The organism is Veillonella parvula, from assembly GCF_032575955.1.
Taxonomy (GTDB): Bacteria; Bacillota; Negativicutes; order Veillonellales; family Veillonellaceae; genus Veillonella; species Veillonella parvula_J.
The window spans coordinates 403,700-519,042 of the sequence record NZ_JAWFXN010000001.1 but is presented as its reverse complement, the minus strand read 5'-3'; the positions used below and the strand labels follow the sequence as shown (position 1 = coordinate 519,042).

The 115,343-nt window shown below is 36.6% G+C and carries 100 protein-coding genes, 1 other RNA gene, 2 riboswitches and 1 other annotated feature (2 of these 104 running past the window's edge); of the genes, 30 read left to right on the top strand and 71 right to left on the bottom strand.

Annotation, left to right across the window (positions count from 1 at the left end; translation table 11 throughout):
* From E7L28_RS02385 to E7L28_RS02280, 22 genes are all read left to right on the top strand, one after another.
* A protein-coding gene (locus E7L28_RS02385) for a pseudouridine synthase (RefSeq protein ID WP_287508893.1) crosses the window boundary here: on the top strand, positions 1 to 512 show its 3' portion. The gene continues 187 nt to the left of window position 1, outside the view; 512 of the gene's 699 nt are visible here — the last part of the coding sequence; the start codon falls outside the window, past its left edge; it ends in the stop codon at positions 510 to 512.
* A gap of 70 nt (positions 513 to 582) precedes the next feature.
* Positions 583 to 1,656: a M24 family metallopeptidase gene (locus tag E7L28_RS02380; RefSeq protein ID WP_287508891.1), complete on the top strand. Its 1,074-nt coding sequence runs from the start codon at positions 583 to 585 to the stop codon at positions 1,654 to 1,656.
* A 15-nt stretch (positions 1,657 to 1,671) separates the two neighbouring features.
* Positions 1,672 to 2,229 (top strand): elongation factor P, encoded by a 558-nt coding sequence (efp, locus tag E7L28_RS02375; RefSeq protein ID WP_004695799.1) that lies wholly within the window; start codon positions 1,672 to 1,674, stop codon positions 2,227 to 2,229.
* Positions 2,230 to 2,364: 135 nt separating this feature from the next.
* Positions 2,365 to 2,745: an Asp23/Gls24 family envelope stress response protein gene (locus tag E7L28_RS02370; RefSeq protein ID WP_316691784.1), complete on the top strand. Its 381-nt coding sequence runs from the start codon at positions 2,365 to 2,367 to the stop codon at positions 2,743 to 2,745.
* Between the two features lie 11 nt (positions 2,746 to 2,756).
* Positions 2,757 to 3,152, top strand: a complete 396-nt coding sequence (locus tag E7L28_RS02365; protein ID WP_012864356.1) for an Asp23/Gls24 family envelope stress response protein — start codon at positions 2,757 to 2,759, stop codon at positions 3,150 to 3,152.
* Positions 3,142 to 3,546, top strand: a complete 405-nt coding sequence (gene nusB / locus E7L28_RS02360; RefSeq protein ID WP_012864357.1) for a transcription antitermination factor NusB — start codon at positions 3,142 to 3,144, stop codon at positions 3,544 to 3,546. The genes E7L28_RS02365 and nusB overlap by 11 nt, the downstream gene beginning before the upstream one ends.
* Positions 3,546 to 4,499 (top strand): Kae1-like domain-containing protein, encoded by a 954-nt coding sequence (locus E7L28_RS02355; protein ID WP_316691783.1) that lies wholly within the window; start codon positions 3,546 to 3,548, stop codon positions 4,497 to 4,499. Before nusB ends, E7L28_RS02355 begins: the two co-directional genes overlap by 1 nt.
* 2 nt (positions 4,500 to 4,501) lie before the next feature.
* A complete protein-coding gene (xseA, locus tag E7L28_RS02350) occupies positions 4,502 to 5,725 on the top strand; it encodes an exodeoxyribonuclease VII large subunit (RefSeq protein WP_316691782.1) in 1,224 nt (407 codons plus the stop codon).
* Positions 5,700 to 5,906 (top strand): exodeoxyribonuclease VII small subunit, encoded by a 207-nt coding sequence (gene xseB / locus E7L28_RS02345; RefSeq protein WP_004697322.1) that lies wholly within the window; start codon positions 5,700 to 5,702, stop codon positions 5,904 to 5,906. Before xseA ends, xseB begins: the two co-directional genes overlap by 26 nt.
* 9 nt (positions 5,907 to 5,915) lie before the next feature.
* On the top strand, positions 5,916 to 6,794 hold the full coding sequence (locus tag E7L28_RS02340; RefSeq protein WP_077708414.1) for a polyprenyl synthetase family protein: 879 nt from the start codon (positions 5,916 to 5,918) through the stop codon (positions 6,792 to 6,794).
* Positions 6,795 to 6,822: 28 nt separating this feature from the next.
* Positions 6,823 to 7,302 carry a divergent PAP2 family protein gene (locus E7L28_RS02335; RefSeq protein ID WP_004695814.1) on the top strand — a complete coding sequence of 160 codons (480 nt, stop codon included), beginning with the start codon at positions 6,823 to 6,825 and terminating at the stop codon, positions 7,300 to 7,302.
* On the top strand, positions 7,299 to 8,102 hold the full coding sequence (locus E7L28_RS02330) for a TlyA family RNA methyltransferase (protein WP_077708415.1): 804 nt from the start codon (positions 7,299 to 7,301) through the stop codon (positions 8,100 to 8,102). Before E7L28_RS02335 ends, E7L28_RS02330 begins: the two co-directional genes overlap by 4 nt.
* Positions 8,103 to 8,111: 9 nt before the next feature.
* Positions 8,112 to 8,996, top strand: coding sequence for an NAD(+)/NADH kinase (locus tag E7L28_RS02325; RefSeq protein WP_077708416.1), 885 nt, complete (start codon positions 8,112 to 8,114; stop codon positions 8,994 to 8,996).
* Between the two features lie 24 nt (positions 8,997 to 9,020).
* Positions 9,021 to 9,596, top strand: a complete 576-nt coding sequence (mnmM, locus tag E7L28_RS02320) for a tRNA 5-(aminomethyl)-2-thiouridylate-methyltransferase MnmM (RefSeq protein WP_021148148.1) — start codon at positions 9,021 to 9,023, stop codon at positions 9,594 to 9,596.
* 320 nt (positions 9,597 to 9,916) lie between these two features.
* A complete protein-coding gene (argR, locus tag E7L28_RS02315; protein WP_004695825.1) occupies positions 9,917 to 10,372 on the top strand; it encodes an arginine repressor in 456 nt (151 codons plus the stop codon).
* 4 nt (positions 10,373 to 10,376) lie between these two features.
* Positions 10,377 to 12,041 carry a DNA repair protein RecN gene (gene recN, locus E7L28_RS02310; protein ID WP_287501874.1) on the top strand — a complete coding sequence of 555 codons (1,665 nt, stop codon included), beginning with the start codon at positions 10,377 to 10,379 and terminating at the stop codon, positions 12,039 to 12,041.
* Positions 12,042 to 12,082: 41 nt separating this feature from the next.
* A riboswitch (Lysine riboswitch) is annotated at positions 12,083 to 12,255 on the top strand.
* Positions 12,256 to 12,331: 76 nt separating this feature from the next.
* On the top strand, positions 12,332 to 13,129 hold the full coding sequence (gene dapB, locus E7L28_RS02305) for a 4-hydroxy-tetrahydrodipicolinate reductase (protein ID WP_316691781.1): 798 nt from the start codon (positions 12,332 to 12,334) through the stop codon (positions 13,127 to 13,129).
* Between the two features lie 23 nt (positions 13,130 to 13,152).
* Positions 13,153 to 14,184 (top strand): aspartate-semialdehyde dehydrogenase, encoded by a 1,032-nt coding sequence (locus E7L28_RS02300; RefSeq protein ID WP_021148151.1) that lies wholly within the window; start codon positions 13,153 to 13,155, stop codon positions 14,182 to 14,184.
* 21 nt (positions 14,185 to 14,205) lie between these two features.
* Positions 14,206 to 15,093: a 4-hydroxy-tetrahydrodipicolinate synthase gene (gene dapA, locus E7L28_RS02295; protein WP_021148152.1), complete on the top strand. Its 888-nt coding sequence runs from the start codon at positions 14,206 to 14,208 to the stop codon at positions 15,091 to 15,093.
* Between the two features lie 272 nt (positions 15,094 to 15,365).
* Positions 15,366 to 15,758 (top strand): aspartate 1-decarboxylase, encoded by a 393-nt coding sequence (gene panD, locus E7L28_RS02290; RefSeq protein WP_316603725.1) that lies wholly within the window; start codon positions 15,366 to 15,368, stop codon positions 15,756 to 15,758.
* Positions 15,759 to 15,830: 72 nt separating this feature from the next.
* A complete protein-coding gene (panC, locus tag E7L28_RS02285) occupies positions 15,831 to 16,673 on the top strand; it encodes a pantoate--beta-alanine ligase (RefSeq protein ID WP_316603724.1) in 843 nt (280 codons plus the stop codon).
* Between the two features lie 11 nt (positions 16,674 to 16,684).
* Complete coding sequence (locus E7L28_RS02280) at positions 16,685 to 17,620, top strand: bile acid:sodium symporter family protein (protein ID WP_287517694.1); 936 nt, start codon at positions 16,685 to 16,687, stop codon at positions 17,618 to 17,620.
* A 62-nt stretch (positions 17,621 to 17,682) separates the two neighbouring features.
* Here E7L28_RS02280 and lexA read toward each other — a convergent pair whose 3' ends face one another.
* On the bottom strand, positions 17,683 to 18,354 hold the full coding sequence (lexA, locus tag E7L28_RS02275; protein ID WP_024061662.1) for a transcriptional repressor LexA: 672 nt from the start codon (positions 18,352 to 18,354) through the stop codon (positions 17,683 to 17,685).
* Positions 18,355 to 18,606: 252 nt separating this feature from the next.
* On the opposite strand from lexA, the gene E7L28_RS02270 reads away from it, so the two are divergent.
* Complete coding sequence (locus E7L28_RS02270; RefSeq protein WP_287517688.1) at positions 18,607 to 18,918, top strand: LysM peptidoglycan-binding domain-containing protein; 312 nt, start codon at positions 18,607 to 18,609, stop codon at positions 18,916 to 18,918.
* Positions 18,919 to 19,041: 123 nt separating this feature from the next.
* Here the strand turns inward: E7L28_RS02270 and E7L28_RS02265 are convergent, their stop codons facing one another.
* Complete coding sequence (locus E7L28_RS02265; protein WP_316711420.1) at positions 19,042 to 20,052, bottom strand: site-specific integrase; 1,011 nt, start codon at positions 20,050 to 20,052, stop codon at positions 19,042 to 19,044.
* Between the two features lie 106 nt (positions 20,053 to 20,158).
* On the opposite strand from E7L28_RS02265, the gene E7L28_RS02260 reads away from it, so the two are divergent.
* Entirely contained in the window at positions 20,159 to 21,505 is a 1,347-nt protein-coding gene (locus tag E7L28_RS02260) for a VanW family protein (RefSeq protein WP_316603722.1), read from the top strand.
* A 194-nt stretch (positions 21,506 to 21,699) separates the two neighbouring features.
* Complete coding sequence (locus tag E7L28_RS02255) at positions 21,700 to 22,317, top strand: phosphatase PAP2 family protein (protein WP_008600961.1); 618 nt, start codon at positions 21,700 to 21,702, stop codon at positions 22,315 to 22,317.
* Positions 22,318 to 22,491: 174 nt separating this feature from the next.
* On the opposite strand, the gene E7L28_RS02250 is transcribed toward E7L28_RS02255, so the two are convergent.
* Complete coding sequence (locus tag E7L28_RS02250) at positions 22,492 to 23,793, bottom strand: WG repeat-containing protein (RefSeq protein ID WP_278456874.1); 1,302 nt, start codon at positions 23,791 to 23,793, stop codon at positions 22,492 to 22,494.
* 219 nt (positions 23,794 to 24,012) lie between these two features.
* Between E7L28_RS02250 and E7L28_RS02245 the strand changes: the two genes are divergently transcribed.
* Positions 24,013 to 24,162, top strand: coding sequence for a hypothetical protein (locus tag E7L28_RS02245; protein ID WP_278456875.1), 150 nt, complete (start codon positions 24,013 to 24,015; stop codon positions 24,160 to 24,162).
* 106 nt (positions 24,163 to 24,268) lie between these two features.
* Here E7L28_RS02245 and E7L28_RS02240 read toward each other — a convergent pair whose 3' ends face one another.
* The 3 genes from E7L28_RS02240 to E7L28_RS02230 form a co-directional block, all read right to left on the bottom strand.
* A complete protein-coding gene (locus tag E7L28_RS02240) occupies positions 24,269 to 25,012 on the bottom strand; it encodes a DUF4241 domain-containing protein (RefSeq protein WP_278456877.1) in 744 nt (247 codons plus the stop codon).
* A 1-nt stretch (position 25,013) separates the two neighbouring features.
* Positions 25,014 to 25,922, bottom strand: coding sequence for an HAD family hydrolase (locus tag E7L28_RS02235; protein ID WP_316603720.1), 909 nt, complete (start codon positions 25,920 to 25,922; stop codon positions 25,014 to 25,016).
* A gap of 139 nt (positions 25,923 to 26,061) precedes the next feature.
* On the bottom strand, positions 26,062 to 27,000 hold the full coding sequence (locus E7L28_RS02230; RefSeq protein WP_316603719.1) for a DUF1848 domain-containing protein: 939 nt from the start codon (positions 26,998 to 27,000) through the stop codon (positions 26,062 to 26,064).
* Positions 27,001 to 27,147: 147 nt separating this feature from the next.
* Here E7L28_RS02230 and E7L28_RS02225 point away from each other — a divergent pair, with 147 nt between their 5' ends.
* A complete protein-coding gene (locus E7L28_RS02225) occupies positions 27,148 to 27,897 on the top strand; it encodes a class I SAM-dependent methyltransferase (protein WP_287520444.1) in 750 nt (249 codons plus the stop codon).
* A 110-nt stretch (positions 27,898 to 28,007) separates the two neighbouring features.
* On the opposite strand, the gene E7L28_RS02220 is transcribed toward E7L28_RS02225, so the two are convergent.
* From E7L28_RS02220 to ribD, 10 genes are all read right to left on the bottom strand, one after another.
* Positions 28,008 to 28,670: a hypothetical protein gene (locus tag E7L28_RS02220; protein ID WP_316603718.1), complete on the bottom strand. Its 663-nt coding sequence runs from the start codon at positions 28,668 to 28,670 to the stop codon at positions 28,008 to 28,010.
* 107 nt (positions 28,671 to 28,777) lie between these two features.
* Complete coding sequence (locus E7L28_RS02215) at positions 28,778 to 30,067, bottom strand: amidohydrolase (RefSeq protein WP_316603717.1); 1,290 nt, start codon at positions 30,065 to 30,067, stop codon at positions 28,778 to 28,780.
* Between the two features lie 118 nt (positions 30,068 to 30,185).
* Complete coding sequence (locus tag E7L28_RS02210) at positions 30,186 to 31,430, bottom strand: adenosylhomocysteinase (protein WP_316603716.1); 1,245 nt, start codon at positions 31,428 to 31,430, stop codon at positions 30,186 to 30,188.
* A gap of 175 nt (positions 31,431 to 31,605) precedes the next feature.
* Entirely contained in the window at positions 31,606 to 32,670 is a 1,065-nt protein-coding gene (mtnA, locus tag E7L28_RS02205; protein WP_316603715.1) for an S-methyl-5-thioribose-1-phosphate isomerase, read from the bottom strand.
* A gap of 43 nt (positions 32,671 to 32,713) precedes the next feature.
* Positions 32,714 to 33,508: an S-methyl-5'-thioadenosine phosphorylase gene (mtnP, locus tag E7L28_RS02200; RefSeq protein WP_077708432.1), complete on the bottom strand. Its 795-nt coding sequence runs from the start codon at positions 33,506 to 33,508 to the stop codon at positions 32,714 to 32,716.
* A 109-nt stretch (positions 33,509 to 33,617) separates the two neighbouring features.
* The gene (hslO, locus tag E7L28_RS02195) at positions 33,618 to 34,496 is read right to left on the bottom strand and encodes an Hsp33 family molecular chaperone HslO (RefSeq protein ID WP_012864385.1); all 879 of its coding nucleotides are present in this window, start codon (positions 34,494 to 34,496) and stop codon (positions 33,618 to 33,620) included.
* A 198-nt stretch (positions 34,497 to 34,694) separates the two neighbouring features.
* Positions 34,695 to 35,156: a 6,7-dimethyl-8-ribityllumazine synthase gene (ribH, locus tag E7L28_RS02190; RefSeq protein ID WP_281782974.1), complete on the bottom strand. Its 462-nt coding sequence runs from the start codon at positions 35,154 to 35,156 to the stop codon at positions 34,695 to 34,697.
* 69 nt (positions 35,157 to 35,225) lie between these two features.
* Entirely contained in the window at positions 35,226 to 36,428 is a 1,203-nt protein-coding gene (locus E7L28_RS02185) for a bifunctional 3,4-dihydroxy-2-butanone-4-phosphate synthase/GTP cyclohydrolase II (RefSeq protein WP_287531180.1), read from the bottom strand.
* A gap of 15 nt (positions 36,429 to 36,443) precedes the next feature.
* Entirely contained in the window at positions 36,444 to 37,100 is a 657-nt protein-coding gene (locus E7L28_RS02180) for a riboflavin synthase (RefSeq protein WP_024061652.1), read from the bottom strand.
* A complete protein-coding gene (ribD, locus tag E7L28_RS02175) occupies positions 37,081 to 38,295 on the bottom strand; it encodes a bifunctional diaminohydroxyphosphoribosylaminopyrimidine deaminase/5-amino-6-(5-phosphoribosylamino)uracil reductase RibD (RefSeq protein WP_287531181.1) in 1,215 nt (404 codons plus the stop codon). Before ribD ends, E7L28_RS02180 begins: the two co-directional genes overlap by 20 nt.
* Positions 38,296 to 38,362: 67 nt before the next feature.
* Positions 38,363 to 38,478: riboswitch (FMN riboswitch) on the bottom strand.
* A gap of 293 nt (positions 38,479 to 38,771) precedes the next feature.
* Here ribD and poxB point away from each other — a divergent pair.
* Positions 38,772 to 40,514 carry a ubiquinone-dependent pyruvate dehydrogenase gene (gene poxB / locus E7L28_RS02170; protein WP_287531182.1) on the top strand — a complete coding sequence of 581 codons (1,743 nt, stop codon included), beginning with the start codon at positions 38,772 to 38,774 and terminating at the stop codon, positions 40,512 to 40,514.
* A 110-nt stretch (positions 40,515 to 40,624) separates the two neighbouring features.
* Here the strand turns inward: poxB and E7L28_RS02165 are convergent, their stop codons facing one another.
* The 6 genes from E7L28_RS02165 to E7L28_RS02140 all read right to left on the bottom strand — a co-directional run bounded on the left by E7L28_RS02165 (position 40,625) and on the right by E7L28_RS02140 (position 49,233).
* Positions 40,625 to 41,284: a hypothetical protein gene (locus E7L28_RS02165; RefSeq protein WP_156697554.1), complete on the bottom strand. Its 660-nt coding sequence runs from the start codon at positions 41,282 to 41,284 to the stop codon at positions 40,625 to 40,627.
* A gap of 57 nt (positions 41,285 to 41,341) precedes the next feature.
* Positions 41,342 to 41,551: a hypothetical protein gene (locus E7L28_RS02160; RefSeq protein ID WP_174892299.1), complete on the bottom strand. Its 210-nt coding sequence runs from the start codon at positions 41,549 to 41,551 to the stop codon at positions 41,342 to 41,344.
* 144 nt (positions 41,552 to 41,695) lie between these two features.
* Positions 41,696 to 45,487, bottom strand: coding sequence for a PolC-type DNA polymerase III (locus E7L28_RS02155; RefSeq protein WP_316603711.1), 3,792 nt, complete (start codon positions 45,485 to 45,487; stop codon positions 41,696 to 41,698).
* A gap of 2 nt (positions 45,488 to 45,489) precedes the next feature.
* Positions 45,490 to 46,467 (bottom strand): DNA polymerase III subunit delta, encoded by a 978-nt coding sequence (gene holA / locus E7L28_RS02150; protein ID WP_316692200.1) that lies wholly within the window; start codon positions 46,465 to 46,467, stop codon positions 45,490 to 45,492.
* A gap of 11 nt (positions 46,468 to 46,478) precedes the next feature.
* Positions 46,479 to 48,707, bottom strand: a complete 2,229-nt coding sequence (locus E7L28_RS02145; RefSeq protein WP_316711419.1) for a ComEC/Rec2 family competence protein — start codon at positions 48,705 to 48,707, stop codon at positions 46,479 to 46,481.
* Positions 48,664 to 49,233 (bottom strand): helix-hairpin-helix domain-containing protein, encoded by a 570-nt coding sequence (locus E7L28_RS02140; RefSeq protein ID WP_120054804.1) that lies wholly within the window; start codon positions 49,231 to 49,233, stop codon positions 48,664 to 48,666. The genes E7L28_RS02145 and E7L28_RS02140 overlap by 44 nt, the downstream gene beginning before the upstream one ends.
* A gap of 111 nt (positions 49,234 to 49,344) precedes the next feature.
* Between E7L28_RS02140 and E7L28_RS02135 the strand changes: the two genes are divergently transcribed.
* Positions 49,345 to 50,574, top strand: a complete 1,230-nt coding sequence (locus tag E7L28_RS02135; protein ID WP_120054805.1) for an aminopeptidase — start codon at positions 49,345 to 49,347, stop codon at positions 50,572 to 50,574.
* Positions 50,575 to 50,734: 160 nt separating this feature from the next.
* Here E7L28_RS02135 and E7L28_RS02130 read toward each other — a convergent pair whose 3' ends face one another.
* The 3 genes from E7L28_RS02130 to E7L28_RS02120 all read right to left on the bottom strand — a co-directional run bounded on the left by E7L28_RS02130 (position 50,735) and on the right by E7L28_RS02120 (position 55,531).
* Positions 50,735 to 51,214, bottom strand: coding sequence for a deoxycytidylate deaminase (locus E7L28_RS02130; protein WP_004695896.1), 480 nt, complete (start codon positions 51,212 to 51,214; stop codon positions 50,735 to 50,737).
* 75 nt (positions 51,215 to 51,289) lie between these two features.
* Positions 51,290 to 53,758 carry a leucine--tRNA ligase gene (gene leuS / locus E7L28_RS02125; protein ID WP_120054806.1) on the bottom strand — a complete coding sequence of 823 codons (2,469 nt, stop codon included), beginning with the start codon at positions 53,756 to 53,758 and terminating at the stop codon, positions 51,290 to 51,292.
* A gap of 90 nt (positions 53,759 to 53,848) precedes the next feature.
* A complete protein-coding gene (locus tag E7L28_RS02120; RefSeq protein ID WP_060919823.1) occupies positions 53,849 to 55,531 on the bottom strand; it encodes a glycosyl hydrolase family 18 protein in 1,683 nt (560 codons plus the stop codon).
* Between the two features lie 157 nt (positions 55,532 to 55,688).
* Here E7L28_RS02120 and lgt point away from each other — a divergent pair, with 157 nt between their 5' ends.
* Positions 55,689 to 56,513 carry a prolipoprotein diacylglyceryl transferase gene (gene lgt, locus E7L28_RS02115; protein ID WP_008713970.1) on the top strand — a complete coding sequence of 275 codons (825 nt, stop codon included), beginning with the start codon at positions 55,689 to 55,691 and terminating at the stop codon, positions 56,511 to 56,513.
* Positions 56,514 to 56,621: 108 nt separating this feature from the next.
* On the opposite strand, the gene trmFO is transcribed toward lgt, so the two are convergent.
* The 46 genes from trmFO to cysS all read right to left on the bottom strand — a co-directional run bounded on the left by trmFO (position 56,622) and on the right by cysS (position 115,119).
* Complete coding sequence (trmFO, locus tag E7L28_RS02110) at positions 56,622 to 57,938, bottom strand: methylenetetrahydrofolate--tRNA-(uracil(54)-C(5))-methyltransferase (FADH(2)-oxidizing) TrmFO (RefSeq protein WP_120054807.1); 1,317 nt, start codon at positions 57,936 to 57,938, stop codon at positions 56,622 to 56,624.
* Entirely contained in the window at positions 57,928 to 60,303 is a 2,376-nt protein-coding gene (topA, locus tag E7L28_RS02105; protein WP_316711418.1) for a type I DNA topoisomerase, read from the bottom strand. The genes trmFO and topA overlap by 11 nt, the downstream gene beginning before the upstream one ends.
* On the bottom strand, positions 60,293 to 61,519 hold the full coding sequence (gene dprA / locus E7L28_RS02100) for a DNA-processing protein DprA (protein WP_187002448.1): 1,227 nt from the start codon (positions 61,517 to 61,519) through the stop codon (positions 60,293 to 60,295). Before dprA ends, topA begins: the two co-directional genes overlap by 11 nt.
* Before the next feature lie 106 nt (positions 61,520 to 61,625).
* On the bottom strand, positions 61,626 to 63,332 hold the full coding sequence (locus E7L28_RS02095) for a YifB family Mg chelatase-like AAA ATPase (protein WP_278618103.1): 1,707 nt from the start codon (positions 63,330 to 63,332) through the stop codon (positions 61,626 to 61,628).
* A gap of 12 nt (positions 63,333 to 63,344) precedes the next feature.
* Positions 63,345 to 63,743: a YraN family protein gene (locus E7L28_RS02090; RefSeq protein WP_004696986.1), complete on the bottom strand. Its 399-nt coding sequence runs from the start codon at positions 63,741 to 63,743 to the stop codon at positions 63,345 to 63,347.
* 293 nt (positions 63,744 to 64,036) lie between these two features.
* Positions 64,037 to 64,834 carry a ribonuclease HII gene (locus tag E7L28_RS02085; protein ID WP_120054810.1) on the bottom strand — a complete coding sequence of 266 codons (798 nt, stop codon included), beginning with the start codon at positions 64,832 to 64,834 and terminating at the stop codon, positions 64,037 to 64,039.
* Complete coding sequence (ylqF, locus tag E7L28_RS02080; RefSeq protein WP_060919830.1) at positions 64,827 to 65,732, bottom strand: ribosome biogenesis GTPase YlqF; 906 nt, start codon at positions 65,730 to 65,732, stop codon at positions 64,827 to 64,829. Before ylqF ends, E7L28_RS02085 begins: the two co-directional genes overlap by 8 nt.
* Before the next feature lie 184 nt (positions 65,733 to 65,916).
* Positions 65,917 to 66,258: a 50S ribosomal protein L19 gene (gene rplS / locus E7L28_RS02075; RefSeq protein ID WP_004695921.1), complete on the bottom strand. Its 342-nt coding sequence runs from the start codon at positions 66,256 to 66,258 to the stop codon at positions 65,917 to 65,919.
* A gap of 142 nt (positions 66,259 to 66,400) precedes the next feature.
* Entirely contained in the window at positions 66,401 to 66,787 is a 387-nt protein-coding gene (locus E7L28_RS02070; protein WP_077708654.1) for a MarR family winged helix-turn-helix transcriptional regulator, read from the bottom strand.
* Between the two features lie 166 nt (positions 66,788 to 66,953).
* Positions 66,954 to 69,005, bottom strand: a complete 2,052-nt coding sequence (gene glyS, locus E7L28_RS02065; protein WP_077708450.1) for a glycine--tRNA ligase subunit beta — start codon at positions 69,003 to 69,005, stop codon at positions 66,954 to 66,956.
* A 1-nt stretch (position 69,006) separates the two neighbouring features.
* Positions 69,007 to 69,882 (bottom strand): glycine--tRNA ligase subunit alpha, encoded by an 876-nt coding sequence (gene glyQ, locus E7L28_RS02060; RefSeq protein ID WP_021148183.1) that lies wholly within the window; start codon positions 69,880 to 69,882, stop codon positions 69,007 to 69,009.
* Positions 69,883 to 70,592: 710 nt separating this feature from the next.
* A complete protein-coding gene (locus E7L28_RS02055) occupies positions 70,593 to 77,231 on the bottom strand; it encodes a two-partner secretion domain-containing protein (RefSeq protein WP_024062584.1) in 6,639 nt (2,212 codons plus the stop codon).
* 31 nt (positions 77,232 to 77,262) lie between these two features.
* Positions 77,263 to 79,128: a ShlB/FhaC/HecB family hemolysin secretion/activation protein gene (locus tag E7L28_RS02050; RefSeq protein WP_316692116.1), complete on the bottom strand. Its 1,866-nt coding sequence runs from the start codon at positions 79,126 to 79,128 to the stop codon at positions 77,263 to 77,265.
* A 133-nt stretch (positions 79,129 to 79,261) separates the two neighbouring features.
* Positions 79,262 to 80,581: an amidohydrolase gene (locus E7L28_RS02045; protein WP_316711417.1), complete on the bottom strand. Its 1,320-nt coding sequence runs from the start codon at positions 80,579 to 80,581 to the stop codon at positions 79,262 to 79,264.
* A 132-nt stretch (positions 80,582 to 80,713) separates the two neighbouring features.
* The gene (locus E7L28_RS02040) at positions 80,714 to 81,175 is read right to left on the bottom strand and encodes a hypothetical protein (protein ID WP_038125372.1); all 462 of its coding nucleotides are present in this window, start codon (positions 81,173 to 81,175) and stop codon (positions 80,714 to 80,716) included.
* Entirely contained in the window at positions 81,168 to 81,971 is an 804-nt protein-coding gene (locus tag E7L28_RS02035; RefSeq protein ID WP_039964965.1) for a DUF3100 domain-containing protein, read from the bottom strand. The genes E7L28_RS02040 and E7L28_RS02035 overlap by 8 nt, the downstream gene beginning before the upstream one ends.
* Positions 81,972 to 82,067: 96 nt before the next feature.
* Entirely contained in the window at positions 82,068 to 82,589 is a 522-nt protein-coding gene (locus tag E7L28_RS02030; protein ID WP_077708454.1) for a hypothetical protein, read from the bottom strand.
* A gap of 64 nt (positions 82,590 to 82,653) precedes the next feature.
* Positions 82,654 to 83,358: a DNA repair protein RecO gene (gene recO, locus E7L28_RS02025; RefSeq protein WP_077708455.1), complete on the bottom strand. Its 705-nt coding sequence runs from the start codon at positions 83,356 to 83,358 to the stop codon at positions 82,654 to 82,656.
* Positions 83,345 to 84,676, bottom strand: coding sequence for a hemolysin family protein (locus E7L28_RS02020; RefSeq protein ID WP_004695947.1), 1,332 nt, complete (start codon positions 84,674 to 84,676; stop codon positions 83,345 to 83,347). The genes recO and E7L28_RS02020 overlap by 14 nt, the downstream gene beginning before the upstream one ends.
* A gap of 54 nt (positions 84,677 to 84,730) precedes the next feature.
* Positions 84,731 to 85,630 (bottom strand): GTPase Era, encoded by a 900-nt coding sequence (gene era, locus E7L28_RS02015; RefSeq protein WP_077708456.1) that lies wholly within the window; start codon positions 85,628 to 85,630, stop codon positions 84,731 to 84,733.
* The gene (gene ybeY, locus E7L28_RS02010; protein WP_021148196.1) at positions 85,623 to 86,099 is read right to left on the bottom strand and encodes an rRNA maturation RNase YbeY; all 477 of its coding nucleotides are present in this window, start codon (positions 86,097 to 86,099) and stop codon (positions 85,623 to 85,625) included. The genes era and ybeY overlap by 8 nt, the downstream gene beginning before the upstream one ends.
* Before the next feature lie 2 nt (positions 86,100 to 86,101).
* Complete coding sequence (locus E7L28_RS02005) at positions 86,102 to 87,115, bottom strand: PhoH family protein (RefSeq protein WP_024061834.1); 1,014 nt, start codon at positions 87,113 to 87,115, stop codon at positions 86,102 to 86,104.
* A gap of 8 nt (positions 87,116 to 87,123) precedes the next feature.
* Positions 87,124 to 88,089 (bottom strand): tRNA modification radical SAM protein MnmL/YtqA, encoded by a 966-nt coding sequence (mnmL, locus tag E7L28_RS02000; protein ID WP_123137916.1) that lies wholly within the window; start codon positions 88,087 to 88,089, stop codon positions 87,124 to 87,126.
* 108 nt (positions 88,090 to 88,197) lie between these two features.
* The gene (locus tag E7L28_RS01995; RefSeq protein WP_123137915.1) at positions 88,198 to 90,036 is read right to left on the bottom strand and encodes a B12-binding domain-containing radical SAM protein; all 1,839 of its coding nucleotides are present in this window, start codon (positions 90,034 to 90,036) and stop codon (positions 88,198 to 88,200) included.
* Positions 90,037 to 90,099: 63 nt separating this feature from the next.
* Positions 90,100 to 90,516: a DUF308 domain-containing protein gene (locus E7L28_RS01990; protein WP_123137914.1), complete on the bottom strand. Its 417-nt coding sequence runs from the start codon at positions 90,514 to 90,516 to the stop codon at positions 90,100 to 90,102.
* A gap of 166 nt (positions 90,517 to 90,682) precedes the next feature.
* On the bottom strand, positions 90,683 to 92,131 hold the full coding sequence (gene gatB, locus E7L28_RS01985) for an Asp-tRNA(Asn)/Glu-tRNA(Gln) amidotransferase subunit GatB (RefSeq protein WP_316711416.1): 1,449 nt from the start codon (positions 92,129 to 92,131) through the stop codon (positions 90,683 to 90,685).
* Entirely contained in the window at positions 92,128 to 93,588 is a 1,461-nt protein-coding gene (gene gatA, locus E7L28_RS01980) for an Asp-tRNA(Asn)/Glu-tRNA(Gln) amidotransferase subunit GatA (protein WP_195394818.1), read from the bottom strand. The genes gatB and gatA overlap by 4 nt, the downstream gene beginning before the upstream one ends.
* An 11-nt stretch (positions 93,589 to 93,599) precedes the next feature.
* Positions 93,600 to 93,890: an Asp-tRNA(Asn)/Glu-tRNA(Gln) amidotransferase subunit GatC gene (gene gatC / locus E7L28_RS01975; protein WP_004695967.1), complete on the bottom strand. Its 291-nt coding sequence runs from the start codon at positions 93,888 to 93,890 to the stop codon at positions 93,600 to 93,602.
* A 161-nt stretch (positions 93,891 to 94,051) separates the two neighbouring features.
* Positions 94,052 to 96,055, bottom strand: a complete 2,004-nt coding sequence (ligA, locus tag E7L28_RS01970; RefSeq protein WP_195394819.1) for an NAD-dependent DNA ligase LigA — start codon at positions 96,053 to 96,055, stop codon at positions 94,052 to 94,054.
* Positions 96,056 to 96,136: 81 nt separating this feature from the next.
* Positions 96,137 to 98,326: a DNA helicase PcrA gene (gene pcrA, locus E7L28_RS01965; protein WP_278457011.1), complete on the bottom strand. Its 2,190-nt coding sequence runs from the start codon at positions 98,324 to 98,326 to the stop codon at positions 96,137 to 96,139.
* A 217-nt stretch (positions 98,327 to 98,543) separates the two neighbouring features.
* Positions 98,544 to 99,485 carry a manganese-dependent inorganic pyrophosphatase gene (locus tag E7L28_RS01960; RefSeq protein ID WP_012864426.1) on the bottom strand — a complete coding sequence of 314 codons (942 nt, stop codon included), beginning with the start codon at positions 99,483 to 99,485 and terminating at the stop codon, positions 98,544 to 98,546.
* A 155-nt stretch (positions 99,486 to 99,640) separates the two neighbouring features.
* Positions 99,641 to 102,823, bottom strand: coding sequence for an efflux RND transporter permease subunit (locus E7L28_RS01955; RefSeq protein ID WP_287531188.1), 3,183 nt, complete (start codon positions 102,821 to 102,823; stop codon positions 99,641 to 99,643).
* 14 nt (positions 102,824 to 102,837) lie between these two features.
* Positions 102,838 to 103,965, bottom strand: coding sequence for an efflux RND transporter periplasmic adaptor subunit (locus E7L28_RS01950; RefSeq protein WP_004695978.1), 1,128 nt, complete (start codon positions 103,963 to 103,965; stop codon positions 102,838 to 102,840).
* Between the two features lie 245 nt (positions 103,966 to 104,210).
* Entirely contained in the window at positions 104,211 to 104,828 is a 618-nt protein-coding gene (locus tag E7L28_RS01945) for a Type 1 glutamine amidotransferase-like domain-containing protein (RefSeq protein ID WP_287531190.1), read from the bottom strand.
* Between the two features lie 192 nt (positions 104,829 to 105,020).
* Positions 105,021 to 105,362, bottom strand: a transfer-messenger RNA (tmRNA) gene (gene ssrA, locus E7L28_RS01940).
* Positions 105,363 to 105,499: 137 nt separating this feature from the next.
* The gene (gene bioF / locus E7L28_RS01935) at positions 105,500 to 106,657 is read right to left on the bottom strand and encodes an 8-amino-7-oxononanoate synthase (RefSeq protein WP_316711415.1); all 1,158 of its coding nucleotides are present in this window, start codon (positions 106,655 to 106,657) and stop codon (positions 105,500 to 105,502) included.
* Positions 106,658 to 106,661: 4 nt separating this feature from the next.
* Positions 106,662 to 107,390: a 6-carboxyhexanoate--CoA ligase gene (locus E7L28_RS01930; RefSeq protein WP_004695984.1), complete on the bottom strand. Its 729-nt coding sequence runs from the start codon at positions 107,388 to 107,390 to the stop codon at positions 106,662 to 106,664.
* On the bottom strand, positions 107,390 to 107,890 hold the full coding sequence (locus E7L28_RS01925) for a hypothetical protein (RefSeq protein ID WP_004695986.1): 501 nt from the start codon (positions 107,888 to 107,890) through the stop codon (positions 107,390 to 107,392). The genes E7L28_RS01930 and E7L28_RS01925 overlap by 1 nt, the downstream gene beginning before the upstream one ends.
* A 154-nt stretch (positions 107,891 to 108,044) precedes the next feature.
* Positions 108,045 to 108,515 carry an SsrA-binding protein SmpB gene (gene smpB / locus E7L28_RS01920; protein WP_004695987.1) on the bottom strand — a complete coding sequence of 157 codons (471 nt, stop codon included), beginning with the start codon at positions 108,513 to 108,515 and terminating at the stop codon, positions 108,045 to 108,047.
* 8 nt (positions 108,516 to 108,523) lie between these two features.
* Entirely contained in the window at positions 108,524 to 110,887 is a 2,364-nt protein-coding gene (gene rnr / locus E7L28_RS01915) for a ribonuclease R (protein WP_008714023.1), read from the bottom strand.
* A 58-nt stretch (positions 110,888 to 110,945) separates the two neighbouring features.
* Entirely contained in the window at positions 110,946 to 111,182 is a 237-nt protein-coding gene (gene secG / locus E7L28_RS01910; RefSeq protein ID WP_004695991.1) for a preprotein translocase subunit SecG, read from the bottom strand.
* Between the two features lie 5 nt (positions 111,183 to 111,187).
* Positions 111,188 to 111,862: an RNA polymerase sporulation sigma factor SigH gene (gene sigH, locus E7L28_RS01905; RefSeq protein ID WP_004695993.1), complete on the bottom strand. Its 675-nt coding sequence runs from the start codon at positions 111,860 to 111,862 to the stop codon at positions 111,188 to 111,190.
* A gap of 73 nt (positions 111,863 to 111,935) precedes the next feature.
* Positions 111,936 to 112,469, bottom strand: coding sequence for an NYN domain-containing protein (locus E7L28_RS01900; protein WP_004695995.1), 534 nt, complete (start codon positions 112,467 to 112,469; stop codon positions 111,936 to 111,938).
* Between the two features lie 2 nt (positions 112,470 to 112,471).
* Positions 112,472 to 113,203, bottom strand: coding sequence for a 23S rRNA (guanosine(2251)-2'-O)-methyltransferase RlmB (gene rlmB / locus E7L28_RS01895; RefSeq protein ID WP_004695997.1), 732 nt, complete (start codon positions 113,201 to 113,203; stop codon positions 112,472 to 112,474).
* A gap of 1 nt (position 113,204) precedes the next feature.
* The gene (locus tag E7L28_RS01890; RefSeq protein WP_101928324.1) at positions 113,205 to 113,681 is read right to left on the bottom strand and encodes a Mini-ribonuclease 3; all 477 of its coding nucleotides are present in this window, start codon (positions 113,679 to 113,681) and stop codon (positions 113,205 to 113,207) included.
* On the bottom strand, positions 113,671 to 115,119 hold the full coding sequence (gene cysS / locus E7L28_RS01885; protein WP_004696001.1) for a cysteine--tRNA ligase: 1,449 nt from the start codon (positions 115,117 to 115,119) through the stop codon (positions 113,671 to 113,673). The genes E7L28_RS01890 and cysS overlap by 11 nt, the downstream gene beginning before the upstream one ends.
* A 49-nt stretch (positions 115,120 to 115,168) precedes the next feature.
* Positions 115,169 to 115,343: a binding site (T-box leader), on the bottom strand; it runs 32 nt beyond the window's last position.

Genomic DNA, 115,343 nt, shown 5'->3' with positions numbered 1-115,343 from the left:
TAAAATTTCATAAGCCAAAGGGCTATGTTACAGCGGTAGAAGATTCTAATCACCCTGTTGTTATGGATTTACTCCCTCCAGAATTCATAAAAATGGGAGTTGTTCCAGTAGGCAGATTAGACAAGGATACAGAAGGACTTTTATTATTAACTAATGATGGTGTGTGGGGACATTCTATCATTAATGGTAATAAACATGTGCCTAAGATTTATTACGTAGAATTTGAAGGAACGCTATCTGATGAAGGTATACAACGTATTAAAAAGGGAATTCTTCTTGGAGATGGTACGCAATGTAAACCGGCAGAAATTGAATTTGTATCGTTACATTCAGTACATGTAACGATTGAAGAAGGCAAGTATCATCAAGTTAAGCGCATGATTGGTGCTGCAGGTGGTACTGTAACATATTTGAAACGTCTTACGATTGGTCATATTGATTTAACTGGCATTGAAGAGGTTGGTTCTGCAATGGAATTGACCGTTGAACAGATAGAGGGCTTTAAAAAATAGCATAAAATTCTATTCAATATAGGCATTTTATGGTAAGATTAATTGTACTTTATAGACTAGGAGCAAGATTATGAATGGATTAAATCTGCTACAACAGTATATTAAAGAGCAAGAATTAACAGGCGTCATTTTAATAAGCCCTATAAATTTACATTATTTTGCAGGCTTTACTGGTACTACAGGCTTTGCTATCATTACTCAAGATAAAGCCTTTATGATTACTGATTTCAGATATACTGAACAAGCAACAAAACAATGTGAAGGGTACACAGTTATTCAATATGAAACAACTGTTATGGATACTCTTGTAGATATATTCAATGAATATCATATTCACGAAGGTTTATTCGGTATAGAAGGCAAACAAATGCCTGTGGATACGTATGAAACTTTATGTGATACATTAGATGAACGCTTTAATTTTACATCTATCAATTTTGCAAAACTACGTGCGGTTAAGCGTGAAGACGAATTAGACTTATTGCGTAAAGCTGCTAAAATTGGTGATGATGCTTTTGCTGTCTTGCTACCACAACTAAAGGTAGGGATGACAGAAAACGAAGCGCGCATTATATTAGAATCAGAAATGTTAAAACGTGGATCAGAGGAACCTTCCTTTGCAACCATTGTTGCTTCTGGTAATCGTTCTAGTATGCCTCATGGTGTAGCCAGTGATAAGGTCATTGAAGCAGGTGATTTTGTTACCTTTGACTTTGGTGCAGTATATAAGGGTTATCATTCTGATATGACTAGAACTATTGTAATGGGGTCTGCCTCTGAATTACAAAAGAAGCTGTATGGTATAGTTTTAGAAGCACAAAAACGTGGCGTAGCTGCAGTTCGGGCTGGTATTACTGGTAAAGAACTTGATGCAGTTTGTCGTGATTATATTAAAGAACATGGATATACCAAGGAATTTAATCATGGTACTGGACATGGCGTAGGTCTTGAGATTCACGAAGAACCAGTAGCCAATACTAAATCCGATACGGTATTTACAGAAAATATGATCATTACGGTAGAACCTGGCATTTATATAACAGGTACTATCGGATTGAGAATAGAGGATAGTGTCATCGTCAAATCTGACGGCTATGAGGTGTTGACACATAGTCCAAAAGAGTTAATTGAAATAGGTATTTAGAAGGAGAAGAGTTAGATGATTTCCAGTAATGATTTTCGTCCAGGTGTAACCGTTGAAATTGACGGTAATGTATGGCAAGTAGTTGATTTCCAACACGTTAAACCAGGTAAAGGTGCTGCATTCGTACGTACTAAAATGAAAAACTTGCAAACTGGTTCTGTAGTTGAGCGTACATTTAATGCAGGTGAAAAAGTGCCTAAAGCACATGTTGATCGTCGTCGTATGCAATACTTATATGAATCTGATGGCTCTTATACATTCATGGATAACGAAACTTATGATCAAGTTGAACTTACCCTTGAACAATTAGGTGATGCTAAAAACTTCCTTCTTGAAAATATGGAAGTATCCATCATGTTCTTCCAAGGTATCGTAATCGGTATCGATTTACCTGTAGCTGTTGAACTTCGCGTAGTTGAAACAGATCCTGGTATTCGTGGCGATACTGCAACTGGTGGTAATAAACCAGCCGTATTAGAAACAGGCTACACTGTAAAAGTACCTCTCTTCATTGAAGTAGATGATGTACTTCGTATTGATACTCGTACAGGACAATACATCGAACGTGCCTAATACTCATTGATATGTATTGGGGCAAGATCTTTTCAAGGAATCTTATTCCCCATATATCGTAACATTTGCACTGTAAGCACTTGTCGTCTATGTAATTATATATAGGGACAGGTGCTTTTTTTGAAAGAGGCCAGTATGACCAAGAAAAATACTGAACTAGAGTCGGGTAAAGTTAAGATTAACGATGATGTGTATGCTACAATTATAACAATGACAGCCCTTGACACAAAGGGAATTCATCATATGAGTTCCACCTTTAATGATGGCGTTAATACTTTTTTTAGACGTAAATCCGATCATGAAGGTGTTAAGATATCCTTTAACGATGAAGGAGCAATATCAGTTACACTATATGTGTGCATTCAGTATGGATATCGTATTCCTGATGTTGTTTTACGTCTACAAGAGCGCATTAAAACTGCTTTAGTCTCTTATACAGAAATTGAGGTTCAAACTATTGATGTAGTTGTACAAGACATTATTTTTGATGATTTAGTAACACCTCAACAGCCATAGGAGGTATCTCTATGAGTTCAGATAATCAATTAAATTATGGTTTAGACACGGATACTATTGATATTGCAGATTCTGTCATCATTGATGTAGCAACAAAAACTTTAGGAACCATTCCTGGTATTCATTCTTTAAGCCCACGCTTTTACGATGAGTTGGTAGAGGGTATTACCCATGCTTTTGGTCAGCGTAGCTTACCTGGTATCAATGTAAAGCATCGTAAAGGTTTTATTGAAATTAATATTTATATTAAAGCATTGTATGGATATAATCTCATTGAATTATCGAAACAATTGCAATTAGAAATCAAACAAACCTTAAAAAATATGCTAGATCTTAATCATATTAAGGTTGATGTGCATATTGAAGGTATTGTAAAAGAAAAGGAGCCAGTTTTACATGGTAACTAAGCGAAATCGGCGAGAGGCTCGTCAATACGCATTCCAAATGTTATATGCCAATGAATTTCATACTGATCAAAATGATGTTCAATTTCCCGAAGGAAACATTCATAAAGCAATGGATAAGGCATATGCAAATAGTATTATAGAGGGTGTACTATCAAACGCTGAAGCAATTGATGCTACATTACAGCCATTCTGTAAATCTCGTAAAGTAGCAAATTTAGATAAGGTGGATCGTTCTATTTTACGTATTGCCGTTTGGGAAATGAACAATAAAGTGGAACCTTTAGAGCCCTCTATTGCTATTAATGAAGCCATTCAATTAGCTAAAGAGTTTGGCTCTGATGCATCTTATAAATTAATTAATGCAATCTTAGACGCATATAATAAGAGTAAATAATGAAACGATATTACTTAGGCATTGATACGAGTTGTTACACCACAAGTTGTGCCATTGTAGATAGTGACTTTCACATAGTAGGGGAAGCACGTAAAATCTTAGAGGTAAAACCAGGTGAGCGAGGACTACAACAATCAAATATGGTCTTTCAGCATACAAAGGCATTGCCTAAGCTAATGTCAGAATTGCCTCAGGTACCAATTAGCGGTATAGGTGTTAGTGGCTTTCCACGCCGTGAAGAACGCTCTTATATGCCTGCCTTTATGGTCGGGTTAGGACAGGGGAAAACCTTGAGTCATCTTATGAATGTGCCTTTACATATTTTTGCACATCAAGAGAATCATATATTAGCTGCTTTGAGGGATTTAAAAAATATTCCTAATGAGCCATTTTTGGCATTACATCTATCAGGTGGCACGACAGAATTAGTATATTGCCATTATCAAGGAAACGGTATTTTTGAATCTCACATCGTTGGTGGTTCTAAAGATTTACAAGGGGGGCAATATGTTGATCGCATAGGTGTCGCGTTGGGCTTACCATTTCCTGCAGGTAAACATTTAGAGGCTTTAGCATTACAAACTACAGAATATGAACCATTGCCATCATCTGTAAAAGACGGATGGATTAGCTTTGCCGGTCCTTGTAGTGCTGCTATGCGGCGTATAAATAACGCTATGAGTGATATAGATAAATCTAAGTTAGCTAGAGCTGTTTTTACTTCCATTGGAAATGCTCTAGAAAAAATGATTACTTATCATACTAAAGAGAAATCTGTACGTGCACTCATTGCTGTAGGTGGTGTGATGAGTAATAGTTTACTTCGTAAGCGGATGGAAACCTATTGTAAACGAAATCATCTCCAATTACATGTGGCGCAGCCACAATTCTCTGTTGATAATGCCACAGGTAATGCTTTTGGTGCTGCTTATTTACAAGAATCTAGAGGATAATCGTGAATGTATTAACCATTACACAATTAAACAATCTCATAAAACGTACCTTAGATCGTGAATATCTATTAAAGAATGTATATGTAAGTGGTACCATTATTAATGCAAAACGTCATAGTAGTGGTCACATGTATTTTTCTTTAAAAGATGAGGAATCTGCTATTGATGTGACAATGTGGTCTAGTACAGTCATGCAAAAGGGACTAGCTAATGCCATTCAAAATGGTTTATTAGTAACTGTAAAAGCATCTGTTAACTTTTACAATAAAATTGGCCGTTTAAATCTCATTGCATCAGATATGCAGATAGGTGCTAAAAGTCCGTTACAGCTTGAATTTGACACTCTAAAACGAGAGTTAACTGCTTTGGGGTACTTTAATGATAGCCATAAAGTAGGTTTACCCTATATGGCGAGTTGCATTGGTATTGTTACATCCCAATCTGGTGCTGTATTACATGATATTCTACATGTTAGTAAACAACGCAATCCACTAGTTCAATTTAAATTGTTTTCCGTTCCTGTACAAGGTAGTACCGCAGGCCCAATTATAGCAAAAGGAATTGCTACGGCAGATGCTGATCCAGATATTGATGTCATCATCGTTGGTCGTGGTGGTGGATCTATGGAGGACTTGTGGTGTTTCAATGATAGAGCTGTTGTAGAGGCAATTTATAATGCTCATACACCGATTATTTCGGCGATAGGTCATGAAACAGATTACACCTTATGTGATTATGTAGCTGATGCGCGCGGGGCTACGCCTAGCCATGCTACAGAAATGGCAGTACTTCCAATTACTACATTACAAGATCAGCTGATAGAAAAAGAAGAGTATTTACATGAATATATACGCTATACACTACAACAAAAACGTACAGATTTAACATTGCTCTTTAATCGAAAATTTGGCATTCCAGCTCTGCAATTTTTACATAAGCAAAAATCACACTTACAAGAGCTTTCACAAACTCTAACTAATGCAACTAAAGAACGATGTAATACAGAGAGACATAGCTTAGCATTATTGGCACAACAGTTAGAGTCGCTAAATCCATTACAAATGATGATTAAAGGTTTTGCAAAGGTTGAGCATGATAACAAACCTATTACATCGGTTGCCCAATTACAACCAAATGACGATATACGAGTTACACTAGCTGATGGTTATATTACTGCTACGGTAAAGGAGGCGCACAAGGATGGCCGCATCACTAAAAAGTTATGAGAAAAAATATAAGGCCTTAGAAGATATTGTTAAGCAATTAGACGATGGGGATATGACCATTTCTGAGCTTTTATCACAATATAAAAAGGGCTTAACTTTGGTAAAAGAATGTGCTGAAATGCTTGACTCTGTTGAAGATGAAGTACAACAAATTATCGAAGAAGTCCGCATCAGCGAATAAGGAGATTCTATGTTCAAAGATTATTTAGCATCTAGCAAACAAAATATTGAACAATGGTTAGGCGAAGTACTTAATAGCCCAAATCAAGAATTTGAACAACTTTATGAATCTATGAATTATAGTTTAATGCAAGGTGGCAAACGAATACGACCTATTTTAACTAAGGCTGTGTTGGAAATGCTTCATAAAGAGCCAGCTGATTATAAGGAATTTCTATGTGCTATGGAGTGTATCCATACGTATTCATTAGTTCATGATGATTTACCAGCTATGGATAATGATGATTATCGCAGAGGTAATTTGACCAATCACAAAGTATACGGTGAGGGACTTGCTATTTTAGCCGGTGATGGGTTATTAACATATGCCTTTCAATTGATGACTTCAAATACAGTTGCTAGTGCACAGCAAAAACTAGATGCTATACAATGTGTTGCTACTGCGGCTGGTCCAGAAGGTATGGTTGGGGGACAAGCCTTTGATTTGCTCAGTGAAGATAAACATATTCCTTTAGAAGAATTAAAGGTTTTACATACTGGTAAAACAGGTGCACTATTTAACGCTTCTGTAGAATTAGGTCTTATTCTTGGAAGTGCTAATAAGACTACGCGAACAGCCCTTATGGAATATTCTAATTGCCTGGGATTATTATTCCAAATCACTGATGATATTTTAGATGTAACCGGTACTATTGAAGAATTAGGGAAAACACCCGGTAGTGATATTCGCCAACATAAATCTACCTATGTATCTTTACTAGGTTTAGAGCAAGCAAAACATCAAGCCTACTTAATAGGTAGCCAAGCTCATGATGCGTTAAACTTGGTTTCTTATGATACAACTATACTATCAGCATTAATTGATTATCTTTTAGAACGTACGAATTAATGGGTATTACCTGTAGAAGGTATAAACAATGATTGATATATTACCACAAATAGCACATAATTATATCGCACAAGCTGCATTTTGGGGCTGGTTTACGGCTCAAGCTATCAAATTTGTATGGCAACTCTTAAGACATGGTAAATTCCGACCAGAGCGCCTTGTTGGATCTGGTGGTTTTCCAAGTTCACATACATCATTTGTAATTGCTACAACAACAGCGATTTACCTTAAAAATGGTGTAACGGATCTATTTATATTATCCTTAGTATTTTCAATTGTTGTTATGTATGATGCGTCTGGTGTACGATTAGAGGCAGGACGACAAGCTCAAATACTTAATCAAATTGTAGATTACTTTACGAAAAAAAATATACCTGTTGTCATTACACGTAAAGAAGCATTAAAAGAGTTGTTGGGACATACACCTATCGAAGTATTTGGTGGTTTAATTCTCGGTATTCTTGTGGCCTTTATTCAGTTTTATTGTATTTATCATGGTGTAATATGAGCAATAAAGAACGATTAGATATACTCCTCGTTAATCGAGGCCTTTTTGAAAGTAGAGAAAAAGCAAAAGCAGCTATTATGGCGGGCCTTATATTTATGGATACTACGCGCATAGATAAAGCAGGCACCAAGATTCCTGTGGATGCCAATATTATTGTAAAAGGCAATACTTTACCTTATGTAAGTCGTGGAGGACTTAAATTAGAAAAGGCTATTCAAACTTACCCTATCGATTTACATGGGACTGTGATGATTGATATAGGAGCTAGTACAGGTGGTTTTACAGATTGCGCATTACAAAACGGTGCGTCTAAGGTCTTTGCCATCGATGTAGGATATAATCAATTAGCTTGGAAATTACGCCAAGATTCACGTGTAATTAATATGGAGAAACAAAATATCCGTACTGTTACTGCTGAACAAATAGGTGAACTTGTTGATTTTATTTCTATTGATGTAGCATTTATTTCTTTAGACAAAGTTTTACCAGTAGCTACTAATTTATTAAAAGATACGGGCTCACTTGTGGCCTTAATAAAACCACAATTTGAGGCGGGTAAAGAAAATGTTGGTAAGGGCGGTATAGTGCGAGATAGTGAAATCCATAAAGAAGTTTTACATCGTATTCTACACGTTGCGTATGATTGTGGATTGTATACACATGGCTTAACTTTCTCACCAATTAAAGGTATGGAAGGTAATATAGAGTTTTTAGGTTATTTTAAAAAGTATGAAGAAGGGGCCTTAACCATTGATAATACTTTGATTGATACAGTGGTTGCAGAAGCCCATTCATTATAGGAGATTACTATGCGTATCGGATTCTTCCCCAATATGGGGAAAAGCAATATTATGGCAGTTCTAAAAATGGCTGCACATATTTGTAAAGATGAAGGTATCGAAGTATTTTTGCCAGATGATCTCGAATCAGATGCACCTGCACGAGTACTTAAGATTCCTAAAACTCATATTTTAAGTCGCCCAGAAATCTTCAAACAAATCGATATTGCCTTTAGTTTTGGTGGTGATGGTACCATCATCCATCTTGCAAGACAAATTTATCCATATAATGTACCTGTTTGTGGTATTAATCTTGGCGAACTAGGTTTTTTAAATCAAATTGAAATTCATCAAATGCAAAGTCATATTAAACGTATTGCTAATGGTGATTATAATATTGAAAAGCGTGGACATTTATATGCTTATATAGAACGTCATGAGGGTAAAGAGGAAGAACTAGTTCCTATCATTAACGAAATTGTTATCACTCGTGCTGAGCCTGCTAAAATGGCTCGAATTAATATGTCCATAAATAATCAACACACGCAAATGTATCCATCGGATGGTTTAATTATTTCCTCTGCTACAGGTTCTACCGGCTATAATCTATCGGCTGGTGGTCCAATCATGAAACCAGATAATCGATCAATCATTGTCACCCCAGTAGCACCACATTTAATTCAAGGTGTAAGCCTTGTTTTGGAGGAACATGATACGATTCAAATTACAATGCCGGAAAGAGAACCACAATTACATATTTGTATTGATGGTACATTTGACTATACTTTTACAAATAAAGAAACCTTACATATAAGTTCTAACCCTGTATATTGTTTATTTGTACGATTCAAGGATCAATGTTTCTTTGGTACTCTATTTAAAAAGTTAGCATCTCGTCGAGATGAATTGTTATAACCAAATCTCAAGTGGGGTGGTTTTGTGATTAACATTAACAATGCTGTTCAATTCCAACATTTAATCTGGGATCGATGCATGGAAAATGCCAAAGTGGTAGTAGATGCTACATGTGGTAATGGCCATGATCTTTTATACCTTTCTAAACGGGCACAAAAAGCATGCCATCTATATGGAATTGATATTCAAATGAAAGCTATTAAAACTAGCAAGGAGCTTTTACAATCAAATGATATTGCGCCAGAAGTAAGTTTAACGTTTATTCATGACTCTCATGATTTGGCGGTAGCTCATCAATTAAAAGATGAAGTTATTGATTTAATGATTTTTAACCTCGGATATTTACCTGGAGGAGATCACCAAGTTGTAACAAAACCGCACCAAACCATTGATGCCATAAATGAAGGTTTACAAAAACTTTCCAAGTCTGGAGTTATTACAATAGTTGCTTACCCTGGAACAACAGAGGGATTTGAAGAAATGCAGTCTCTTAAATCGTATTTATCAGATTTAGATCAGAAAATATATAATGTATGTCATTGGCATCCGATGAACCAAATACATAATCCACCTGAGTTATTTATATTGCAAAAACGATAAAACGAAATATATCTTTATTCATTATGAATAAAACTCATACTCAGTTAGTAAAACCCCCTTTATAGGGGATTTTAATTATACATGTATATTTTTCTATTTTTAAATTATTAATTCCCTATAAATAGATGAACCTTATGAGCTATGAATTTGTACGTTATCAATATATAGAATATTAACAATATTTTAAATATTAATATAATATGCATAAGACGTATAATATATGCGATTTATACCATATATTAATTATGAATATATGGTATAATATTATCAGAAAGATACTATTCTCTTTTATGTGCAAGGTTTAAAAAAGGGAGTTCAAAATGAAACGCTATCGCTATAACAAAATTAAAGAGATCGTGCAGTCCAAGGCGATTGAAACACAAGAGGAATTAGCTGCGGCTTTACTAGAAGAAGGTATTGAAGTTACACAAGCTACAGTTTCTCGTGATATTAAGGAATTAATGTTAATCAAAATTCCTACAGGCGATGGACATTATCGTTATGCATTATCTCCAGAGGAAAATGTAGTTTTATCTCGTAGCCGTATTAACCGACTATTCCAAGATTCTTTGATTAAGGTTGATCACAGTTTAAACCAAGTTGTATTACATACAATCCCTGGTTCTGCTCAATCTGTAGCATTTTCTATCGACCATGCAAAATGGACTGAAATTATTGGTACATTAGCAGGGGACGATACTATTTTGTTAATTGCAAAATCCGAAGCTGAAGTTCCAGCAATTTTAGCGAAAATTCAAGATTTAATGAAGGACTAATAATATGTTAACGCAAATGAGCATTCGCAACTTTGCGTTGATTGAGCAAATGAATATTTCATTTAATGATGGCATTACTATCTTTACCGGCGAAACTGGGGCAGGGAAATCCATTCTTATGGATGCCTTTAGTATCCTATTAGGAGAACGCGCAAGTAGCGAGTTTATTCGTCACGGTAAAGATAGTTTTGTTATTGATGGAATATTTGATATTGCTAATCACCAAAGTATTCAAGACCTATTAGAGTCTAAAAATATCATGATAGAAGAAGGCCAGTTAATTCTATCTAGATCTTTTAATCGTAATGGCAAATCTAGTATATTGGCTAATGATCAACCAATACCTTTAAAAGCTTTAAAGGAGATTGGTCAATACTTAGCAGATATTCACGGACAATATAGCAACCAACGTTTACTAGACACTGATATACATCATGAATATTTAGATACTTTTAATAAAGAAGGAAAAGAAGCCTATAAAGCTTATACTGATGCGTATAAAATTTATAAGCAAGCAAAACAAGATGTAGATCATTTACAAGAGAATATGTCTGAGCGAGCCCGGGAGCTTGATATGCTTAGATACCAAATCGACGAAATTGAAGATGCTGGTCTGAGTGTTGGTGAAGATGTAACTATTGCTGAAGAACTTAAGCGTCTAGACAGTTTTGAACATATCGATAAGGTATTAGGTTCTTGTTATGATGCCTTTTATAATGGACGTCAACCATTACTTGATACGATTAACTCGATTAAGGTAGAGGTTAATGATCTAGTAAAATATGACAGTGAGTTAAAAGAAGTCTCAGAAATGGTGGACTCTGCTTATTTCCAACTAGAAGAAGCTGCACAGTCTTTAGATCGTTACAGGGATACTATCAGCTACGATGAAGAACGTTATAAGTATTGCCAAGACAGAGATACCACAATTTATAGCTTAAAGAAAAAATATGGTGAAACCGTAGAAGATATTCTAGCATACGAAGAAAAGGCGCAATCTCGTTTAGAAGAACTAGAAGGCCTTGTATTTGCTCAAGATGAATTAGAAACACGTTTTGAAGAAGCAAAAAGGGTAGCAGAAGAAGCGTTAACAGTTTTACACGAGGTACGTCAAAAAAATGCAAAAGAGATTGCTACGGCCTTACATCAAGAATTAGTGGATCTAGGGATGCCCAAAGGGGATATTCAATTTCATATTGAAGAGGGAACTGAATTATCCTCATTAGGTGCAAAGTCTATTGAAATGTTATTCTCCGCAAATAAAGGGGAACAGTTATTACCTCTACATAAAGTAGCATCTGGCGGTGAGTTAGCTCGCATTGCATTAGCCTTTAAATCAGTATTCCGCAGTGACGCTTTTAAAACGATGGTATTTGATGAAATTGACGTTGGTATCAGCGGTGATATAGCACTTAAGGTGGCAGAAAAAATACTTAATTTATCTAGAACAAATCAAGTATTTTGTATTACCCATTTGCCTCAAACTGCAAGTATTGCGAAACAACACTATCATCTATCTAAAATCGAGGAAGATGATCGTACAATCTCTACATTAGTAGTCTTAAATGAGGAAGAACGAGTAACACAAATCGCGTCTATGATGTCTGGTAAGGGAATGTCTGCTACAGCACTTGCGGCGGCGAAAGAACTTATTGACCATTTTAATTGACTAAAATCGCATAATTACTTATACTAATAGTGTTAAATGAATATATTGATAGAGGTGCGAGTATTAAGAGTAATCATGAGGAGTAGGCATGCATTGATCCATGATAAAAGGGATGCTTGCCGAAGTTCGATGATTGCGACTCATCGTTCTGGTTGTCTATTTAATAGATAGACAACTGTCATCAATCTTGTATTGGTGGAGTGCTATCATTGAGCTTTTCGTAAGAGTATATATAGCTATATAATCTATAAGGCCAGTGGATGCATCCACTGGCTTTTTTGGAGGTATATATGATTCGAGTAATGGTAAATGGCGCTGGCGGCAAAATGGGTCGTGAAGTAGTTAAAGCAGTACATAATGATCCTGAATTAACATTAGTTGGTGGTATTGATCCAACTAAGGCAGGGAAAGATGTAGGCTCTGTAGCAGGAATCAAACAATTAGGTATCAAGATGAATGCCTCCATCGATGAGGTGTTAGATACAAATAAACCTGATGTTATTGTAGATTTTACTAATCCTGCTGTTATTTATGAAAACGCGAAAAAAATGTTATCTGCTGGGATCCATGTTGTCATCGGTACTACAGGATTGACCGCAGAACAACGCGATGAACTTGATACAATAGGTCGTTCCAATCAAGCAAATTGTTTAGTGGCGCCAAACTTTTCTCTTGGGGCGGTAATGATGATGAAAGTGTCTGCAGAGCTCGCTCCATATTTCCCTAATGTAGAAATTATAGAATTACATCATAATCACAAATACGATGCGCCTTCTGGCACAGCTATTTTAACAGCTAAATTGATTAACGATGCTAAACAAGTTGCTAAGGTAACTGCTGATGAGGATTTGACTCGTGAAAGCTTACCAGGTGCTCGTGGTGCTAAGGTTGACGATGTAACAATTCATAGTGTACGCCTTCCAGGTTATGTGGCTCATCAAGAAGTATTATTTGGTGGTTATAATGAAACATTAACCATACGTCATGATAGCTTAAGCCGTTTATCTTTTATGCCAGGCGTAGTATTAGCATGTAAAAAAATTAGTTCTAAAACTGGCTTAACATACGGTTTAGAACATTATTTATAATTTTTGTGCAAGGAGATGTATCAATGAAAAAACCTAATGTTGCTATTCTAGGTGCTACTGGTGCAGTAGGTGCTGAATTTATTACACTTATTGAAGAACGTAACTTTCCTTATGAAAACTTAAAACTATTAGCTTCCGCTCGTTCTGCAGGTACAGAACTTACTGTGAATGGTAAAACATATATTGTAGAAGAAGCAAAACCTGAATCTTTTGATAATATTGATATTGCGCTATTTGCAGGTGGCTCTATATCTAAAACATTAGCGCCTGAAGCCGCTAAACGCGGTGCAATTGTAATCGATAACTCTAGTGCATTCCGTATGGATCCTGAAGTTCCACTCGTAGTACCAGAAGTTAACCCAGAAGATATTTTGAAACATAAAGGTATCATTGCAAATCCTAACTGCTCTACAATTATCATGAGTTTAGGATTAAAACCTCTTCATGATCTCTCTCCAATTAAACGTGTAGTTGTAAGTACATACCAAGCTGTATCTGGGGCAGGTAAAGAAGGTATTGAAGAACTTGAAAATCAAGTAAAACAATATACTGCAGGCGAAGAAATGACAGCAAATCTGTTGCCAACTGGCTCTGCTCCTAAACACTATCCTGTAGCATTCAACTTATTGCCACAAATTGATGTGTTCTTAGAAAATGATTATACTAAAGAAGAAATGAAGATGGTTTACGAAACGCAAAAAATTCTTCATGACGAAACTATTCAAGTAGTTCCAACTACAGTTCGTGTTCCTGTATATCGCTCTCATTCTGAATCTGTCTTGGTAGAAACAGCAGAACCTGTATCTGTAGAGGCTTTCAAGGCGGCATGTGAAAAATTCCCTGGTTTACAAGTTAAAGATAATCCTGCTGAACAAATTTACCCTATGCCATTGTATACATCTAATCAAAACGACTGTGAAATAGGTCGTATTCGTAAAGACTTATACAATGACAACGGTATGAACTTCTGGATTGTAGGGGACCAAATTCGTAAAGGTGCAGCTCTTAATGCGTTGCAAATTGCTGAGTACTTGGTGGAAAAACAAGCATTTTAATCTATCAAGGGGAGGATATATATGAAAACCTTTGGTCGAGTGTTAACAGCTATGGTGACATCCTTTAATAGTGATGGATCTGTAAATATTGAAAATTGTATAGATATCGCCAATTATCTGTTAGATAATGGCTCTGATGGTCTTGTAGTTTGTGGTACAACGGGTGAAAACCCAACTATGTCTAGAGACGAAAAATTAGCTCTATTTAATGCGATTGCAAAAGAATGTGGACATAAAGGTTCGATTATTGCCAATGTAGGCAGTAACGATACAAAAGCTTCTGCAGACTTTGTAAAGGAAGTCTCTAAAATCGATGGTATCGATGGTTTGCTAGTTGTAGTACCTTATTACAATAAACCTAACCAACAAGGTCAATATTTGCATTTTAAAACTATTGCAGAAGCTACTACATTGCCAATTATGGTGTATAATGTACCAAGTCGTGTGGGGACAGGTATTTTCCCAACTACCTTAGTTCAACTACATAACGAATATCCACATATTTGTGCTATCAAAGAGGCAAGTGGTAATTTAATGATTGCTTCTGAAATTAAGCGCTTAATGCCTGGAGATGATTTCATGGTATATAGTGGGGACGATGGCCTTACATTACCGATGTTATCCGTTGGAGGATGTGGAGTCGTATCTGTAGTATCTCATGTAGCAGGCAAAGATATGAATGCTATGATTCAAGCTTATGAATCTGGTCATAACCACGAAGCGATTCGTATTCATCAAGCCTTATCAGAAATCATAAAAGCAATGTTCATCACCACAAATCCGATTCCTGTCAAATATGCAGCCCGTAAAATTGGCTTACCTGTGGGAAAATTTAATTTACCAATGTGTGAACCGACGGCTGATGAAGCAGCATATATTGATAAAGCATTAGCAGAATATCTAAAATAAAATATCAGTATAAAATAAAAACCAGTAACTACATTGTAGCTACTGGTTTTTATTTTATACTACAATCTTACTGTTATTTTTGATTAGAGTGACATTATTTGTATTATATTAATTGTATTTTAATGTAAAAATTTATAATTATGGTATAATTTCTCTGGAGATAGTATTTTTAACTATACTCTAGTCTACTGTTAATTCATGATAAACAGACAAATTGTGAAAGTTCGAACCGACCAATATGGCGGGTACATTTAAAACACAAGGAGTTTAGCATGATACTAACAATGTTAAAAGGTAAGATTCACAGAGCTACTGTGACACAAGCAGAACTTGATTATGTAGGGAGCATTACGATTGATACTGATTTATTGAATGCATCCGGAATACGAGAATATGAACAAGTTCAAATTGTAAACATCAATAATGGAGCGCGTTTTAGTACATATACTATTGCCGGAGAAGCAGGTAGTGGTGTTATATGTTTAAATGGTGCTGCCGCACGACATGTACAAGTACATGATAAGATAATTATCATGTGTTATGCACAGCTTGATGAAAGCGAAGTTGAGGGCTATAAGCCTCTCGTTGTATTTGTAGATAACAATAACAAGATAAGTCATATAAAAAACTATGAGAAACATGGTTTATTAGTTGATCAAAAATAATTGTCATTGATCGAATTACAGTAGACTGTATAGGAGACTATCTTCGTATTTACAATATAACGGAGGAATATAATGGAATTTATTACAACTATCGAAAATGTACGGAATACAGTAAATAGCTGGAGAAAAGAAGGTTACACAATTGGTTATGTACCAACCATGGGATTCTTACATGAAGGACATGCTGCATTAATAGATCAAGCTAGAAAAAATAACGATAAGGTCATTGTCTCTATATTTGTAAATCCTATTCAATTTGGAGAAAATGAAGACTTAAGTACTTACCCTCGTGATATTAATAGCGATAAAAAGTTATGTGAATCACATGGTGTCGATCTTATTTTTGCTCCAAATCCGGAGGAAATGTACCAAGATAAAAAGGCATTTGTAAACATTGCGGATTTATCTGATACATTGTGTGGTATTCGCAGACCAATTCACTTTAAAGGCGTTTGCACTGTGGTGGCAAAATTCTTTAATATTACTCAACCAACAAATGCGTATTTTGGTGAAAAAGATGCACAGCAATTAGCCATTATACGTAAAATGGTCTTTGATTTAAATTTTCCTGTCAATATTATTGGTGTTCCCATTGTTCGTGAAAAAGATGGTTTAGCAAAATCTTCTCGTAATACATATTTGTCTAGTGAAGAACGGAAAGCTGCAACCATATTGTATAAAGCTATTCAATTGGGAAAACAAACTATACAATATGGTTGCTCTGCTAAATGTATCATTGATACTATGACAGACACTATACAAACCGAACCACTTGCTAAAATAGATTATATTTCAGTTGTTGATGCTAAGACTATGCAACCTATACAAGAGGTTACTGCTCCAGTATTAGTGGCTATGGCCATATATATTGGCCCTACACGACTTATTGATAACTTCTCATACGATCCAAATTAAGGAGAGAAGTTATGAATCATTTACTTACACTCAATAACGTCCTTTCCAAATACTTGATTTTTATAATCCTAGGCTTTTCATGTATTGCCTATATAGTACCAGAATACTTTACTTGGGCAATCGCTTATACACCTTTTTTACTTGGTATAGCCATGTTTGGAATGGGGCTTACTATTAAGTTTGAAAGCTTATGTAGTATCCTTAGGCATCCAAAAGATATTTGTATTGGTGTACTTGCACAATATACGATAATGCCTCTATTAGCTTGGGGAATTTGCCATATATTCACATTATCACCAGATATTGTTATTGGTGTAATATTAGTAGGTTGTTGTCCCGGTGGGACAGCCAGTAATGTTATAACCTATATTGCCAATGGTGATGTCCCTTTATCTGTAGGAATGACAATTACTTCAACATTAATAGCTCCCATAGTTACACCATTATTAATCTTATATATCGGTGGCGCATGGGTAGATGTTCAAGTACTACCTATGATGATTACCATGGTAAAAGTTATTATTGTGCCAATCTTATTGGGCGCAGTAATCCAATATGTATGTAAATCACATATCAATACTTTAACCAGCATTAGTCCAATCTTCTCAATGATTGCTATTATACTGTTAATAGCAGCCATTATTGCTATTAACAAAGAGAAACTATTGATTTCTGGGCTTGAAACACTTATTGTTGTTGGTATACATAATATACTAGGTCTACTACTAGGATTAGGTGTAGGAGCACTGCTTAAATTAAGATATGATAAAACTACAGCGCTAGCAATAGAGGTAGGAATGCAAAATAGTGGTTTAGCCGTAACATTGGCAGCAACAAATTTTGCATTAAATCCATTAGCAACGCTAGTAGGGGCTATTTTTAGTGTATGGCATAATATATCAGGTGCTATTTTTGCTACTCTACGGAGAGAAAATAGTTTACATTAAAAATAAACTTTATACATGCAACAAAAAAACGGCAACAATATGTTGCCGTTTTTTTTTGTTGCTTATATTCTATCTCGTACAAGACCGATTACAAGGCCCTCAATATGACAATCATCTACAATGATTGGAGCAAAATCATCATTTTCAGGTTGTAAACGAATATGACCATTTTCTTTATAAAAACGTTTTACGGTAGCCTCATCATCAATGCGAGCAACAACAACATCACCGTTATTAGCAGTATTTTGATGGCGCACGATGAGCATATCACCTTCATACATACCGATATTCATCATAGATTCGCCTTGAACACGAAGCAAGAAACAATCGGAATCACCAGTCAATTGAACTGGCAATGTAAGCGTGGACTCTAGGTTTTCTACTGCAGTAATAGGCATACCTGCTTGTACAGTGCCGATAAGAGGTACTTGTTTAAGTCCAGCCCCTAAAAACTCAAAGTTATCAGAGCTAGACGTTTCATTACCGGCTACTGAAATAGAAGGTTTAGTATCTTCTAATACAGTAATAGCACGATTTTTATTGGGATCACGTTTAATATAACCAAATTTTTCTAAAGTATTTAAGTGAGATTGAACGGTGGAAGTAGAACTTAGCCCTACATGTGTACAGATTTCACGAACTGTAGGACAACGATATTCATTATGTAATGAATCTTTTATAAATTCTAATATACGGCGCTGTTTTGTATTGATATCTGTAGCAGGGCGTCTCACGATAAACCTCCAAAGTCAATCTAATGTCAGATTAATGTCAATATATATGCGTAAAAATTACCACATAATGTACTATATAATAAAAATATAAGATATTTACTTAACTTATATCCCTATTATAGGAAATTTTGAAAGTTTTTGCAAACATTTGTTCTTAAACACTTGACCGAACATTCGTTCGTGTGCTATTATAAACATGTAAACAAACAAATGTTCTCAGATATTATGTTCGATGTAAATGTGAGGTATGAGATGAAAAATATATTGATGATGTTAGGAATGTGTTTAACAGTATTATTGGGTTATAATATGTCAAATTCTGTAACAGAGGTAAATACACATAATAATGTACGTGAAGTAAAGGTTCAAGCAGGCGATACAATGTGGGATATTGCAGCACGTACAGCTCATAAAGATATGGATGTTCGTGAAATGGTATATGCTATGAAGGAACTTAACAATATTAGTGATTCCGGAGCGCTTGTACCTGGTACCGTTTTGAAAGTACCAGCAAATAAATCTAATAGTCCAGTTAGAGCTTTGGACTATATGGCTCAAAACTAAATATATATGGGTTAATCCCACGCAAAAAAGCAGCTACTCTAACAGAGATAGCTGCTTTTTGTTATCTAATGTATGTTATTAAACGATTTATAGTTATTGTTTAAATCAACTGATTTATGATTGTTATCTAAATCGCTTTTCAAAAATTGTAGAGATAGGATTATCTACAAACTTATTTGCTTCATTGATATAACGACGAACCATATTTACACTATGATGACGTGTTTGTCGCATAATATTACGCTCCTCAACACCATAAGCTGCTGCAGTCGTTGCAAAGCCATGACGTAAACTATGAGCGCCATACATAGTCGGATCTAGACCAATAAGAGAAATATATTTTTTTACGATTTCTGCAATCATCTTATCGGATATAGCTGTTTTACGTAAAGACATATTTTTTGTAAACCCTCTAAATATAGGTCCCTCAGTAATACCAGAAGCACGTAACCATTGTTGTAAGGCTCGTACTGCATCTAACGGAGAACCAGATAAATGTGGGATAGCTACCACTGCACCTTGACCTTCTTGATCGGCCTTAGAGGATGCTACAAAGATTTCAACACCTTGTGGTGAAAATTGAAGATTTTCTACTGTAATAGCTGCAATCTCACTGCGCCGGAAAGCACCCATAAAGCCAATCAAAAGAATAGCTTTATCGCGCAATAATTGAAGTTCCGGCACATCTAGCTTAGTCATACAGTCTATAATATCTTCAATATCTTCTAACAAAACTGGGGTTTTTCCTTGTTGGAATGTTCCTTTTAATCGTCTAATACCACGTAAGGCCTGTTTAACGATAGGAGCCATACATGGATTATCTCTTTGGCCAGAAGCATTAAAATTTTCAGATATAGCACTAATACGACGTGAAATTGTATTTGCCTTTGCATAATCTGCTAGATCGTTAATATAATTTACTATTGTTTCTGGTGTAGCTGGAAAATAAGATACCTTTTGATAAGTACACCAATCTACGAAATCGTCCCAATCCGATTCGTAAGCATCAATAGTATTCTCAGCCTTAGATAACAATATGCTTTGTTTTGCTTTCATAGACAACTTTGTACTATTCATAAGCGCATCATTATTGCGCAAATAAAAATGCTTTTGTTGTTTCTTAGACTCTGACATAATTCACCCTTACCCATAAAATATCAATATAATTGTACCATAGATTAGATCATTATATGCTATAATTAGAGAATATAATAACTTATTCGGGAGCGTTTACGAATACATGACGAAGAAATACATATTAGTAGGAACAGTACTTGTTCTTTTGGGTACAAGTGGTTGCTCATACATTCCAACAGAAAATATTTCTTATGGTGTATATTATAATGATACAGATCTATCAAATACACCAAAGAACGAATTACAAGCACGTTTACAAGAGGTGAATGATAAGATACCTCAGACTATATCTATCGATATGGGAAATAATAAAAAACAACAAGCCACATATCATGATTTAGGTATTCAATTCGATACAGAGGCTATGGTAAAAGCTATTTCCGCATACGGCTATGAGGATGATATGTGGACAGTATTGTCACATAGATTTAATGGTTTATTTTATGGTCATCATTTTAAACCACAATATAAGTTAGACGAAGTAAAGGGTAAAACATATCTCACTGAGTTAGCAAAAACAATAGATACACCTGGTCATGATGCCTATCTTACTGTTGAAAATGGACAAGTAGTAATACATCCGTCAAAAGAAGGCAAACGTATTGATATCGATGCTACCTTGAAAAAGCTAAAAGATGATCTACAGATTAGCGATAGTATAAATTCTCTTTCTATGGTATTTACTACGCAGAATACGGTAAAAGTTACTGATACTGATCTAAAACCTTTAAATACTGTATTAGCATCTTTCACAACGGAGTATAATCCAAGTAATGAAAGCAGAACACATAATATCCAATTAGCTTCTGATAAGATAAATGGTACACTCATTAAGCCCGGTGCACAATTCTCCTTTAACGATGTAGTAGGCGAACGTACTGCAGAAGCTGGCTATGATGATGCGCCTGTTATGATTGATGGCAAATTAGTTCCAGGCATTGGTGGCGGTATTTGCCAAGTAAGTTCTACTATTTTTAATACAGCTTTATTATCTGGTATGAATATTGTTGAACGTACACCTCATTTTGAACCAGTTGGATATATTCAAGCTGGTAGAGATGCTACGGTAGCTTGGGGCTATTTAGACTTTAAGTTTAGAAATCCGTACCAACATTCTATTTATATCTTAAGTGTTATGAATAATGGTACGTTAACTATTTACATTATAGGTACAGCTCAAGATAAACCAAAAAATGTATCTATCTCTGTAGGCGATTATAGTGAGATTCCAAATAAAACAATAACTAAGGTAGATCCATCTTTAAAAGAAAAAGAGGTACAAGAGGGCCATGTAGGCTTAAAAATGAATACGTATAGAACCATTACATATGGTAACTGGGTTACTCAAACTGATTCCTTTGAGTCTGTATATGACCCTGTAGATACGATTATTATAATGCCTGCAACACCTGAAGCATCGCCTAAGAAAACAGATAAAAAGAAATCATAACTATAGCTTTTATGAAATATAGCCTAAACTATTGACCATTGTATATAAATAGTTTAGGCTATTATTTGGGCTGTAAATGAGAAATTATTATATACGTAAATAAATTAGTATAGATTAATTATTAAAATAAAAAAGTATAATAAGATATTCTCAATAATTATCATTTAGGTAAAAGTAGAATAGAAGAGGAATTTATGGACACAATTTTACAATTTGATCACTCTTTAATCTTCTATGTACATGAACATTTTGTATATAGTTTTTTAACACCAATTATGGCATTTATTTCAAAAATTACAAGCAATGGCGCATTATGGATTATTATAGCATTATTATTAATGCTACAAAAAAAATACCGTGTTTTAGGCGTGGCAATTATTATTGCTTTAGGATTTGTTTTTATAATTGGCGACCAAGGTTTAAAACCAAATGTAGCTAGATTAAGACCATTTGTTGATTTTCCAAATGTAACGGTACCGTTGGAATCTGCACTACCAAAAGCTACAAGCTATTCATTCCCATCAGGTCATAGCTTTGGTTCATTCGCATCAGCCATGACTATTTACCTAGGCTTAGGCCAAATAGCACCTCAGAAGCGATATTTAGGGATTTTAGCATTGTTAGGTTCAATAGTAGTAGCATTCTCTAGAGTTTACTTATTTGCACATTATCCAACAGATGTATTAACAGGTTTAGTATTAGGAATCATCGTAGGATTCATTGCTTGGAAGTTAGCAAGAATCGGCTGGAACTGGTGGACTAACCGCCATAATGATGTAGAATATGAACCATACACATTTAAACGTAAATAAGCAAAAAACTATATAACACAAGGGATTGGGCCATTTAGGCCCAATTTTTGATATTAAATTACTTCCGATAATATATCGTTATCGGAAGTAATTTAATATCAAAAGAAAACTAGCCTATATTCCTATAAGCTAGTTTATGTAAGTTACTTCTAAAAATAACCAGATACATACTCATTATTTATCAACGGATTCTATTTTTTTAATATATGCAGCTAATAATGGTTCATCTATGGTGATCTTATCAAATTTAGGTTCAACGACTATATGGCCTTTATAATCCATTAGACCATATTTACTATCAGACTTATAAACAAATAAGTCTTTATAAAATGAGGTTATATCGTCATCAAAATGTGGTAATTCGAATAGTTTATAACCTGAATTTGTGGCAATCACATATTTTGTCTTATCATAAGTTGCTGTCGTAACTTTATTTAATACATAATTAGGCTTAGATGTATCTATACTATCATACACCACATCAAATAAAACACCCGTCTCAGCATTAAATATATGGCTTCCAATCGAATCCTTTAATACAAAACTACGATCACTTAATCTTTCATAAGAATCATAGTTCATTGCAACTACAGTTTGATTTAAGGAATCAATAATACCATACTTATTTTTTTCATTAGATACAATAAAATAAGAAAATTCTTTACCTAGATGTTGTATAGATTTATATTTCGCAGGAATTACTATTTCATTCTCACTCGTTCTCAATCCATACAAAGTATTTCCTTTTTTATCTACTTGAGTAAATAATTGATAAGTATCTGATGGTTTTCTACTATATAGACTTTCATCTGAATATCCATTCGTCCCTTGTCCAGCCCCTGTTGTTGACTTTTCATAGTCATGTGTATGAATAAGATTTAGTGCTTCATTTTCAGTCAGTAAAATGCCCTCTTCAGTAACAAATTTAATATAATCATCCGCAGTATGTATTTCAAATAAATTTTTCTTGTCATTTTTTGACCAGTAAAATTCAATATTATCCCAACCATCCTTTATAGGATTTCCCATAATTTGAACACCATTAGTTTTATTATATAGATACCAATAGTCACCTTTCTTTCCCAATATTAAATTTTCATTTATCGTACTATATTGATTTACTACATCATTAATAGCATAGGTACCATTGGAATTAACTAGTTTAAACCCTCCATTAGTCAATGCCTTAGCCAAATCATAATCAAATTGATATTCATAGCCTGCTGGTAAATAGGCTAATTCAACTAAGTTTACATACCGCTTTTGTCCATTTTCATAAAATGATCCATATACGTATTTATTATTATATTCGTCTATATATTCTACATGTAAATTATCATAAGGACCAAGTATCCAAGTCCCTTTTTCATCGACGATAGTATTACCAGTTGGGGATTCTAATGTAATATATTCTTTTGCAGATGTTATATTACATGCAGCCAATGCTATAGCTAATCCTAATATAAATTTTCTCATATATCTCTCCATAATATTATACAACACAATAATAATTAATTTTATAATACCATATTTAACTCTTTTAATTAAACGATTCCTTTATATACGCTTACATATTATAACTGTCTAATAAAAACTTACTATTAAACCAATACTGTATATTGAAATTTTTAGAATTAGATTGTAAAATAGTAATATAAATTATCTAATTTACTCATACTATTATGGAGGAATTATATGTGCTGGTGTGATATTGTAAGTAAAGCCAAAATTGGCGGTTTAAAACATTTAGGTAATGGCATGGAGAGTTCTTTAAGATTTCTTGCTGAAATTATTCTTGGTTTAAGTATTATTCGCGTATTAGTAAACTGGAGTTTTGGTATTTAAATCTCAAAATATAATACGATCATATTAAAAGGCGCTTAGTTATCTAAGCGCCTTATTTATATATATTAAGTTATATATAATTATTTCCTTAACTATATTCAATACATTATTCATATGCTTCGCTACAATCAATGTATTCCATAATAATTTGGCAGATCTGACCATCTTTATCAAATGCCCAGTATACTGGATATAAACCATCTCCAAAGCCTGATTGAATCATCGGTACGGTCAATTCTGTATCAGGAATTGTAAAGTTAATCCAATCACCTTTAGAACGTTGGTATTGTGGATATGCCATAGCATTCAATTGGAATAAATCACTATAATAATCATCGTAAATATTTTTTTCAGGGTAGTTTATATGCCATTGTTCATAAAATTTGTTATATGTCTCAATAGTTTGTGCATCTACTATTGTGGCTAAACCCGAATCTACAGGAAATCCAATATAGGTATCCCCATCATCTAAATCGGTTAAGTCTTCAGTCCCTTTTAATGCTAATTCGTAATATACAGGCTCATTACCGCTAAAAACAACTCGACTAGCTACATAACGATATTCATTTGGTTCCATTTCGATAATCTTAGTCTCTAATAGATATGTGCCTGGCTCTACCGTTCTAAGATACGTATCAGGCTTACTCGGCAATGAAACTAAAGGATCACAACATGTAATATGCCCTGTTGGGAAGTTTACCGTCCACATGGGTAATGTATGTAACGGAAATCCTTTTAACTCTTTTTGGTTAAATAAATCATGATATGGTACAGTAGGTTTTAATTTACCTTCAGAACCTAATCGGTTAAAGATTTGAATCCATTCGCTAGTTAATTTAGATTGTTCCATATTACTCCTCGGCTTCGTATTTACAATGAATATATTCGCCTTCTAATACTTCGTAGGCTGCGGTTTTACGTATAATTTGCTTTACTAATGTATCTAGTTTAGAACCATTTGTATAGTCTGCAGGTGCATAATAACGGATACGATGATGACGCATCATCTTATATACCTTTTCTTTATCTTTCTTAAATGGATCATATACACCTATAGAATGACCCCCATTAGCGTTCACAAGACTCATACAAGGAATATCTGTATCGCTATCCCCAATATAAATCATGTTACGGAATGGGACTCGTTGATTTTCAGGCTTAATGTAATCATTAACACCAGTATCATTAATATCGAGTATCCCTTTTTGAATACGGAACAAAAACTGTGTTTTATTCGTATAGTTAATGGCTTGTGCAGGCCAAACAGCCACGCCTTTATCATCAAACATAAATGCACTGGCATAAATTTTGGTAAAAGCCCCTTCTTTTGCCATTTCCGTGCCTTCAATCATCTCTTTTAAGCCAGATGAAATAATGTAATGTTCAATCTTCACGCCCTGTTCTAAGCCATATTGGCGAATTCGTTCAAACCAAGTCCGTACTCCATCATATAATTCTACTTGATTGCCGTATTCCATGAGCTTATCTTTTGTTACATAAAAATGGCCTACTGCTTCTTGAATCATTTTGTACATATAGGCTAAGTTATTATCCATATCATGTTTTTTAGCCAATTGATTTGATTCATGCCAAAATTGTTTGATTTGCTCTTCGTTATAGCCTACCGATTGAATGAAACCTTGTGCCTGCATATCGTCAGGGGTTAATGTCTTATCAAAGTCGTAACACATTGCTAACACAGGCATAGATGAGTCAGATGATTGTAAATTATCTTTACTATCTTTCTTATACGTTATCATAAATGCACCTCCTTTTAAACTAAACAAAAATACATTTACACTCTCTTATATTCCTGAGATTCCTTCTTGACAACCCCTTTGGTATCTATTTTACACGGTAAGTCAATTCATTTAATTTAGTAATTTCTAGTAATTTTGCTTAAAATAAGCTATCTTGTGTTATAGTTTCCTCTACAATCCAGCTCTTCTCCGTACTTTCTTTGATAATTTCTCTTTTTGAAAGTCTTCCAATAAGTAAGCTAGCATTTGGATCATGATGTAAACGATTATATCGAACTGCTGCTTGATTAGTATTAGCATAACAATAACGACAAAAGTGGCTACAGCTATCGTAAGCACCAATATCACCATGTAAATAACAATTACATTCTGGTCTCGCTGGAGTTCGTTTTGGTGCTTTTAATTTTATATTCCAGGCTCTTTCATAACAATCTAAGGTAAGACACCCCGCTGTATCAGCACCAAGTTCTTTAAAGATACCCCCTTCTCCACAGGTTTTAAGACTCATATGATTGGAATGAGCTATGGAAACAAATTCTTTAATGATCTTCGTTTGAACATCTAAACTTGGTCTATATCCTTCTGGAAAATTCTGAGCCACCCTATCAAATATATCTAAAAAGCTTACAACAACAGTATCTGTATAATCTTTAAGGGACTTGGCCATTATATAAAAGCTTTCAAAATGAAAATCTATTGTATACTCATTGGTTAAAATGATAGGATCATAGCGCCATACCATAGATTGTGGAGTAAGCAGTTTGGATATGTGTTTAAATCCCTCTATAACAGAAGCATAAGGTGGTACATAGGGCTCAATATCAGTTCCATAAGGCGTTATTGTCATATGCCAGTATTGTCTGTAGTCAACAATTTCATTTAGTAGTGGAATAAATGGTAAAGGATTCTTAGTACAAAATGCAATGCCATCTATTACCTCTTGATTAATAGGATACCGAGTCACCTGTAGCGGATTATATGGATTACGAACATCTACAAACCCTTCACGGACACGATTGATTAGCCATTGTCCATAAAAAGCAGGAATATCTGTACGTTGTCCAGTCTGTAATATCATAGCCCTGCCCTTTCCTTAAAATAAAACATAGAAGTATTATATCATACCTCATAGTTAGTATTTATGGAATTAATGTGATTTTTGCTGTATAGTTCGTTATTATTTTATGATACTATAAATACTATAGAATATGAGGAGAAGTAAAATATGAACGATATTTTTGAACGCAATCACCCTATGAAGGATGATAAAGACTTTATTACATCCTATTGGACAGATCGGGCTAAAGATTTTGGTGCTTTACGCGCTAAAGAATTGGAAAGTCCAAAACTAAAATTATGGATAGACGAATTAACAAGTCATATATTTGATTCTGATAGATCTTTACGTATATTAGATATTGGTTGTGGAGCTGGATTTTTCAGCATCATCCTATCTCAACTAGGTCATACAGTGCATGGCATTGATATTACGCCCAATATGATAGATGAAGCGAATCAACTAGCACAGTCGCTAGATTGTGATGCAACTTTCTCCGTAATGGATGCAGAAAATCTTAGCTTTGATACTAATACCTTTGATATCGTTGTAGCTCGTAATGTGACGTGGAACTTACCTCATCCAGATAAAGCCTATGCCGAATGGTTACGCGTTATTCGCTCAGGTGGTTTAATTCTCAATTATGATGCGGAACATGCTCGTAATCACCATGATTTACCGCAATCCGTTCATCATGCTCACGAACATGTTAGTAAGGAATTAAAAGAACGATGTCACACCATTTATCATATGCTCGAGATTTCTTCTTATACACGACCAGAATGGGATAAAGAACTGCTCACTAAATTAGGTGCTAGCTCTGTATCAATTGATCCCACAGTAGGCCCTCGTATTTACAGCGAAGAAGATGAATTTTATATTCCTGTACCAATGTTCTTGGTGAAAGTAATAAAATAGTATTTATAGTAAAACATTATAAAATAAACCCACTCCATATAATATGTACCCCTTTATTAGTTATTTAGTAAAGGAACATATCATAAAATGAGTGAGTTTTCTTTTATTTATTATTTCTTATTGTCTTTGATGATAGAGTCGTCAAAGCTATAGGTTGTTATAAATTTTGTTTTAGGGTTGGCTGCATTACCAACCTCTTCTAAATATTTATTAGAGGCTATTTGAAGATCCTTCTTATACGCATCAGCCAATGTTTGTAAATTATTCGTATCGCTCACACGTTTAAAAGTTTGATCCGAAAATTTAATAGTATCTGTTTTTGAATCATAAATAAGATCAGTATTTGGTATATCCCTAATATCCATCTTGATTGTATTTGGATTTGAGCTCTCTGAATTACCTACTATATCATTAGCACTCATTACAAGTGTAAGGGCCGTAATATAATTTAGACGAGCTTCCTTTATATCCCCTACCATTTGGGTAGATTCAATAACAGGCCTCTTTTCAGGTGTTGTATATTGATAGTTATAGGCTTTCATATCTACTGTATAAATCGTCTTACTATCGTTACGAGCCTTTACATTTAGGATAAAAATTGGTGTGTCTACAGCACTTACTACATTTTGAACGGTATAGCCTGAGTAAGCAATCCATTTCCCTTCAGGTCCTTTAGACTGAGAAGACGCACTATTACTACTACAACCAGCTAATATAAATAAACTAACTAGCACGATACAGAGTGAAAGGTATTGAAGTATTCTTTTTAGCATAGCAGTACCTCGCATACAAACTTATATTATATGAATACAAACCTAAATAGTACTACAATAGACAACAAGAAGTTAATCAATTACAGATATAGTTATTTTCTAATATATTAGTTGCTGAAAAACGCTTGAGCCTTAGTGATTTCTGCGCGAAGTTTTTCTTCATCAATAGTAAGCAATTCTTTGTCTTTCATAAGAACTTTACCGCCTACGATTGTAGTATTTACATCGGAGCTATTAGCAGAGTATACAAGAGCTGCTAAATCATTGTAACGAGGCATCCAGTGCATACCAGATACGTCATATAACACGATATCTGCACGATAGCCTTTAGCTAGTACTCCAAGATCTGTATATCCCAACGCCTTTGCACCTTCTACAGTGCCCATGTTCCATGCTGCTTGAGCAGGAATAGACTTTGGATCATAAAGACGTGCTTTATGTAATGTTGCTGCAAGACGTACTTCTTCAAGCATATCAGCATTATTATTAGAAGCGGAGCCATCTGTACCAAGACCAACAGTGATACCTTTGGCAATCATTTCAGGCACTGGCGCAATACCACTGGCTAATTTAAGGTTAGATTGTGGATTATGTGCTACTGCTACATTATTTTCAGCCATAATAGCCATATCTTCATCTGTAACATGAACACAGTGTGCGGCCAATGTAGTATTCCAGAATAGACCTAATTCATGCATATGAGCGATAGGAGTTTTACCAGTAGCTTTCATAACATTCTCCACTTCTCCTTTTGTTTCGGACAAGTGCATGTGAATGCCACAATTTAATTCATGAGATAAGGCGATAACCTTTTCCATGTAAGCATCGGGACAGGTATATGGAGCATGTGGTCCAAGCAACACTTTGATGCGGTCATTATCAAAGCCATTCCAAGTGCGGAATAAGTCAGCATTTTCAACTAATGCTTGATCTGCTGTTGGAGAAACACCTGCTAATCCACGAGATAATACAGATCGAATGCCAGTTTCTTTTACCACCTCAGCTGTAGTATTCATAAAGAAATACATGTCGCTAAAAGTTGTGGTACCAGTGCGTAGCATTTCAGCAATGCCAAGTTGTGTGCCGTAACGTACATAATCATCATTTAATTTTGCTTCTGTTGGCCAAATAGCAGTTTCAAGCCATTCCATAAGCTCAAGATCATCTGCATAGTTTCTAAAAAGGCCCATCGCAATATGGGTATGTGTATTTACAAGACCTGGCGCAGCCAATTGGCCTTTACCATCTAGTACTTCCTTAGCAGAGTCTTTTGCCGTTTCAGTTTCACTGTCGTTTAAAATATCTGTAATATAGCCATTTTCAATTTCAATAGCATGATTTTTTAGAACACCCTCATCGGTGAGGACGTCTACATGAGTAATCAATAAATCAGACATAGTCTTCCCTCATAGGTATAACCGAGCCATAATAGCTCGGTTATATTAGTTTAATTTGAAAGCTAGTAATAGTTTAGATACAAAATCTTTTCCAAAAACCATTATATTTCAATACGTATTAGTTTACTTTTGTAAGGTAGTCGATTTGCTCTTGTGTTAAAGAGTCTAAATCATAACCCATGGAATTCAATTTAAGTTTAGCAATTTCCACATCTAATTCATGCGGTAATACATATACTTTCGAATCCATTTCTTTGCCATTTTTTAAGATATGCTCTGCAGCAAGAGCTTGCATAGCAAAGGACAAGTCCATGATTTCTGCAGGATGACCATCACCAGCTGCAAGGTTTACCAAGCGACCTTCAGCCAATACATAGAGTTTACGGCCATCAGCCATGGTATAACCTTCGATATTTTGACGAACGCGCTCGTGGCTTATAGCAAGGTCTGTAAGGTCAGAAACATTCACTTCGCAATCAAAGTGACCAGCATTACACAAGATAGCTTTATCTTTCATCACTTCGTAATGTTCTTTTACGATAACATCTTTACAACCTGTTACAGTACAGAAGATATCGCCCACTTTAGCAGCTTCAATCATAGGCAATACTTTAAAGCCATCAAATACAGCCTCAACTGCTTTAATTGGATCTACTTCAGTTACATATACGTGGGCACCAAGGCCTTTTGCTCGCATAGCAACGCCTTTACCGCACCAACCGTAACCAGCAACGACAACGTTTTTACCTGTTACAGTCAAGTTAGTGGTACGCATGATGCCATCCCAAACGGATTGGCCTGTACCGTAGCGGTTATCGAAAAGATATTTACAGTAAGAGTCATTTACAGCAATCATAGGGAACGTTAATTGTTTAGCGTTCTCTAATGCATATAAACGATGTACACCTGTTGTAGTTTCTTCACTCCCCCCTAACAAACGTTCTTTTGCATCTTGACGTGTAGTATGCAATAAATTTACTAAATCACCACCATCATCGATGATAATATGTGGTTTATGATCAAGTGCTTTATGGAGGAAGTTAAAATATTCTTCATCAGTACAATCGTACCAAGCATATACAGTAATGCCCATATCTACAAGACCTGCAGCTACATCGTCTTGTGTAGACAACGGATTGGAGCCCGTTACAATTACATCTGCACCACCGCGTTTTAATACAGTCGCGAGGTATGCTGTTTTTGCTTCCAAGTGGACACTAACAACAATTGTTTGGCCTTTGAAAGTTTGTTCTGCTTCAAAACGGTCACCTAATGTGTTTAATGTAGGCATAAAGTTAGAAACCCAATCAATTTTTTTGCGACCTTCTGTTGCTAAATTTATGTCTCTAATTAAAGATTGCATAATATCTCCTTTTACTCATACAAGTAGATACAATAAAATAAATAGTTGATAGTAAATCTACTTAGATTTATTGATACTATATAATTTTGTTAATATCATTGTAGATACTTAATTATATAGATAATATATTTCTTATATATAGAATGCTTAATAAGCTAATCATTAAGATAATAGACTATTTAGATTCTACAATCTGGCGTAGCTTATCGATTGACTCTTCATAATTTGGAGTCAATACTCCCTCTTCGGTGATAATCGCTGTTACAAGTTCATGAGGTGTTACATCAAATGCAGGATTAAGTACATCAATACCACTAGGGGCTGTTTGAACACCGTGTAAAGCAGTTACTTCATCATCGTTGCGCATCTCAATAGGAATATCTCCACCATTTTCCAGAGTAAAGTCAAATGTACTATAAGGAGCGGCTACATAGAACGGAATATTGTGGAATTTAGCTAGTACAGCCACACCATAGGTACCAATTTTATTGGCTACATCCCCTTTTGTAGTGATGCGGTCAGCACCGACGATAACGGCATCAATTAACCCATGTTGCATCGCATAGGCTGCCATATTATCTGTTTCAAGAGTAATAGGAATACCATCCTCGTGAAGTTCAAAGGCTGTAAGTCGAGCACCTTGTAATAATGGACGTGTTTCATCAGCATATACGCGTTCCAATTGTCCATTTTCATGTAATTTACGGACAACACCAAGAGCTGTACCTAAACCACCTGTAGCTAGTGCACCAGCATTACAATGAGTTAAGATGCGAATATTCTTTTTACCTTCAAATAATGTAGCCCCTGCTTCGGCCATACGTCTATTCAAAGACACATCTTCTTCGTGAATGATAATAGCCTCTTTTGTAATGAGGTCTACTACTTCACTCATTGAGGACATACTGTCAACATTAGTTTTCACAAGAGAAATGACACGATCTACAGCCCAAGCTAAGTTGATTGCTGTAGGGCGAGTTTCTTTTAAGGTCTCACTAAACTCATATAAGCTTGTAAGTTGTTCACTAAATGGCGCCTCTAAACGTCCTGCTTCAATAGCAGCTAAAATGAGACCATAACTAGCAGCTACGCCAATAGCAGGTGCACCACGAACGCGAAGCATTTTAATAGCTTCGGCCACTTGACGCCAATCTGTACAGTGAACGTATGTAATTTCAGTAGGCAATTTAGTTTGATCTAATAGTACCAGCGTATCTTTACGCCATTCAATATTAATCATAACTTCTCCTTCGATGAACTATTGTGTATCATTATGAGTGTGATTATAGTTTAAAACCACCATATTCATGCATGCGATTATGAGCATCATAACGCGCATCCACATCGATTGCATCAATAGCACCTAAGATAAGAGATTTTAGTTGGGCCGCCATATTGCCCATCATTTCTACAACTTCCGCATGTGTCAAAGCAGATTCAGAAATACCTGCTGCATAGTTGGTAATCATAGAGATCGTCGAATAAGCCATTTCAGCTTCATTCGCTAAATTTACTTCCGGTACATTTGTCATACCTACTGTATCGCCACCGAGCATGTGGAACATTTTGATTTCTGCAGGAGTCTCAAAACGAGGGCCTTCAGTACATACATAGGTACCTCCATTGTGTATCGTAAGGCCTTGTTCCGTACCTACCTTTTGAAGAATATTACGTAATTCAGGGCAGTATGGATTTGTTACATCAAGATGTGCCACTGGACGGTCCCCGCCTTCATAAAACGTAGTGATGCGGTTCTTTGTGAAATCTAAGAATTGGTCAGTCAACACAAAATGACCTGGCTTAAAGTTCTCATTTAAAGAACCTACTGCTGTCGTGGAGATAATAAATGTAACGCCTAGTTTTTTGAGGCCCCAAATATTAGCACGATAGTTAATTTTGTGTGGAGGAATTGTATGATCTTTGCCGTGACGAGCTACAAAGATTACAGTTTTCCCATGGTATGTACCTTGTACATAATCTATTTCACCATATGGTGTCACTAAGGATTCTTCATGAATATTTTCAAAGATGGACGGATCATAAACACCAGTACCACCAATTACGCCAATTGCACTCATTGTGACCTCCTATTATTAATAACTCTATCTTTTATTTTCTCATAGAATAGAAAAACAGGCTATAGGAAAAACCTAGTAGCCTGTATTTTTTCTACATATTATAAAGTTTTTATTGAATTGGACCTTTTGAAGTGAACATATTTTGTAACTCTTCACGTGTGAAATGATATTTTTCATTACAATAATGGCAAACAAGCTCTGTTACGTCATCTTCCAAAATAGCATTCTTATCTTCTTCACGTAATGTCATTAGCACACTGGCAAAGCGATCACGACCACAACGACATTGGAAATGAATTGGTTCATTATATACTTGATTCACAGTTAAACCATCGAGAACGCGTTCCATAAGACCTTTACCATCTGGATTTGCTTTCAAATATTCTGTAATAGGACCAAGTTCATTAATATTCTTTTCTACTTGTGCTAATGCTTCATCTGTAGCATCCGGTAAGGCTTGTACGATAAAACCTCCAGCTACAACCGTATGGTAATCTGGATCTACTAATACACCTAAACTAATCGTAGACGGTACTTGTTCAGATGCATATAAATAATATGCCAAATCCTCTGCTACTTCACCACTTTGAATCGGGCTTGTAGAAGTATAGTCTTGCGCCAATTGTGTAAATCGTGTAACTTGTACTTCCCCATTATGACCTACGGCAGCACCAACATCAAGCTTACCAGCATGCTTTAAAGGTACATCTACATGTGGCTCGTCTACATAGCCTCGAACCGTATTATCAGAGAATGCATCTACATGAACTACACCTAGTGGACCATCACCTTTGATACGAAGACTTACGTTTTCATGGTTTTTAAAATCACCAGCCAATAAAATAGCTCCCGTCATAGCACGACCTAAAGCAGCTGTTGCTACAGGCCATAAATCATGACGTACACGAGCTGTTTCAACTGTATCGGTTGTTACAGCTAAAGACATACGAACCCCTTCTCGGGTTGTAAAACGTTTTATATAATCCATTCTATCATTCCTTATTTCTACTTATTTTATATAAGATATTATATTTATATTGCTTATATAGTATATCATGTCAAATATTTAACTTTCAATAATAGAGAATATATGTTCGTCTAGTCTGATTTAAAGTTAAAAGAACATATTTTCGATGATATAAAAACACCCAGTACCATGAGATACTGAGTGTTATATATACAGTTCTTAGATTTGATCGATAAGGTTAACCATTTCGATTGCACCCATAGCACAATCATAACCTTTATTACCCGCTTTTGTACCAGCGCGTTCGATAGCTTGCTCGATGTTTTCAGTAGTCACTACACCAAACATAACTGGAATACCAGTTTCTAATGAAACGTGGGCAATGCCTTTTGCTACTTCATTACATACATAATCATAATGAGTAGTAGAACCACGAATAACTGCACCTACACAAATAACTGCATCATAACGACCAGATAAGGCAGCTTTTTTAGCAATCAATGGAATTTCATAAGCACCGGGAACCCAAATTACTGTAATATCCTCTTGTTTAACATCGTGACGAAGTAAACAATCTTCAGCGCCTCCGATTAATTTAGATGTAATGAACTCGTTGAAACGGGAACCGATAATAGCAAATTTCTTACCAGTACCTAATAAGTTACCTTCTTGAACCATCATTATGTTGACCTCCTCTATTCCATCTAAGGAAATATATATGTAACGACCGAGTTATATGGTGAAAGTTAATTAGTCTTCTAACATATGACCCATTTTTTCTTCTTTTGTTTTTAAATAGCCTGCATTAAATTTATTTGCAGCAATGATGAGTGGTACACGGCTAGTTACATTGATTCCCCAATGTTCTAAGCCATGACGCTTTTCGGGATTGTTAGTTAATAAGCGGATGCTTTTAATACCCAAGAAACGGATAATTTGAGCCGCTAAGGAATATTCACGCATATCTGCAGGGAAGCCTAATTGTTCATTTGCTTCTACTGTATCAAGGCCCTGTTCTTGTAATGCATAGGCTTTAATTTTATTGGTCAAACCAATGCCACGGCCCTCTTGTCGCATATATACAACAACGCCTTTGCCTTCTTTTTCAATAGCGCGCAACGCATTGTCTAATTGTTCGCCACAATCACAGCGCTTAGAACCAAATACATCGCCTGTTAAACATTCAGAATGAATACGTACAAGCACATCGCTACAATCTTGAACATTGCCCTTTACGATAGCTAAATGCTCTTTATGATCTAATTCATTTTTAAATACAAAGATATTAAAATCACCAAATTTAGTAGGCAACTTAGAACAAGCACCAAGCTCAACCATATCTTCATGTTGTTTACGATATTCTATAAGTTCTGCTACAGAAGCAATTTTCAAGTCATGCTCCTTAGCAAATTTCATAAGATCTGGCAAACGGGCCATATCGCCATTGTCTTTAGTAATTTCACAAATAACGGCAGCCTCTTGTAACCCTGCTAGGCGACAAAGGTCGATAGATGCCTCAGTATGACCTTGACGTACCAATACGCCGCCCTCTTTATATACAAGTGGAAATACGTGACCTGGACGACGGAAATCTTGAGGTTTCGGATTAGGATCTAATAGTTTTTGAATTGTATAAGCACGCTCTGCAGGAGATACGCCTGTTGTAGTATCTACATGATCCACAGTCACAGTAAAAGCAGTTTCATGGTTATCAGTATTTTTGGTAACCATTGCAGGAATGCCAAGTTTTTCTAACGCTTCGCGGCGCATAGGCGTACATACGATACCGCGAGCGTATTTAACCATGAAGTTAATATTTTCTTGCGTCGCAAACTCTGCAGCAATGATAAGATCGCCTTCGTTTTCACGGCTTTCATCATCAACGATAATAACAGGTTTACCAGCTTTAAGGTCTTGTAAGACCTCATTAATAGAATGTAATTGTTCGCTCATAGGAACGCTCCTTACTTATATAAATCCATTCTCTACTAAGAGGGATTGCATAGATTTTTTAGGCTTTTCTTCGGTAGGTTCACTACCAAGATTCATAAAATGACGAATATATCGTCCAGCAATATCCGTTTCTAAATTGACCTCTGTTCCAATATGAGCAAAACCTAAAATGGTTTCACTCAAAGTGTGAGGAATGATAGAGACGGAAAAACTACTGTCTGTTCGTCGCATAATTGTGAGGCTAATTCCATCGATGGTAATGGAGCCCTTATAGATAACATAATCCATAACGGATTTTGGAGCCTCGATAGTAAAGATAATGGCATTATCGGTTTGTTCACGATTAATAATACGACCTGTACCATCTACATGGCCTGCCACAATGTGACCACCAAATCTACCATTAGCAAGCATAGCTCGCTCTAAGTTGACTGGTTGATGGACTTTCAAATTAGTAAACGTAGTCATCTTAATGGATTCTGGCATCACATCCGCTGTAAATATACTATTGCCAATCGTTGTGGCCGTCAAGCACACCCCATTAACAGCTACGGAATCACCAACTTTTAAATCGCTAAAAATTTTTTCTCCTCGAATTGTTATGGCTAAGGATTTAGGGCCCTTTTTAATGTTCTCGATGCGGCCGATTTCTTCAACGATTCCCGTGAACATAAGCGCCCCTCCTTCCTTGACGATACGCTTCAATGCGAATGTTATTATCTAATACTTTAGTCTTGGTAAAAGTTAATTGCGGTGAAACCTCTAAACTTTCAAAACCTCGACCTCCTACAGCAGGTGTTGCATCGTTACCACCAATAATGGTATTTCCAATATATGTTACGACCTTATCAAAGTTCTTCGTTTCCACAAAGGAACTGATAATTGCAGATCCACCTTCAACAAGAATAGATGTGTAACCTAGTTCACCTAGTTTTGTAAGAATATCATCGATAGATAATTTCTTAATATCTATGACAATGTCTGTGCTCTTGCTTTTACGAGTAGAAATAGATTCTACTACGGTTACTTGAGCACCAACTTGTTCTAAGGCTTGTATCCGATCCTTAGGACAACCTTTAGATACGAATATATGAATCTTGCGATTATTTATTTCAAAGACGTGACTAGTAGTAGGTGTTCTACCAAGACTATCCAAGATAATTACGTCTGGTTGATGAATCGTAATCGGTTCATCAAGTATGCTTTTATCTAATAACGCATCTGATAATTCACTATCCGTTAAACGACAATTTAACTGTGGATTATCTGCCAAAATTGTACCAATTCCAACGAGCATGGCATCATGCGTGGCACGCAACACATGTCCATCACGACGAGAGGACTCATTTGTAATCCATTGAGATTGTCCAGTAGATGTAGCAATTTTCCCATCTAGTGACATAGCACTTTTTAGAGTGACAAAAGGCTTACCTGTCTGTATATAGGTAAAGAAATGCTCATTTAGTTCAGCACATTCATCACTACATATGGGGCAAACAACCTCAATACCTGCTTCACGAAGTAACTCCATTCCTTTTCCAGAAACTAGTGGATTTGGATCCGTACTACCTACTATTACTTTAGCTATACCAGCCTCAATGATACGAAGCGCACAAGGTGGTGTTTTTCCATAATGGGAACATGGCTCTAATGTTACGTATAAAGTAGCACCTTTGGCATTATCACCTGCTTGATTTAGTGCATGCACCTCAGCATGAGCTGTACCAGCTTTATGGTGATAACCTTCACCGATTATTGTATTATCTTTTACCACAACAGCACCAACCAAAGGATTTGGTGAGGTGTGACCTGTGGCTAATTTTGCCAGTTCAATGGCGCGTTTCATATATACTACGTCATCCACCATATCACCTCAATAAAAAAAGGACTATTACATAGTCCTTGGGTCATCTTAAATGCGCACAACAAATGTGCCTCGTCTTTTCTCATCCAGACTCTACTGTCGGTATCGGAATTGCACCGATTCATACCAAAAAGGTTCGCGGACTTTACCGCCGGTAAGGAATTTCACCTATCCCCAAAGACTTATCTATTTTGTTTATGAATTAATAGTAACACTTTTATTAATGTTATGCAAGAATAATAGTTTTGTATTGAGAAAGAATATTAAATAATTTAATTAAAATATAATTTTTAGAACACAAATACTAGAACAATATAAATAATAATATATATTTACTTTTAATATAAACATATATAAACTATGTATACAGTAAATAGTAACTTTTATCACATAATTACATGTTAAACAAGTCTAATATAGTATATATGGTTTGAATAACCATATTTTAATGATAGTAATTATTAAATATAGGTGATAATATGGCAAAAAAACGAATTTCTGATGTACTTATAGAAGTCTTAGCCAATGCGGGCATCGAACGCATTTACGGTATCACTGGAGATAGTCTAAACTCTGTAAATGATAGTTTACGCCGCAATGGTAAAATTACATTTGAACATGTACGACATGAAGAAACAGCAGCCTTTGCTGCCGGTGCAGAAGCATCCCTAACTCATAAACTAACTGTATGTGCTGGTAGCTCTGGTCCTGGCAACTTACACTTAATTAATGGTCTCTTCGATTGTCATCGGAATCGTGTTCCAGTATTGGCCATTGCTTCTCACATTCCTCAATCTGAAGTAGGTTTGAACTATTTCCAAGAAACACATCCAGAAAATCTATTCAAAGAATGTTCTTGTTTCTGCGAACTTGTATCCAATCCTAAGCAAATGCCGGAAATTCTATTCCGTGCTATGAACGCTGCTGTTGGTAACCAAGATGTTGCTGTTATCGTTCTTCCTGGGGACGTTGCAGTTATGGAAATGGAAATTGATGAATTACCTGTGTGGAACCCACCTCGTTTACCTCATATTGTTCCACAACGAGAAGATATTGAAGAAATGGCGGCTCATTTAGAAACAGGCAAACGTATTACCCTATTCTGTGGTGCCGGTTGTGAAGGTGCTCATGATGAAGTGGTAGAATTAGCAAAACGCTTGCAAGCACCAGTTGTACACGCTTTCAGAGGTAAAGAATGGGTTGAATGGGAAAATCCATATGATGTAGGTATGACTGGCCTATTAGGCTATACATCTGGCTACCGTGCTATTGAACAATGTGATACATTGGTAATGCTTGGTACAGACTTCCCTTATCGTCCATTCTATCCAGAAAATGCGAAAGTAATACAAGTAGATAGAGATCCTAGTGCTTTAGGTCGTCGCGTACCTCTTACACAAGGTATCATTGGTACTGTAAAAGATACGTTAAAAGAATTATTACCTCTTGTAGGCCAACGTGGTGATACTGAATTTATTGATACTGTACGTAAAGCATATACAAAATTTAGAGCTGACTTAGATAGTTATGCCGTAGCTGAACCAGATGGTGTAGCAATTCACCCTCAATACTTCGTAAATCGCCTCAATAAACTAGCAGCAGAAGACGCAATCTTTACCTTTGACGTAGGTACTCCAGTTATTTGGACTGCTCGTCACTTAAAAACAAATGGTAAACGTCGCATCTTAGGTTCCTATAACCATGGGTCTATGGCGAATGCTATGATGCATGCTATTGGCGCTCAAAATGCATGTCCTAACCGTCAAGTCATCTCCCTCTCTGGTGATGGTGGCTTTACAATGATGATGGGCGAAATGTTAACATTAAAACAACTTAACTTACCAGTTAAAATCTTTGTATTCAATAACGAAGAACTTAGCTTTATCGCTATGGAAATGAAAGCTTCCGGCTATCTAGACTACGCTACAGACTTTGTAAATCCAGATTTCGGTAAACTTGCTGAAGCTGCTGGTATCAAAGGTGTGAGCATTCATAACTCTAGCGAAGTTGATGAAAAAATCATGGAAGCCCTTAACCATAATGGCCCAGTCATCGTTAACGTTCGCGTAGATAAACAAGAACTTGCTATGCCTCCTAAAATTGCATATCAACAAGCTAAGGGCTTCAGCAAATACTTGATCAATGCAATCCTTGATGGCCGTGGTACAGAGCTTAAAGAAATGGCCAAAACAAACTGGATGAAATATAAATCTTTATACTAAAACTTTACTAAATCTGCCAAATATTTAAAACTGCAAAACTTTCAAAAAAGAGGTGTCATCAAATGATGACACCTCTTTTATCTATAATAATCAGCTTTTAATAAAATAATTTATAATTTTAAAACTCTATACTTTTTAGGCAATCTAACAGTATATCTCTTTCGATTTTGAGCTAATAAACCTTCAATGATAATTTTCTTAATTATGGCACATTTTTTTATACAATTAAAAATAGATGATAACATTAATGTTGTACTCAAAGCACATAAAACTATAAAATATAAATCCATAAGAATTGTATGATCTCGATTAGCCCAATATATTACCCCAATAACAAATAAAATAAGTATTATATAAAATGCTAGTGATTCTAAACATGAAACTCTAAAAAAAGTAATAATAATAAACCCTAATACGCTTATGACAAACGAAGATAACCCTATTATACGCATATATTCGTTATATGATATAAAAATATCTTCTGAAAAGTTTGGTTTTAAAATTTCAAAACTTAAACTTACACCAACCCCAATCATGGATGTTAATATTGCACCCCAAAATATAGTAGAAAATATAAATAATAGTTTACTTTGAATATTACTAATTAAAACTTCATATATATATTTTAACTCAAAATTCGGTAACCCCATTACTTTGCTATAGATATATTCTCTATAGGCTTTATAAAAACCAACTTCTGGACATCTTTTAAAAAACAACAGAAACATTCGTATATTATTCAAAGTTTCATATAAAATATTTTTTATCATATATATCTCTCTAAGCCTCTCAACTTATAAAATATACTTTAGAAAGTTAGCATATATTCATCTATAATAATCGTCTTCGTAATCGTCTTTATACCGTATTGCATCTAGATCAGATGGAGATAATACATTACCCTCTTCATCTACATATTCACGGAATTCATTAAAGTATATACCTGGAATATCAGATTCTTCTAACTCAGGCGCATCCTCGGGCTCAATATCCCAAAATTCTATCTCCAAAGATTGATTTTTGTTTTTATCTATCATTTCCTAACACTCCCTTTATTAGAGCACTCTATTTAAATACAAATCAATGTAACTTTATTGTAGCAAAATATATAAAAATAAGCACTATATCCCTTTTTAGTTATATAGTGCTTATTTTATATTTAAATCTAATCTTGTATGTTATTATGCTCCAAATAGTGACATTTGTTCGTCTTCAGGAAGTTCACCACAGCATTTGAGGTCTTTCATAAGATCAATGATGGTATTTGATACTTTACAACGGCGTTGTAAGTCTTTTAGAGATGTAAATGGACGTTCATTTCTTTCCTCGACGATAGCATCAGCTACTGTTTCACCAAGGGAATCAATAGCTAAGAATGGAGGTAATAGAGCACCATCCTTAATGCTAAAGCGTCTAGCTTCGGAGTGTTGAATGTCTACATTGATAAAACGATAGCCCCGTTGATACATTTCCATAGATACTTCCAAAGCACTCATAAGGTCCTTATCTTTAGGACTGGCAGCACGATCAAGAGCCTTGATACGGTTAAACTCGGTCAATTGTGTTTTGAGGTCCCCTGTCATGATCCGTAAATCGAAGGCTTTCGCACGAATGGAGAAGTAAGCTGCATAAAATGCCAATGGATGATATACCTTAAACCAAGCAATACGGAAAGCCATCATTACGTAAGCTACCGCATGTGCCCGTGGGAATAGATAGGAAATCTTTTTACAAGATTCAATAAACCATTCAGGAATATTATTTTCACGCATTTCTGCTTCAAATTCCGTCGTAGCTTGCCCTTGTTTATTTCGTTTTTCAATACCCTTACCTTTACGCACGTTTTCCATTACAAAGAAGCTATGCTTTCTATCCATGCCGCGATGAATCAAGAAGTTCATTACGTCATCACGAGTTGAAATGGCTTCATTCAACTTACAAGTACCATTTTTAATGAGATCTTGCGCATTGTCGAGCCATACGTTTGTTCCATGTGAAAAGCCAGAAATACGAACTAAATCAGAGAATGTTTGGGGACGAGAGTCTTCAAGCATGCCCCGTACGAATTTCGTGCCACATTCTGGAACAGCCAAACTAGCTACTTGGTCACCTTGTAATTGTTCAGGTGTTAAGCCAATCCCTTCTGTAGAGGAGAACAAGCTCAATGTCTTTGGATCATCAAATGGTATTGTCTTGGCGTCGATACCTGTCAAATCCTCTAGCATACGAATAATTGTGGGATCATCATGGCCCAGAATATCAAGCTTAGTCATACGACCTTCGATGGAGTGATAATCAAAGTGTGTCGTTAATACGCCACTTTCCTTTTTATTCGCTGGATGTTGTATGGGCGTAAAATGATGCACATCCATATCTCGAGGACATACCATAATACCACCAGGGTGTTGTCCCGTAGTATTCTTTACATTTGTAAAGCCTTTCGCTAAATGTTCAAAGAATCCATTGCGGGCTTGTATATCTCGAATTTCGGCGTATTTTTTAACATAACCAAAAGCAGTTTTATCAGCAATTGTACCGATTGTACCGGCTTTAAATACATTGTCACGGCCAAATAATTCTTCCGTATATTTGTGAGCTTTTGCTTGGTAATCACCGGAGAAGTTAAGGTCAATATCTGGAACCTTGTCACCTTCAAAACCAAGAAAGATAGCAAATGGAATATCGTGACCATTTGTTTGTAACGCATGACCACACTTAGGACAATCTTTACGAGGCAAGTCAAAGCCCCCTGCATATTCACCCTTTTCAAAGAACTCTGAATATTTACAATTAGGACATACATAATGTGGCGGTAATGGATTTACCTCTGTAATCTCAGACATGGTTGCTGCAAAGGAAGATCCTACGGAACCACGAGAACCTACGAGATACCCATCATCAAGAGATTTTTTTACCAATTTATGAGCGATATAATACAATACACCATAACCATTGGAGATAATACAATCTAGTTCATAGTCGAGACGCTCTTGTACTACACGTGGCAATGGATCACCGTAAATAGCCTTCGCATTTTTATAGCACATTTCTGTGAAAGCTTCGTCAGCACCTTCAATCTTAGGTGAGTATGTACCATCAGGAACGGGCTTAATATCTTCAATGCTATCATTAATAGCACGTGTATTAGTAACGACTACTTCGTATCGCTTCTCTTCGCTTAAGTAAGGGAATGACGCAAGCATTTCATCTGTAGTACGTAAATGTAAATCTGGTTGTTCATCTGCATCTGGATATCCACATGCAGTTAGCATGATTTCACGATATATTTTCTCTTCTGGTGTCAAATAATGAACGTCACAAGTAGCACATACAGGTTTATTCAAGGCTTCCCCTAATTCAATAACGGTCTTATTCATATCGATGAGGGCTTGCTCATCTGGCATGAGACCTTTACGAACCAAAAACATATTATTAGTATGTGGCTGAATTTCAAGATAATCGTAGAAGGATGCTATTTCCAAAAGCTCTTCTTTTGTAGCTCCACGAACAATAGATTGCATAAGTTCCCCTGCTTCACAAGCAGAACCGATGATAATACCTTCACGATGTTCTTCGATAACGGAACGAGGCAAACGAGGACGAACCTTGTAATGTTCAAGGTGAGAAATGGAAATCATTTTATATAAATTACGCAAGCCAACCATATTTTTAGCTAATAAAATAATATGATAGCGTTTATCTTTTTCCTTCTTCTTCTTTTTATCTAGTACAAGCTCCTCATCTTTTGTTACCGTTTCATCTTCGATGAGGTAACCTTCTACACCATAGATAACCTTAACACCTAACTCTTTACCAAGGGCTTGCGCTTCAGGAAAGGCTTGTACAACACCATGGTCAGTAATGGCAACCGCAGGATGACCCCATTTTTTAACTGTTTTAAATAAATCCTTAACAGATACGAGAGCATCTTTATCACTCATCTTAGTATGTAAATGAAGCTCTACACGAGAATCTGGACGGTTTTCAGTTCGCTCTACACTTGTAGTTTCCACTGCTTCAATACTGCGAATCGATAAGATATAATCTTTATCAAAACGATCGTCAAAGTTGACACTACCTTGTACACGAACGCGTTGTAAGCCTTTTAATTGTTTAAGTAGCGCATCCCCTTCTTCAGGGCTATTCGTAAACTTGATAAATTTAATGCTATTTGTATCATCTACAATGCTGCCATTAACGATACTTTTACCAGTCTTAGTATCACGTTTATCTAAACCTACAAAGACACCTTCAAAAATTACACTAGGTGTATCCACGGTGCCCATGATTTTAGAGGTGACCCCTTCAATTTTAGGTCCTAAAATCATGCCTTCATCTGTAGGTGCCTCCTTTGGTGCACCACGAGTATATTTACCATCCCCTTCACTTCTTTTAGCCGTAGATTTTGTAGTTTTTTTAGGTCCAAAGCCTTTGCTTGCTTTAGATGTACTGCTCACAGATGCGATAGTATCACTACTACTAGATTCGGCAGCCGTATGATTAGAACGAGGCACAACAACTGGGCTATTGTTGAAATAGCCTAATTCAACAGCTTCTACAAATGGGGCAAAATCATCTTCGTCAATATCATCATATTCATCTTGTTGATCATAACCTGCAAAAGACTTGCCTTTAGGTACTTGATTTTTAGCCTCTTCAGCTTCACGTTGTGCTTCAGCCGCTTCAATCCATTCACCAGCACCACAGCCACCGCCATAATAATAGGTATCTAAACCTTCACCTGTTTCCGTATCCACTTTCCAAGCAAAACAGCAAGCTGTATCAGTATTGGTTGGAATATCATCAAAAGAAATATTCTTTTCCTTGTACCATGCAGACAATCTGTCTCGTAAACTAAGCAATGTAGAAAATGCGGAGTCCGCAGCTTGAATCGTCACATGTTGGCTATGACAGTTCACATAGAAAGATGATTTCTTATTCTGTTTTGGTACAACGCGATAACGTACTTTCATTTTTATCCTTTATACCCACAATAGGTAATACATAAATCTCTAAATCGCCAAATATCGCCCTTGCTACTACGACTATCTAAAATAATCTCATAGAGCCCTTTTAATAAAGCTCGCAAGGCCTTAACTGAAATCCTAGGACTTGCTTCGTAAGCCAACTTAATCGGATATGGTTTAAATGACGAATCATGATCCTTACATAAGTTTTGTATGGCTTGAACAGACATTCCCGCTTGTCGACATTCACTAACCAGTAGCTGTAGACGTAATTGCCCCTCAATATAGCTCATAGCACGGTCTAATTCTTTATAGCCGAACATAAATGGAAATAGTTCAAGTAATGTATCGATATCTCTTTTTAACAGAGCCTCTTTAAAGGTAAATATATTTTTAGCTCCATAGTCACTGCCATTTTCCTCTAGGAATTCTTTGGTAATTACTTTTTCCCCAGTAATTTGCAAGAAATATCGGTCAAACTCAGTTCTCATAAAAGAAACAGGTACATCTTGCCACAAATCGATGAGATGAGTTACGTATTCTTGTGCATCAGGCGTCATGTTAAAGCCATGAGATGTACAATACTGACGTATCCACATCACAAGGTCTGCCCCTTCAAGGCGCTTACATTCACGATTCGGTATTTTATTTAAAAGCTCTTTATTCTGCTTGATTCGTTTATCTATCATGTCATGATAAATCAAAACAATTGGATTATCCCCATTATATTCCATGATGAGCTCATATAATGGGACCCAAGCATCACTATTTTTGCCGCTTTTACGAATAATGGGCAAGTTAACTAAGCAAAACACTTTTTGATCCCCAAAGAGTGAATCTTCACAGAGCTTTTCACTAATCTTCTGTGGGCCCGCCTCATCGTCTAATACGGTCACGGGAAGGTCTGGATAGGCACTTAAAAATTTGCGTTTCTCTTCTTCAATTAATTGTGGCTCATCGCCATAAATGAGTTGAATATGTGCCATGTTTCCTCCTTTCACAGATAGATATCTTTGATATAGCCGTATCCCATTATATACATATGTTCTGTTGATGGATCCACATCGCGTAACGCACCGTGGGGACTGCCAAATAGAATTGTACTATGAGGTGAAATACGCCCTATTTCATTCAGTACACTGGATCGACTCGTTATATATAACACATTAGTCTTATCATTTAATTTTAGATTTTTTTCTCTACTTTGTCCATTATATATGACGATTTGGTTCATACCATTTTTATATACCACCTGTGCAGAACCGTTACTGTGAAAGTACTCAACTTTTACATCTTTAGGATTTACACCATATGCCCTTACGGCCTGATTAATAAATCTTTCATTAGGTATAGTTTTAATATAATCTGGTGCATCGATTAATAGATATGCTCCTCTATGGTTTGGGTCTATGCAAAGTAACACATTACACTGTTTCATAGGAATATAATGGATTATTGTGTCCTTGTGATGCTGAGTCACATAGTATGAAGCACCAAAGGTTGCAACCATACATAATAAGGACATCACTATATATACAGTATACTTATTCTTATGTGTCAAAAAATACGTAAACAAACCTAATAGAGCATAATATATATAAACACAATAAAGATGCATCATACCAAGCCAAAGTAAACTATGACTACGTCCTAAGACATGATTTAAATATAAAGATATTCGCAATAGTACATCTACTAAAGACCATATTAACGATATAGGGAATACGTAACTGACTAAAGTACTTACAAAAATTAAAACTATGGATATATCTAATAGGGGCGCTACTATACAGGCTGCTAGCAAACTAGCAATGCTAATATAGTGAAAGTAATAGAGTTGTAATGGCAATATGAGTAACTGTGCGGATACACATAATATAAAAGGTGTTTTTATCCATCTTGGTAACCACTGTATCCGTTCATATAATACTTTTCCCCATATGAGTAAACCATAAGTCGCCCCGAAGGATAGTTGAAAGCTTACATCAAACAAAGAAAAAGGATCATATACAAGACATAGAATAGCGCATATACATAAAGCCTGTTTAGCTTGATATAATCGTCCTTTTACATAAGCCATGCACATGAGTATACTCATCATCATTGCACGTATAACAGGTGCATCTCCACCAACGATACAGCAATATATACAAGCTACTAATATACCTAAAATTAAGCATGTGCGCTTCCGTAATTTAACGAGTCTTCCTAAACCGTAAATTAAGGCTAATAGCAGTGCAATATGTGAGCCAGAGATAGATAAAATGTGGATGAGACCCGTATAAGCAAAATCTTTCATTCGCTCTTCCCCTAGCTCACTATAATGACCACCCAAGCATAAGGCTTGTGCTAATACCTTTTGTGGACCATCTAGATTACTAGCAATATTTTTTTCAATAGATTCTCGTATTTGACCACATAAATATAAACTTTTTCCATATAGTTTTTCAGAAAATGTTTCTTTAAAGTGGAATGCTTGTAAATCTTTATTAGTAGCAGATCGATATACACCATCATAGATTCGACCTCTTGTATTAGAGCTCATATATCTACCTCTAAGATTAATGCGTCCTTCCTCTTCGATGAGAAATAAACTTTTTGGTGTACCTTCAATTATTGCTTGATCCCCTAGCCGTATTAAATACTTTGTAGTAGATACCTTTGAGTAAATCTGTAATCGACCCTGCGCCTTAATATAGTCGTTTTTAGCAGTATCTTTATAGGGATGTAATCCATGTAACTCTACATTATATTTGTAATATTTCTGTTTATCGATAGTTACTAATTCAGGATATGATACGACAGTGCCAAAATATTCTCCTTCTTGCTGTAAATAGAAAGATGTATAGCTGTTATAGTTAATAATTCGTAAGTCTGTTTGATAATAGGATAATCCCATTGCAGCAAAAACTAATATTAATAAATTGGCATATAAACGCCACCTACAATATGATTGCATTATTTTAATAACAGTTACACCAATAATAGCTAAGGCAATCGCAAAAATATAATGCATTTGACTAAGTACGGGATAATATTTACCATATCCTAATATAGTGCCAATTATTATAGATCCCAATATAGTATGTGCCCATTGGCTATAAGTTATAAATGGCTTTGTATTAACTAATACTTGAGTATTGAAGATTGATTCCTCAAACGCTCGTTCTGTATTCCTAAATTTAGATTGTAATTTTATCTTTAATCTTCTTAAATACGCCATCACCGATGCCCTTCACCCCCTTGATACCTTCAACGGATGTAAAGGGTCCTTTTTGTGAACGATACTCTTCAATTCTTTTTGCCATAGCGGGTCCTATGCCTGGTAATGCATCAAGCTCTTTTGCAGAAGCTGTATTGATATTAATTTTGTTACCGCGCAATAAAACCTCTGGATTACCGTGGAAGTTAAATACTATGTGGATATGATCTCCCGCATTAACCGACTTTGCCATATTGACTGATTCTACATCAGCATAAGGTAATAGCCCACCTGCTAACTGAACTACATCACCTACAGTAGCACTACTTTCAAACTCATATAAACCAGGTGAAACTACGGCGCCCGTAATATAAGCTATAGGTTTGTTGGATGTTTGTTCAACAGTTGATATAGAAGAATTTCCATCTATTGCTCCTTCAACTAAGACAGAATCGCTTTCATCTGTTATAATAGGCCATAGGAAATAAATTCCTACTAAAACACATAGGATTAATATAATTGTTATATATGGATTCAATTTTACTTTCATAGTGCACCTCCTACTGAAAGAATTCCCTATGAAAAAGTAAACTCCTACCGTTGACTCTATTGGTCACACCAGCAGGAGTTTCATAATTGATGTCGAATATAAGGAGATACAATGAATCAAGAAACATTAAAAAAATATGCACATACCTTGTTAAAATATGGCGTAAATTTACAAGAAGATCAAACTCTTGTTATTTCTGTAGATGTGGAAAACAAAGACTTTGCAGTTATCGTCACAGAAGAAGCATATGAATTAGGTGCCAAAGAGGTTGTCCTCAACTGGAGATGTTCTCCAATCGCTCGTCAACGTTTATTACATGCTAAGGAATCTGTATTAGAAAGACCGGCTAACTGGATTCCTGAATTCTACAAGCAATACATCGATGATAAAGCCGCTTTCTTATCTTTGATTAGTGCGAACCCAAAAGCGTTAGAAGGTATTCCAACAAATCGTATTTCACTACAATCGCGTAACTTAAATAAAGCTTTATCCTTCTACCATACAGCGATTATGAACTCCTCTGTTACATGGTGCGTTGCTTCTGTACCAACTGTTCTATGGGCAGATTTACTTGGCTATGAAGGTACAGATGAAGAGAAAATTGAACAACTATGGACTACCCTATTAAAACTTTGCCGTATTGAAGGTGTAGAACCGAAAGACACATATCGTCATCACATGGCAAAATTGCGTCACCGCTGTGAAGCATTGAATAAATTTGACTTAAAGGCATTGCGGTATACTTGTGAAAATGGTACTGACCTCTTATTAGAATTACCAGAAGGTCATATATGGCTAGGTGGTGAAGAATCTTCAAAAGATGGCACTATTTTTAATGCCAATATTCCTACAGAGGAAGTTTTCTCCGCACCCCAATATAATGGTGTTAATGGTATTGTATACAGCACAAAACCTTTAATTTACCAGGGTAATACTATTTCTGATTTCTCCTTTACTTTCAAAGAAGGTAAAATCGTTGATTATACTGCAAAAGAAGGTTATGAAGTATTAAAAGAGTTAATAGAAACCGATGAAGGTTCCCTCTACCTCGGCGAAGTTGCTTTGGTGGACCACTTCAGCCCAATTAGCCAATCTAACCAAATTTTCTACGAAACATTGTTTGATGAAAATGCATCCTGCCATTTAGCGATTGGTGCATCTTATCCTACATGCCTCAAAGATAGTGATGGTTTATCTGAAGAAGAATTAAAAGAACGTGGCCTTAACTACTCCTTAACACATGTAGACTTTATGATTGGTCATGAACATATGAATATTAAAGGCTACACTCGTGACGGTCAAGAAGTAGACATTATGATTGATGGCCATTTACAAGTATAAACATGACTACAGTGTAATCCTACATTGGATGATAGTAAAAACTGTACGTTCAATCTAACGGATCTGGTTGATATCAATTTATAATAGAAAACTACATATAAAAGAACCCCTATATACGCTTGTATATAGGGGTTCTTATAAGTGGTAAAAAATTATTATATCACAATGTAATATTCAATGTGCGGCCTGTAGATTTGTATTCAATAATGTCTACACCTGCGGTTTTCAACATCCGTTTGGATGCTTTTACTTCTTTTGTATCCTTATAGAGATCATCGCGATAGATAACGGCTTTAATACCACTTTGAATGATGGCTTTCGCACATTCATTACATGGGAAAAGCGTTACATATATTTTAGAGCCCTCTAGAGAACCGCCACGATAATTTAAGATTGCATTGAGTTCGCTATGTACAGTATAGAAATATTTGTTATCATCAGCTGTATCACGTTCCCATGTGAAATCATCATCACTGCAATTCAAAGGCATACCATTATAACCAATGGACAAGATTTTATTATCATTACTAACAATACATGCACCAACTTGTGTATTTGGATCCTTAGAACGTTGTGCTGCCAAAATGGCAACACCCATGAAGTATTCATCCCAGGAAATATAATCGCTACGTTTTGCCATAATTACCTCACTTAAAATAAGCCCCCTTCTACCTATGTAGTTGGGGGCTTACAATATTAAACAAATAGAATATCCTTATTTAACAACGATATTTACAAGTTTACCAGGTACGTAAATAACTTTTACGATATTCTTACCTTCTATAAATTCTTGAACACGGCTAGATTCTTTGGCCAATGTTTCTAATTCTTCTTTTGTAATATTTACGGAAACAGTAAGTTTATCACGAACTTTACCATTTACTTGCAAGACTACTTCTACTTCGTCTACAACGAGAGCAGATTCTTCATATACAGGCCATTTTTCTGTGTGAATGGATGTAGTTTCACCCAATTCATGCCACAATTCTTCTGTAATATGAGGCACAAATGGCGCTAAAAGAAGCAATAAGGAATGTGTCAATTCATTAGCTAATGCACTATTGATTGTTTCTGCTTTATCCTTATGAGCATACATAGCATTTACAAGTTCCATGATGGCAGAAATCGCTGTATTAAAGTTGAAATTATTATCTAAGTCTTCCGTAACCTTTTTGATAACACGGTGTAATTCACGACGCAATCCGAATTCGTCTTTTGTAAGATCACCAGTTACATTTTTCTTAGCCTCTTCGTTGTACGCATCAACAATACGCCATACACGGCCTAAGAAACGATAGGAACCTTCAACACCTTGGTCAGACCAATCAAGGTCACGATCTACAGGCGCTGCGAATAGAATAAACAAGCGAGCAGTATCTGCACCATAAGTATTGATAATTTCTTCAGGAGAAACTACATTACCTTTAGATTTAGACATTTTACTGCCTTCTTTAAGAACCATACCTTGTGTCAACAAGCCACGGAATGGTTCATTTGCATCGATAAGGCCTAAATCGTGAATAACTTTCACAAAGAATCGAGAGTACAATAAATGCAAGATAGCATGTTCAATACCGCCGATATATTGGTCAACATTCATCCAGTAATTAGCAATTTTTTTATCGAATGGAGCTTGGTCGTTTTTAGCGTCTGTATAACGCAAGAAGTACCAAGAGGAATCGATAAATGTGTCCATCGTGTCTGTTTCACGACGTGCAGGGCCACCACATTTAGGACATGTAGTATTTAAGAAGCTTTCAGATGTAGCCAATGGAGATACAGCACCAGATTCAAATTTAACATCCTCTGGCAAGCGTACTGGCAACTCTTCTTCAGGAACGAGTTGTTCACCACAAGTTTCACAGTATACTACAGGAATTGGCACGCCCCAGTAACGTTGACGAGAAATCAACCAGTCACGAAGACGGAAGTTTACCTTACCTTCACCAATGCCGCGTTCATTAAGAGCTGCCGTGATATTTTTACGAGCCTCTTCAGATGTTTGGCCATTATATTCACCAGAGTTAACGAGGATACCATCTTCATGATACCATTCTTGCCATTTTTCAAGGCTGTATTCTTCACCTTCACGAGTTACGACTTGTTTAATAGGCAAATCATATTTATGAGCAAATTCCCAGTCGCGTTCATCATGTGCAGGGGAACCCATTACAGCACCAGTACCATAGTCTACCAATACATAGTTTGCAATCCACACAGGAACTTGTTCGCCAGACATTGGGTTTACTGCATAAGACCCAGTAAACATACCTTCTTTAGGTGCCTCTGTAGATGTACGGTCGATATCGCTCATATTGCGCATACGTGTAATGAAAGCTTCTAATTCAGTTTTATTAGGAGCATTTTCAATGAGGCGTTCCACATATGGATGTTCAGGAGCCAATACTATATAGCTTACGCCGTAAATAGTATCAACACGTGTAGTATACACAGATACGCGTTCATTGATGGATGGCACTTCAAAGGAAAATTCTGTACCTTCAGAACGACCAATCCAGTTCTTTTGCATCAACTTAACACGTTGTGGCCAATGATCTAGAGTATCTAAATCAGCTAACAAGCGATCCGCATATTCAGTGATGCGTAAAAACCATTGTGACAAATCTTTTTTCTCAACAGGGTTATCACAGCGCCAACAAGCACCATCGATAACTTGTTCATTTGCCAATACAGTATGACAAGTTTCACACCAGTTTACTTTTGCTTCCTTTTTATAGGCTAAGCCTTTTTTATAAAACTGTTCAAAAAACCATTGAGTCCATTTATAGTAATCTTCTTTACATGTTGCTACTTCGCGGTCCCAATCATAGGACAAACCAAGTGCTTTTTGTTGCAATTTCATGTTCTCGATGTTATCAAGAGTCCATGTTTTAGGTGCTATGCCATGTTTAATCGCCGCGTTTTCAGCAGGCATACCAAAGGAGTCCCAGCCCATTGGATGCAACACGTTGAAGCCCTTCATTTTTTTGAAACGAGCTACTACGTCACCGATGGAATAGTTACGCACGTGACCCATGTGTAAGTTACCAGATGGGTACGGGAACATTTCTAATACATAGTATTTTTCTTTAGATTCATCATATTCTGTTTTAAATGTATGGTTATCTTCCCAATACTGTTGCCACTTTTTTTCAATATCTTGGGCTACATACTTTTCGTTCATGTAGGGGCCTCCTCATATGGTCAACCTCATAGGTTGCCATTTTATAATTAATATTTTTATTTTACTACGTACTGTAAAAGCAGTCAAACACTAGCGTTTTACGACTTGAATAGTTTTTATTAAATCATTTTTAGGGCTTGTATTTTGATCAGAACTATGACTAGTATATAAATCATTTTGCTCTTTAACAGTTTGTTTATTGTGTTCTTTTCTAGCTTTAGCCTCTTCTTCTAAGCGTTTTTTCTCAGCTTTTACTTTTTCAACTTCTTCTTTTGCTTTGCGTTTAGCAGCTTCTTTCTCTTCTTTAGCTTTCCGTTTTGCTTCCGCTTTAGCTGCTTTTTCTTTTTCTTTTTCTTCTAAGCGTAATTTGTATTGTTCAAGCTTTGTTAATGGTTTAGCTTCTTGAACTACAGGTTCAGGAACAACTGCTGTAGGAGATTTAGGAATACCACGTCCTAAGTCTTTTTCTTGAATCATAGTAATCGTAGAAATATCTTCAAACCCTTTACGCCATGCTGCAAACCCACCAAGGTGTAATTCTTTTACCAGATCAAGTTTTAAGCCTAACGATGTATTATCTTCAAACCAAATACGATCTGAACCAGAAGCTGTTGGAATAGATAAATAGTATAACTTTAATCGATCGTCCCAAGTCATTTTATCTCTGTAATTAGCAAAGTAATTACTTGTATTCTTCATAGCCAATGTCTCGCTTTTTGCATAACCATTCGTTTCATGCCATAAGCGCATATAGAATGGTACGCCTAATATTAACTTTTGAGAAGGAACTTCAGATAGCATTCTTTCTGTATGGCTACGGACCCAAGGATAACTTGCAACAGGACCTGCAGTAGTACTCTTAGCCCAAGTTTCGTCATACGCCATAAGAACTACATAATCTACTGTATCTGCCAAAGCTTTACGGTTATACACTAATGACCATTCTGGACTATCAGAATAGCCAGTCACATCGATAGAAGTTTTAATATTATACTGATGTAAATGATTAGACAAATATGCTACAAATGTTGTTAAACGATCACGATCAGCATAATTAATGTTTTCAAAGTCAAAGTTATAACCATCAAACCCATATATATAGGCATATTGAACAAGGTTATGAGCAAATTTCTTCCATACCGATTGATCCGACAAAATACCACTTGTAAAATTAGAGTCAAACCGATTAGTAATTAACGGCCAAATATGATAGCCTTTATCCTTATACGCTTTCACATAATCAATATTTACATTTGAACTTGCTTCTAAACCTAAGCTATGCAATTTAAACCAACTTGGAGAAATAATATTATCACCACTCGTATTGAGTTTTGCCTGATACGGAATTCCCTCTGTTGTCCATGGATCAAAAGCCCACGCCAATGGTGTTTGCAATGTATAAGGTGCTTTCACCGTAGATGCTTCTGGTGCAGGTCCTAAAATAAGTTGACCATTATTTTTTGTATAACTAACACCCAGCATAGCTGGCTCAGACTCAATATCTACATAGGATATACCATCTTTTTTGGTAATGGGCAATTTAACAGGTTCACCTACGGCTGCAGGATTTAAAATAACCGTATCACCTTGTAATTCACTTTGTGGAATATATACTGTATATGCTGTTTTATATTGATTTGCTTCGTAATGACGTGTAGTAGTGGCTAAAAATTGATCTAATGGTACCAATACCTCTGCTTGTACGATTGTACTAGATAATGCAGACATTACTAAAGCTGTTAATGATTTTATAATAGTAGATTTACGAATCATGTACTCTCCTAATTCTAGGTCCCATACTGGGATACAATACCAATCTCTATATTATACCATATTATATATAGTTCATCTCTTTTCTTGCATGAAGGATATATGTAATTTATAATTTAATTTATGTACTAATAAAAAATTATCACATAAGGAGTTTTGTATGCATCAATATTTATTTTTCATAGGGGACTTCCCTATTAGAGCCTATGGTACCATGTTAGCTTTGGCTATCATTTGTGGTGCCTCTGTTGCCTATGTACTTTTGAAAAAGGATGGCCGCGGTTGGCATGAACACATCATCGACTTTTCCATTACTGTAGCCGTAGCTGGTCTCATCGGTGCTCGTCTATGGGACGTATTCTTCTTTGATTGGGATTATTACGGTAATCATTTATTAGAAATTCCCTTTGTTTGGCAAGGAGGTATGGCCATTCAAGGTGGCGTGGTACTAGGCACAATTGCTGGCTATTGGTATCTTCGTAAAAACAAAATTGACTTTTGGGCTTTTGCCGATTTATTTGCCCCTGCATTGATTTTAGCTCAATCGGTAGGCCGTATGGCAAACCTTTTAAACGGTGATGCTTTCGGTCATCCTACGGGTGGTAATTATGGTATTATCTATCCTGAAAGTACCCTTGCCTATCGCACCTACGGTAATCAGCCGCTTTGGCCTGCCGAAGTATGGGAAGGTCAAATTGATATTCTGATCTTTGTAGCCCTTCTATTATTTGGATCTTTCAAACATGCTAAGGGCCAAGTGTTCGTACTATATGCCATTCTCTATTCTACGGCTCGCTTCTTCTTAGAGTTCTTACGTGGCGATTACGTAAACTTAACGCTAGGTTTAAAATCTGCTCAAATGACGAGTTTAATAGCCATCATTGTAGGTATCTGTGTATTCATTTATCTAGGCTATCTTGAAAAGAAAAATCAAGCTGTTATAGTAGCTACAGAATCAACAACAAAAACTAAAAAACGTAAATAATAAATACAAAAATACTTAACAAAAAAGTCCTACACTCATGGGTTTTACCTATGAATGTAGGACTTTTACTATTTTTTGAAATAAAACTATTTCTTAAAAGGCTATTTCTTATAAATTTTCTTTAGCTTTTAGAGCATCCAGTTCTTCTAAAGCACGATTTGCAATCAGTGCATTTTTTTCTTTTTTCTTGCGTACTTTTTGAGGCCATGGATCCATGATACCAAAGTTGACGTTCATTGGTTGGAAATTTGAACCTTCGTAGTTAGAAATATAGTGACTAAGGGAACCGATAGCCGTCGTCTTAGGAAATTCAATAAATGGTTGTTCCTCTAAGTAACGGTCTACTTGTAGGCCTACCATTAGCCCACTAGCAGCAGATTCTAAATAACCTTCAACTCCAGTCATTTGACCAGCAAAAAATAAACGCGGTTCCTTTTTAAGCTGGAATGCATGATTCAATAACTCAGGAGAATTGATATACGTATTGCGATGCATAACACCATAACGAATGAAATCGGCATTTTCAAGGCCTGGAATCATACCGAATACACGCTTTTGCTCGCCCCATTTTAAATGAGTTTGAAAGCCTACCAAATTAAACATGGTACCTTCTTTATTCTCCTTACGCAATTGCACAACTGCATAAGATTCCTCATTGGTGCGTTTATCCACTAAGCCCACAGGCTTTAAGGGACCATAACGCAATGTATCTTCCCCACGGCTCGCCATAATTTCTACGGGCATACAGCCTTCAAAGTAGATTTCCTTTTCAAAATCTTTTGGTTGTACGGCTTCAGCCGTTGTAAGCTCATGCCAGAACGCTTTATATTCCTCTTCTGTCATAGGACAGTTAAGATAATCCGCATCGCCCTTATCATAACGTGAGGCAGCAAAAACTTTATCATAGTTTAAGGATTCAGCCGTTACAATAGGTGCAGCAGCATCGTAGAAGTAAAAGCCTGTTTCACCAGTTAAGGCCTTAATCTTATCTCCTAATGCTTCAGATGTAAGCGGACCAGATGCAAAAATAACAGTTGCTTCTGTAGGAAGTTCAGTGACCTCTTCTAGATGAACTGTAATATTAGGATGACCTTTTACTTTTTTCGTCACCATTTCACTAAATAAATGACGATCAACGGCTAAAGCACCACCTGCAGGAACAGCAGTTGCATCAGCACATTCCATAATGATGGAACCGAGACGACGCATTTCTTCTTTCAAAAGACCTACCGCATTTTCAATATTACCAGCGCGCAACGAGTTACTACATACGAGCTCTGCAAATTGATCTGTTTGGTGCGCAGGAGAACTCTTAACAGGACGCATTTCATATAAGTCTACATGAATGCCTCGGTTAGCAAGCTGCCAAGCTGCTTCGGATCCTGCAAGGCCTGCACCAATAACGATAACATTTTTATGATTCAATTGTAGTTTCCTCTTTTTTAGCTTTGCTAGACTTTTTAGATTCTTTTACAGTTTCTTCACTAGCTTCGCTTTTTTTCTTTCTTGTTTTCTTTGGTGGCCTAGTAGGACAAGTTTCATTGGAACAGAACTTTTTAACTGTACCATTTTTATATGTCTTTTCAACCATTATAGAACCACATGTTTCACAGAAATCATGAGTTGGCTTATCCCATAATGTAAAGTCGCATTGTGGGTATCGATTACAGCCATAGAAAATACGCCCACGACGAGACTTGCGTTCTACGATTTCCCCTTCTTTACATTTAGGACATGTTACACCAGTTCCTACTGTAATAGGTTTAGTATTTTTACATTCCGGGAAGTTAGAACATGCTAAGAACTTACCGTAGCGACCAAATTTATATACCATTGGGCTATTGCAAAGTTCACAGATTTCATCACTTTCCATAGATGCAATTTCAATGCGGTCTACGTCACTTGCATCTTCTAGCTCTTGCGCAAAGACCTCGTAGAAATCAGATAATACTTTTACATACGTATCCTTGCCAGACGCAATAGCATCTAGTTCTTCTTCTAGATCACGGGTAAAGCCAGTATTGATGATTTTTTCAAAGTATGCAATCAAGAAATCTACCACCACAAAGCCTAGCTCTGTAGGCACGAATTGTTTATTCGTATTTTCCACATAGTTACGGCTTACGATAGTATCTAGAATTGGTGCGTATGTACTAGGGCGACCAATGCCGAGTTCTTCTAATGTCTTGATAAGACTCGCCTCAGAGTAACGTGGAGGTGGTTGTGTGAAATGTTGTTCAGGCAATACCTCTACCGTATGGGCAGCATCATTCTTTTTTAAAACAGGTAATTGAGGTACATCCTCTTTTTTTGCATCTTCATAAACGGTACTGAAACCTGGGAAGATAACACGAGAGCCAGTCGCTTTAAATGTATAGTCATCTTTTACATTCAACTCTATCGTTGTGGATTCATTTAGTTGCGGCGCCATTTGGCTAGCCATAAAACGATTCCAAATCAACGTATATAGCTTAAGTTCATCACGACTCAAGAATGGTTCCACCATTTTAGGTGTTAACTCGAGAGATGTAGGACGAATAGCCTCATGCGCATCTTGTGCAGAACCCTTAGAGCCGTACACATTTGGTTTAGACGGATAATAGTCTTCCCCATAATTGCGAAGAATAAAGTCCTTAGCCATAGCTTGCATCTCTTTAGAGATACGCGTAGAGTCTGTACGCATATATGTAATCAAACCTACGTGGCCATAGGAGCCAATTTCTAAACCTTCATATAAATGTTGAGCAATCATCATCGTACGCTTAGCACCAAAGTTCAATTTACGCACACCATCTTGTTGCAAGGTAGATGTTGTAAATGGAGGTGCCGCTTTACGAGAACGCTTGCGCTTTTCAATATTAGTCACTACTGCATCTTCATTGCCAATAGCATCAACTATGGCTTGTGCATCACTTTCAGTAGTAATATCGATTTTTTCACCTTTAATATGGGTTAATTCCGCTGTGAAAGATTCTTTTTTAGGCGTTTCAAAATTGCCTTCAATAGTCCAATATTCTTGTGGCACGAAAGCTTGAATTTCTCGCTCTCTTTCACAGATAAGTCGAACTGCAACGGATTGCACACGACCTGCACTGAGGCCTTTACAAACCTTTTTCCATAATAAAGGACTCAATTTATAGCCTACGATACGGTCTAATACACGGCGTGCTTGTTGAGCATCTACCATGTTCATATCGATAGTACGTGGAGAACCTAATGCTTCTGCTACCGCATTTTTAGTAATCTCATTGAACGTAATACGGCATGTAGATGTAGGATCTACATTTAGAATGTACGCTAAATGCCAAGAAATAGCTTCCCCTTCACGGTCAGGGTCAGTTGCGAGCAATACGGCACTGCTTTCATCAGCATAAGAAACTAGTTCATCAATAACCTTTTTACGTGTTACCAAATTACTATAGCGCGGCGTGAAATCATGCTCTATATCGATGCCCATTTGAGATTTAGGCAAATCTCGTAAATGGCCCATACTCGCTTTTACAACGTAGTTGGGACCTAAGAATTTTTCAATTGTTTTAGATTTAGCAGGAGACTCTACGATTACTAATACTTTGCCATCAGGATTATATACGCGAGGTTCGCGTTGCTCCGGTGGCACTGAAGTTTGTAGTACAGATTTATCCCGTACAATCCCCATTGGAGTAAGGGCTTCCTTAGCTACCTTACGCTTTATCGTAGTACTTTCTTTCTTAGTATTTTTCTTTTTTGTGTCATTACTAGTACTAGCTGCTTTCGGCTCGCCAATAACGATAGATCGTTTAATGGACAAGTATATCACTCCTAGTCATATTAATATAGCCTCTCGGCGGATGATTCTCTATAGCCCCTTCCATTTCTAACTCTAGTAATAAGGGCTGTAGTTGTTGTAATGGAATACGAGTAGCTTTCAAAATATCACTAACCGTAATACATCGATCATGAGGTATTTCACTCAATATTACACTCCTATCCACATTAAAGCTTAACATAGAGCACCCTTTTCTATCAACACTTTGACTATGATTCCCTATTTGAACGCTATCTTTTACACCTTTATTTTCATTATTCCTTGTTGGTAAAAATTTTTGTTCACTAGAAAAATATTCCCGCAATGTTAAATGATATTGTTCAACTATATCCTCATACCCAGTAAGTACATATGCACCATTTCTCATTAGAAATTTATTTCCATCAGCCGTATGGTCTAATAGATTACATGGTACCACAAATACATCTCGACCTTCACTAACCGCCATATCTGCCGTAATCAAAGAACCACTACTGGACTTGGCCTCCACTACGATAACACCTCTGCATAATCCACTAATAATACGATTCCGTGCTGGGAAATGTTTTGCGGACGGCGGTGTACCCGGCGGGTATTCGGATAGAAGTAACCCATTATTTTGTAACATACGATCAAATAATTTTGCATTTTCTCGAGGATAGGTAATATCTAAACCACATCCCATAACAACGATTCCGTACCCCTGACTAGTTAAAAGGCCTTCATGACCATGTGAGTCTATACCACGAGCCCCACCGCTGACAATAATGGTGCTATATTTACCCAATTCCTTGCCGAGCATTCTTGCCACATTCCGACCATATAAGGAGCAACTCCGTGCCCCAACTATACCAATACGATTTAATCGTTCATCTAAAAGTGCTCGATTACCTCTCATAAACAAAATAGCTGGCGGATTATATATATGATTTAAAATAGACGGAAAGTCTTTGTCTAAAAAGGTAGTAAAATCCATCTGGTATTCGTCTACTTTATGGATAATATACTCTAATTTTTCATCTTTAGCCGATGCTGAAATGGCACGTTTATCAGATGCAGAAATATATGTATAAGATTTTAAGTTTTCTACATTCTTAATAGCTTGCCACGCATCATAAGGGGATCCAAAATCCTCTATAAAACGCCTTACATATGTGGCTCCAACATTGTATAAGCTTTGTAATCCTGCAATATAAATATTGTCATCGTATCTAATCATATAAACACCTAGTAATTCTTTCTAAGTATATAATCATTAATTTTATATAGAATCAAACAACTACTTTTGGCAAATAAACAACTACTAAATTTATGAGATAATTACTTTATTTGCCAGTTCTAAATAACATTGCTTCAGAAATATGATGTGGTTCTACTTTTGGATTTTCTTCTAAATCAGCAATTGTACGAGCCACCTTTAATATGCGATCAAAAGCTCGCCCACTTAAATGAAAATGGTCAAATATATTGCCTAAAACACTCCAAGCCTTATCTGTAATATTGCATAGTTCACTAATTGCCTTATGGGGAACTGCTCCATTCGAATTAAAGTCAAAACCTTCATATCGTTTCTGTTGCATAGCAGTGCCCATGATAACTTGTTGTCTCATACTTTCACTCGTCATATTTGAAGATGATGTATCTAACAGCTGTTCAAGGGTCGGTCTCTCAACGGGAATATGCAAATCAATACGATCCATAATCGGCCCTGATAACCGTTGCTGATAGTTTTTAACCATCGTTTCTGTACAGACACATTCCTTATAAGGATCATGGTAATACCCACAAGGACAAGGATTGGCCGCAAGAATACAAATAAAATTAGCTGGATATATATAATTTCCTTGAGACCGATTTATAGTAATCGTTCTAGACTCTAAAGGCTGTCGTAATGCATCGATTACTTGGCGTTGAAACTCAGGCGCTTCATCCATAAATAATACGCCTCCATGAGCTAATGTTACCTCTCCAGGACGTCCCTGTATCCCTCCACCGACCATACTAGCCAAAGTTGCCGTATGATGAGGATGTCTAAAAGGTCTAGATTTCACTAGCCCATTATCACCTAGTAAACCTATTACATCTTGTATACGACTCACTTCAACAATTTCATTCCAAGTCATAGGAGGCAATATGGTCGGCAATCGTTCGGCCATCATCGTTTTACCCCCACCTGGAGGCCCTATCATAATACAATGATGATGACCTGCAGCACTGATGAGCATGGCTCGTTTGCCTAACTCTTGACCTTGTACATCGCCAAAATCAACTGTATATGGTTGATTAGTCTTTATAGTTATACTTTCATCCGTAACAGACGTATCAACACAATTATTACTAATCATAGTTACTTGTGGTTTACTGATTGTATCTAGATTTTCATTGCTTCCGGTTAATGGCATAGACTCTAAAGGCCCTAGAATTGATTTATTGGCATTGTGTTTATCTACTTTTCCTTTTTTGATACTTATTTGTTTATTTTTATCAACTACCTTTGGCTTAATTTGTTCCTCTAAAATAGTAATAATTTCTTGTAGTGATGATCCACCATATATAGTTAAATTAGGAATAGACTGTAGCACTTTACCATTTTCAATACTTGTATAAATTTTTGAATAATTAGCATCTAATCCTGCTAGCGACATAGCTAGAGTCCCAAAGGTCGGTAATAACGAACCATCTAACGCTAACTCTCCCATAAACAAACTCTTATCAAATAAAGCCGAAATTTTAGCTTTACGCCCATTTATCTGTCCTGATGCAAGCAGAACCCCTAAAGCGATTGCTAAATCGAGCCCAGCGCTACTTTTACGAATTGTAGCCGGGGCTAAATTGACTACGATGCGTCTCATTGGAAATTCGTATCCACTATTTTTAATGGCCGCTCGTACCCGTTCACGAGCCTCTTTAACAGATTGATTAGGTAGTCCAACGATATCAAAGACCGGCAAACCTTGTGATATATCAACCTCTACAGTAATGATACATCCATCAATGCCGTGTAAGGTGGCTCCATTTAATTTTGCGTACATAAACTGACCTCACTAAAAGCACTGTGGTAAATAATGAATAGAACTTTGAAAGTCCTCGTGCAAATACACCTCTATTACATCAAAGGATATTTCCTTCCAACGGCGCTTTTTTTGATTTAAATCATATAGAAACAACATAGCAGCTCGTTTAATATGCTTTTGTTTTTTCTTGGTAACTGCCTCACGTGCTAGTCCATGTTGCATACCTCGGCGAGCTTTAATCTCTATAAAATGATAGACTAAATCACGTTTAGCAATGATGTCTATTTCGCCTAAACGGGTTCGATAATTTGTATCTACTACCGTAAGTCCCATTTTTTCAATATAATTGGTAGCTACTCGTTCCCCCCATTTGCCCAGTTCTTTTGAATCGAGTTCATTAAATGCTTTACCAGTACTAATCGTTTTCATATATACCTCCTAATAAGGTGTATCTGCAACAACAACTCATAGAATTTAATATCTATACTATATTAATCTTTCAACAGGTAATACTTACTTGTAGCGTAAATTATGGAGGTAACAAAAGTAAATACAAAAGAGGTTCCTAATAGTCACATAGGTGACCAATAGGAACCTCTTTACGGATATAAACTATATGCAATTTATAATGATATAACGAATAAAACTAATACGACTATAGGACTTAACTTAATAGTCGAATCATAAAGTAAATCTATTACCCATATATAAATAACTAAGATTTACTCAGGTTTAACCCAACGTACAATAGATTTAATAGGCTCAAAGCTCTTACGATGAAGCGGTGTTACCCCTTGTTGCTCGATAGCTTTTTTATGTAATTCCGTATAGTAACCTTTATGAATACCAAAGCCATAACCAGGGAACTCAACATCAAGGCTCTTCATATATCGATCTCGCGTAACCTTTGCAATGATGGATGCAGCAGCAATATTAGCGCTTTTACTATCGCCCTTAATAATGGATTCAACAGGAATCGTTAAATCAGGCAATTTCATAGCATCAGCCACTACTGCTTCAGCTGGTACGCTGAGCGTACGAATAGCCTCATACATCGCTTGTCGCGTTGCTTCATAAATATTGAGTTCATCAATCTTTTCTGGGCCGTAGGAAATACAGCTAACAGCAACGGCTTCGTCCATGATGATATCATAGAGCGCTTCACGCTTTTCTTCGGTTAGTTTTTTAGAGTCATTAAGGCCTGGAATTAATGTCATAGGTGGCAAGATAACAGCAGCTACCGTGACAGGCCCCGCAATAGGACCACGCCCCACTTCATCAACACCAGCCACATGATAGATACCTTGATCATAGAACATGCCTTCATAGTCATACATACCTATGAGGCGTTGCTGTTCTTTTAACTCTTTTTCTTGACGCTTAATATAAGAAGCAGCCAATTTCTGTACAGAACTACGAGTATCCTCTTGAGCAAAAGACAAAATCTCTAAGGCTTGTTCAGTTTCAAAGAGAGCTTTAATATCTGCTACTTTTAACTTAGAAAATACATCCTTATCCATTATGACTCTCCTCACCATCTGCAGGGTAGTACGGTTCTTCATCAACTTGATCGAGAGTAATTGTACCTAACTTAGTATTGCGGTAGTCTTGCAAGATAATACGGCGAGCCTTGTCAAAATCTACAATGCCACCGCTTACAAGACAACCTCGACGACGTCCGATGCTTTCAAGAATCGTATCAACATCGGTCATCTCTTCTTCTTTTAATTTATAACGCTCTACCAAAATATTTGGCGTGTTCGTCAATAAGTAATTTAATAGCTGTTTTATAACATGCTCTAAATCATAAACATCATCGGAAATGGCACCTGTCATAGCGAGGCGAGCCGCGGCACGTTGGTCCTCTAATTTTGGCCATAATACACCTGGTGTATCAAGCAATTCAAGATTTTTACCGATTTTAACCCACTGTTGACCACGTGTATGACCTGCCTTATTAGCTGTACGCGTTGCAGCAGAACCAGCTAAAGAGTTAATCAATGTAGATTTACCAACATTAGGAATGCCTAAGATAATAGTCCTAACAGAACGACTGCGAATACCTTTCGCTACCCAACGATCAATGATAGGTTTACTTAGACGTTCTACGGTAGATAGTAATTTTTTATTGCCTTTGCCAGATTTAGAATCGATAGCCAATACTGTAATGCCTTGTTTAGTAAAGAATTCAGTCCATTCCTTTGTGGCTTTAGGATCTGCTAAGTCAACTTTATTTAACAGTACAATATGTGGTTTTTGACCAACGAGTTCAAGGATTACAGGATTCGCACTAGAGCGAGGAATACGCGCATCTAATAACTCGATAACAACATCTACCTTCTTGATGTACTCTGTAATCATACGAGTAGCTTTCGCCATATGCCCAGGGAACCAATGTACGATAGGTGAATCTGCCATTTTATATCCTTTCTACATACTTTATATACATCTCATAGAGATACTTAGTATATTTTATATTTATCTTTTTACAGCTCTATATTCCTCTATTATAACTCTTTAATTCATAGAATAATAAAATAGAACTATTCATATCCAATTTTAGCAAAAATAAAAGGCTGCCAACGGCAGCCTTTTATGAACATTAGCGTTTTTCGCGAATACGAGCAGCTTTACCAGTAAGGTTACGTAAGTAGTACAATTTAGCACGACGAACAACACCACGGCGCATAACTTCGATTTTAGCTAAACGTGGGCTGTGAAGTGGGAATGTACGTTCTACACCTACACCGGATGCAATACGACGAACTGTAAAAGTTTCACGTACGCCACCGTTTTGACGTTTGATTACCAAACCTTCGAACACTTGGATACGTTCACGAGTACCTTCCACTACTTTTACGTGTACGCGAACTGTGTCACCAGCGCGGAAAGTAGGGATGTCTGTACGAAGTTGTTCTTGTTCAAGTACGTTAATAATGTTCATTGTTTCCTCCTGTTTGCAGACATTCAATACCTACACCTTATAGGCAGCGGACTGTCTCAAATTAACAGCAATATAGTATCATAAATCACGTACTGTTAGCAAGTATTTTCTATATTATTTTAATAATCCAAATATTTACGTATTATTTACGTATAATTGGTCGTTTTAACTTACCTAATAAGCGGTATAAATTCTCCTGTTCTTCATCCGATAAATCAGAGAACATTACATTAAGAAATTCGTTAAATGTATGTAAAAGAGTTTTGCCTAACCGTTTCCCCTCATCTGTTAAAGTAACTACAGATATACGTTTATCCATATAATCAATATGTTTTGTAACATATCCCAATTCAATGAGAATATCTGTCTGCTCCGACACAGTAGCGGGACGCATATTTAGAGCATCTACTAACTGCTTCTGTGATGCTCCTTGGGAACGCATATATAATTCAATAATAATTCTATCACGAGACTTTTCTTTGCCGCTTGGCACCTTACACAAGGCTTTATATAATTCATCATGATTCATAATCATCTATCTCCTCATACAACTTTGTATATTATAAAGTATTCGTCATAGTCTCTAAAAATCCTGCATAAAATTTGCATATTCTTCGTAAAAGCAAAAAAGAGGTACGCACGGTACCTCTTCTCCTGTATATCATTATAAAAATTTTAACTTTTACTAGAATATGTTATTTTAATGCGCTAATATCGCCAATAATAGCCATTACACTGTATGCTAAACGAACGAGTTGTAAACGGTTAGCTTTAATAGCTTCATCTTTATCCATAACCATTACATCTTCAAAGAATTTGTTAATGGCTGGAACTAAAGTAGCTGGAACTGCCACGACTGCATCATAATCGCCAGCTTCCCAAGCAGCACTACTTGCTTCAGATGCTTTAGAAGCAGCTTCGAACAATTCTTTTTCAGCATCTTCTTTCAATAAATCGCTATTAACACCAGTATATTCCACATCTTTTACAAGATTGTACATACGAGTATAAGCTTGAACAAGTTCAACGTTTTCATCGATGCGGTTAGCTAACAATGCATTTACAAGACCTTCAGCATCAGCAACAGACAATTCGTTGTTAGATAACAATAAGTCAATTACATGATGAGGAACTTCGCGATCAAGGAAGATATTTTTCAAACGAAGTGTGAAGAACTCTTCTACTTGGTCAAGCAATTCGTCTTGTTTTTCAGCTAGTACATTAAGTAATTCCATAGATGCTTTGAAGATTGGACGTAAGCTGATATTCCATTCGCTACCAAGCAAGATATTCAAGATACCAATTGTTTGACGACGCAATGCATATGGATCTTGAGAGCCTGTAGGGATTAAACCACGGCTGAAAGTAGCGACGATGTTATCTACTTTATCGATGATGGACAATACTTTACCGGCCTCAGTTTGAGGCAATACATCACCTGCAAAACGTGGTAAGTATTGTTCAAAAATAGCTTCTGCCACTTCAGGGGATTCACCATCGAGTAAAGCGTATTCCTTACCCATGACACCTTGTAATTCAGTGAATTCTGTAACCATACCGGTTGTAAGGTCGGTTTTAGCGAGCTCTGTAGCGCGTTCTAACACAACAGCTGTATCTTCGTGCAAGCCACATTCTTCACCAAATACACGGCCCAATTTAAGTAAACGTTCAGTTTTATCCGCTAAATTACCAAGACCTTCTTGGAATACAATTTTAGTCAAACCATCTTGACGGTCGATAAGAGGTTTCTTGCGGTCTTCGTTGAAGAAGAATTTAGCATCATCAAGACGGGCGCGCAATACACGTTCATTACCAGCTTGAACTACTTCAATAGAATGATCGGAGCCATTGCGAACGGTTAAGAACATTGGCAACAATTTGCCGTCTTGATCAACTAATGGGAAATAACGTTGATGGTCTTTCATTGGTGTGATGATGGCTGCATCTGGAAGTGTCAAGTAAGACTCTTCAAAGCCACCACACAATGCTGTAGGCCATTCAACAAGATAGTTGATTTCTTCTAACAAATCATCATCCCAAACGATGGATGCATTTTTAGAAGCTGCCATATCATGTAATTGTTTGGAGATCAATTCACGACGTGCGTCTTGATCAACCATAACAAAGTTTTCTTTTAATGTATCTACATAGGATGCTGCATTTTTAATAGTGATTTCATCAGCCCCTAAAAAACGATGACCACGTGTTACATTACCAGATTTTACAGTAGCAAATTCTACAGGAATTACTTCTTCATCAAGTAAAGCTACAAGCCAACGTACAGGACGTACGAACTTAGCATCTAAATTACCCCAATGCATGGATTTAGGGAAGTTAAGACCTGTAATCAATTGAGGTAACATATCTGTGACGATATCTTTTGCAGGAACCCCTGCAGTTTTGGTTTCAGCGTAAATATAGCCGTCTTCTACAACGAGATCAGCTACATCAAGACCTTTACCACGAGCAAAGCCGATAGCTGCTTTTGTGGCATTACCGTCAGCATCATATGCGATAGACGCAGAAGGACCTTTATGACGTTCACTGATTTCAGCAGATGTGTCAGCAAGACCTTTCACGATAAGAGCCAAACGACGTGGTGTGCCGTATGTTGCGATGCTTTCAAAAGAAAGATGGGCATCATTTAATTTTGTTTCAGCCAATTGTTTCAATTGACCTAAGATATTTGGCATAAAGCCGGCAGGAATTTCTTCTGCACCGATTTCAAATAATAAATCTTTTGCCATCTTATTTATCTCCTTTCAAAAGTGGGAAACCTAACTCTTCGCGTTTAGCGAGGTATTGTTGTGCACAAATACGAGCCAATGCACGTACGCGGCCGATGAAAGCAGTACGTTCGCTGATGGAAATAGCGCCACGGGAATCAAGTAAGTTGAATGTGTGGGAACATTTCAATACATAGTCGTAAGCTGGTAATACATAACCAGCTGCACAAACGCGTTTTGCTTCTGCTTCGTACATATCAAACAATTTGAAAAGCATATCTGTATCAGCTAATTCAAAGTTGTATACGGATTGTTCAACTTCGTTAGCATGCCAAACATCACCGTATGTAACATTTTCATTCCATTTAAGGTCATATACGTTTTCTACGCCTTGAATGTACATAGCCAAACGTTCTAAACCGTATGTAATTTCTACGGAAACTGGTTTACAATCAATGGAACCAACTTGTTGGAAATATGTGAACTGAGTTACTTCCATACCGTCGAGCCATACTTCCCAACCAAGACCCCAAGCACCCAATGTTGGAGATTCCCAGTTATCCTCAACGAAACGGATATCGTGATCTTCAGCATGAATACCCAATGCAGCCAAAGATTGTAAGTACAATTCTTGGATGTTATCTGGAGATGGTTTCACGATAACTTGGAATTGATGATGTTGGAACAAACGGTTAGGGTTATCGCCATAACGACCGTCTGCTGGACGACGAGAAGGCTCTACATAACATACAGCCCATGGTTCAGGACCAATAGCATGTAAGAATGTAGCAGGATTCATTGTACCTGCACCTTTTTCTATGTCATATGGATTTTGAACGATACAACCTTGATCGCTCCAGAATTTTTGTAAATTTAAAATAATCTCTTGAAATGTCATTGCTGCCTCCACTTTACACAACCGACATAAAATCAACCATTTCGTTACAAACAAAAAAGTCCCTGTAACGAAAAACGTTACAGGGACGAGTATACCCGCGGTTCCACCCTATTTGGCTTGCGCCCTCTTTTTTCTATGTTGGCCTTTACTAACAGATACCTGCGTTCCTGCCAATGCTCTACAGCGCCTTCAACCAAATGTGAGCTTACACCATCCTCACTCGCTAGAGAGGTTTACTACTCTGCTTCATCGCATATATTATACACAATATTGTAGCAATAGAGAGGGATGAATGTCAAACTATTATCTAAAACTTTTACCCCAAATATATGTTGAAAAATAAATTAATACCTATATCTAGCTAAATATATAACTTGAATAAAATTATATAGAAAATAAGATAGCCATTAAAAATAGCAATATAGTAAAGAAAGTAAATAAATAGTAAATCCATTTATGGTTACTATTTTTAAATATTAGCGAAAACAAGTAGGTACTGAATGATAATAGTAAAAACTCAACTAGATATTTAAATTGTTTATTTATATCATCTAAGAACTTAAAATCCACAAAAAATACAACTAAAAATATTCCTAAACTAATTAATCTATATTTTTCATTTATGTCCTCATTAGATCTTCGAATATATTGAATTACACTATAGGCAAATGCTAAAAACAAGGATATAGTAGCAAAATAATATACTAATTTCATTTATTATTTTCACCTCGTTTTCTAATCTCTTCATCTGTCGGAATATCTTGTCGTAGCTCCATTTTTTTTATATCTCCTGCTATTCCACCGGAAATACTTCCTAAAGTTCCTAAAGAATAAGATGAAACTGCTGTCGCAATTGGTCCATAAGGATATCCTAGTTTGAATCCTTCTGCAGTACCATAAGCACCTCCTATTGCAGAGCCTATTGGAGGAATTAAATTTGTCCCCCAAGCTTTAACTAAATTGGTTCCACTATAGGTATAATAGTCTTGCACAAAATCATTTGTCATGCTTCCTATACTAAAAACCCCCCCCAATCTATTAACTACTCTAAAAGCAGGTTTAGCATTCTCAGTATAATATAAATACCCCTTTAAAGGTTGATTGGTCAACTCAGATGTAGTATTAGTTAAAACCGACTTTTCTAAATCTCTAGTACTTATACTATTAGTAGGTTTACTAACTTCTATAGTATCATTAGGATTATTAGAATTTAAATTATAGTCAAATATTTTGGTTGTACTAGTGTGGTTATTATATAAAATATCTTTATCAACACTTAAAGTTAAATTATTAATAGAATTATTATTGATTCTATCACGTTTCTGTTTTTCATATCCATATAATGCACGCCCTTTTTCTACACCATATTTATCAATATAGTCATTTAGCAAGGAGTCTTCATATGCTTTATTAGAAGAAACAATTCTAGAACTAGCCTCTTGTTTGTACATACTAAATGAATCTTCTAGGCCATTTGATGTAACATATTTATATACTAAATTGTTCATAATATCTTGGAATGAACCCGATCCAATTACTTCTGGTATACTACTTTCCAATTCACCATTTAAAAGTATGGATGTTTCATTATTAGTTTTATAGATTGAATTATGATTGTATTCATACCACATAAGGGTATCATAATAAGCAAGTTTTCTAACCCATTCGTCTAAACTAATTTCTCCATACTTAAAACTTCTATAATCACGTAACAAGTTTAGCTGATCGTCATGGGTCAACCAATTATTATCAACGGCTGAATTTATCAAAGGCACTGCTATTGATTGATCACTAATACTTTTCCCTAAAATTATACTAACTAACTTTTGCATGTCAGGATTATCGATTTTTCTTAGAAGTGGTTGTGTAACTTCATTTATTGCACTAATTTTAAATCCATTAAAAGAATCATATCCAGAAAGCTTCGATATAGTTGCACCAAGCGCACCATGTAAAGCAACTTTATAAATTCCACCATCATCCCATTTTTTAGCCTTGTCCAAGTATTCTTTTGCTAATTTTTCATTATTAGCATTTTCAGCAGATTCAGCTAATATTACATATTTTTTTTGTTCGCTAACAGCAATATCACCAATTAATTTATATCCATGATCAGAAATTTTAGATAAAAGAATTTGTTTTTCTTCTACTGTTTTCTTATCAAAAATCGGTGCTAGTTTATTTAATGCTTGTTCCGTATCATGATTAATCTTTTCTAAAGATTCTTTCTCAGCAATTTCAATGATACCTTCACTGATGGCAGAATGAGTAGTTGATTTAGAATTACCTTTCACAGGAATCCCCATTTTAGGGCTGCCAGTAATACCTATCGGATTATTTTTAGAGCGTTTAGTTGTAGATAAACTATATCCAGAAGTTTTTGCTGAATAGGATGCTTTATTTTGAATATCATTCATTTTTAAAGAATTAGAGGATAATTTATTCTTGGATTTATCAGGACTCCCTTTAATTATACCACCTGTAAGTGTAGTTGCATTATTTACCTGTACATTATATCCACCATCACCTGCGTATATACCAGCCTGATCTGTAACACTTGCATAGTGACTGTCTGTAGTGCCTCTCGAATTATCAAATCCAACTCTTACAGGTCCACTCATTCCATAAGATACAGATATACCTTTATTTTTACTTATTTTATGGTAGTCATTCGTATCTTGTAAACTTTCAATATTCAAATTATGTCCAACTTTTGTGGTCACACTTTCACCGATGACCTTAGAACCAATAATTTCTGTATCATTTCCAGAGACAGTATTGACTTGTTTACCACGAATAACAGTTCCAGTATGCGTCTTAGTTGTCTCTAATGCATTTTCTTTACCTTTATACACATTAGCATCTAAACCAATAACACCATTACCGTGAGGACTAACTGTGGCACCAACAGACCATCCTGAGCTTGTATATGTATCGCGTTGTACTAAAGAGTTCGTTCCTGCATCTATACTTAAGTTATTTGATGCATTTAGATTAACCTTTGGAGCCTCTACAATACTACCTTTAATATGAATATTTCCTTTGTCACTATTATCACTATCTGCAGTAATACTTACATTATTTTTGCTCCCTATAGAACTACCTATATAATTTTCTTGATTAAGTTCGCTATGCTGTTTAAATTTACTTGAACCAATACCTACTTGTATATTGAGTAAACGATCTTTTTTAATTCTATTATTTACATTATTAATCGCTGTTCTTACATCTGGATGCATAGCATTGCTCTCTTCAGGATGTTCTGCCTGATATGCTTTATTAAGTTCATCAGCCTTAGCAAGTATATCTTTTTCTTTTTCTACAAGTTTTTCTATCTTAGCATTTTTATAAGAAGTCCCATCATTATAAGCATGTTTTAAAGTATTTGCAGCCTCAAGATACTCTAATGTTGATAAGTTGCTATTTTTTCTAGAGTTAGCACGCTTACCAAGTTGCTGAACAGCATTCAATTCATTAACAATTTGACCACCAACACTTACAGTAAGACCGGAACGCTTCTCCTCGTGACTTTGCACTACATGTGCAGTATTATGTTTTCCATCAACCGTTACATTTTGAGCAGATAAGTCTATCGGTTTATTACTAAAATAGTTTGTTGTTGTACTGTGAATTGAATTACCAGCACTAACATTTATCTCGTCCTTAGAGGAAGAAATATTGGTAGCAACTTGATTTTTATATCTGCCATCTGTTGTATCAGTCACTTTTTTACTACCAATAGTAAAGCCTATACCAGCGCCCATTAAGCCAGATTTTTTACTATATTGATATACATCATCACGTTGTGTTTCTTCACCTGAATCTGTACGCACGTCATTACCTGCAGATACGGATACATCTTTTGTTCCCAAAATATTAGAACCTGTTACCGAAACATTGCGATTAGCTTTCACATTAATCGTATCTCCACCAATTGTTGAAGATAAAACACCTGTGCGTTCATGATCTGTACGTATGATATTAGTTGTACGAGATAGTAAACTCTTTTCTTTGTATTTTAGACCATATTCATCACGACTATAACTTTGCCCATTTGTAATAGTAACATCATTTCCAGCTTCAACAGATGTGACACCATGTTCACTATTAACAATACCATTGCGGATATTTACATCATTTCCTGCATGTAAATTAACATTACTATCACTTAAAATAGCTGTACCTAATTCAGTACGACGATCTGTGCGATTATAATTCTCACTATTAACAGTCATATCCTTTTTAGCGGATAATGCCTCTGTTGTTAAATTAATATTCTGACCAGCCTCAATCGTTGCTTTAGAATTATCTCCAGTATAAACAATAGCACCTTTAAGGTTAACATCTCGTTTAGCAGATAAAACTAAATCGCCTTTTTCTCCTACACCTATAGTTCCTTGGCGACCAACAATATCGTGATGTTGTAATCTATTTACATGAGCACCTACATTAATATCACGACCAACATTAATATTAACCTGTTTCTCACCATGAATATTACCAGTATTTATTACGTCTTGAGATGCCTTAATAGTCACTTTACGTCCATCTATACGACCTGTATTTTCTACATCATTAGCCCCTAATACAATTGTATCTGCAGTCATAATGCCTTGATTTAGAATATCTGCATTAGTGTTGCTAACAATAGCTTTACCACTTATGATTCCACCCATTGCATCAACAGATTTTGCAGGTTGTTTCGCTAAATATACTTTAGGATATAGAACTTGTTGAGCTTTTCCATCTACTACAACTGTTTTAGTTTCTAACCACACCATATCAGTCGTTATAGCTTTCATTTGTTCTTTAGATAAGGCAATTCCAGGTGTTAATTTAAAAGCTTTACCAAAAGCTACACCAGCCTCTAATAATGCTTTATATTCAGCTTCATTATCTGTATAACCTTCTAAATACTGTTTACCTGTAGCTGATACTATTTGCTCATTAATAAGTTGCTGTTCATAGAATCCATCACCTAAACGTTTGAATCTTCTTTCAGGATTATTTGTCAACGCATCAATCATAAATTGAGAGGATAAAAAATTCTTTCGATTAGTAAAAGCAGGGTCAGTCTCTATCAAAGCATTAGCCGTAATAGCAGGATGAATATCATATAGTGCCTCTGTTGGTAACGATAAACCATCTATGGTTTGACTTGCTTTACCTTTGCCCCCACCCAGACCATATGGATCTAAACTATCATTGACCTTTGCAATAGTAGCTTTGGATACTTTATCTTCAGCGTGCTCTTTTAGAGTACCAATTGGTTTTACATTTTCTTCAGTAATCGACGGTGTCATAAAGACTTCAGGGCCCCAAACACGTATACGTTTACTTCTATAACCATGACGTTTCCTTTTCTTTTCGGTTCTACTCTCTTGAGTAGTTCCAGTAATAAAGGTTTTATCACTAATCATATCTGATATGTTTTGTATAGAGCCCTTTGTTTTAAAAGTTCCTCCTGAAATCACGCTGCTATTATCATTATAAAGTATACCAGTAGTTACTAAATCACCACCACTACTAATGATACCTGGATCATCATTGGTAATCTTTTTGTGAGTTTGTTCGGCTTCACTTCTAATGATTGTAAACTGATTTATTCGGTTCTCATTCTTATTCATTTCCTTATTATAAGCTTCATCTTCAGGCGTTTTAACTGGTTTTACATGCGGTGTACCATAACCACTTGAATCATCAGCATATGGGAACTCAGACTTATCAAATACCTGACCTTCTAATTTATGATTTGGATGAGTAACTTTTATTTTATCTGGATTTTTAGTAATCCCATCTGAAACACGCTTGGTTCCTAACGCAACATTATTATTTTCTACTGTAGGAGTATCAAGTTTAATAGACTTTGTAGCTTTAATAGTCGCCCCTTTATTATGTATACCATCTTTAGCAATAAAGTCCATAGTTCCACCACTATAAATGAGACCTTTACCAGTATTATCTATTGTATTTGAAGTTATATTAACGTGATTACGACCCGCAATTACACCAGACTTATGAGAATCTAGTTCTGCCTTAAGAGCAGTAACTTTCTCTTGTACATCATCATACGCTTTTGTTAAATCATTAATCCGTTGACGATGTGCGTCTAACTCAGGCTTGGTCTTATATTTAGATATATCAGCATTCCATTCAGCATCAAGTTCATTTTTTGCCTTTTCTAGCTCTTTACCAGCTTTATGATAGCGTTCTTCTATTTCACTATTAGTATGATTTGTAACTATATTAGCTTTAATATCTACTGTATCACCATAAATACGTCCACCTTCATGATTATCTATAGATTTAGCATTTATAGTTGTAGTATTTCCAGAGTTGATAAGACCATTATTGTTTACCTTTTCTTGACTATGTACAGTTGTAGAGGAATCACCTTGAACCACACCATTTGAATGAATTGCTATACTTTGTCCATCTAAAATAGTATTGCCATTACTTGTAACGCCACCATCAACTACAATTTGACCATCACTAGTAATACTAGAGGCTTGTGAAGAACTTACTACACCTTTAACATTTACCCCAAGACCAGTATTGGTCCCTTTCAGAGTAATAGAATTTGCATACATACCCCCAATTGCGGATACATCTAAGCCAATATTGTTAGAATTACCAATTTTTTGCGTGTCTAATGTATTAGCATCTATTTTGTTCTTACCCGTGCGAGCTTCGATCGAATTTGCCCAGATTCCAGCATTTACACTCGCTGCTTCTGTTAAAATTTGTAACGAGTTAGCCTCTTTGGCATTAAGACCGTTTCTATTAATAGCAACAATTCCTCGCTCCACCCGATATGAGTTTAGATTTCCTGATAAATCATATTCAGGTTTACCTGTAGTTAATACTGCTCGATCTGTATTGATAAATCCGCCACCATCTACAGTAATACCATTAGGATTTGCTATAACTACTGAAGCTTTATGACCTGCTACCTCAATAAACCCGTTCATATTGGTTGGATTGTGTGAAGTAATCTCATTAACAATGACATTGGCAGAACCACGCATCATATTAGTATTACCAGGAACATATCCACCAAGCTTGGTATTAGACATTTGGTAAGAGTTATTAAGAATTACACCATTTTGTGGTACGTTAAAGTTAGTATAATCATTTCTAGATACTCCACCAGCGCTAGGGCCTACGACATTTACTAATGTGACACCATTAGCAGCTTGTCCAATCATGGCTTGTCTTTCATGTGGCGCATTTCGATCTACCTCTATAGGATTTTCTGCATATACAAACGGTACGACTAAAGGGTCAACGATCATTAGCCCCATAGTAAGCCATACTGCAATTTTATATTGTAATCGTTTTTGTTTCATATTTACTCTCTCAATTAATACGTATACTATATTAGAACCGCACACCTGCTTGGAAACCTGCGGTTACAGAATCAGTTTTGTAACCACTTGGTTTATATAAAGGAGCCCCAACAAATACATCATAGAATAATCCAGATATAAATTGCCCTCTTATCCCAAGACTAGTACCAGCAATAAATTTTCCTGTAAATACCTCTGTACTTGGACCATATACGGCGCCAAAATCAATATTAGCATAAACACTTGATTTCCATTTAGGGATGTAACTAGCAACCTCATTACGCATATACCAGCCACTTTCAGCCATTAGTGTATTTTCACCATCAAATCCTTGTACAGTATATCGATTCCCAAGGCTAATCATATCTCTAGAGAATAAACGTTTATCCCCTAATGTCCATTGTCCATGGAAAGATGTAGTTATACTTGCTGGTCTATGTCCCCATATACGTGGAATTTGATAATCGACATCTAACAATAGTTGAGTATATCGAGTACTAGGCGCTCCATTACCATATTCTGGTTGCGAACCAAACCAACCAACCCCTTGTTTAATAGCTGCTCTAGAGTATAATGTATTTTTCTTTATGTATCTACGTTCTGATATACCTACTTCTAAAGAAGCTGTATTAGCACGTTGTACAGCAATTTCTACATCATTAATATAATTTTTAGCATTACGCTTGCTGATAATAATATCCCAACTACGCTTAGTCATTCGATCTCGATGAAATACATGATTCCACGAACCTCTTACAGTCTTTGCATGACTAGAACTAATAAATGGAGTAGCCATAGAATTAATCGTTTGATGATATTTCATATCACTATAGGAAATACTAAAGGTGTCCTTCCCTCTAGGTATTGAATAAGAAATAGTATGGTTTCGACTACCTTTTCGTTCACCATCTTGAGCAGCATCTCGATTAATACTTAAGTTTAATGAATCATTAGCATTAAATATCCTATCAACTCCAATTGCAGCCGTCCACTGCAGTTTACCAGTATCTTTTAGTCCAGAATCATCTATGGATATCATTCCATGAATTGGTGGTTTTTTAGTAGTTTCAAGTACAATATTCGTAGCTAACGGTTTTGTTCCTGGCTCAAGCTCAACAGACACATTTTGAGAACCAATCCGCTTCATTTGCTCTATCCCCTGTTCTATATTTCGAATATTAAGGATATCCCCTTCACGAATAGGAAATGCATTTTGCCATGGCAATGGTTGTGCATACGTTTTATATAAGACAGACTCTACGCGACCGAGTTGTAAATTAAATTGTAGATTACCTGAAGCTAATGATTGGGATGGAATACCAATCCGAGACGTGACGTATCCATGTTCTATAAGTGCAGTATTTAAGCTAGTAGATAATCTATTTACATCTTCAACTGTAAGTTTGCGATTTACAAATGGTTTAATTGTTTTACGTAGAAACGTAAACTCGTTAGGCACATCTAATTGTATCTTCTTTTTTTGTGCTTCATAATATAATGGACCTTTAATTAATCGTACACTTGCTGCAGAACTATTATCCACAAATGTTGTCTGATCCATAGTAGTATTTATCATATTACTATATGTTAATTCTGCAGACTGACTAATAGGTTCTTCAACAACACGGATATGAGATACCAAAAAAGATGGCTCTACATGTGCTGGCTGTTGTGCCGGTACTGTATAACCATCTTGTGATGTTAAAGAACCAGATGAAAAATCTATTCCACCTGTTTGTACTGTAATTCGTCCCTCTCCAAGCCGCGCCTCTCTCGCTAGTTGTTGTTCTCTCGCTCTATCTAGTTGTTCTTGAGTATCAATAGGTTTAGCACCCAAAATATGTATTGGTACCATACACACTAAACTTAGACAGAATAATAATTCTCTCTTTTTCATATTTCTCCTTTTGTAATAAAATGTAAACCTGCTTTATATTTTATTATGTTTTTATTTTGATAGTCAATAGAGAGTTTAAACTGTAAAACCACCTACCAAAGATAATCAATTCATCTTTGATAGGTGGTTTATTTTATTCACCCTTAGCAATACGATCTAAGAGTTCAATATAGCTTTGTTTGTTTAATGCTGGTGTAAAGTTATCTAATACGTCTTTAGCACCTACAGCATCATCGTACAGTAAGTCTACGATTGTCATAGCCAATGCTTGTGCTGTTTTGATGTATGCTACATCAGGTACAGAGATTTCATATTCCGCACTGTGTAGTACACCACTTATACAACCAACCCATGGATGGATGACCGGCATCAAGTGAGATACGTCCCCCATGTCTGTACTAGCTGTAATATGTGGGCCTTGGTAAACATTGGCTTCACCAAAGATAGGATTTGAATTTTCTCGCAATAGAGCATTCATACGTTCATCATTACGCATCGGCAAATAACCAGGTAAGTCCTTGATAACACATGTGGCCCCTACTGCATCGCCACCGGCTTTTAATGCTCTGTTCACACGATGGTTACCATCTACAATAGCTTCAATATTAGAGGCACGTACGTAACTTTCAACTTGGACATAATCAGGCACACTATTTACCAATGTGCCACCTTGATTAATGATTGGGTGGAATCTGAAATAATCGCTTTCTTTGAAAGTTTCACGAATGGAGTTAACCCCCATAACCCCCATCAAAGCAGCATTAAGAGCATTGATGCCTTCATGGGGTGCTTGAGCCGCATGAGCTACCTTACCGTGATATTCAATCAGTTTAGATACAAAACCATTAGAGGTACTACCAAGCCCCATTTCACCAGCTGGTGTTTTGGCTGTCTCCACATGCATTTGCATAGCCATATCAATATCGTCGAAAGCTCCTTCATAGATGAGCTGTTGCTTACCACCCATATACTTAAGCTTACCTTGCTCACGCAATTTATTGCGGTAATCAATTTCAATCATTTCCTCTGCCGGAACAGCAAATAATACAACATCGCCAGCTAATTCGTCCACCACAGCTTGTAAACCCATAGCGACAGCAAACATATTCGCAATTTGTACATTATGACCACAGCAATGGGCGGCCCCTGTTAAATCATCGGCACGAGGATGGCGAGGACAGAGAATGGCATCTAATTCCCCCACCATTGCAACCGTATATTTACTATCTCGACCTTTCATTCTACCTTTTACACCTGTCAATGCATGGCCAGTAGTATAAGAAATGCCAAGTTCATCAAACATAGCTTGAACCTTTTTAGAGGTTTTTACCTCTTTAAAACCCAATTCTGGTTCAGCCATAATAGATTCAGCCAATTCTCGTAAACGCGGTTGTGCATCAACAATAGCTTTACAAACACGTTGCTTTACTTCTTCCTTTGTCATACGGCTCATAATATCTCCTTTATAAAATCGACCGTATAAAATACGGTCGATCATGTCATCATGATGTATAGATATCTTCTAAAATATAATTCTATAATTATATCTTAACATAATTTAGACATCTAACATTATGATTTAGTATTAAATTAAACCTTCTAAATGAAGTACTAATTGGGCTAATGCTGTTGCACAGATGAAAGTACCTGCTGTTACAGCTAGTGCAACAGGAATAATGCGCCAAGACAATCGACGGAAAGCGCCTAGGTCTTTACCCAAGGATAAACCTGCATACGCAAGTACTGGTGTTGTTGTAGCAAGGAATGTAACTTGGCTAGTTTTAGCTATAATCCATTCTTGGCCAGGCATACCTGGTAATGATGCAATAACACCAACTAAAGATACCCAGAATACCATAGGTAATTTATTAGTATATGGCAAGTTAGAGATTAAAGCACCAATTGTAGCAAGAACTGCCAAGATAGCTACGCCAACTAAACTATCGCTAAATAGATGTTTACCATCCATTACGTTACCTACTGCAGTGATGATAGCAGCGATACAAATAACGATGACAAATTGTGTTAATTTTTCACTTTTACTCATGATTTGCTGCCTCCTCTGCTAAGTCTTGTTCACGGGTACGGCCTGTAAAGAAGTTGTATGTTTTCTCCATAACTGGTAACGAAACAAATAGGCCAAAGTATACGCCTAGAACGGTAGTCAACAAGTTTGCAGCCCCAGCAAGAGCCATAATTTGTTGTTCATAATCTGGATATACTGCAATGATTGGAGCTGTAGCTGCCGCCATCATACTAGCACTACCTACGCCAGCGCCCATAGCTAATGCCAATGGATGAAACCAACCAGATTGTGCCAACATGCCAGCCAATACGGAGGACCACATAGCACCGATAAGAACGCCACAGATGTACATGCCCATAACGCCACGACCCTCAGGAGAGCTAAAGCCAAATTTGTCGATAATAATTGCTACGTTCGGCTCACGGTCTACAGAGTAACAAGCACCTACTGCTTCTCGACGCATACCTACTAACAAAGCTATAGGTAAACCGAATACAATCGTACCAAAGAAATGACCAAACTCTTGTAATAACAATGCCCAGCCAGCACTTGTAAGAATACCAAGATTTGGACCAATACCAAGTCCTACTTTTACCATTAAGATCATAACGGCAATACCGATATAATCGGCAGATTTTTCCATCTGTTTAATCGTAAGAATTTTAAACTTAGGAATAGAAATTAATAAACCTAGAATCAATGTGTACAATAATGGCAACAATACAACAGGACCTAGTTTTTTTATGCCTATAAATTCAGCGACTACAGTTAGTACGAGCGCTAGAAAATGTATTTTGAGATTTCCCAAAAGCTGCATAATGACCTCCTGTAAAAATACATAATATAACATTGTTATATTATAAATAATTGTTATTAAAAGTGTCAATTACAGATGTACATTTGTCTATTTGAATTATTTTTTTCCAATAATATAGAGTCCCTGTTCAGCATCAACTACCTCAATAATAATATTTTCTATCATTGATGGTTTTACTTTATGAAACCTTTGTTCTTCTTCATCATAGTAAATGGCCCATTTAGACATACATGCCGGAATAGTGTCACTATCATAATCTTTCCCCCTCCAAATGGCATCATCTCTAAAATAACTTAGTCCATCTTTAACTAATTCTGTATCTAAACAAAATTCACCAGCTAAACTAACATGATTATCTAATAAAAGGTCTCTAACAATGATGGCTTCATATTCCCAACTTAGAAAACATAAGTATTCAAAGTATCTAAGTGCTATCTTGGAATCCCAACGATTGTTTAAAACCATGATTTGAAATAACTTATTTACTAACGCATAATCAGAAAATATATAATAGTCATTAGTTAAAAGGAAATTATATATTTGTTGAATTTCTTGTAAATCTAAAGTTTTATCTTTATTTATTTTGTCTATAGGCAACGAAGAAAATATTATATCCATATAGTACCTCATAATACATTTCAATAAAAGGCAGTTTGATGTCTCAAACTGCCTTTTACTGTCATTAAATTATGGAATTTAAAAATTTAACGCTTTGTAATGGTTTACCAATTTCTTGCTCACAGTAGGCAAATAGTAGTTTTTCAAGTTCCTTCCAAATTGTTTTGGGAAATTCTAAAGGCGTATCTTCACCCCACTGGTAAGCTAGAATCTGAGGTAATGTAGCTTTCACAGAACGAGAAATGCTAAGATTTGTAGTTTCCCGCACCTGCATCCAGAATGGCTCAATTCCGTCTTGATGGTTAAAAGCATTAGCACTAGGGACAACCCCTGCGAGAGATAATAGTTGCCATCCGAGCATTATCGTTCCCAATTGTACATTGCGACGTCGAATTTGCTTGGAATAGTTTACAACAGTATCAAAGACCTTGCGATCTACGTCATACATGGCAAATAACTCTTGAATGAGCTCACTCGCTACTGCTGCATAAGCAATATTATCGAGGTTTACATCTAAGGATTCCACCACATAGGAGCCATCAATTTGCGTAACATTTACATATTCCCCATCCGGTACAACTGTAATATACATGGCACTAAATGGACGTAAATAGGAGCTGTTGCGCATCGTCATCATTCGCTTATGTGGAATCGATGCTTTAATAAGTCCCAAGCTAGGCGTAATAAACGTAAATACGGAATACAACTTATACTTTTTTCGACTTATGACGATGGCTGGCGTATTAAAACCACCATTAAGCTTCTTCATTTTCTTCTTCCGTTGGTTCCTCTACTGGTATAGGTGTTACTTTAATGCGAGAGATACGATATCCTTGCATTTGAGTAACTTCAAAGGTGTAACCATGAGCATCCACCGTATCACCTACGATTGGTGTACGTTCTAATAAACCAAAGACATAGCCACCTATTGTATCAGAATCAGAATTATCAATTTCAATATTCATAATTTCTTCTACTTCGTCTACGAGGACCTTGCCATCAAACTCGAAGGAACCATCTGCATAGGACATCGTAGCTGGTAAATGCGGCTCATGCTCATCTTGTATGTCCCCAACCAACTCTTCGATAATATCTTCTAAGCCTACTAGACCAACCATGCCACCATATTCATCTACTACTACAGCTAGATATATACGGCGCGTTCTCATATATTGCAACAAGGTAGATAATTTCATTACCTCTGGAACAGTAAGAATGTCTCGTTTAATATTGCGCAAATCCTTACGGGCTTGATTAGGGCGTTCCATTAAATCTTTAATATGAACGAGTCCAATAATGTGATCCTTATCCTCTACACAGAGTGGATAACGTGTATGTACTTTAGAGCGGATAACCTTCATCGCTTCATCGTAACCATCTTCAACGAATACGCAGTCTACATCTTGACGAGGCACCATAACCTCTTTCGCCATGCGATCTACGAAGTTAAAAACATTATCGATTAACTCAGACTCTACTTGGTCCAGTTGCCCTTCCTCGTGGCTTCGAGAAATCATCATGCGAATTTCTTCTTCTGAGTACACAAGATCAAGCTCTGTTAAATATTTTGTTTTGTAAAAGCCTAAAATAACATTGGAGATTTTACTAGCAATCCAAATAAATGGATACACCAATTTACCTGCAGCCACGACGATACGGCTATAGGTATTTACGTATTTTGTAGGGAAGGATAAGCCCAATGCTTTAGGTACAATTTCACCGAAAATTAGGACGATTAAACTAATTAATAGTAATAGAATAATATCTAGTACCAAATGCATCCAAGTACTATGAATATTAAGAACCGCCACTATACGATCAACAATATTATCAAATACAAAAGTACCTGTGCCTGCAAGGGCCAAAATAAAGAATAGAATCAAAAACTGTGTAGTATTTAAAAAATACTCAGGATTTTGATAAAGCTTTAATAAAAATTCTCTATCCTTCTCCAAGAGGATGTCCATATCCTCTACATGTTCTTTACGAAGGCGTGCAAAGGAGAACTTTGCAACCACAAAAAAGTTAATTAAAAAAATACATAACAGACCAAACCCTATGGGTAACAGGCCATCTACACTATCCATCTTTATTCCTTTCATATGAATATGGAAACACTTATTTCTTTTTATTATATCAAATTATTTTCTATAACCAAGTTCAGATAACATACCAGATTTATTTCTCCAATCTTTTTTTACTTTAACCCAAAGGTCCAAGTACACCTTTGTAGCTAATAGCTTTTGAATATCTGCGCGCGCTTCAGCGCCAAGTTGTTTTAACAAAGCACCTTTTTTACCGATGATAATTCCCTTTTGAGAGTCTCTTTCACAGTAGATTGTAGCGCGGATATAGGTAGTACCATCATCACGTGTTTTCATTTCATCTACGTCTACAGCGATAGCATGAGGAATCTCATCTCGTGTAGCTAACAAGATTTTTTCACGAATGATATCGGAAATAATAAGGCGTTCCGGTTGATCCGTAATCATATCCTCCGGAAAATATTGTGGACCTTCCGGCAAGGTTTCCTCTAGAACCTTAAGAATTTCAGATAAGTTCTCTTTATCTTTTGCAGAAATAGGAATGACACCTGCAAAAGGATATGCATCTTGATAAGAAACGATTGCTTCTAAAAGCTCTTCTTTTTTGAGTGTATCAATTTTGTTGACTACCAAAAATACAGGAACCTTTACACGTTTCAATTGTTCAATAATAAAATTATCCCCAGGACCACGTTTTTCATTGCCTGCTACGACAAATAAAACGGCTTCCGTTTCTTTTAAGGACTCAATAGCAGCATCTACCATGAATTCGCCTAACTTGTGCTTAGGTTTATGCACACCAGGTGTATCCATAAATACGATTTGTTTGGATTCATCCGTATATACGCAGATGATACGGTTACGCGTTGTTTGAGCCTTATCGGATACGATAGCAATCTTATCGCCAATAAGAGCGTTGATTAAGGTAGATTTACCTACATTAGGGCGTCCTACAACGGCAACAAAGCCTGATTTAAAATGTTCGTTCTTATTCATTATATGGTGCATCCTCCCGCACATAACCCAAGTTACCTAGGATAAATTCTTCCTCTGTGCGCATCTCTTTTTTATCTTCGTCGTTCATATGGTCATAGCCTAAAATATGTAAGCAACTGTGAGTCGTTAAATATGCTAATTCCCGTTCAAAACTATGTCCATATTCAATAGCTTGTTCACGAGTACGCTCTAAGGAAATAATCATATCACCAAGTAAGTGATGTTCCTCTTTACTACCTTCGTAATCATCCCCTTCATTGAGGGCAAAGGACAATACATCCGTTGGTCTATCGATGCCTCGATATTCCTTATTAAGCTCGTGAATTTTAGCATTATTGCAGAGTAAAATACTCATTTCATCTTCTTCGAGGCCATATACGCGACTCACTTCATCGCAGACCTTGCGTATAACAGCCTCAATATTGGAATCCTCTTGAATTCCTTCATCATAGCTAATGTGTATATACATACTTATCCTTTCGCTACATTCTCTTTGGATACTGCGTTAGATTCTGTAGTCTCACCAGCTAACTTACGTTCGTGATATGCATCGTAAGCTTTTACAATGCGACCTACTAAATCGTGACGAACAACGTCTTGATCGCTAAAGTAAACCATATTAATACCAGGTACATGACGCAATACCTTTTCAGCCTCGCCGAGGCCAGACACAACACGTGGAGGTAAGTCAATTTGTGTCTTATCACCGTTGACTACCATTTTAGAGTTGTTGCCTAGACGAGTTAGGAACATTTTCATCTGTTCTGCCGTCGTATTTTGAGCCTCATCGAGAATGACGAAGGCATTTTCCAATGTACGGCCACGCATATACGCTAGTGGTGCTACCTCGATAGTACCACGTTCCATAAAACGTTGTACTTGCTCGATACCAAACATTTCATGTAATGCATCATAAAGAGGTCTTAAATAAGGATCAACCTTGTCTTGTAATTCACCAGGTAGGAAGCCTAACCGTTCACCTGCCTCTACAGCAGGGCGTGTCAAAATAATTTTATCTACATTGCGGTTTTTTAAATAGAATGCAGCTAAAGCTACTGCTAGGAATGTTTTACCTGTACCAGCAGGACCAATACCAAAAGTAATAGTATTTTTTCGGATACTATCTACATAGTATTTTTGACCTTCCGTTTTAGGCGTAATATTTTTACCACGCATATTAACGGATAAAGTATCCTCAAACATAGTATGTACGGCATCAGCTTTACCATTAGCCACAAGTTTAGCCGCAATACGCACTTGAGACTCAGTTATGGTACTACCTTCACGGTAAAGGAATACTAATTCTTCAAGGGTACGATAGAGAGCTTCTACTTGTTTTTCATCGCCCTTTATAACTACCGTATCACCTCGTGCCACTACATCTGCAGAGATGACTTCAAGCATCATATGCAGATATCGATTATGTTGACCTAGTATGGATTGTGCTAGGTCATATGTAGGAAATGTAAATACTTGTTCGCTCATACAACCTCCTAATCTATAAATTTACGAACTGCTTTACCATTTAGGTAATCACAGAGATCACCTTGATGAGCATCTAGTTCGTCTAGTTTATCATCAATTAAATCTTGTACGCGCCACCAACCCATAGACCAGTTTGTAAAAAGCGTATTATCTTCAGGTGCTCTCCCTACAAGACGCTGTAAAACAATGTCAGGATGTAAATGACGTACAAAATTAACAACCCGATCAGCATATTCTTCCGCACTAATTAGGGTAAACTGACCCTCTTGATACCACTTGGCCATCAATGTATTTTTTACAATATACAAAGCATGTAGTTTCACTTGATCAACACCGAGTGCAGATAAAATACGAGCCCCTTCGATTGTATCCTTCATTGTATCCCATGGTAAATTAACTATCATATGAGTAGTTATGTTAAATCCATATCGCTTAATCCGTAATACGGCATCAATAAACTGGGCTAAATCATGACCGCGATTAATTTTCTCTAATGTATCATAGTTAACCGTTTGAAGACCTAGCTCAATATAGATATCCTTATGAAAGCGATCCCTAATATCAGCTAATATCTCAAGATATTCATCGGCAATACAATCGGGTCTTGTTGCAATAGCAATGCCCACGGCTTTATCAATACAACCTTGTTCAATATAGCTTTTAAAATCATCAAGATTCAAGTAGGTATTACTAAAGTTTTGGTAATAAGGGATGAACTTCTTTGCTTTATATTTAGGGCCTATGTGAGCAATATTTTCCTCTAATTGCATGCGCACCGTCATCCAGGCAGGACGATTTTCGTATCCCGCGCCAATTTCACCACAAAAGGTACAGCCTCCAACACCAGCCGAACCATCTCTGTTAGGACAGGTCAAGGGTAGTGCTACAGGTAATTTATAAACCTTTTCCCCATATGTTTCTTTATAATATTTAGATACCATGCGGTATCGTTTTGATCTCGTTGTATCGGTCATAATACTCCTATTAAACTAACCAATCATCGCTTATTATGTAATATTTCAACTATCATAAATTCTCTAATCTTTTGATTATAAAAAATTAGATAAACTATTTTTATATTACTAACAAGCCTCTATTTCAGGACGTATAAAAGGTTTTACCTCTTTATTTACGTCGATTACAACTGTAAAAGGTACATTTGGTACATTCTTTATACCTAACACTTTAGCCGTATCTTCAGACATAGGCATTTCTACATATTGTTGACGAATTTTGCGCCACTCTTTAAATGTATAGTTAGGGATATACTGAGATGCAATTTCTTCATTGCGCCAAAATGCTTCCCCTTCTTGTAAAAGTTCTTTTGTCTGTTTTGGTAAACCTACGGCTTCACTGCGGACCTTACCACGATAGCTAACGAGTGTATCATATTGTAATAATTCGGCAGCTACTGTATCACCTTTAGACAAGAAAAAATTGTACAAGAACTCTATTTGATCTATATCTTTCAAATTAATCTTATGATTACCTGCATCGAGCCAAGCCTGTGTCATGTCACAAAAATAGGAAAAAGCATCTTTTTTTGTCTCCACTTTAGAAGGATCATACTTTTTCATAGGTGGTACATGATTAGTTTCTGTATCTTCCCCAGTTATAGATGTATCAGTATGTTCTTTTATAAGCTTACTACCAATATAGCCAAACACAGTTCTAAATCGTTCACTATTATAAAAGCGTTCAAAGACATCTTCAAAGTGTTTTAAGAAACGTATATCTCTATAAGGGAGCACGTGAGTACTTAATACCTCATATGGCGCTAAGGGATCACTAATATATTGATACTCCTCCATACGGCGTACACCAGAACCTTTTAACAGTTTTAAAAATCCAATTTGTAACGCATGTGGCTGTAAACTAAAAAGATCATTAAAGGATAATCCAAACCGCTGTTTATTCTCGTAAGGCAGGCCTACAATTAAATCCATGTGCACATGAGTTCGGCCTGCTTCAATAATAGGGCGAATAGCCTTTTGAATATACGGCCAATCATTATATCGATTAATAGCATCTAAGGTTTTCTTATGTGTACTTTGAACCCCTACCTCAATTTGAATACGGCCTGGTGGTGTTTCACAAAGAATATTTGTTTCCCATTCCGTCATTAGCTCTGGTTCCATTTCTAGATGGAAATTCGTCTCCGTATCGGCATCACGCATGAATTCCATCATAGGTCGATGATGATGTGGCGCACAGTTAAAAGTTCTATCAACAAATTTAACTTGTTTTACCTTATGATCGATAAACCACTGTAGTTCTTTAAAAGTTCTTTCCTGCGGAAAAAAGCGAACTGTATTTTTATTGCCAGATAAACAGTACTGACAAGAGAATGGGCACCCTCGAGAGGATTCATAGTAGATGATTTTATGTTCTAAATCTATCATATCCTCTTCTACATATGGGAATGGTATAGTACTCAGATCTTTTACCTCCACCGTATCAGTAGAGCCCAGGAGTCGGCCAGAAATGTGTCGACCACGTACGCCAGGAATCTGCTCTTCTAAGCCATCATTGCCAGCGATTAGTGCACTAATAAGTTGATAAAAAGCTTCTTCCCCCTCACCTTGTACGACATAGTCCACAGCAGCACAACGATTTAAGATTTCATCGGCTGTGAAAGACACCTCCGGCCCACCTAAAATAATTTTAATATCTGGTCGCACAGCTTTCACCATGTCTACTACATGTAAAGTCATCTCAATATTCCAGATATAGCAAGCAAAGCCCAATATATCTATATTGCGCTCTGTAATATCGCTAAGAATATGTAAAACAGGCATATTAATAGTATATTCTACTATATCGTATGCCTGTCCGTGAGCCTGCCCATACGCTTTGAGATAACGCAAAGCCAGAGAAGAATGTATAAATTTTGAGTTTAATGTGGATAAAACTACGTTCATAGGTCCCCTTTAAATCATCGAATGGCTCAGCCACCGTCTAGTCATAATATATGTATTATACCATTAAAAGAGACTAAATATAATAGAAATAATAGCACCCACTAAAATAACAACAGATGCGACAGTGAGAATGATACTGCCAAAGAATACAACAGCAGCCAAAATAATCCCTAAAACAATGAACAATATAATTCGACTAAGCCAGCTTGTACTATTAAAGCTATACACCTTAACTTTCGGTTCATATTGATTGTTTTCATCGTAATATTGTTGCTCGTCATTGATATTAGTTGGCGTTGAATCTACATGGACGGAATCGCCTACCTCTTCAATAGTTACACCATCAAATTCTCGTCTCTCATCGTCGGATAATACGCGTGTATTAGGTTCACCAGAATAAGTACTGCGACTATAAGTATCATCTGATTTACCATTTCTATATGTATTTTGATTATTGTTTATATTGTGTTGATCATTCATATGTATTTCCTTTATATGAACAAATACTAATTGATTTTATACAATTTATTATACCATATTTTACCATCATAATGGCAAATAGAAATCCCTTCAGATATAAAGCCATATATCTGAAGGGATTGTATTTTTATATATTGATTAATGTTAATATATGCTTACACGTAGATTAGTCATTTAAGAATTTTTTAAGTAATTCATTTACCATTCCCGGATTAGCTCGGCCTTTAGATTCCTTCATAACTTGACCAACTAAGAAGCCTATAGCCTTACCATTACCACTCTTGAAGTCTGCTACTGGTTGTGGATTATTAGCAATAACTTGCTTAACAATTTCTTCAATAGCACCAGTATCTGTGATTTGAACTAGACCTTCCTCTTTTACAATAGTATCAGCATCCTTGCCGGATTCCCACATGGATACGATAACTTTTTTCGCAATTTTGCCGGAAATTGTACCTTTATCGATAAAAGCAATCATACCAGCCAAGTTTTCAGGACTTACCTTGGATTCAGCAAATGTTAAACCACTTTCATTAATCATCTTGGACAAGTCACCAAGCATCCAGTTGGCCACAGTTTTAGGATCTGCACCTGCTTTAACAGTATCATCTAAGAAGTCTGCAGTCTTACGAGATACTGTGAGAATTGTAGCATCCTCACGAGACAAACCATATTCAGATACAAAGCGTGCAATTTTAGCATCTTGTAATTCTGGCAATGCACGGCGCACTTCTTCGATTTTTTCGTCTGTAATTACGATTGGTACCAAATCTGGTTCTGGGAAGTAACGGTAGTCGTTTTCTTCGTCTTTCTTACGCATACCAATAGTAATGCCTTGAGCATCATCCCAAGTACGTGTTTCTTGATCTACTTTGCCGCCAGCTTCGATTAACTTAGCTTGACGCAATGCTTCATATTCAACAACTTTTTGAATTGCAGTTAAAGAGTTAACATTTTTAGTTTCTGTACGTGTACCAAATTCTGTAGTGCCACGTAAACGTACGGATACGTTGCAGTCACCACGCAAAGAACCTTCTTCCATACGACCGTCAGATACTTCTAAATATTGTAAAATAGAACGTAATTTTTCAACGTATGCTCGCGCTTCTGCACCGGAACGAATATCTGGTTCAGATACGATTTCAAGAAGAGGTACACCCGTACGGTTGTAGTCAACATTAGAAGATTTAGAGTCGGAAATAGTATTACCACTATGAACGAGTTTACCTGCATCTTCTTCCATATGAATACGGGTAATACCAATGCGTTTAGTTTCACCATTAACCTCAATATCTAAATGACCATTTAGGCAAATTGGCAAATCATATTGAGATGTTTGATAGTTTTTAGGCAAATCAGGATAATAGTAGTTTTTACGGTCAAATTTGTTAAAGTTAAGGATTTCACAATTCAATGCTAAACCTACTTTGATAGCAAATTCTACTACTTGTTTATTTAACACAGGCATAGCACCAGGTAAACCTAGGCATACTGGGCATACATGTGTATTTTGATCGCCGCCGAATTCAGTGGTACAACCACAGAAGATTTTAGACTTAGTCTTAAGCTCTGTATGAACCTCTAAACCAACGACTGTTTCGTATTTACTACTCATAGAGAAACCTCCCCAGTTGGTGCTACTAATTGACAGTCTGGACGTGCTTGTTCAAATGTGAAAGCGGCACGTAACAATGTTTCTTCACCCATAGCAGGGCCGAGCAATTGCAAGCCAATTGGCAAATTGCTGCTGCTCATACCTGCTGGAATGCTAATACCTGGAATACCTGCAAGGTTTGCTGGTACTGTACAGATATCTTCTAAGTACATTGCCAATGGATCATTTGCTTTTTCACCAAATTTATAAGACGTATTAGGTGCAGTTGGTGTTAAGATCAAATCCACTTTGGAGAATGCTTCATCAAATTCATTTTTAATGAGGCGGCGAACTTTTAATGCTTTCAAATAGTAAGCATCATAGTAACCAGCACTCAATACATATGTACCTAACAAGATACGACGTTGTACTTCTGGACCAAAGCCTTCTGTACGAGTTTTAGTAGACATTTCTACTAAATTATCCGCCGGTACGCGCATACCATAGCTTACACCGTCATAACGAGCCAAGTTAGAGCTTGCCTCTGCTAATGCGATGATATAATACGCAGATAATGCATATTTAGAGTTAGGCAAGGAAACCTCAACGATTTCAGCACCTAATTTTTTATACGTTTCGATGGCCTCTTCCATAGCTTTGCGAACTTCGCTATTAAGACCTTCGCCAAAGAATTCTTTTGGCACACCGATTTTAAGATTTTGTACATCATTTACAAGAGCTGTAGTGTAATCTACGCGAGCCCCTGGAATCGATGTGGAATCTTTTGCATCGTAACCAGAAATAGCATTCAATACCAATGCAGCATCCGTTACATCCCGTGTAACAGGTCCGATTTGATCTAAAGAAGATGCAAAAGCAATAAGGCCGTAACGGGATACATTACCATAGGTTGGTTTTAAACCTACTACGCCACAGAAAGAGGCTGGTTGACGAATGGAGCCACCTGTATCAGAACCGAGAGCCCAAATTGCAGAACCACTAGAAACAGCAGCTGCACTACCACCAGAAGAACCACCCGGTACACAGTTAATATTCCATGGATTAGTCGTTTTTGCTAATGCAGAATTCTCTGTAGAACCGCCCATAGCAAATTCATCCATATTAAGTTTACCAAGGCTAATATAATGATTGTCTTGTAAGCGTTCGATAACAGACGCATTATATGGAGGCACAAAGTTTTCTAACATTTTAGACGCACAAGTTGCGGGTTCGTCTTTGATACAAATATTATCTTTAATTGCACCAGGAATACCAGCTAATGGAGAAATCGCTTCACCTTTAGCAATTGCTTCGTCTACAACCTTAGCTATAGTTAAAGCACGGTCATGAGAATCAGACAAGTACGCATGCACAGTCGGTTCCACTTTAGCTTTATGAGCAATAACAGCATTCGTCAATTCAACGGCACTGATTTCTTTATTCACAAGTTTTTTATGTAATTCATGAATTGTCGGCACAGCAAAATCTCCTATTCTTGTACAACACGAGGCACTTTAAAGTACCCATCTTCTGCTTCTGGAGCATTGGATAAAGCTAACTCATGATCAAGGGATGGTTTCTTTTCATCCTCTCTAAATACATTGTGTAAAGGTACAGCATGAGCCATTGGTTCAACACCATCTAGTTCTAATGCATCTAGTTCAGCAACATAGGTCAAGATGTCGGACAACTCTTTTTCTACATGTGCCATATGTTCTTCTTTAACTTCCAAACGTGAAAGCAAGGCGATTTTTTTTATTTCCTCTTGGCTGATTTTCATCGGAACACATCCTTTCATAATTATTTATTATAAAGCATAGATGTATTATTTTCAAAGGAATTACTATACCTGTACAGAGGCTTTACGTAGGACGGAGTAAGCAGGTATAGTAATTTCTTTTTTTTACTAATTAATGCTAATAAAACGGGGCCCATCAAAAATTAAATATCTTCTCCGAGTTCTTTTAATAGCTCTACGAACTCTTCTTCGTTTATCACACGAATACCCAATTCATTTGCTTTAGTGAGTTTACTACCACTATCTTCACCAGCTATAACAAGTGTTGTCTTCTTAGAAACGGAACCAGTAACCTTAGCCCCATGAGCTTCAAGGATTTTACCCGCTTCAGTACGTCCCATCACCTCAAGCTTGCCTGTGAGAACGACGATTTCCCCTTCCAATTGATTGCCTGCAGCTTCTACTACATCTACAGTCATCTTAAGACCTGCTTGGGTTAAGCCTTCAATAATTGCCACATGTGATGGATCTTGACGATATTCAATAATGCTATCTGCCATTGTGGGACCGATTTCTTCAACTGCTACTAGCTCATCCTTAGTAATATTCATAAACCGTTCCATAGATTTTACCACATTAGCTATAGTGGTAGCAGCCTTAGAACCAATTAAACGGATTCCTAAACCATATAAGACTCGATCCAAACCGCGTGATTTAGAATCATTAATAGCCTTCACCAAATTTTCTGCAGATTTTTTACCCATACGATCCATTGTAACAAGTTGATCCACAGTTAAGTGATATAAATCAACCACATTTGTAATTAACTTGTTATTGATCAAATTTTCTACAATACTAGGACCAAGGCCATCGATATTCATAGCGTCACGAGAGGCAAAGTGAATAATTTGTTCCTTTTCAATGGCTGGACAATGTTTATTTGTACATCGAACTGCCGCTTCTCCTTCACGACGAACTGCAGGAGATTCACATACAGGACATGTATTAGGAATTGTAAAAGGAATTTCAGAACCATTTCGCTTTTCAGGAACAACACGGATAACCTCCGGAATGATTTCCGCCGCCTTGTGAATGATAACGTGGTCACCAATACGAATATCCTTTTCATCGATAAAATCTTGGTTGTGTAATGTGACTCGGCTTACGTTCGTACCAGATACAAATACGGATTCAAGCTCACCAGTAGGAGTTAGAACCCCTGTGCGACCTACATTAATGGTAATATCTTTAAGGATTGTTTCCACTTCTTCAGGTGGATACTTGTACGCAGTGGCCCATTTAGGATCCTTTGCAGTGCTACCAAGAACCTCTTGATCATCAAAGCTATTTACTTTAATAACCATTCCATCTGTATCATATGGAAGTTCATGGCGCTTATCACCCCAATAATTAATGGCTTCAATTACTTCATCAATTGTTTTACATACACGATAATGAGGATTTACAGAGAACTTAAAGTTCTCTAAGCTCTTAAGCAATTCCTCTTGGCTATGAATATTGGCTCCTACTTCAGAACCTATAGCATATGCGAAAAATGCTAAATTCCGGTTAGCAGTAATAGCTGGGTCTTGTTGGCGTAAGGAACCTGCTGCAGCATTTCGGGGATTTACAAAGGTTGGGAGACCTTCTTCATCACGTTCTTCATTAATACGTTTAAATTCACTATGAGGCATATATGCTTCACCGCGAACTTCAATAAACTCAGGTGCATTATCTAAAAATAATGGAATAGATTTAATGGTACGTACATTAGCTGTTACATCTTCGCCAACGCGACCATCACCACGCGTAACAGCACGGACAAACATACCATTTTCATAGTGTAAATTAACTGCCAAGCCATCGATTTTTAGTTCTACAACATACGAAGATGGCTTATGGCCAAGTTCCTTTTCTACACGATTTCCAAATGCTCGTACTTCATCAGCATTAAATACATTGCTAAGGCTTAACATAGGACGTCCATGAACGACCTTTTCAAAGGAGCCTTCCACCTTCATACCAACTCGTTGTGTTGGAGAAGATGGCACAATATATTCAGGATGAGCAGTTTCTAAATCCACAAGCTCACGATATTTTTTATCATATTCAAAGTCGCTCATAGTAGGAGCATCCTTTACGTAGTATAAGTACTGCGCATGAGTGAGTTCCTGTTGCAACTCTTTAATTCTATCTTTCGGATCCATTTTATATCCTTTTTTACAGAAATATAGTTATTTAAATAATTGTATATGTTCCCCATTTAACCATATACATAATTAGGATAATCATCCCTTTTTAACTGGTGCAAATTTTGCCATTACAACGCGCACACCTTGTGTAGGAAACTCAATGGTCAATTTCATACCAGCACCTTCACCAGTTACGTTGATTACTTTGCCATTACCCCATTTACTATGAATCGCCGTATCGCCCACCTTCCAGTCGGCAATTACTTCATTGCGTACGATTGGCTTCGTCACGGGGCGGCTAGTAACACTCATATGTTGAGGTACATGACGTTTAATATCATCAGGCACTTTACGCTTAGCACGTAAGCCATCTACTAATTCTTCAGGAATTTCATCGATAAATCGAGATGGTAAATAACTACTAGTACGGCCAAATACTGTTCTAGTAGTGGCATTAGAAATATATAATTCCTTTTCAGCACGCGTAATGCCTACATACGCAAGACGACGTTCCTCTTCAATTTCTTCAGGGTTCATCAAGGTACGACTATGAGGAAATAAACCTTCTTCCAAACCACATAAGAATACAATAGGAAATTCCAGACCTTTTGCGGCATGTAATGTCATCAATGTCACCTTAGACTCTTCTTGCTCAAAAGAATCTACATCATTGACAAGCGCGACTTGCTCTAAAAAGTCCTCTACAGTACCAGATGGATTTGTATCTTGGAAGTCTTTTGCCACAGATAAAAGCTCACCAATATTCTCAGCACGAGCTTGATCCTGCGGGTCTGTACTCTCTTCTAATTGTGCCAAATAACCTGTTCTATCTAGAATAGATTCCAAGATATCTAGTACAGTTCGATTCTCCATTTCAGATACAAGAGTAAAGATGAGAATACCAAATTCTTCTAACTTTTCCTTAGTTTTTCCCTTAATAGAATCAATTAAATGTAATTGCGTAAGCGTCATAAATAAAGATGTACCATTCGCACGAGCATATTCTTGTAGCTTAGCAACCGTAGTGGCCCCAATACTCCGTTTAGGCACATTGATAATACGCAACAAGCTCAAATCATCAAAAGGATTGTATAATACACGTAGATATGCTAAAACATCTTTAATTTCCTTACGATCATAGAACTTTGTGCCCCCTACCATCGTATAAGGTAAGGCCCGCTTAATGAGTGCTTCCTCAAGGACACGAGACTGGGCATTTGTACGATATAAAATGGCCATATCCCCATATGGAACATCGTGAATATCATGTTTCTTTGCGATTGTGTCACCGATAAAAGCAGCTTCCTCATGTTCAGATTGAGCCGTAAAATGCTGAATTTTCGCACCTTCCGTCTTATCGGTCCAAAGATTTTTCTTTGGACGTCCCTCATTATTATCGATAACAGCATTGGCTGCATCGAGAATAATTTTAGTTGAGCGATAGTTTTGCTCCAATTTTATAGATGTGCAATTAGGATAGTCTTTTTCAAAATCTAAGATGTTTTGAATATCTGCACCACGCCAAGCGTAAATACTTTGGTCAGCATCCCCTACGACGGCAATATTCTTCCAATGTGAAGCTAATAATTTCGCCAATAAATATTGTGCATGGTTCGTATCTTGATACTCGTCAATCATAACATAACGGAAACGATGACTATATTTATCAAGAACAGCTGCATTAGACTGTAATAATTTAACGGCTACTAATAAAAGATCATCAAAGTCTAATGCATTATTCTTGCGCAACTCTCGCTCATAATACTCATAAACATCGGCAACCTTTTGTTGGTAAAAGTCTCGCGCTTGTTTTCTAAAATCAGAAGTAAAAAGCAATTGATTCTTAGCATCTGATATGGCGGCTATCATAGCCCCTACTGGATAGTATTTATCATCCAAATTTAACGCTTTCAATGCGGCCTTAATAACAGCTTGGGAATCAGATGTGTCATAGATAGTAAAATTGCTGTTATACCCTAAGAAACTATCGATTTCAAAGCGTAAAAACTTAGCACAAAAGCTATGAAATGTACTGAGCCAAATACGATTTGCCACATCGCCTACAAGACCTTCTACACGGCTTTTCATTTCTTTCGCCGCTTTATTGGTGAAAGTAATGGCCAATATTTCATAAGGATTAACACCTTGTGCCAATAAATATGCAACACGAACTGTTAAGACCTTTGTTTTACCAGATCCAGCACCGGCTAAAATCAATAAAGGGCCTTCCGTATGCTGGACAGCTTGTTGTTGTTCTTTATTTAAACCTGTTAATAATGAATTCATCGGAATACACCTATTGCCCTTACATATGCAATACAAACTCCAAATATACATAAATAATCATTAATAAGCTGTGAAACAAGTATGTATAGTTAAAAGCTAAATTATTATATAAATAAACACATCTATAATAGCAATTACAATATACATGCAATATACTTGAAGCCCTATAAATAGAGAAGAAGAACGTTGCGAGCAACGTTCTTTTTTAGTTTGTATACTATTTCATAGCACCAAGAATTGGTGGTACAATTTGTTTTTTACGAGACATAGTATTAGGTAAGAATACACCATTATCTTTTATTTCTTTTTCAAATGCTTTAGTAACTACAGCTTCTACATCGCCACTAAACAACAATGTTGTACTCTCATCGAGAATATTTGTAATCATGATGTAAGATGCATCGTAGTTATTAGCATTGCGAAGCGCTTCTAAGGCTTGTACTAGTTCACCTTGTTTAGCCAATATATCAGTTGTATCCATAACAGAAATTTGACCGATAGAAATAGTCTTACCTGCTTCAGAGAATTCTTTCATGTCTGTACGAACGATATCATCGTTAGTTAAATCAGAAATATCTGCTCCCGCTTTCAACATATCTAGCCCATAGGACTCAATATCTACGCCAGCGATTTCAGCTAATTTATGAGCCATTTCTTTATCTGTTTCTGTACATGTTGGAGAACGGAATAACACAGTATCAGAAATGATAGCAGATAACATCAAGCCTGCAACGCCTTTAGGAATTTCTTGATTATTCTCCATGTACAACTTAGTAATGATTGTATTAGAGCAACCTACAGGTTCTAAACGCATGAATACAGGTCCATCAGTTTCGAAGTCACCAATGCGGTGATGATCGACAACACCACACATATTCATGGATTTATAGCCATCAATTATTTGTTTGGATTCGTTATGGTCTGTTAAATACAAATTACCGCCTTCTGGAGCAAACTCTTCCCAATTTTTAACAACTTGAGGGTGAGCAAAGCCAAAATGGTTCAAAATATATGTTGTTTCTTTGTTAGCTTCACCTGCACAGACTGGAGTTGCTGGTGTCCCCATTTGTGTTAGTAAGTTAGCAAAGGAAATAGCAGAACAAATTGAATCAGTATCAGGGCTTTTATGACCTGCTACATATGTTTTTACATCACTCATAATATACCTCTTTTATATTAATTTCATACTTAATATCGACTTACGTCAATCCGATTTTTAACTATATCATTATATCATAAATCATACAAAAAAACACGCCACTACTAGGTAGTGGCGTGTTTTTAACATTCTATAAAATAATCTAATATAAATGATTAGTCGTGATTCTTTTTGCGGTTTGTAAACAAACCAGGTCCAATTGTTTCAATGATGATAAACAACATTGGGATGATAAAGATACCAAACAATGTAGCTGTTGTCATCCCTGCTACTACAGTAATACCCATAGAAGTACGTGCACCAGAACCAGCACCACTAGATACTGCCAATGGTAATACACCAAGGATAAATGCAAAGGATGTCATCAAAATTGGACGCAAACGAATTTTTGCAGCTTCGATAGCAGCATCAACAACATTCATACCACGCTCGTCAACGCGAATCTTAGCATACTCGATAATCAAAATCGCATTTTTCGCAGCCAAGCCAACCAAGGTTAAGAGACCGATCTGCATATAAATATCATTTGCTAAGAAATATCTGCCTGTGAAGTTCAATAAGAATGGTACTAAAGAAGCACCAATCATACCAGATGGTACGGAGAACAATACGGCAAATGGAACCTTCCAAGACTCATATAAGGCAGCCAAGATTAAGAATACAAAAACAAGCCCTAAACCTAGAATCAACATAGTTTGAGAACCGGCTTTTAACTCTTCACGAGATTGCCCTGCCCAATCATATGTATAACCAGCAGGTAATGTTTTAGCGGCGGCCTCTTTTAATGCATTGATAGCATCACCAGAGGAATATCCTCTAGCTTGAGAACCACCAATTTGTACGGCCATCGCATTATCAAAGCGAGTAATGCTAGATGGTGTACCCGTTTGTTCCTTTGTAATATAGTTAGAAACAGGTACCATTTGGCCATTACTATTTCTAACAGCTAACATATTAAGCTGATCTGCATTTTGACGATATGCGTCTTCCGCTTGGACTACAACCTTATAGTTTTTACCATAAGTAGTAAAGTCGTTAACTTGAATACTACCGTAGAACCCTTGCAAAGTGGTAAAGATATCAGCTAATGCTACACCATCTTGAGCCGCTTTTTCACGATTTACATCAAATTGTAATGTCGGCGTAGATGTATCAAAAGTAGTATAAATGGATTGAATTGCTGGGCTCTTACGAGCTTCCGCAATAAATTCATTAGTACGATCAGCCATAACTTGTGGACTATCGCCAGCTTTATTGATGATGTACATACTAAAACCACCAGTTGTACCCAAACCAGGAATGGATGGTGGATTCATAGCAATTACAGTTGCTTCTGGTACACCTTGAGCGGCAAAACCAAAGGTTTGACCAACCATTGCATTAATAGAAGTTGCAGCAGTAGTACGATATTTCCAGTCAGACATAGTAGCAAAAATTACACCAGCACTAGACTTTTGACCACCACCTAAAAGGTCAAAACCAGCGACAGTAAATACTTCTTGGAATAATTGTTCATCCTTAGGTTTTTCAGGATCATTTTTTTCTTCCAAGAAAGATGCAATTTTTTCAAGTGTAGCCATAGTCCGTTCAGATGTAGCACCAGGTGGCTCATTAATAGCAATCATGTAGTAACCACTATCTTCAGCTGGTACGAAAGAAGTTGGTAAGAAGTGGAATACTAAGGCTGTACCACCTGCAAATACTAGCAATGTAATAACAATTAAACTTAAACGATGGCTTAAACGCGCTAATTGGATGCCATACCAATTACTGAATCGTTCTAGAGCAGCATTAAACTTATTTAATTGGCGATGTAACCAATCTTCACGATTTTTAGATATATGTGGTTTCAACATTGTAGAACATAATGCTGGTGTCAACACAAGTGCAATAATAGCTGAAATTACAACGGAAACAGCAATCGTTAATGCGAACTGTTTGTAAAGGATGCCTGTCATACCACCCATGAAAGCAACTGGTACAAATACAGCAGTCAATACAAAGGCAATACCAATTACTGGTCCTTGCACATTTTCCATTGCTTTAATAGCCGCCTCTTTTGGAGGTAAACCATTATATTTTAACTCATATTCAACAGCCTCTACCACTACGATAGCATCATCAACAACAAGTCCGATAGCCAAAACCATGGCAAAAAGCGTCAAAGTGTTAATAGAGAAATCTAATAAAACAAAAGCACCAAATGTGCCAAGCAAAGATACTGGCACAGCAATCATAGGAATGATTGTGGATCGCCAAGATTGTAAGAACACATATACTACAACTAAAACAAGGAGCAATGCCTCTACAAAGGTATGCTCAACCTCATTAATAGATGCACTTACGAATTTAGTATTATCTACAACTACGTTATATTGCATATCTGGTGGGAAGGATTTAGATTGCTCATCTAGAACCTTCTTAACATTAGCAATTGTTTCTAATGCATTAGCATCATTTTGTAGGGAAATAGCAAAACCAGCAACCTCTTTATGAGCAGATTTTGCAATGAAGTCATATCCTTCAGCCCCAATTTGAATACGGGAGATATCTTTTAGATGTAATACCTTACCATTAGTGCTTTTAATAGCAATATTGCCAAATTGTTCAGGTGTTACGAGACGTCCATCAATTTTGATAGGATATTGAAAGGCTTGTTCACCATTTGTAGGGTTTTTCCCTACTGTACCTGCTGCGGCTTGTAAGTTTTGACCTTTTATAGCCGCCGTAACTTCAGAGATAGTAACACCAAGTTTTTGCATCTTCGCAGGATCCAACCAAATGCGCATAGAATAATCAGATCCGAACTCCTGTACAGAACCAACACCCTTAATGGATTTGATTGTATCCATCATATAATTGGTACCATAGTTCTTTAAGAATGTTGCATCATATGTGCCATTTGGTGAACTCAAAGAGAATATAAGTGCCATATCACCAGAAGATTTAGTAGTTGTAACACCTACAGCCTGTACCTCTGAAGGCAATTGTGCAAGTGCTGCTTGAACACGGTTTTGCGTATTAACCGCATCCATATCAGCATCTGTACCTTGATTGAACTGAACAGTCAACGAATAGCTACCATTACTGGAACTATTAGATGTCATATAGTCCATATCTTGTACGCCTACAATCTGCGTTTCAATAACACTGGCTACTGTATCATTAACAACTTGAGCAGTTGCACCAGTATAAGCAGTATTAACTTGAACTGTAGGTGGAGAAATTTGTGGATATCGAGCTACCGGAAGGTTCATCATAGAGATAAGCCCTACCAACGTGATAACAATGGCTATTACGATGGCAAAGATAGGTCGATTAATAAAGAATTTCGACACGATCTATCCTCCTTTTATTTTGTAGCTTTCAACTGTTCTTTAGTTAGTAGTTTGCCATTTACTTTTACGCCATTTTTCACCTTAGTTAAGCCGTCAACGATGATTGTATCACCAGCAGCCAAACCAGATTTAATGATCGTTTCATTACCTTTAGTACCACCAATCTCTACTGTCTTTTGTTCTACTACACCAGCTGCATTTACAACATAAACAAAGTTTTTGTCCATGATTTGTAAAATTGCACGACTTGGTACAAGGATTGCATTTTTAATCTTTTCACCAGGAGAAACAACAGTAGCATACATATTAGGTAATAATAAATGATTAGGATTTGGGAAGGACGCTTTCAATACAAGCTTACCCGTAGATTGATCTAAACTCTTAGCCGCTTGCACGATAGAACCAAGTTCATTATATGTTTCGCCATCAGCAAGTTTTAATTGAATATTTGGACCATTAGAATCATCCGTTGTAGGATTCTTCATAAAATCAAGATATTCTTGCTCAGTCATACTAAACTCAACGAAGATTGGATCAATAGAATCGATTGTAACCAATGTAGTAGAGCCAGCCTGAACATAAGTGCCTGTATCTACGTCATCCATGCGTAATGTACCAGAATATGGTGCATATACCATGGTATCCCCCATATTATCTTGAGCAATTTTCACGGATGCTTCATACGCTTCATAAGTAGCCTTAGCTTGCTCTGTAGCACTACGTTGCGTATCTACACGTTGTTGAGCAATCGCATCTTGTGATGCCAAAGTTTCATAACGTTGAAGATCTACTTCAGCATTTTTCAAGTTTGCATTAGCTTGAGCTGCTTGTGCTTCTGCATTAGCAAGACTCGCTTCATATTGACGAGAATCAATTCGATATAATGGTTGTCCCGCTACTACTTGTTCCCCACCTTTTACAAACTTCTCAACAATATAACCACTTACACGAGCATGTACAGCTACAGAGTTCTCCGCAACTACAGTGCCAGCAAATGTTTGATCAACTTGTGTATCACTTGCTGTAAGTTTATATGTATTAACATTAATCTCACCAGCTTGCTGTTGATTGTTGCCACACCCTGCAATCATCACAGCAGACATTACGAGAGCTGCTAACATACGGGAATAACGATACTTCATTATCTGTACTCCTTTTCAGAAACGAATCATTCATGTCACATAATTTCATAAATATCTTTATATATTTTACAGGATTCTATAGATAAAGTCAATTTTTCCGATACCCCTCTACCTTTGTAGAACATAGATAAAATCTGATTAAACCCACATATATTGTATACAACAAAAATGTTAAAAACTATTGACATTTTATATTCAATATGAACTTAAATAGTTTTAGAATTATAAAACTATATATTACTAGTTTACTTTTTTTCAGTTAATACCGTATAACCATGATCCTCAACTAAGATTACTTCATTATTGTTTATCGGCACTAATGGTATCTTATCTTGATAAGTATCTAATGTTTTCTGAGCAGTCTCTTCAAATGGATACTCTCCTAAATGAGGCACAACATAATGATTAAATACATTTACACCCATATAATCATCTAATTCAGATGCTATACTTTTATCATCCATTATCTGATTATATTCAATATTTTCAGACATAATAATTGCGCCAGCAGATTCACCAATATATAATAAGCCTTCTTTGATTCTTTCATAAAGTAGGCCTATAAGATTTTTCTTTTTCAGCTCTTGTAATAGATAAAATGTGTTACCACCAGATATACAGATACATTCAGTCTTTGAAAGTTTATTCTTTAAATAATCTTCATCATATTTAGAAATATCAATAATTTCCAATTCATATCCTAAAGACTTTAACATCTCAACACCTTCATCAATATATCCAGTATATGGTTCAACATTTCCAGCAGTAGGAATAAAAACTATTTTATTCGAAATCATTTTTGAAAGATACTTTTTTGTTATATTTTTTGTTCCTGCTAAATATGACATAAGTAAAATTTCCATGCTTTATCACCTCAAAGACTCTTTATTTAAATTAATTTGAAAATTTTATTATTAATATACAAAAAACCGCCTAAAAATCTACCTAGACGGTTTTAAAACCACTTAATCTGCTTTCCTTTATCTATTATAGCCGAATAATCACAAATTTATCTGTAAGCGCAAACTTATTTCTTAAAATGTACGCTTCTTATTTGGTGGAGATGAGGGGAGTCGAACCCCTGTCCAAGAGTGTTGCCATATAGACTTCTCCGAGCACAGTCTATGATTGAGATCTCGGGTTGCTATCGCTCACAGACAAGCTACACAACCCCAGTTCATATTGTCTCGCCTAATTCATATGAACAACTAAATTAGACCAGCCTACTGTTTGACGTCCATTCACACTTGGTAGGCACAAGTATGAGGGACGTAGCTTATGCAGCTAATGCAAAATTTTCTTCTGCGTTTAAATGTTTTCCCACCGTTTAACGGCCTCATGGAACGCCGACTCGCTATCTATACCACACGCACCCCTGTCGAAACCTTTACATCCCCGTGCGTCGGTCTCATAATTATAAGCCCATTTAATACAGCTGTCAATTATATAGAGCCTTTATAATTCAGTTAAATCTATAACTTCTAGATTACTTTATCCACTACTACAAATGAAGCTATTATATAGAATCATAAAATTAATTCAATTCTTTGATAGCTTTATCCAATGTCCGGCACACATAATCAATTTGTTCTTTATTATGAGCAGCTGTAACGGTTAAACGAATTCTACTTTCACCAACAGGAACTGTAGGCGGACGTATCGCTGTACCTATAATTCCAGCATTGTATAGATAATCAGATACTGCTAGTGTATCTTCATTACTTCCGATTAATATTGGGAAAATTGGAGTTTCATTGGTCGCTTCAATTCCCATGGCAATCAATTGAAGAGCCATATAGTTTACGTTCTCTTGTAAACGTCCTAATACAGATGTATCAGACTCAAGAATATGCAACGCAGCCAGGGCTGCCCCTATGTCAGCAGGAGATAATGCAGTGGAGAATATAAAGCTACGACTCATATTCACAAGATAATCAATGATGGTGCTATTAGCAGCTACATAGCCGCCAACAGAACCTAACGATTTGCTCAATGTACCTAGCTGAATATCCACTTCTTTCTCGAGACCATAATAAGCAGCCGTTCCATGACCGCTACCAATGGTCCCCGTCGCATGAGCATCGTCTACCATAAGTAAAGCATTATACTCACGGCTAACCTCGTAAAGCTTATCTAATGGGGCTATATCGCCATCCATGCTAAAGACCCCATCTGTGACAATGAGCTTATGTGCATTACGATCTACTTGTTTAAGTAAACACTTTAACTTCTCTACATCACAGTGACTATAGGCTTTTACAGTAGCCTTACTCAATCTACAACCATCAATAATACTAGCATGGTTTAATTCATCGCTAAAAATGGTCATATTTTTATCTGCTATGGCAGAAATAGTACCTACATTTGCCATGTAACCCGTATTAAAGACGAGAGCTTTTTCTGTATTCTTAAATTTTGCTAGTTCTCTTTCAAGATCTGTAAACAAGGGAAATGTACCGGATACCAGACGCGATCCACCTGATCCAGTACCATATTGTTGAGCTCCCTTAATGGCCCCCTCTATTACACGTTCATCAAAAGTAAGACCTAAATAATTATTTGACGCCATCATCAAATATTCTTTATCATTTCTTTTAACACGTACTGCGTCTATAGGGCAATATTCCGTTAATGTACGCAAATTTAGGTTATTGATTTTATTATTTAATTGCTCTTGGAAGAATTTATACATACAATCACCGCTGAACAAGTACTGGTGCTTTTTCCAAATACTTGATTACACAGTCCACATCAGTATTTGGTTTAACAAAAAATACACGCCCTCCTAGATTAGATCCAAATTCTTTCATGCTAGGAATTCGATGGTAAATATCATTGCAAGCAACATAGCCTACTGTGTAATCAGGATCATCAGACCAACATAATTCACCTACAATCCCCTCTGCAGATTGCACTTTAGAAGCCAATACTAAGGCCTCTCTCATATGTTCATTTTCCCCTAGTTTTTCAGAGTCAAAGGAGTCCATATGACTCACGCGAACACCACGGTTACCAGAATCTATGCGCTCACCAGAAATTGCATCAACCAACATAGCACCTCGCATAGATGAATCTAAACCTTCTAATAGAAAAATAGCATGTTTAACAGCAGTTTCACTAATATCAGCGCCCTGTAAAAGTTCAACAGCTAATTGATGTGCCTCGGCAACAGTATTCGCCAAATGTTCATTTACCTTTAAACATTCTATATATGTAATTGTTTCTGCAGGAATTAAGTCCACTGTAATATTAATAAAATCAGCTGTCCCCTTACTATGATGCAGCGCTCGTTCGGCTAAAGACTGGGCAATAGATCCAACTTGATTTAAGGTCACAATGCGTTCTGCGCCAGAAATATGGTGGCCCCCGTTTTCATGGGGACCACCTTGAGCCGCGCGCATACGCACACTATATAATTCGTCCATTATGATACCTTACCTTTAACTACATTACTTTGAGGTACTTGGTTGTGAATTTTATAGAATACTTTCACAAATACTGGTGCCATAATTACTGTAAAGATCATACCTGGAACTGCGAGAGCTATCATCGGTAATGCAGCCTTACCAACGTATAAAGACAAAGATAATCGCGCTAAAGCAGATGCAATTGGACCAGAAACCATAATACCTATCATGTGATTATGGCAGATCCAAAGGATTAGTCCCACAATGAGCCGGAATTGCATAGCAATCATAACATTTAAAATGGTTTGAGTACCTAATGCTAAGCCTATTAGACTAGATAAACAACCACTTATAATATACTTTTTAAATCCGAATACGGCACATATCGCTACCGCCAACGGGGCTGATAATTGAAACTCTATACCTGGAATGACATTAGGTATTTTAATAGCCCCTAATACAGTAATCATGGCAGTTAAAATAGCAACCTCTGTAATGTACCGAATGTTCTGATTCATAATGTATCTCCTCTACTTAGAAAATGTCAACTACAAACATCTCTTATTGTTTACATTATAAATTCTCACTGTATTTTTATCAACCACTAAAAATAACATAGTTAACAAATATACAAAAAGAACCAAGCCATATCGACTTGATTCCTTATAATTCTTAATATTTTTGTTGCTCTTTAATTCGCTTAGCAATATCGCGCTTGGCATCACGTTCCGCCATATCTTGACGCTTGTCATAAAGTTTCTTACCAGTTACTAGACCCACAGTAACCTTTACATAACCGTGACTAAAATGAAAGTTTAGCGGCACTAAAGAAAATCCTTTTTCCTTAACTTGAGCATGTAACTTATTGATTTCAGATTTATGCATCAATAACTTGCGTGTCCGCTCCGGTTCATGGTTAAAACGATTACCTTGTTCATACGGACTGATATGTACACCATACAATAAAATTTCCCCTTTATCTATACGACAAAAGCTGTCCTTAAGATTAAGCTTACCTTGACGAATAGACTTTATTTCAGTTCCTGTTAAAGCAATACCAGCTTCATAGGTTTCATGAATATGAAAATCATGACGCGCCTTACGATTGTCAGCAATAAGCGATGGGCTAGATTTCTTTGCCATATTCTCCTCTATCGTTTACGTTTACTTTTAGATTTTTTAGATTGACTACGTTTTGTAGCTTTATTTGACTTCTTGCGACTCGATTTACCTTTTTTAGATTTTTTACTGAAAGCATCATATCTAGAACGCCCAGCTTTTGAATCATCTCGTTTAGAAGTTTTTCTACCGTTTTTTCGGGATGACTTTCGCCCCTTTAGATTTCCAAAACCATCACGACTAGTAGCATAGTCAGAGCCACTACTCAATTGTTCTTGGATAGCCATCAGATTATCTACTTCACCAAGAACAAAATCGATTTGTTTCTTTTCTACATCGGCTTTTACAAGTGTAACAGTAACCTTTTCACCTAAGTGATAGGTTTTACCTGTCCGCTTACCAACAAGAACAAAATGTTCTTCGTCAAAGAAATAATAATCGTCGTTCATCATGCTAATATGCACGAGACCGTCGATACCATTCTCTAACTCTACGAACATGCCAAAGGAGGTTATGCTCGCAATAGTGCCTTCAAAAACTTCGCCTACAAATGGAACCATGTATTGAGTCTTCTTTAGATCAGTAGTTTCTCGTTCTGCCTCGGTTGCCACTTGTTCTTGTATGGAAGAATGTTCCACAGCACCAGCTAAGAAAGCTTCATCTACATCTCGTTTAGAGTATCCACCCTTCCAGTGCATATCCGCTTTTAAAAGTCGATGTACCATCAAATCCGGATAACGTCTAATGGGAGATGTAAAATGCGTATAGCAAGTGGATGCTAACCCAAAATGGCCGACGTTTTCAATGCTATATTTCGCTTGCTGCATAGAACGTAAGGTCATAATTTGAGCCACTTGCTCAATATCTTGTCCCTTCACTACATCAAGGATTTTTTGGAAATCTCGTGGTGTTACACCATCAGCACTAAGGACAAGAGTTTGACCTAAATAATGTAATACCTTTTGGAATAAATCCAATTTTTCTTCACTAGGATGTTCATGAATACGATATACCGATGTACGTTGAGTATCCTTTAAATGCGTAGCTACCGTCTCATTAGCAATGAGCATACATTCTTCGATAAGCCGCTCTGCCATAGTTCGATCGCGTTTTACGATACGCAACGGTGTACCATCGAGATCAAGTAATACCTTATATTCCGGAAAATCAAAGTCTAATGCCCCTCTACGACGACGCATACGATTTAAAATCTTAGAAATTTCTGCTAAGTCACGAAGCATAGGAATAAAATCTACTAAATCGTCAGGAACAATGTTTTCCTCTAACGCTTTATAAACTTCTTTATAGCTGCAACGACGTCCTACATGGATAATAGACGGACGAATACGATAATTAACAACTGTACCTGAATCATCAATTTCCATCATACACGTCATAGCATAGCGATCTTCGTGGGCATTTAAACTACAAATACCATTCGATAATACCTCTGGTAACATTGGTACTACGCGGTCCACTAAGTAAACTGAAGTCCCCCGCTTGTATGCTTCATTGTCAATAGGCTGGCCTGAAGTAACATAATGACTAACATCCGCAATGTGTACGCCTAGCTCATAATTACCATTTGGTAATTTACGACCACTTACAGCATCGTCAAGATCTTTTGCATCTTCTCCATCGATAGTTACCATTTGTAAGGCTCTAAGATCCCACCGCTTCGGATCTTCATGAACAATAGTATCTATCTTCTCACTTGCCTCAATTACCTCTTTAGGGAATGCAAAAGGAATCTTATGATTAGCCATAATACAGTTGATGTCTAGGCCTACATCCCCCTTATAACCTAAAATTTCTGTTATAATTCCTTCAGGTTTTTTATTGCCTTCAGGCCATTTTGTAATTTTTACTAGTACCTTAGCTCCACTCCGAGCATCTAAAGTATCTTTTAAATCTACAAAAATATCTGTTCCAATACGTTCATCATCTGGTACAACAAAGCCGAAGTGTTGTTGTCTGTCGTAAGTACCAACTATGGTTTCATTAGCACGCTCAATAACATCAACGATGATGCCTTCACGTTTATGTTTTGTATAATCTGATGGTACAATACGAACACGTACCTTATCATTATGCATAGCAGTTCCTTTATTTTGTTCTGCTACATAAATATCTTCATCATCCAGCATAATAACAAATCCATAAGATTTACGATATCCTTTGTAGATACCTTCATATTCTTCATGCTGTTGATCTTCATATCGGTATACATCTGGTCGAGATGAAGTTAATACGCCTTCACGGGCGAGCATTTTCGCAGATCGAATAAACATTTCAAGATCTTTGCCACCTCGAATACGATTATCCATTGCTGCATCCTCAATATGGTATGCATGTGGTTGTATAGATTTATAAAAGTCCAATACCTTCTTCTTCAAGTCTGCACCCCCTTATTAGGATGAAAAAAGAAAAAGCCTGCAAAGCAGGCTTTCATCATTAGAATTGATTAATCATTGCCCCTAACACTAAGCTCAACACAGCAAAGATAATCCCCAATATAATCGTACATTTAGATAAGAAAGCATCTAAACCGCGTTGCTTACCACCAAAAGAAGAGTCTGCCGCACCAGAAACAGCACCGCCCATGCCTGCATTTTTGCTATTTTGTGCAACAACTACTACAATTAATAAAATAGATACGATTACTTCTACAATCATTAAGAAATTTGTCACGACTGTCATCCTTCCTGTGATGCTCGATGCGAGCCCAATACACGATGTTCTAAATACTTCTCTAATTTACGTTTTACCCTTTGTAGCGCATTATCAATAGATTTAACACTACGATCTGTGACCTCAGCCATTTCTTGATAGGAACGTCCATCAAGGTATCCTTCCAAGACTTCCCATTCGAGATCACTTAAAATATGACCAATATTGTGCTCAATATCATCTAGTTCCTCTTGACTGATAATGAGGTCTTCAGGATTTGTAATCTTTGTTGAAGATAGCATTTCAATCAATGTACGCTCAGAGTCCTCTGTATACACCGGTTTATTTAAGGATATATAGGAGTTCAAAGGCGCATGTTTTTGTCTTGTAGCCGATTTAATAGCTGTAATAATTTGTCTAGTTATACAAAGTTCTGCAAAAGCTCTAAAAGACGCTAATTTATCATGTTTAAAATCTCGCGTCGCCTTATAGAGTCCAATCATCCCTTCTTGGATGATATCCTCTCGGTCGGCACCTACCAAAAAATAGGAGCGAGCCTTAGCTCTTACAAAGTTCTTATATTTATTAACAATATAATCGATTGCAAACTCATTTTGCTCTTCCTGAGCTATGACCACAACTTGCTCATCGGTCATTTCCTTGAAATTGTAATCGGACTTGCGTGTATGAATCATTTTCATAAGCTCCTCCTTACAATTGAGCGAGAAAAACCAATATATTTATTATACTGGAACGGTATATGATTTTCAACTATCAATGACCTCGACGCAATTTCTCAAGCTTTTCAGCAACTTCAGGAGATAATAAACCTCCCACTTCATTACGACGCACTGAAAATTGATCACGTCTATGTTCATGAGCATATTGAAGTCGTTCTTCTTCCTTAGCTATACGAATCATATTTTGCAACTCACGAGCAGGAATGCGCAACCCGCCAGAGCCTAGAATTTGATTCTGTTCTGCCCCATCGGAGGTTACAACATATACATTAGTATATTTGCCTTTACGTAAAAATACCTCTCGTTCAATAAAGGAATCCGCCGTTTCTCCATCCTCAGTATACACTTCGATAAATCCACTTGTAATAGATTCAATGGAACCTCCAGATTTTGTATACTTACCATCAAATACAAGGATTACTTCGTAACCCTTAAATTTACCATAGTTCAACAATCTATCTCGAAGCTCCATTCTCGCATGTTCTAAAGACTCATGAGCCAATTTTTTCAAATGAGTCCAAGCAAAAATAACATTATAGCCGTCTACAATTAAAATATCTTTTAGCATGATTATTTCGCCTGGCGTTGACGTACCGCCTCATACATAAGAACTGCAGCTGCAACAGATGCATTCAAAGAATTCAAATTTCCATACATAGGAATTGTTACAAGGAAATCACAAGCTTCTTTTACAACGCGACTAATCCCCTTACCTTCATTACCAATGACTATAACCGTAGGAATTGTCATATCTGCTTCATACAAGGTACGATCACCTTCCATATGAGCCCCCATTACCCAAAATCCTTGTTTTTGAAGTTGTTTAATGGTTTGCACTACATTGCCAATTTGTACAAGTGGAATTTGTTCAATAGCTCCAGCAGATGTCTTTGCAACAGTAGCATTAATAGGCGCATTATGTCGTTTAGGAATGAGTACAGCCGTAGCTCCCGCACATTCAGCAGTACGAATGATAGCTCCCATATTATGTGGGTCTTCAACCCCATCCGTTAAGATGAGTAAAGGAACCTCATGTGTCGTTTCTTGTAATACCTCGCCCAATTCTTTAAATTGAACGGCCGATACAAGAGCTATAACCCCTTGATGTGGTACCTCTAAATCGTACTTATTCATCTGTTTAACTGGTGTTGGTCTAACTTCAATACCTTGAGATTTAGCAAGATTTACAATATCAGCTAACCCTGTTTTTACCTTATCTTCACTGACCAGAATACGTTGAATAGAACGGCCACTTTTAAGGGCTTCTTTAACCGCATTGCGACCTACAATATAATTATCCATACTACATACCTCGTAGAGTTATAGAAAAGGCTTGCCCCAAGATATGCTGTAAGCGCTCATCTTGGCGCGTTTCATAAAGAAATCCTAGTACTGCTTCAAAGGCCGTACTACTGCGATATTCTTGAACAGTACTACTTTTAGGCACGTTTACATTACTATTTCTAGCACGGCGTGCAATAGCTTGTTCATCTTCTGTGAAAGTATTTTCTATTTCTAGCAATACTTTTGCCTGTGATTTAGCACAAATAAATTCAGTAACGATAGTATGTAAGATCTGTACTTTTGTAATATTCATTTGTACTACGCGTTCGCGCACATACATGGAGTATACTGCATCACCGATATAAGCTAGCATAACTGCATCGGCACTTAGGCACTCCTCTATTGTTCGTTTGCGCAAACGAAGCGGCTCTTCTTCAAGAGCCGTTAGTTTCTTTATCGCTTCATTCTTTAAGAATTGAAATTGTTTAAACTTCACGTTTTTTCCACCGTGCACCTTGAGGAGAGTCCTCAATGGTAATACCAATCTCAGCTAATCGATCGCGGATACAATCAGCTAATGCCCATTGTTTTTGCTCGCGACAAGCTTGACGTACAGAAAGAATAACTTGCATTAATTCTTCATATTCAGCAGCATTAGCACCCGTATTGCCTTCCCAAGCTTTTTCAAGAACACCAATAACATCTGTCATAAATTTGAAGATTCGTTTCACTTCAGCAATTGCCTCTTGGCAAACAACGCCTTCTCTACTTGTTACAGCTTGATAGTAGATATTAATTTCTTTTGCAAGACCGAACATACTAGAAGTTGCTAAAGCAGTGTTGAAATCATCACTCATAGCATCCTCAAATTCTTCTTCGTATGCTTTCGCTTTTTCTAATAAGCGTTGAGCTTCATCACATGAGCCTGGCTCACATTTTTCAAGGTAAAGAAGGTTTTCAATAGCTGTGCTTAACCGTTCCAAAGATTTATTAGCTTCTTCTAGACGCTCATCAGAGAAATCTAATGGACTACGGTAATGCGTGCTCAATAAGAAGTAACGCAATGCATCAGGACTATATTGTTCTAAAATATCTTTTACCAAGAAGAAATTATTCAAGGACTTAGACATTTTTTCAGAATTAATAGTGATAAAACCATTGTGCAACCAGTAGCGCACTGCTGGATGTTGACCAGAGCAACCTTCTGATTGAGCAATTTCATTTTCATGATGAGGGAAAATCAAATCGCTACCACCACCGTGGAAGTCAAATTCTGTGCCTAAATATTTTTGGCTCATAGCAGAACATTCAATGTGCCATCCTGGACGACCATTCCCCCATGGGCTTTCCCAATAAGGTTCACCAGGTTTTGCTGCTTTCCACAAAGCAAAGTCCATAGGATTCTTCTTACGACCATCTACTTCAATACGTGCGCCTGCTTCCATATCGTCTAATGTACGACCAGATAACTCACCGTAATGTTCAAATTTCTCCACACTATAATATACATCGCCATCGAGTTCATAGGCGTAGCCCTTGTCAATCAATGTTTGAATCATAGCAATGATATCATCAATATGTGTAGATACACGTGGATAAATGTCTGCACGTTGTACACCTAACGCATCCATTACTTCAAAATAACTATCAATATAACGGTTTGCAATGGTATCCCAAGAGACACCTTCACCATTAGAAGTGTTGATGATTTTATCATCCACATCAGTAAAGTTTTGTACATATGTTACTTTATAGCCTACATGTTTCATATAGCGACGAATTACGTCCCAAGTCACGAAAGGACGAGCATTGCCAATATGAGGATGATTGTATGGTGTGACACCACATACGTACATTTTTGCCTCACCTGGTGTTACAGGATTAAAAACCTCTTTTTGGCGCGTCATAGTATTATAAACAGTAATTTCTCTCATCGTTACCGATGCCTCCAATTTTGTAAAATAAAAAAGACCTCTCATCTCATACAGAGACGATGGTCCGCGGTTCCACTCTGTTAGGTACCAATAGCGATACCCACTCATCGCATAACGGTGCGTCGCCGGACAAACCTACCTATAATCGGAGTGTCAGCTCGTGAATGCATTTCATCTACCTATCCATGAACCCTCCCACCATCGGTTCTCGCTAAAAAGTTAGT

Coding starts and splice junctions, on each gene's coding strand:
- E7L28_RS02250 (WP_278456874.1), bottom strand. CDS start 23,793: ATGAGAAAATTTATATTAGGATTAGCTATAGCATTGGCTGCATGTAAT.
- E7L28_RS02340 (WP_077708414.1), top strand. CDS start 5,916: ATGTTCAAAGATTATTTAGCATCTAGCAAACAAAATATTGAACAATGG.
- lgt (WP_008713970.1), top strand. CDS start 55,689: ATGCATCAATATTTATTTTTCATAGGGGACTTCCCTATTAGAGCCTAT.
- leuS (WP_120054806.1), bottom strand. CDS start 53,758: ATGAACGAAAAGTATGTAGCCCAAGATATTGAAAAAAAGTGGCAACAG.
- gatB (WP_316711416.1), bottom strand. CDS start 92,131: ATGAGTAGTAAATACGAAACAGTCGTTGGTTTAGAGGTTCATACAGAG.
- dprA (WP_187002448.1), bottom strand. CDS start 61,519: ATGATTAGATACGATGACAATATTTATATTGCAGGATTACAAAGCTTA.
- E7L28_RS02035 (WP_039964965.1), bottom strand. CDS start 81,971: ATGCAGCTTTTGGGAAATCTCAAAATACATTTTCTAGCGCTCGTACTA.
- E7L28_RS02135 (WP_120054805.1), top strand. CDS start 49,345: ATGAATCAAGAAACATTAAAAAAATATGCACATACCTTGTTAAAATAT.
- recN (WP_287501874.1), top strand. CDS start 10,377: ATGTTAACGCAAATGAGCATTCGCAACTTTGCGTTGATTGAGCAAATG.
- recO (WP_077708455.1), bottom strand. CDS start 83,358: ATGAAGAAGCTTAATGGTGGTTTTAATACGCCAGCCATCGTCATAAGT.
- E7L28_RS02120 (WP_060919823.1), bottom strand. CDS start 55,531: ATGATTCGTAAATCTACTATTATAAAATCATTAACAGCTTTAGTAATG.
- E7L28_RS02140 (WP_120054804.1), bottom strand. CDS start 49,233: ATGAAAGTAAAATTGAATCCATATATAACAATTATATTAATCCTATGT.
- E7L28_RS02330 (WP_077708415.1), top strand. CDS start 7,299: ATGAGCAATAAAGAACGATTAGATATACTCCTCGTTAATCGAGGCCTT.
- E7L28_RS02370 (WP_316691784.1), top strand. CDS start 2,365: ATGACCAAGAAAAATACTGAACTAGAGTCGGGTAAAGTTAAGATTAAC.
- mnmL (WP_123137916.1), bottom strand. CDS start 88,089: ATGACCGATACAACGAGATCAAAACGATACCGCATGGTATCTAAATAT.
- hslO (WP_012864385.1), bottom strand. CDS start 34,496: ATGGATTATATAAAACGTTTTACAACCCGAGAAGGGGTTCGTATGTCT.
- E7L28_RS02045 (WP_316711417.1), bottom strand. CDS start 80,581: ATGAGCCGTATGACAAAGGAAGAAGTAAAGCAACGTGTTTGTAAAGCT.
- E7L28_RS02050 (WP_316692116.1), bottom strand. CDS start 79,128: ATGAAAAAGAGAGAATTATTATTCTGTCTAAGTTTAGTGTGTATGGTA.
- pcrA (WP_278457011.1), bottom strand. CDS start 98,326: ATGAATTCATTATTAACAGGTTTAAATAAAGAACAACAACAAGCTGTC.
- E7L28_RS02240 (WP_278456877.1), bottom strand. CDS start 25,012: ATGGAACAATCTAAATTAACTAGCGAATGGATTCAAATCTTTAACCGA.
- dapB (WP_316691781.1), top strand. CDS start 12,332: ATGATTCGAGTAATGGTAAATGGCGCTGGCGGCAAAATGGGTCGTGAA.
- E7L28_RS02280 (WP_287517694.1), top strand. CDS start 16,685: ATGAATCATTTACTTACACTCAATAACGTCCTTTCCAAATACTTGATT.
- E7L28_RS02325 (WP_077708416.1), top strand. CDS start 8,112: ATGCGTATCGGATTCTTCCCCAATATGGGGAAAAGCAATATTATGGCA.
- E7L28_RS02380 (WP_287508891.1), top strand. CDS start 583: ATGAATGGATTAAATCTGCTACAACAGTATATTAAAGAGCAAGAATTA.
- panD (WP_316603725.1), top strand. CDS start 15,366: ATGATACTAACAATGTTAAAAGGTAAGATTCACAGAGCTACTGTGACA.
- panC (WP_316603724.1), top strand. CDS start 15,831: ATGGAATTTATTACAACTATCGAAAATGTACGGAATACAGTAAATAGC.
- E7L28_RS02095 (WP_278618103.1), bottom strand. CDS start 63,332: ATGTACGCAAAATTAAATGGAGCCACCTTACACGGCATTGATGGATGT.
- E7L28_RS02355 (WP_316691783.1), top strand. CDS start 3,546: ATGAAACGATATTACTTAGGCATTGATACGAGTTGTTACACCACAAGT.
- E7L28_RS02085 (WP_120054810.1), bottom strand. CDS start 64,834: ATGGATAAGGATGTATTTTCTAAGTTAAAAGTAGCAGATATTAAAGCT.
- E7L28_RS02130 (WP_004695896.1), bottom strand. CDS start 51,214: ATGGCAAAACGTAGCGATTATATTTCCTGGGATGAATACTTCATGGGT.
- ybeY (WP_021148196.1), bottom strand. CDS start 86,099: ATGTATATACACATTAGCTATGATGAAGGAATTCAAGAGGATTCCAAT.
- ribD (WP_287531181.1), bottom strand. CDS start 38,295: ATGGTGGATGACGTAGTATATATGAAACGCGCCATTGAACTGGCAAAA.
- rplS (WP_004695921.1), bottom strand. CDS start 66,258: ATGAACATTATTAACGTACTTGAACAAGAACAACTTCGTACAGACATC.
- E7L28_RS01900 (WP_004695995.1), bottom strand. CDS start 112,469: ATGCTAAAAGATATTTTAATTGTAGACGGCTATAATGTTATTTTTGCT.
- E7L28_RS02070 (WP_077708654.1), bottom strand. CDS start 66,787: ATGAATCATGATGAATTATATAAAGCCTTGTGTAAGGTGCCAAGCGGC.
- argR (WP_004695825.1), top strand. CDS start 9,917: ATGAAACGCTATCGCTATAACAAAATTAAAGAGATCGTGCAGTCCAAG.
- E7L28_RS02230 (WP_316603719.1), bottom strand. CDS start 27,000: ATGATATTACAGACTGGACAACGTACAGATATTCCTGCTTTTTATGGA.
- glyS (WP_077708450.1), bottom strand. CDS start 69,005: ATGGCAAAAGATTTATTATTTGAAATCGGTGCAGAAGAAATTCCTGCC.
- E7L28_RS02030 (WP_077708454.1), bottom strand. CDS start 82,589: ATGGATATAATATTTTCTTCGTTGCCTATAGACAAAATAAATAAAGAT.
- xseB (WP_004697322.1), top strand. CDS start 5,700: ATGGCCGCATCACTAAAAAGTTATGAGAAAAAATATAAGGCCTTAGAA.
- glyQ (WP_021148183.1), bottom strand. CDS start 69,882: ATGACATTTCAAGAGATTATTTTAAATTTACAAAAATTCTGGAGCGAT.
- E7L28_RS02055 (WP_024062584.1), bottom strand. CDS start 77,231: ATGAAACAAAAACGATTACAATATAAAATTGCAGTATGGCTTACTATG.
- E7L28_RS02090 (WP_004696986.1), bottom strand. CDS start 63,743: ATGAAAACGATTAGTACTGGTAAAGCATTTAATGAACTCGATTCAAAA.
- E7L28_RS01960 (WP_012864426.1), bottom strand. CDS start 99,485: ATGAGTGATGTAAAAACATATGTAGCAGGTCATAAAAGCCCTGATACT.
- E7L28_RS02020 (WP_004695947.1), bottom strand. CDS start 84,676: ATGGATAGTGTAGATGGCCTGTTACCCATAGGGTTTGGTCTGTTATGT.
- holA (WP_316692200.1), bottom strand. CDS start 46,467: ATGGCACATATTCAACTCATTTATGGCGATGAGCCACAATTAATTGAA.
- E7L28_RS02155 (WP_316603711.1), bottom strand. CDS start 45,487: ATGAAAGTACGTTATCGCGTTGTACCAAAACAGAATAAGAAATCATCT.
- E7L28_RS01925 (WP_004695986.1), bottom strand. CDS start 107,890: ATGAATCAGAACATTCGGTACATTACAGAGGTTGCTATTTTAACTGCC.
- gatC (WP_004695967.1), bottom strand. CDS start 93,890: ATGAAAATCAGCCAAGAGGAAATAAAAAAAATCGCCTTGCTTTCACGT.
- rlmB (WP_004695997.1), bottom strand. CDS start 113,203: ATGGATAATTATATTGTAGGTCGCAATGCGGTTAAAGAAGCCCTTAAA.
- era (WP_077708456.1), bottom strand. CDS start 85,630: ATGAATAAGAACGAACATTTTAAATCAGGCTTTGTTGCCGTTGTAGGA.
- cysS (WP_004696001.1), bottom strand. CDS start 115,119: ATGAGAGAAATTACTGTTTATAATACTATGACGCGCCAAAAAGAGGTT.
- nusB (WP_012864357.1), top strand. CDS start 3,142: ATGGTAACTAAGCGAAATCGGCGAGAGGCTCGTCAATACGCATTCCAA.
- E7L28_RS02185 (WP_287531180.1), bottom strand. CDS start 36,428: ATGAGCGAACAATTACATTCTATTAATGAGGTCTTACAAGACCTTAAA.
- smpB (WP_004695987.1), bottom strand. CDS start 108,515: ATGGCAAAGAAATCTAGCCCATCGCTTATTGCTGACAATCGTAAGGCG.
- E7L28_RS02300 (WP_021148151.1), top strand. CDS start 13,153: ATGAAAAAACCTAATGTTGCTATTCTAGGTGCTACTGGTGCAGTAGGT.
- E7L28_RS02225 (WP_287520444.1), top strand. CDS start 27,148: ATGAACGATATTTTTGAACGCAATCACCCTATGAAGGATGATAAAGAC.
- E7L28_RS02270 (WP_287517688.1), top strand. CDS start 18,607: ATGAAAAATATATTGATGATGTTAGGAATGTGTTTAACAGTATTATTG.
- E7L28_RS02160 (WP_174892299.1), bottom strand. CDS start 41,551: ATGATAGATAAAAACAAAAATCAATCTTTGGAGATAGAATTTTGGGAT.
- E7L28_RS02260 (WP_316603722.1), top strand. CDS start 20,159: ATGACGAAGAAATACATATTAGTAGGAACAGTACTTGTTCTTTTGGGT.
- ligA (WP_195394819.1), bottom strand. CDS start 96,055: ATGGATCCGAAAGATAGAATTAAAGAGTTGCAACAGGAACTCACTCAT.
- dapA (WP_021148152.1), top strand. CDS start 14,206: ATGAAAACCTTTGGTCGAGTGTTAACAGCTATGGTGACATCCTTTAAT.
- E7L28_RS02265 (WP_316711420.1), bottom strand. CDS start 20,052: ATGTCAGAGTCTAAGAAACAACAAAAGCATTTTTATTTGCGCAATAAT.
- bioF (WP_316711415.1), bottom strand. CDS start 106,657: ATGTATAAATTCTTCCAAGAGCAATTAAATAATAAAATCAATAACCTA.
- ribH (WP_281782974.1), bottom strand. CDS start 35,156: ATGATGGTTCAAGAAGGTAACTTATTAGGTACTGGTAAGAAATTTGCT.
- mtnP (WP_077708432.1), bottom strand. CDS start 33,508: ATGAGTGCAATTGGCGTAATTGGTGGTACTGGTGTTTATGATCCGTCC.
- E7L28_RS01995 (WP_123137915.1), bottom strand. CDS start 90,036: ATGAACGTAGTTTTATCCACATTAAACTCAAAATTTATACATTCTTCT.
- E7L28_RS02335 (WP_004695814.1), top strand. CDS start 6,823: ATGATTGATATATTACCACAAATAGCACATAATTATATCGCACAAGCT.
- E7L28_RS02005 (WP_024061834.1), bottom strand. CDS start 87,115: ATGAGCGAACAAGTATTTACATTTCCTACATATGACCTAGCACAATCC.
- E7L28_RS02365 (WP_012864356.1), top strand. CDS start 2,757: ATGAGTTCAGATAATCAATTAAATTATGGTTTAGACACGGATACTATT.
- E7L28_RS01990 (WP_123137914.1), bottom strand. CDS start 90,516: ATGAATGATCAACACAATATAAACAATAATCAAAATACATATAGAAAT.
- E7L28_RS02245 (WP_278456875.1), top strand. CDS start 24,013: ATGTGCTGGTGTGATATTGTAAGTAAAGCCAAAATTGGCGGTTTAAAA.
- E7L28_RS02180 (WP_024061652.1), bottom strand. CDS start 37,100: ATGTTCACGGGAATCGTTGAAGAAATCGGCCGCATCGAGAACATTAAA.
- E7L28_RS02255 (WP_008600961.1), top strand. CDS start 21,700: ATGGACACAATTTTACAATTTGATCACTCTTTAATCTTCTATGTACAT.
- E7L28_RS02235 (WP_316603720.1), bottom strand. CDS start 25,922: ATGATAACGTATAAGAAAGATAGTAAAGATAATTTACAATCATCTGAC.
- sigH (WP_004695993.1), bottom strand. CDS start 111,862: ATGAAAATGATTCATACACGCAAGTCCGATTACAATTTCAAGGAAATG.
- ylqF (WP_060919830.1), bottom strand. CDS start 65,732: ATGGCAGATTCACCTATCGTACATTGGTTCCCTGGGCATATGGCGAAA.
- poxB (WP_287531182.1), top strand. CDS start 38,772: ATGGCAAAAAAACGAATTTCTGATGTACTTATAGAAGTCTTAGCCAAT.
- E7L28_RS01950 (WP_004695978.1), bottom strand. CDS start 103,965: ATGAAGTATCGTTATTCCCGTATGTTAGCAGCTCTCGTAATGTCTGCT.
- E7L28_RS02040 (WP_038125372.1), bottom strand. CDS start 81,175: ATGAGTAAAAGTGAAAAATTAACACAATTTGTCATCGTTATTTGTATC.
- E7L28_RS01930 (WP_004695984.1), bottom strand. CDS start 107,390: ATGGACGAATTATATAGTGTGCGTATGCGCGCGGCTCAAGGTGGTCCC.
- E7L28_RS01945 (WP_287531190.1), bottom strand. CDS start 104,828: ATGGAAATTTTACTTATGTCATATTTAGCAGGAACAAAAAATATAACA.
- E7L28_RS02215 (WP_316603717.1), bottom strand. CDS start 30,067: ATGTCTGATTTATTGATTACTCATGTAGACGTCCTCACCGATGAGGGT.
- E7L28_RS02210 (WP_316603716.1), bottom strand. CDS start 31,430: ATGCAATCTTTAATTAGAGACATAAATTTAGCAACAGAAGGTCGCAAA.
- efp (WP_004695799.1), top strand. CDS start 1,672: ATGATTTCCAGTAATGATTTTCGTCCAGGTGTAACCGTTGAAATTGAC.
- E7L28_RS02165 (WP_156697554.1), bottom strand. CDS start 41,284: ATGATAAAAAATATTTTATATGAAACTTTGAATAATATACGAATGTTT.
- mtnA (WP_316603715.1), bottom strand. CDS start 32,670: ATGATTAATATTGAATGGCGTAAAGATACGCTGGTACTATTAGATCAA.
- E7L28_RS02220 (WP_316603718.1), bottom strand. CDS start 28,670: ATGCTAAAAAGAATACTTCAATACCTTTCACTCTGTATCGTGCTAGTT.